The following is a 115,343-nucleotide window of genomic DNA, read 5'->3' on the forward strand; positions in this document are numbered from 1 at the left end:
ATGCATCTTCTAAAAAAAGATATAGCGGATGACGCGACGTTTTTGCTCCTTAATAGCAAAAGCGAAATGCCTAGAAACAACTTATAGAAAGAAATCCCAGGCGAGACCAAATCTTATCGTAAGATCACGGTAAGGGTTATTGGGTGCTGAGAAGTAATCATATCCCGTTATTGATGAATTGAAATGTTCAATTTTAAAAAATATCCTAGTTTGTCTAACCTTTGCGTTAATAAAGAAATCTAACATCGGAAATCCACCGAGCTCTGTTTCGTTTTGTGTATAGAATTCAGCAAGTAGTGGATCATAACCATTCATATTATATTTAGAAAAATAATTAAGGGTTACACCTGTTTGTAATAACATCGATTTTTTAAATATATGATTGGAATAATACAGCGTGTTTCTAGTAATAACTGCAGGTACATTAAGCACATCATCATCACTAACTACATTTTGATACATTATACTATTATCTAATGCAAAATTCCCTACTTTAAATTCTTTCTGTATTTTAAGTCTTAAATATTGAAGCGGTTCATTGTACTGTTGTGGTTTAATAACATTAACACCATCAGAAGTTGTTTCATCTAAATTAAAATAAGTATAATTATCTATATTAGATACATCAAAGGATGCATTGAACCATTTTTCTGATTCAATATTAAATTTAAGTTGTTGTGTGTTTACATTTTTGAAACTCTCTAAATTAGACCAATTATAATTAACGTAATCACTTTGGTATAATAGATAATTATAATTTGCGAGCCTAGAGTTAATAGAAATTCCACCTGAAAATGCAATATCCTCATTTAATCGTAAACTTATAACGCCATCTAGAAAACTCCCTACAAAGGTATCTGACAAATTGAGTCCCCCTCTTGCAACTAAATCGAACCCTTTATAGCTTTTAGAGTATGCCCCTTCTACACCTAAGTAGTTTGATTGTATTCTATTTGTTATTGTCTGGTCTGACAACACCACAACACTATCATATCCATAGTTAATATCTGTGTAATTAAGAGCAAATTCTACATTACCCAATAAATTATTAGAATATTGAAATCCTAAAGTGGTTTTAAAATCTTCTAATTTTACCTTATCCTTTATACTCGTGGTAAAAGCATCACCGAAAAAAGTAGTTTCGGCGGTAGTCTGAGTATATTGATAATATTTATCTTCAAAGGAAATTTTATTAAATAAAGCTAACCTGTTATTAGATAAAGAATCTTGATTTTTAATAATGTCGTAGGATTGCTCTAAATAAAAACGTTTACCTTCTAATATATTTTCCGCATCCTCAAATTGTGGATCGAATACAGAACGATCTAAAAATTCTTCATTTCCGGATGTGAAATTAACTAGATCTTCCGACTCTAGACCACCATTCTCATAATTAAGCAAATCTTGCATTACAATATATCCTTTTGCATGATATTTCTTATTCTTGGAATTATAATTTGAAATAAAACGAAAATTCCCTGTACTAGTTAATGCATTTTGATAGTTACCTAAAGATCGTAAACCTTTATAAGCAATAGCAAAATTAAATTGTTTGGTTAAATTGACTGTAAAGAATGCATCTAATAATTGACCTTGCTCAAATGCTGTTTTATATGTTAGCCTGGTTAAAGGTGTTGGTACTTCATAGTAGTAAATATCTTCATGCTCTAAATAATTAAAATGACGAGCTCTTGCCCCAAATAATGGTGCAGTACTATTATCCCAGGAATTAAAACTAAGAGAATTGTAGGTTTGACCAATATTAGCGAATGGCATTAAACCAAAGTTGTCTTTTTGAAGGTAATTAAATTTATAAGCTTTATTGATCGTTAATGTAGTATCTACCTGAATAGAATCTAATGAATTCTTAAACTTTAAGTACATATCAATTTTAGCCACCTCTTTAAATCCTTTTGAGTTTTTTGTGGAATTTACAGAAGAGGAGTCCTTTTGACTTAATCCTTTATTTGACTTAAGTTTAGTCTGCGAGAATAGGCTTGCAGTGAATACAAAAAACAGAATTATGTAAAAATTTTTGACTTGCATTTAAAATAATATAAATTTCAAAACAAAGTAAACTATAAAATATTGTTTAAGAACAAAAAATTACAATTTACTTAACAAAAAAACGACCAACGTTAGTTAACGTTGGTCGTTTCTTATAAGAATGTAACTAAATGTGTTATTCTATAATAAGTTTTTGAGATGTTCTATTATTTCCTTGAGAAATAGTTGCAATATAAACACCAGGCGTAACATCATTTAAATAGATAACTTCCTTAAACTTAACGTTATTATTTTCGAAATTATTTTGATATACTTGACGTCCACTAATATCATAAATATCAATATTTACATCACTAGTATTGTTTAAGTTAGAATCAAAGCTAATTGTAAATTGACCTCTACTTGGATTTGGGTAAACTATTAGACTGTTAGATAAAGTATTATCACTTACTCCAAGAGTAAGATTATTCCCTGTTAATATAAGTCCAAAATCTTGACTTTGAGGGTCAAAAGGTCCCCCTGCATTTCCTTTTAAGGTTCCTTTATGACTAACTGTTAAAGTATAAACTCCATCTTCAGGAACCTCTATATCAACTCTTTCTAAATTATCTACACTATTATCACCTTTAATAGCGAAAAACTGACTTCCACTTGAAAAATCCAATTTCCAGGGTAAATATGTTTCGCTTCCTTTAGAAATTCTTAGATCAAGATCATTAACAAGCCTAGCGGTAGAATTATTAAGAACATTAGCTGTGGCGCTGTTAACCGGATTTCCCGGCATATCAGCCCAAGATATTGAAGCTCTTAAAACATCCCCAGCAGACGCAGAAAACGTCATTGTGTAAGTACCCCCATTTTCTAAATTTAATTCTTCAATAACAGCATCACCTGAATTATCAGCTGTAATTACATTAGCAGCTTCTAGTGCATTCAAAAATCCCCAACCAAATTTAGGATCTGGACCTACTGCTGCATTATCATCTGTAGAAGTATGACATACGAGGCCTTTTAATGTTGCCCCTAACATAAAGACATTATTTAATTGCTTATAATATTCTTGAATAAGAACTAATGTTCCAGTGGTATTTGGTGCTGACATTGATGTTCCAGAAAAAGTATCATAACCATCTATTGGTACAGCACTGAATAAATTTGTTCCATCAGCAGCAATATCCGGTTTAATTCTTAGGTCATCCGTAGGCCCTTGACTACTACTTGAATTAATATTTAAACTACTAATATTATCACTAAATGGTGCCAAAACAGGATTAGCATTAGCAATTACTAAATTATTTTTTGCATTTTTATCTGTTGTTAATTTATCATAACCATTTAAAAGCCCCCCTGAATACGATGTTGTTCCAGAATTACCTGCAGAAGCAACCATTAAATATTGAGGATTATTATAAATTAATTCGTCAATTTGACTAGCATCACTAGTATATGCTCCCATAATCCATGCATCAATCGGACCTGTTCCGTCATTAGGGTCAACTGGTACACCGTAAGAATGATTAGATAAAATAATTGGATTTGTATTATTGTTAACGGCCAATAATATTTCTGAAATATCATTTGTCCAATTATATGATTTAATGAAAACATCAGTCGCCATTCCTTTAGCTGATGGATTTATGCCTTTAGCTCCTATGGTTCCAGCAACATGAGTTCCATGACTACTAAATCCAGAATCATCATCATCTACGATTGAATTATCAATGATAGTTACTCTTGAAGCAGTATTATCTGAATTCATAAATTCAGGGTGTGTAGATTGAATAGGACCTCCATCCCAAACACCAACAGTCATACCTGTTCCTTCTAAATTTAAACCCAAACTACCCCCTGTTTGTAATGCCGATGTTTTTGTTGCCCTACCTGCAGAAAGGTTATCTGTAGATATATATATTGGTTTACCATCAATTATATCTCTAATCTGTAATATTACACCATCGGCTCTTTTAATAACCCTACTAGCTTTGGGATTTAGTGCAATATAATTAGCTACATTTAATTCCCTATTCTTTTCTTTTTGTATTAACTTCTTCAATAAAAGATTATTCTCTATTGATAGATTCTCAATAATCTTTTTATCGAGAGATTGTCCATAACTATTTAAAAATAGTATGGACATAAATAAAAGTATGTAATTCTTTTTCATAGTACTAGTATAAAATTAAAAACCACCTTAAACTATAAAAGTAAAAGGTGGTATAAATATAAGCAAATATAACAACTATTCTATAGTAAAACTAGCTGACCCACCAGATCCTGTTACAGCACCAGAAGCTAATGTTGTTGCTCCTTCATTGATTTCAAATCCACCATTAACAATACCATCACCGTACGCATCGTTCACAGCAATACCATATTCACCAGAAGCTAAACAAAACTCAACTTTTTTAACGGCACCATTGTCATCAGGATTAATGAACGGTCCACCACTAAAAATAATAACAGCTGGAGATACAGATAAATCATATAAATCCCATGTAGTTTCGTCAGGGTAATCATCTAACGTAATTGCTAATTCAACAATAGTATCAACACATAATTCTGTAACTTCTAAATCAGCAATACCCCCAAATGTTCCATCACTAGAGACTAAGCTAATAGACAAAATCTGTGCTTCAAAATTTAAAGATAAATCAGACACAGTTAAAGTAAACTCACCAACTGCACTATTAGCAGGAACTGTAACTGATGTAGGAATAGAATAATCTGCATCATCTAATGTAGCTGTTTCCGTATCTACAATAATATCAAATGTACGATCAGAACTAGATGTTGTAGTCGTGTACACCGTAATTATTCTTTCAAAATCAACAGCATCTCTAGGTACCTCTACTGCTATAACACCAGATTCAAACGAAACTCTATTTGCAGTCTCTATATCTTCTTCTTCACATGCCATAAATGCAAAGGCCAACATAGAAAATAATAAAAATTTTTTCATAATTATATTTTTTTTAATAATAGACTCCAATTACAATATCGGAGTCTATTTTAGTTAACATTAATTTTTAATACAAAACAATTACTCTATGTTAATTGCATCAGTATAGAACTCACTTGCATCAATTTCTGCTTGAGGTATTTTCAGATAAAATAAAGGACTATCAGCGGCTACATCTGTAGGGATACGATGAACATCATCCCTAAGGATAGCTCTATTGTATCTTTTAGCATCAAACCATTCAACACCAAATTCACCATACATTTCTTTACGTCTTTCTAATAAAATCTCTTCAAATAACTGAATACCTGTATTAGACGATATTACAGCATTAGGATCTCTTTCTGATTGCAAAGCAAACAATAACGCTTTTGCTGCTGTAAAGTTCCCTAATTGATACTGAGCTTCAGCATCTAACAAAACCATTTCTGATTTTCTCATAACTACTATGTCTGAATCAAATGCAAATGCAAATTTACCTGTAACATACTCTCTCCATGGCACACTAGCAGAAACATTGTAGAAATCAGAGAATGTATTTCTTACATCTGTAGCAGAAAACTCACTAACAAAATTAGGATTAACATATGTCGCTTGGTAAGATAAAGTAAAATGATCCATCATAGCAGCTGCATGCCCCCAATAATAATTAGTTTCAGATGTTCCATTTTGAAAAAGTGCCCATAACCATTCATCATCTTCCATATTAGTGAAACCACTTCCCCAGTTTGAAGAAACAACCGCACTAGAAGCATTACCACCATAAGCAGCACTTGCAGCCTCAGATAAACCAGCCCAATCATCCTTTGTTACAGCTAATATCCTAGCCTTCATCCCGTTAGCTACAGCTTTATTAATAAAACTTTTACCTGTTCTCGTTTCTGGTAAATCAGCAATAGCATCATTGATATCTAATAATATTTGATCCATTACCTCACTCAATGGCGCTGGTTCCTTACCCCCAACAGTTTCTAGTGATACTCGTTCTGTATAGTACGGTATTCTAACTAAATCACGATCGTTATTATAATTTGGTGCATAATCAAGAAGCAACTGAAAATGGTGATAAGCTCTTAAAGCCTTACCTATAGCAATAAACTCTGTTTTTTCAGAATCTGATAAATTGCTATCTGTTACACCTTGAATAAGAATATTAGCATAATTAATAGTCTGGTAATTAAAGTCCCAATTAAAAAGTGTTCTTCTAAAATTTGGTTCTCTATTTTGATGCGCATAATCAGTACCATACCAAGCATCGGCTTGTATTAAATCATTCCCTTTCATCACACGTGCAAAATCAAGTGAATATAATCCACCAGTATCTGGATCATCGTACTGACCTTTATAATTAGCATAAATACCAGCAATGAAAGATTCAGTTATTTGTCTACTGTTAAAAACCACCTCTTCCGTAAGCCCCTCTGTGTTTTGAGGCTCATCTAAATAATCTTTTGAACAGCCAACAAACACAAATGTGACAAACAATAATGCCATAAACCTATAGCCTAAAGTCATTTTAAAATTTTGTTTATTTTTCATAATTTTCAATTTTTTTTAAAATTCTATAATTACACCAGTAGTAATAGTTCTCTGTAATGGAGATCTATTAGCTGTAGTACCAGCAAAACTTTGCTCTGGATCAATACCATCATGAGATTGCCATGTCAATAAATTATCAGCTTGTAAGAATAAACGTACCTTACTGAAACCTACCTTCTCAACTGCCGTTGTTGGTAAATTATACCCTAATGTTAAAGCCTTAAGTCTTACATAATCGTTTTTAAATAAAAATCTAGTAGACGCAGCGTTAAAATTATTATTAGCTGTTGTTAATCTAGGGAAATCTGTAATATCACCTGGTTGTTGCCATGCTTTAAAGTTATCTGGGTGTGCAGAAGAACCTGGGGTACTAAATCCACTAATTAAGCCAGAATAATCCGAATCATATAAGTAAGCACCTACACTAAAGTTAAATAGCATACTTAAATCAAACTGTTTGTAACTAAGATTCGTATTAAAACCACCTTGAAAATCAGGTAATGAAGATTTACCTGTTTCATACTGGTCAGCTAGATTGTTATCATTTGTTACATCTCTTCCTGTAACATTTCCATCGCCATCAAGAACATCATAATACCATAAAGCATCACCTGTAGCAGGATCAACTCCAGCCCATTCGTCCAGATAGAAATCATAAAGTGAATTTCCTTCTTTCCATAATTTTGTTCCGTTTAAAAATTCATCTTGAGGTAAGTCTGTGATTTCATTCTTATCCATAGAGAAATTAACACCAACACTCCAAGCAAACTTATCATTACTAATAATTTGTGAATTTAAAGAAAATTCCCAACCATAATTTTTCACAGCACCATTATTCGTAAATACATTACTAACTCCTGTGGAGTTAACAGCAGGAACACTATACAATAAATCAATACTCTCTTTACTATAGTAGTCTACAGAACCATAAAATTTACTATTCCATAAATTAAAATCTACACCAACGTTTGTAGAAGCAGTCTTTTCCCATTGTAAAGCTGGGTCAGGTAGCGTTGTTGGAGGTAAAAGAGTAGGAACACCTTCTACTGGAGATAATGTTATATCATTAGCGTTGGTACCACCAAAAATAAATTGGTAAGGAAATTGACCAATCCCAGCATTATTACCTAGTTCACCATAAGAAGCTCTCAGTTTCAAACTAGAAATAGCATCTACGTTAGCCATAAAACTCTCGTTAGAAATAGCCCAGCTACCACCTACAGAATAAAATGTACCCCATCTAAAATCACTACCAAATTTTGAAGAACCATCTCGTCTAATAGCCCCTTCTAAAAAGTATCTATTATCATAGTTGTAAGCAACTCTACCTAAATATCCATTTATACGTTCAGAAATTCTAATACCACCAGTTGACTCAGGATTCGCAGCGTTTCCTAACTCTTCTTGATTAGGTAATAAACCTGTTGCAGATGCACTAAATGTATTTAAATTTAGTTCATATGCTTCCATAATTGCATCTACAGATAAATTATGTTTACCAAAACCCTTAGAGTAATTCAATGCTTGAATAGCATTGAGTGTATTAGTGATATTTCTAGATTTTGAAACCCTTCCACCTACTGAAGAAGCAGCACCAATAATATCATCATCAAATGATTGTGAATCAAACACATAGTTTTCAAAACTGATACGCGAATTAAATGTAAAATCTTCTAAAAATTTAACTTCAGCAAAAGCATTACCAACATAGTTAGTTCTTACTTCGTTTTCGCTTCCAAGCAATAAAGACGCTAAGATGTTTTCTCCATTATTAACGTTTCTTGTTGCATTTAAAGACTGTCCTAATCTACCATTAGCATTACCTGCGTCATAATATAAAGCACCTGCTGTATCTCTAACTAAAGCACCTGAAGCATCACGTGCATATACAGGAAAGATACTTGAAACATTATAAATCCAACCAATAGATTGTGTTGTACTACCAGATGTTTGATCTGGGTTACCAGAGTTTGATCTAGAATAACTAGTATTTACCCCTACTTTTAACCAATCATTAACTTGAGTTTCTAAATTAAGCCTTGTTGAAATACGTTCAAAATCTGAAGTTATCACTGGACCATCTTCACTTAAATAATCAACAGAAAAGAAATAAGAAGTTTTTTCACTACCACCGGCAATACTTAAGTTATGATTAATTCTTGGTACTTCTTTTCTAATCAATTCATCTTCCCAATTTGTTTCCCATAAAAGTTCAGCACCCGCTACTAAATTTCCATTAGCATCAATAGGATTAGCTACATTGTAAGGATTGTAACCTAAACCACCTATTATTGAATTAGAAGCATTTGACGCCGCATTTGCAGCACTTTGTCCTAAAAAATATTGGTTATTGTTTTTTGTTGCTTGCCATAATAATTTTAAATTATCTTCAGTACCAACTACATCATGTAATCCTACTGCTGGATTTGAAACTCCGTACTGACTTCTAAAGGTCACCTTAGCTTTAGAATTTAATTTTCCTTTTTTGGTTGTAATTAATATTACACCATTTGCTCCTCTAGAACCATATAATGATGTTGAAGAAGCATCTTTTAATACAGATACCGATTCTATTTGATCTTGACTGATAGAACTAATATTACCGTTAAATGGAGAACCATCTAAAACAATTAATGGACCTGCCTCAGAATTAATACTAGAAAAACCTCTAATTCTAATTTCTGCATTATTACCTGGCTGACCACCAGATGTTATAAGATTAACACCTGCTACCGTTCCTTGAAGCGCTCTCAATGGAGATGTAACTTGTTGATTTTCTATTGTACTCGCTGAAATCACAGAAACAGCACCAACAATAGCTTCTTTTTTCTGTGTACCATATGCAACAACTACAACTTCGTCTAAAGCACTATCTTGCTCAAGTCTTACATCGTAAGTACTACCCGCACCTATTGTAATTTCAGTAGTTTTCATACCTACATAAGAGATAACTAAAACATCTCCCTGATTGACTCCTACGGTAAACTTACCATCAAAATCTGTTTGTTGCCCCTTAGAGGTTCCTTTTACAATTACACTCGCTCCTGGGAGTGGCAAACCATCGTCTGCCGTTGTAATTGTACCTGTGACAGTCTTCTCTTGTGCAAAAGAGAACTGCATCACGAACGCCATAAAAAGCGTTAATAACCATGTTAATTTTAATTTCATAAAACAATTATTTGAGTTAGTCTAGTTGCAAACATCTTAATTAAATATTAAATAAGCAAGCGTTTTTGCTAAAAAAATGTTAACAATGTTACGATAATGACAACAAATCCAAAAATCCATTTATGTATTGTTTACTTAGAGAACACAATACTTAGATGCAAAAAAACACAAAAGGGTTCCGTTAAAATTTTAACTTTGTTCAAAAATTAACATTTTGGTTCTAAAATTTCAATATTCAACTTTTAAATTAGAATGTGGCACAGATGAAGCTGGTCGTGGTTGCTTAGCTGGACCTGTAACTGCCGCTGCAGTAATTTTACCTACACCTTTCAATAACAATGTTTTAAACGACTCTAAACAACTCTCAGAAAAGAATAGAGCACTTCTAAAACCTCTTATTGAAACTCAAAGTATATCCTTTGGTGTTCAGCATGTTTTTGAGTCAACAATTGATGAAATAAACATTTTAAATGCATCTATTTTAGCCATGCATGGTTCCATAGCTCAACTTAAAAAAACACCCGAATTTATTATAGTCGATGGCAACAAATTTAAACCCTATAAAAAAATTCCTTTTGAGACTATAATTAAAGGAGATAGCAAATATTTAAGCATTGCTGCAGCTTCTGTACTGGCAAAAACCTACAGAGATGCGTACATGGAAAAAATTCATGAAGAATTCCCCATGTATAATTGGAAACAAAACAAAGGCTACCCAACAAAAGAACACAGAGCAGCAATAAGAGAATTTGGAATTACTAAATATCACCGAAAATCGTTTAGACTCTTGCCTGAACAATATAATTTAGATCTTTAATTCCAGGTATAAATTACCATCTATAATTATATTCTGTTTTTTTTTATCAAACGCTAACTAAAATATAACTCTTACTTATTATTGTATATAAAGAAAGGATTCTTATTATTAATCCTTTCTTTTAAAATTAAACCAGGTATAACTTTTTATATTTGTAATCTAAAATTTCCCAATTAATGAAACGACTTGGTTTTTTATCAATTTTATTTATAAGCTTATTAGGGTGTCAAAAAGACTATAATAAAACCAAACTTACCTATCAATTTATTCCGAATGAAACTAATGCTGTCATTCAGGTTAATGAGCTTACTGATTTCATTAGCAGTATTCAAAATAATGATATTTTATCTAACGTTTACAATAAGGATTTCACTAATGTAACACCAATATTAAATAATTTAAACACAACCAAACAAGTCTTCATCTCGTTTAAGGATTCAATTAATTCTGATTATTTAATTTTAACAGAAAACGATAGTACACTATTTGTTATTGATACACTTCCTAATGTTATTTCTGAAACTATTAAAGATTTAAATATTAAAAAGACTACAATAAATGATGCTATTCTTTATCATAAAACTATCGGAAAAACATTTGCTGCATCCAATAATATAGAACTAATAAAAGGGCTTAGTGCTGAGTTTGAAAACAAAGAATTAAGTAAACTAATTACAAGCACAGACCAAAAATCTGTAGCCTCCATTATTTTTAAATCTGACGAAAAGAATTACTCTAAATTGTTATTCTCTAATTTTATAAATAATGATGAAACCGTCTTTACTAGCTTAGATATTAACTCTAATGATAAAGGGTTAATTTATAACGGTATATTAACATCTAAAGATTCTAGCAGCAATTATTTAGCAGGTTTTAAAAAAACAGTTCCTCAAAAAACAAGCAGCCTCTCTATTGCTCCAAAAAACACAAGTTCATTAATTAGTATTGCCTATGATGATTTCTCTATCTTCTTAGCAAACACTAACAAATTAAAACCTGAAGCGTCTGATAATTCTGCAACTTTTTTGAATTTTACGAATGAGATTGCCCTGATTGATAATGCGATTATACTTCATACTTTAGACCCAAATCTTTTAGTAGAATCTATAGAGGGAAAATCGAATACCGAATCTTTTAGAGATATCGACATTTTCGAGTTTGAAGACTCTAACTTTTTTAAGGCTATTCTAAAACCCTTTATTAGTTTCGAAAATGCCAATTACTTCTCAATTTTTAAAGATTTTATTGTATTCTCAGACACCACAGATAATCTAAAATCCATTCTTACCGATGCTTTAAATAACAATACACTAGCTAATTCTGATGCCTTTATAAGCATAAATGATAACCTTAGTGATGAAGCTTCGTTATTTATCTATAAAGATTCTCAAAAATTATCTGCTATAATGGATAAAAATCTTGACGGATACAACGCCAATGCTGTACAATTTATACAAGAAGATAATTATACACATATCAATGGAGTTATTCAGAAATATAAAAAACGAGCAGCAACAAACTCTGTTAATGAAGCTTTTACAACCAAACTTGAAGCTGCTTTAATAACAGCACCTCAGACTGTTAAGAATCATATAACTAAAGCCAATGACATTATTGCACAAGATGTAAACAATAAACTCTATCTTATATCAAGCTCAGGGAATGTGCTTTGGAAAAAACAATTACAAGGAAAAATTTTAGGTCAGATTGAACAAATAGACATGTATAAAAATGGCCGATTACAATTAGCTTTTAACACCACTAACAAGTTATATGTTTTAGATAGAAATGGTAATGATGTTTCTCCGTATCCTTTAAAATTTAAAGACCCAATTACACAACCTCTTTCTGTGTTTGATTATAACAAAAACAAGGATTATAGACTACTTGTTACGCAAGGTAAAAATCTGCTAATGTATAACGCAAAAGGGCAATCTATAAGTGGGTTTACTTACAAAAACAATAGTGCTAATATTATCACACAACCCAAACATCACAGAATAGGAACAAAAGATTATATTGTTTTTGCTGCTGGTGAAAATCTAAAAATATTAAATAGACAAGGAAATATTAGAGTAAACGCAAAAGATAAAATTCGCTTTTCTGATAATGACGTTTACTTATACCAAAACAAATTTACAACGACTAACACACTTGGTGAATTAGTTCAGGTAGACACGCGAGGAAATCAAAGCTCTGAAAACCTTAATTTAACAGACAAACACAAAATAAACACAACAAGTAAAACTTTAGTTTCATTAAAAGAAAACAGACTTACAATTAAATCTAGAAAAATAGATTTAGATTATGGTGATTACACAGCACCAAGAATTTTCTATCTAAACGATAAAATTTATATTACCACTACAGATAAGCAATCTAAGAAAGTTTACCTTTTTGACAGTCAAGCAAAATCTATTCCTAATTTTCCTGTTTTTGGTGTTGCAGCAGCAACATTAGAAGACCTAGACAATGATACTGGTTTAGAACTCATTACCCAAAGCGACGATCAAACTATTATGGTTTATAAATTGAACTAATTTTTTAGTATTATGCCTGTAAATTTTCAAGATATTTAAAATCTCAATTTTGTAGCGTTTACAATTCATCTTAAAGACGATTATTTAACTCATGATAAAAAGACAAAAAGCTTCTATAAAAAGCTGTATTATACATAAAGTTGGCAACAAATTTAATGGAACCAAAAATGCGTTTTCGGATGCTATAGTAGACTTCGATGAAGCTACATACCACTTAATGCTACCCTACTTATTAAAACCATTTGTTAGCGTTGCAGAAAGCTATCGTTTTCATCATCACAGTGACGTTGCTCTTAATGAAATCAATACCTACAGCGAACAATTATTTAAAGAAGATGCCGACTTTGTAGACTTATCTAAACACATTGTAACTCATTTATTTGAACAAAGTAATTCTGCTCAAATTAAAACAGGTGATGTTCTTATTTGTCATTTTGAAAACATCCAATATGAAGATTATTTTACCGACGCCATTGGTATTTTTAAAATTGAAAATAAAACAGAGTTTTTTCAGACCTATTTAGAAGACGGAAACAATTATGATATTTTAGTTCAAAAAGGTATTCAGGCAAAAAAAGTGGATAAAGGTTGTTTAATTTTAAATACATCTGACATGGAAGGTAAGATTGTATTTAGCGTAGATAATAATACTTATGACACTCAATATTGGATTAAAAGCTTCTTAAATATTAAATATCCAGATGATAGTAACCAACATACTAAAAACTGTATAGAGCTTTGTAGAGAGTTTTCTAAAGAAGTTCTTCAACCTAATTATGGTGGCCAAGAGCAAAGTAATTTTTTAGCTAAAACGGTTGACTTTTTTAAGGAAAATGAAATCGTAAATATCGATGCTTTTAAAGAAGAGGTATTTGCAGAAGAAGACAAAATACAGTTATTTGAAGACTATAAAAAGACGTACGAAACAGACAATAAAGTACTGATTAGAAATCAATTTGATGTTTCTGAAGTCGCTTTAAAAAAGCAAAAACAAAAAATAAAAACAGAAATAAAACTAGACACCAATATTCAAATAAAACTTGATGTTGATGCTCCTGATGCTTCTGCAGAATATTTAGAGCGTGGTTACGATGAAGATAAAAAAATGCATTATTATAAAGTCTTTTTTAACGATGAAACTTAATTTGAAATAAAACACACAATGTTTAGACACCAAGGCATTAGTAGAACCTTAAAACACAATCTACGAATTGCTACTATTTTGTCTTTTGTAGCTGGTATTGTAAATGTTTCGGGCTTTTTAGCTTTTAATCAATTAACAACTAACGTTACAGGGCATTTTGCACTTTTTATAAGTGACGTTGCTAATTTTGAATTCTGGAAAGGAACCGTTTACTTTCTTTACATTTTTTCTTTTCTATTTGGTTCATTTTCCTCTAGTTTTCTTATTGAAAAATTTAGTGGAAATAAGACACTTAATGTTTTTGTATTACCAACCTTATTAGAATGTTTTATTCTTATCGCAACCGCACTTATTAGTAATATTGGGGAAATAGAACATTCTAATTTTATAGTTTGTTCGCTACTCTTTGCAATGGGACTTCAGAATTCTTTTGTAACCAAAATATCGAATGCTGTTGTAAGAACAACGCACCTTACAGGATTATTTACAGATTTAGGAATTGAATTATCTCAGCTCTTATTTAGAAAATACCAACAGCATAGAGCACAAATAAAATCGACAATTAAACTTCGCTTTTTTATTATTTGTTTCTTCTTTCTTGGTGGCTTAACTGGCGGTTTTCTTTATTCAAAAATGAATTTTAAATTAAATACGCTCGTTTTTGGTGCCGCTATCTTATTAATCAGCTTATTTTATGATGACTTGAGATATCGATTAATAAAAACAAAAAGAAAATATAAACAGCGAATAAAATTATTATAAACAATAAATCTATACTATAAATGTAGCTTCAAAAAGCACACTAAAGTGCTTTAATATTTTAGCCTTCACCTCTTTCTCGTCAACTATTGCAATACCTAATTCATTATTTAAAGTTGTTACAGCTTTGCCTTTTATACCACACGGAATAATATTATCAAAGTAGCCTAAATCAGCGTTTACATTAAGTGCAAATCCATGCATTGTAACCCAACGACTAGCTCTTACTCCCATAGCACAAATTTTGCGAGCAAAAGGTGTGCCAACACCAAGCCAAACGCCAGTTTCACCTGGGCTACGTTCAGTATCCAAACCATATTCGGCCAAAGTTAGTATAATCACTTCTTCTAAAAATCGTAAATACTTGTGTATATCCGTAAAGAAATTGTCTAAATCTAGAATGGGATATCCCACTATTTGCCCAGGGCCATGATACGTAATATCACCGCCTCTATTTATTTTATAGAATGTTGCTCCTTTTTCTGCAAGCTGAGCTTCAGAAAGTAACAGATTAGACAAGTGGCCACTTTTACCTAGAGTATAAACGTGAGGATGTTCTACAAACAAAAAATGGTTATCAGTAGCCAAACCAGCACCTTCTCTTCTATTCTTTATCTTAGTGTCTAAAACAGCCTTAAAAAGTGTTTCTTGATAGTCCCAAGTTTCTTTAAAATCTTTAGTTCCTAAATCTTGAAGTTGTATTGTCTTATTCAAAATGGTTTTTCTTTTAATCTTCTAAAACAACTTCAATATCTAATATTTCAGGATCCTTCAGCATATCCATAAACCCAACTTCATAAGTCACTGTTTTTCTATCTTCGCTATACATTGCTCCTTCTTTTGAAAAGGATTTTACAGCCTTTGGAAAGTGATAATTAATTTTATATTTAGAAGCACCAAACATCATAGCCGATTGATCTAAACTATCTAAGGATTGTTGGTGTTTTTCTACATCAACAATTTCCGCATTTCTTATAAACACAGTACCATCAAACGAGTAATTTACAGAAGTGGCACCTCCATTACCCATATTAGAAAATGGACTTAATGGTGAATTACTACTAGTATTATCTTTTCCTTTTAGCTCATTAAAACTATTCATTGCTTTAAACATATCTCGCAATTCATTAGCATTGTCAAAGTCTGTTTCTATATCAAACATCATTTTCTGCTTCTCCGGATCCATCACTATATGCATTTTATAATCTTCCAAAACTTTAATCTTTTCTTGTTCTTCAGCAGATAAACTCGCTATACTATCTTTATACTCTACTAAAAAATCTTTAAAAACAATTGTTGAATCTACAGCTTTATCCATATCACCAGCACCTGTATCCCCCATTTGCCCTAACATATCCATCATTTCTGATGCATCCATAGAAAATTTCACTTTACCACTACCATTTTCATTGATGTAAATGTCTTCGGAAAACTGACAACTTGTAAGCATCATTAATGCCGCACAACTAAGTATTGTAAAAAAATTTTTCATTCTAATAATTTTAATAATTAAGATTGCAAAGGTAAGGTTTTTATCGCTCAGGATTATTAAGAATAATCAATGCAGCAATGACGCCAGGAACCCAACCACAAAGCGTCAAGAGAAAAGTAATTAAGATAGAGCCACAACCTTTATCTAAGACAGCTAAAGGTGGACAAATGATAGATAATATAACACGCCAGAAACCCATAATGTTGTTTTGATGATTTAATGTAGTAGATATGACGTATCTTTTATAAAACTGTTACACTTTTTCTGAATTTCCTTTACACAAATCAGAATAAAATCATGGATATTCGTTTTCAGGCTATACGAATCCTGAAAATGGGGTAGAAACGTATATCTTTCTATTGTTGAAGCTTACATGAAAATGTTTGGTATTAATGCTGAACAAAGAATAGCTAAAATCACAGCAGGAGCTACTATTTTTTTTGAATTTAAAATGATTTTCTTTAGACAAAATTAACATCTTAGCACGGTTATTTATTTAACCTTTCAAAGTAAAAAGACGCGAGATCATCATAGTCAAACATCTCTGTTATTCTTAAATTTATTTATTCAATTTTTCTAAAATTGACTTTAGCCAAAATCTAATTAAAAAAGGTACTCAATAATTTTTCTAAAAAGTGTAATTTTGCATTTGCTTATCAAAAAAGTAGATAAGCCATTAAAAATTAACAAGAATGCAACTTTCAGAACAAGAATTGGTAAGACGCCAAAAATTAGAAAAGCTTAGAGCTTTAGGGATCAACCCTTATCCAGCGGATTTATTTCCCGTTAATCATACTTCCAAACAGATAAAATCTGATTTCGAAGAAGGTAAACAGGTTATAGTAGCAGGCCGTCTAATGGCAATTAACATTCAAGGAAAAGCTTCTTTTGCGCAATTGCAAGATAGCGAAGGTCGTATTCAAGTGTATTTCAACAGAGATGAAATCTGCGAAGGAGAAGACAAAACATTATACAATGATGTCTTTAAAAAACTACTTGACTTAGGTGATTTCGTTGGTATAGAAGGTACGCTCTTTACAACTCAAGTTGGTGAAAAAACTGTAATGGTTAAAGACTTTAAATTATTAAGTAAATCTTTAAAGCCATTACCAATACCTAAGCAAAAGGACGGAAAAACGTATGATGCTTTTACAGATCCAGAAATGCGTTACAGACAACGTTATGCCGATTTAGTAGTAAATCCACATGTTAAAGAAGTATTTATAAAACGTACAAAATTGTTTAATGCAATGCGTACCTTCTTTAATGAGTCTGGTTATTTTGAAGTAGAAACACCTGTTTTACAACCTATCCCTGGAGGCGCAGCAGCACGTCCGTTTATGACTCACCATAACAGTTTAGACATTCCGTTATATATGAGAATTGCTAACGAACTGTATCTGAAACGATTAATTGTTGGTGGTTTTGATGGTGTTTATGAGTTTTCTAAAAACTTTAGAAACGAAGGTATGGACAGAACTCACAACCCTGAGTTTACCGCAATGGAAATCTATGTATCTTATAAAGATTACAATTGGATGATGGACTTCTGTGAAAAACTTTTAGAACATTGTGCCATCTCTGTAAATGGAACTTCTGAGGCTACTTTTGGTGAACATAAAATAAACTTTAAAGCACCTTATAAGCGTATTACTATGCGCGATTCTATTTTAGAATTTACAGGTTTTGATATTTACAACAAGTCTGAAGAAGAAATAAGAGCGGCTGCAAAAGGCATGCATATTGAAGTTGATGAGACCATGGGTAAAGGGAAGTTAATTGATGAGATCTTTGGTGAAAAATGTGAAGGAAACTACATTCAACCAACATTTATTACAGATTACCCAAAAGAAATGAGCCCTTTATGTAAAGAGCACAGAGATAACCCTGAATTAACTGAGCGTTTTGAATTAATGGTATGTGGTAAAGAAGTTGCTAATGCTTATTCTGAACTTAATGACCCAATTGACCAACGCGAACGTTTTGAGCACCAATTAAAACTCGCTCAAAAAGGAGATGATGAAGCAACTGAATTTATAGATCACGATTTTTTACGTGCTCTTGAATATGGAATGCCTCCAACCTCTGGAATGGGAATTGGTATGGACCGTTTAATTATGTTCTTAACTAACAACCAGAGTATCCAAGAAGTTTTATTCTTCCCTCAGATGCGACCAGAGAAGAAAAAAGTAGATCTAAGTGATAATGAAAAAGCTATTTTAGAAGTTTTAAAATCTGAAAAACGCATGGACTTAAATGTACTTAAATCAAAATCAGGATTAAGTAATAAAGGTTGGGATAAAGGACTAAAAGGATTAGCTAAACATGGCCTTACAAAAGTTGATAAGACAGATGACGGTTTATTTGTAGAGTTGGTTTAAAAAAAAATAGTATATATTAAAAAAAGGAATTACCGAATGGTAGTTCCTTTTTTTATTTATAAAATTCTTATAATTAGTTCAATCATTTAATTAATTGAACAAAAAACAAAGCTACGTAACCTTATTTTTATGTTTAACGTGCTATTTAAATTCATAAAAAACTAAATTTTATTTTTAGTAGAAGAGAAAATAATATACAAATACAGCTTAACCTCTAAGTGAAAAAGATTTTCACTACATTAGCAACTAGCTATCAACCAGAAACACACAAAATGTTTAAAAAAATATGCCTATTATCTGCATTTGCATGCCTTATATTCTCTTGTAATAATGACGATGAAGATCTAATTGCTATATGTGAAATTCCGACAAACATATCTTCAAGTTCTATAACCAATAATTCTGCTGTAATAACATGGAATTCCATTTCAGATCCAGAAGAATACATTTTAGAATATGGGGTTTCTGGTTTTAATTTAGGCACAGGAACAACGATTTATGAATCTTCTACCACCGCTCAATTAAATAATCTGCAAGCAAACACTACTTACGACGTTTATATAAAATCCGTTTGTAGCACTGACAATCTAAGCTCAAGCTCTGAGGTCCATATTTTTACAACTTTAGTCGCAAGTGTTATTACTGAATTTAGAACTAACTTATCTGAATTAAATTTATTCTCAGGAGATTTAGATAACTTAGAAATAACAGTTAATGCATTTCAATATGATCTTAGTACAACACTATTTTCAGATTACGCGAATAAACAAAGAATTATCGCTTTACCAGAAGGCACTAGCATGGAATTTGATGGAGACGGCTTACCAATTTTCCCAGAAAACACTTTAATTGCTAAAACATTCTATTACAACCATGATGAGCGCGATGTAACTTTAGGAAAAAAAATAATAGAAACAAGAGTTCTAATTAAAACCAATGGAAGTTGGGAAACTGGTAATTACAAATGGAACACAGAACAAACAGATGCTATTTTAGACCCTAACAGCAGCACTTTACCAATAAGCTGGATTGATAAAGAAGGTAATAATAACTCAATTACTTATAAGGTTCCGTCAAATACAGATTGCTTTACATGCCATTCTAACAACAATAATATTATCCCAATTGGCCCAAAATTACGTTCTATGAATTTTGAAATTGATGGAGTGAACCAATTAGAACAATTTATTACTAATCGGCAACTAACAGGAATAACAAATAGCTCTTCGGTAAGAACCTTGCCTAATTGGGAGGATGAAAATCTAAGTTTAGAAACCAGAGCAAGAGCATATATAGACATTAATTGTGCTCATTGCCATATTCCAGGTGGTACCTGTTCAGATCAATCTACTTTAAATTTTGCATTAGAGACACCTCTTGATGAAACTAATATTTTACAGCAGACTGCACTTATTAGTTATAAAGTTTCATTTTATTATGAAGGTTTAAGTATGCCTTTCATTGGCACTACAATACGTCATGACGAAGGCTTAGACTTAGTTCAAGAATACGTGAATTCACTTTAACCGCCTCGTTAAAAAAATACTAAAGTCAGTTCTTTTCTTAACATATTATTAATAGAATATGTATTTTCAAAAAAAATAAAAAAAACTGACTATCTTGAAACACGTTACAATTAGGCTACTCTTCGTAGCTTCCGCTTTTTTAGCATTTTCTTGCTCTACTGCAAAAAAAGCTGGTAAATCCAAAAAAGATGCCACTACAATGGCAGAATCTTCAGGTAAAAAACCTGGAAAAAATGATCCCAAACCTTACAGTAAAGTCATTACTAAAGATGCCAAAAGTGACGAAGGTTTATTTACAGTTCACTCTGTAGATGATAAATTCTATTATGAAATACCAGATTCGCTTTTCGATAGAGAAATGTTAATGGTTTCTCGTATCTCTAAAACAGCATCGGGCTTAGGTTTTGGTGGTGGAAAATTAAGCGAACAAGTTCTACGTTGGGAAAAGAGAAACAAAAAAGTAGTGTTACGTATGGTATCTTACCAAGTTGTAGCAGCAGATTCTCTTCCTGTACATGAAGCTGTAGAAAACTCTAACTTCGAACCGGTAATTGCTACCTTTCCTATTAAAGCATTCAGTAAAGATTCATTAAGTACCGTTATTGATGTTACTGATTTATTTGAAAAAGATGTAAAATCATTAGGTCTTCCTCCTCGTTCTAGAAAACAATACAAAATTTCGCGTTTAGACGAACAACTTTCATATATTGAAACTATAAAATCTTACCCTACAAATATTGAATCTCGTACTGTAAAAACTTACGCTGCAGGTTCACCTCCTTCAAATTCAAATACCGGAGCTATTTCTGTAGAAATCAATAATTCTATGATTTTGTTACCAGCTGTACCAATGAAGCGTCGTTACTTTGATGAACGTGTAGGTTGGTTTACTAGTAATCAAACCGATTACGGGTTAAAGGACCAGAAAAGTAAATCTTTAGAATTCTTAGATCGCTGGAGATTAGAAGTTAAAGACGAAGATCTTGAGAAATTTAAAAATGGTGAATTAGTTGTACCTAAGAAACAAATCGTTTATTACATAGATAGAGCAACTCCAGACCAATGGAAAAAATACATTAAACAAGGTATTGAAGATTGGCAAGTTGCTTTTGAAGCAGCCGGATTTAAAGAAGCTATTATTGCTAAAGATGCACCCACTATTGAAGAAGATCCTGAATGGAGTCCAGAAGATGCACGCTACTCTGTAGTGCGTTATTTAGCGTCACCAATACCAAATGCCAATGGACCTCACGTAAGTGATCCTAGAACAGGTGAAATTTTAGAAAGTGATATTAACTGGTATCACAACGTAATGTCATTATTGCGCGGTTGGTTCTTTGTACAAACAGCAGCAATAAACCCAGAAGCACAAAGTCCACAATTTAAAGATGAAGTTATGGGACGATTAATTCGTTTTGTATCTTCTCACGAAGTTGGACATACTTTAGGTTTACCTCACAATATGGGAAGCAGTGTTGCATATCCTGTTGAAAAATTACGTGATGCTGAATTCACTAAAGAATTTGGAACTGCACCATCTATTATGGATTATGCGCGTTTTAATTACGTGGCGCAACCAGGAGATGAAGGAGTAGCTTTAATGCCAGACATTGGAGTTTACGATAAATACTCAATTTCATGGGGTTACAGACCAATTTTAGATAAAACAGCAGAAGACGAAAAATCAATTCTAAACGAATGGATTATGGAGCATGCTGGTGACCCAATGTATCGATTTGGACATCAACAAGCTGGTGATGTTGTTGATCCTAGTTCTCAAACCGAAGATTTAGGTAATGATGCAATGCTAGCTAGTGACTATGGTATTAAAAACTTAAAGCGTATTGTACCCAACTTAATTAAGTGGACTACCGAAGCTGGTGAAGATTATGATGACTTAGACGAAATGTATGGTCATGTTATTTCACAATTTAATCGTTACATGGGACACGTTTCTAATAACATAGGAGGTGTTTATGAATATTATAAAACTTCAGATCAAGAAGGGGCTGTTTATACTGCAGTGCCAAAAGATCACCAAAAGAAAGCCATGGCTTTTATTCAAGAAAATTTATTTGAAACTCCACAATGGTTAATAGACAAAAATATTTTTGATCGCATTGAATTTACAGGTTCTATTGAACGCGTTAGAGCTTTACAAGCAAGAACACTTAATAATATCTTAAGCTTAGGTAAAATGCAACGTTTAATTGAAGCAAATACTTTTGATGATAACGCTTATGCCCTAACGGATATGATGAGTGAATTACGTAAAGGTATTTGGAATGAATTAAGTACAGGTAAAAAAATTGATACTTACAGACGTAATTTACAACGTGCGCACATTGACAGATTAGCCTATTTAATGACTGCTGAAAACCAAAGTCAAGGAAGAAGATCTAGTTCTTACGTTAAAGTAACTCCTGTTAATACTAGCCAATCAGATATTAGGGCCATTGTAAGAGCAGAGTTAAAATCATTAAGAACTCAGCTTCGTTCTTCTCGTGGTGGGGATGCTATAAGTAGAATTCATATTGCAGATGCAATAGAGAGAATCAATCTCATTTTAGATCCTAAGTAATCTAAAACAATTTATAATTTCATAAAAAAGCTTCAAGTTAACTTGAAGCTTTTTTTTTCGTTTATGGCTAACTTAAAAACAATAAACTATCAAGATTTTTAACGTTTAAAATTTATTTCGAAATTCCGTTTTAGGTTGTTGTTAATGTTAAATGTGGTGTTAAAATCTATTTTAGAATTAAACTTTTATGGCCTTTAGTCATCTAAACAAGTATAACATTAAAACTAAAGAACATGAAAAAATTAGCAATCATTGCCCTAGCATTAGTAACCTTAAATGGATTTGCACAGAGGAAAGATAAAAAAAACAGGAATGAAGAAACACATTCAGAATTAAGACAAGATATATCTGCTAAAGATATTGCAGAATTACAATCTAAAAAATTAACATTAAAATTAGATTTAACAGATGCTCAACAAGCAAAAGTTCAAAAAATAATTTTAAAGCAAACTGAAGAAAATCAAAAATTAAGAGAAGAAAGAAAAGCGAATAATGGTGAGAAAAAAGAAAAACCATCTAAAGATGAAATGGTTGAAAGAGAGATTCACAGACTCGACCAAAAGATAGAAATGAAACGTGAAATGAAAACTATTTTATCATCAGAACAATATGCTAAATTTGAAAAAATGAAACCTAATCACCGTAACAAAAAAGACGAAAAGAAAGGAAAACGCAGTGAAAAAAGGAATCAACAATAAATAATTATCTTTTATTTAATAAGGAAAAAGTTAATTACCCTTTGCTTATTTGTATTTGAACTATTCTTAGGAACTCAATCTGCTACTGCTCAAGAAAGTAAAATAAAACTAAGTAAAGAACAGCTTACAAGTATTAGTGATTACGCCGTAAAGCAAACTAAAGCCTTACAAAAGACTATTGGATTTGAAAAATATAAATCTGACGAAATTTTTGAATTAATTAGAGAACATAGATATAATAGTTATTTAATGAAATTAGATAATTCACCTAATAAAGAAAAATTAGCAACAGTTAATGAGCAATTAGATACAGGTATGCAATCTATTTTAAGCGCAGAAGAATACGAGCTTTATAAAAAGAATTAAATATTATTTGACACAAAAAAAGTCTCGCCAATGGCGAGACTTTTTTTGTGACTAAACTTTTTTACTAAAGATCTTTTGCAATTTCTTCTACTGCAGCAATAGTCTCATTTAAATCCTTATAACTTAAGGCATCTGTTATAAACCAAGTCTCAAAAGCACTTGGAGCAATATAAATACCTCTATTTAGCATACCGTGAAAGAACTTTTTAAAAGTTTCGTTATTTCCTTTAGCTGCCGTATCAAAATCGATAACAGTATCTTGCGAGAAATGAACCGATATCATTGAGCCAATTCTATTAATCGTATGAATTACGTTATTCTTATTAAGCGCATCAGCAATACCTTCATGCAAATATTTTGTCTTTTCTTCTAACCTAGTCATTAAATCTACATCCGCATTAATTGCTTTAAGCATTGCTAATCCAGCAGCCATAGCTAAAGGGTTACCACTTAGTGTTCCTGCTTGATAAACAGGTCCTAGAGGTGCTAGATGATTCATAATTTCATTTCTAGCGGCAAAAGCACCTACAGGTAATCCACCTCCAACAACTTTACCGAAACAAACTATATCAGCATTAACATTTTTTAATTCTTGGACTCCCCCTTTTGCAAGTCTAAAGCCTGTCATTACCTCATCAAATATCAATAAGATATTATGAGCATCGCATATAGCTCTTAAGCCTTCTAAAAAGCCATCAACAGGAGGAATACACCCCATATTACCAGCAACAGGTTCTACTATAATTGAAGCAATTTCACCTTTATTAGCTTCTACTAATGACTTTACATTTTCAATATCATTATAGTTTGCTAAAAGCGTATCCTTTGCTGTTCCTTCTGTAACACCAGGACTGTTAGGTGTTCCAAATGTAACTGCACCACTTCCTGCTGCAATTAGAAATGAATCGCTATGTCCATGATAGCAACCTGAAAATTTTATAATTTTATCCTTTTTAGTAAATCCACGCGCTAATCTGATAGCACTCATACAAGCTTCTGTACCTGAATTTACAAAACGAATTTTATCGATATTTGGAACCATTGACACTGCTAATTCGGCAATCTCAGTTTCAATAGCTGTAGGCATTCCAAAAGAAGTACCTTGTTTGGTTTTTTCTATAACAGCATCTACCACTGGTGGAAATGCATGACCAAGCAACATTGGGCCCCAAGAGTTAATATAATCTATAAAACGATTTCCGTCTTCATCATAAACGTAAGCTCCTTTTGCAGATTTCGCAAAAATAGGAGTACCACCAACAGCACTAAATGCTCTTACTGGAGAATTTACACCTCCAGGAATAACTTCTTGGGCTGCTTTAAATAAAACACTACTTCTTTGATATAACATAAATTAATTGGGAATAATAAGTTTTTGACCAATTGTAAGGTCATTTGATTTTAAATTGTTTTTGGCTTTTAGAGCTTCAACAGTAGTATTATATAATCGAGAAAGTGAATACAATGTATCACCTTTTGATATTATATGGTTATTGGCGTTGCTTTTCTCTGCATCTTCAATAATCGTTGTAGATTTTCTTGTAGACCTCTTAGATGAAGGATTAAGCACTTCTTCGTCATACTCATATAACTTATAACGCTCAATAAGACTGATTAATTTTTCAGGATATTTTCTATCGGTTGCATAACCTGCTGCTCTTAATCCTTTAGCCCAACCTTTATAATCATCTTCATCTAATTGAAATAAATCAGCATATCGACTTCTTCCTGTTAAAAACTCTGAATGATCTTCATAAGACATTTCTGCTTTCGGATATTTTCTAAAACATTCTTGAGAGCGATCATCGTCGTGATAAATTTTATCACCGGACCATCCATGACATTTAATTCCGAAGTGATTATTCGCCTTTACAGCCAAACGTCCGCTACCCGATCCTGATTCCAAAATCCCTTGTGCAAGTGTTATACTTGCTGGTATTTTATGAGAACGCATTTTAGATTTAGCGATCTCAGCATATAAATCAATATAAACATCAACACTACTTGGTGCTTTAGTTTCCTTTACAACTGCAGGTTTTACAACTGTTTTGCTATTTTCTTCCCTTTCCTTAACAACAGTTTTACTAGTTCTACTTTCTGTTTTCTTTGTTACAATACCTTTTTTAGGTCCACAACTCATTGCCACCACAGCAATTAACACTATTAAATATCTCAACTTCATATTTTATTCTACAATTAAAGGATGGTTTTTACGCTTCAACATTTCATTTACACCCGCAATCCCTTGCAAACCGCCAGTATGAATGGCTAATACCTTAGAACCCTCAGGGAAAAATCCTTGTTCAATTAAATCAAATATTCCATAGAGCATTTTACCAGTGTAAATAGGATCTAACGGAATGTTATAATCAGTCTTAAATCTATTGATAAACGAAATCAATTCGGGCTTTATTTTACCATAACCCCCAAAATGATAATCAGTTATCAGTTTCCAATTTTCTTGATTTGCAAATTTACGAATATCTTCTTGTAAAAAATCACCTTTTAACGCCGGAAAACCCAATACTTCCTGATCCTTTTGAGACGCATTAATTAAACCTGAAATTGTACCTCCTGTTCCAACAGCACTACAGATATAATTAAAATGAGAATCTTCGTCTACTAAAATTTCTTCACATCCTCTTACTGCTAGATCATTTGTACCTCCCTCAGGTAAGATATAGCAAGCTTCAAACTCTTCTTTTAATTCATCTAAAAAAGTTTCATTCATCTTTTCTCTATAAGCTTCCCTTGTTATAAACTTTAGGTGCATGCCACAAGTTTTAGCGAATTGTAAAGTAAAATTTAATTCACTTTTATAAGCTAATTCTTCACCTCGAATAATACCTATTGTTGGAATTCCATATTCTTTTCCGGCATAAGCAACCGCTGCAATATGGTTTGAAAAAGCACCACCAAAGGTTAACATTGATTTTGCATCAATAGCTTTAGCACGTTCTAAATTATACTTTAGTTTACGAAATTTATTTCCTGAAATAAAAGGATGAATTAAATCTTCGCGTTTAATTGTAAGCTCAATCGAAGAATTTTTTAGGCTTATTTTTTGATTTTGAATAGGATCGTGAAACAAATTCTTTATATTTTTAAGATAAAAAAGCGCTTATTAAGCAAGACTTACCTAAAGATTAAAACTAAAATTATTCTGCCTTAAAAGTAAGATTTAAATTTCAAAAAAGACCTTGATTTCAAATAGTTCAAATCTTTTTCATTACCATAAGCTTCACGTTCAAATGAAATATTTCTATATGCTAAATTCCATTTTCTATATTGAATCAATCGTATTAAAAATTCAAATACATAAATAATAAAAAACGGAATGATTAGTAATTCTATTTGCTGTCGTAAATGTATTTTTTCATGATTTATAAGCACCAAATCTTGTTTTAATTTTTTTGTTTTTAAAATTACAAAAGGAAATATGGTAATACCTATATAACCTCTTGGCACTATATATTTTGAAATTAAGATCACAATTTATTCACGTCAAAAATTAAACTATTCTCATTTACAAAGAGAATAATATCATATTAAAACCTCACTAAAATCTCAGATTTATTCTCTCTAAATTAAGTTATATTTGTTTATATATGAAGAAATACGTTCAGATTGAAGATGGAGACTACTATCTTACACCAGAAGGCTACCGTTGTTTTACAGAACAATACCATTTAAAACGTGGCTATTGCTGTGAAAGTGGCTGTAGACATTGCCCTTATGGCTTCAATAAAAACACATTAAAAAAGAAGTAATGCAAAGCACAAAATTATCTTTTAAAGATCAAATATTAGAAGGCATTCCAAATATATTACCAGAGCCAAAACCTTATGATGCATCAATAAATCATGCACCAAAACGTAAAGCTATTCTGTCAGCTGAAGAAGAAAAATTAGCACTAAGAAATGCCTTACGTTATTTTGATAAAAAGGATCATAAAACATTATTATCCGAGTTTAAAAACGAATTAAATACGTATGGAAGAATCTATATGTATCGTTTAAGACCAGATTATAAAATCTATGCTAGGCCAATTTCTGAATACCCATCAAATTCAACACAAGCAGCAGCTATTATGCTTATGATTCAGAATAATTTAGACCATGCTGTTGCACAACATCCACACGAATTAATTACGTATGGTGGTAACGGTGGTGTATTTTCAAACTGGGCGCAATACCGATTAACAATGGCTTATTTAGCCGAAATGAATGACGAACAAACTTTAGTAATGTACTCTGGCCATCCTATGGGATTGTTCCCTTCACATAAAGAAGCTCCAAGAGTTGTTGTAACTAATGGGATGATGATTCCTAATTATTCAAAACCTGATGATTGGGAAAAATTCAACGCTTTAGGTGTCACACAATATGGACAAATGACTGCTGGAAGTTATATGTACATTGGTCCACAAGGGATTGTACATGGCACAACAATTACGGTATTAAATGCTTTTAGAAAAATAAAAAAAGAACCAAAAGGAAATCTCTTTGTCACTTCTGGTTTAGGTGGTATGTCTGGCGCGCAACCAAAAGCAGGAAACATAGCAGGTTGTATTACGGTTTGTGCCGAAGTGAATCCGAAAATTACTCAAGTTAGACTTGATCAAGGTTGGATTGACGAAAAAATAACAGATTTAGATCAGCTTGTTAGTCGTGTAGAAAAAGCTAAAGCCGAAAAAGAAACCATATCTATTGCCTATTTAGGAAATATAGTAGACGTTTGGGAAAAGTTTGATGACGCTAATATTCATATCAACATAGGAAGCGACCAAACCTCGCTTCATAATCCATGGGCTGGAGGCTATTACCCTGTAGATATTTCTTTTGAAGATGCTAATGAAATGATGGCAAATAAGCCAGCACTGTTCAAAGAAAAAGTTCAAGAAACATTACGTCGCCATACAAATGCTATAAATAAGCACACCGCAAAAGGGACTTATTTCTTCGATTACGGAAATGCCTTTTTATTAGAAGCTTCTCGTGCTGGTGCAGATATTATGGCTAGCAATGGTATTGATTTTAAATACTCAAGTTATGTACAAGACATTATGGGACCTATGTGTTTTGATTATGGGTTTGGCCCTTTTAGATGGGTTTGTGCTTCTGGAAAACCTGAAGATTTAGCTAAAACAGATGCTATTGCATGTGCTGTTTTAGAAGATATTAAAAAGAATTCACCTATTGAAATTCAGCAACAAATGGCTGATAATATTCAATGGATTAAAGGCGCACAAGAAAATAAGCTTGTAGTGGGCTCGCAAGCCAGAATTTTATATGCAGATGCTGAAGGTCGAATGAAAATAGCCGAAGCATTTAACCAAGCTATTAAAAATGGTGATATTGAAACTGTTATTTTAGGACGAGATCATCATGATGTTTCCGGGACCGACTCCCCATATAGAGAAACCAGTAATATTTATGATGGTTCTCGGTTTACAGCAGACATGGCCATACAAAATGTGATTGGAGATAGCTTTAGAGGAGCAACTTGGGTTAGTATTCACAATGGCGGTGGCGTTGGCTGGGGAGAGGTTATTAACGGAGGCTTCGGCATGGTTCTTGATGGTAGTACAGAAGCATCAAAACGATTACAACAAATGCTTTTTTGGGATGTTAATAACGGGATTTCAAGACGAAGTTGGGCGAGAAACGAAGGTGCTGTTTTTGCTATAAAACGTGCAATGGAAGTAGAACCCAACTTAAAAGTGACTTTACCCAATTTCGTAAATGATGATTTATTAAATGAAGTATAATTAAAAACAAAATGTTATGAAAAAATTACTCAAACTCACACCTATGTTTCTTTTACTTATAGCGTTATCCTCTTGTAGTTCTGTACAAGTTGCTGCAGATTACGACAGAGAAGCTAATTTTGACAATTACAAAACTTTTGCATTTTTTAAACCCGGAATTGACAAGGCTGAAATCAATGATATTGATAAGCGTAGAATTTTAAGAGCTATTGAAGCTGAATTAATGGCTAAGGGTTATACAAAATCTGAAAACCCTGATATGCTTGTTAGCATCTTTACAAAATCTAACCAACGTGTTGACGTTTATAACAATGCTTGGGGTAATGGAGCTTGGGGATGGGGCGGTTACGGCGGCTGGGGTTGGAGATCTGGTTGGAATAACAACCAAGTATCTACAACAACAGAAGGTGTATTATTTATAGACCTTATTGATACCAATAAAAAAGAATTAATCTGGCAGGGTTCTGGAACAGGAAATCTAGAAACAAGAAATATGGAAAAGAAAGAAGAGCGCATTAAAGAATTTGTAGCAGAAATGTTGATGCAGTTTCCACCAGAAGAAAAATAAAAAACACTTATATTATATAAAAAAGCATTGGTCCTCACCAATGCTTTTTTTGTTTGGGCAGTTTACGATTTATAGATTAAATTCAAAAAGTCTACCTTTGCCGCCTTTTAATAATAAGAAATATTATGTTCGGTCAAAACACCATTAAAAACTTCACACAAAACCCTAAGAATGATATTCTTGCAGGTATCACCGTTTCTCTAGCCATGATCCCTGAGGTTGTTGCCTTTGCCTTTGTTGCTCAAATTAGTCCAATAGTTGCACTTTTTGGTGCCTTTATAATAGGTATCATTTCTGCACTTTTTGGCGGAAGACCTGGTTTAATATCTGGAGCTGCGGGAGCCGTGGCGGTCATTTTTGTTCACATGATTCAAGAAGGGCATGCAAAAGGACTTTTATTCGATTCACCTGTAGAAAATATGGGCTATTTTTATTTGTTAGCTGCTGTTGTTTTAATGGGAATTATACAAGTATTAGCAGGTGTTTTTAAGCTTGGAAAATTTGTACGCCTCATTCCACATCCCGTAATGTTAGGGTTTGTAAATGGTTTAGCCATTGTTATTTTCATGGCACAATTAGGTATGTTTAAAGAAAACACAAAGGATATTTTTGGACAAAACATGCGTAAAACAGAATCTAAAGAACTGATTTATAATGTAAGTGATAATTCTGTGAAAGATTTAATTTCTGACACTAAATTATTTTCGATAAAAGGAGAATCAATAACCAATATTAATACGGGTGAGGAAGTTTTTATAATGTCTAACAATCAAGTTTTCGATGTAAAAACGAAAAAGGTTGTTTTTAATGTTCAGGATAACGGTTTCTACTCTGTTAAAGATAGCGGTGTTGTGAAATCAATTATGGAAGGCAAAAAACTTTACATAATGATAGGTTTGGTCTTATTAACGATGCTTATTATTTGGGGCTTACCTAAATTAACTAAAAAAATGCCAGCAGCATTAACAGCTATTTTAATCGTGACATTGATTTCTATCTTTGGAGGTTTACAATCTATTAATGTAGGAGATTTTATTAGAGATGGTGGTGGCGCTGGACTAAATGGATTTGACGAACTCTCTAGCAAACTAAATCTTGGTGAACTTTGGAGTCATTTGCCATTTAACTTAGACACTTTAAAATTCATTGCACCTTATGCTTTTTTAGCGGCGTCTGTAGGATTAATTGAAACCTTAATGACAATGAATCTTGTAGACGAACTAACAGACACTAGAGGTGACGGAAACAGAGAATGTGTTGCTCAAGGAGCAGGTAACATGGTCAGCGGTATCTTTGGAGGAACTGGTGGTTGTGGAATGATTGGACAAACCGTTATTAACGTTAATGCCGGTGGTAGAGGTCGTTTATCTGGTGTTATGATGGCTATTACGCTTCTAACTTTTATCTTATTTGCAGATAAATATATTGAACAAGTACCAATCGCTGCTCTAGTTGGTGTAATGTTTATGATGGTTATTGAAACTTTTGCTTGGTCTAGTTTAAGAATCATGAAAAAAATACCAATGTCTGACGCTGTCGTTCTTGTCATTGTATCTGTAGTTACGGTTATTTTCGATTTAGCTATAGCTGTATTTGTTGGTGTAATTATTTCAGCCTTATCTTTTGCTTGGGAAAATGCTAAAAAAATTAGAGCCCGTAAGCGTATTCAAGCTGATGGAACAAAAACCTATGAAATTTGGGGTCCTTTATTCTTTGGAAGTATTACTGCTTTTAATGAAAAATTTGATATTAAAAATGACCCTGACCATGTAGAAATCGATTTTGTTGAAGCACGAGTTTCTGATCATTCAGCGATTGAAGCTATTTTTATTATTGTCGAAAAATATCAAGCGGAAGGAAAAACTATCAAATTAAAACATTTAAGTGAAGATTGTAAAATATTACTTTACAAAGCGAACCCTAAATTTAAAGATGTTATTGTTGAAGCCATTAACGACCCTAGATATCATTTAGCTGCTGATCCTGAAAAATTTACAAGACCATTGTCTGAATATAATGTTTAAATTTAATTGGCTATAAACAGAGATTAAAGCGCTTATTACAATAATTAAAAATAACTAGATTAAATTAATTGAATTTCAATTAATTACCTTATATTTGCACCTTAATTTAATATATTTTAATATGAGTACTGGTACAGTAAAATTTTTTAATGACTCTAAAGGTTTTGGATTCATAACAGAAGAAGGAAACAATAAAGAGCATTTTGTACATATTTCTGGTTTAGTCGATGAGATTAGAGAAGGTGATAATGTAGAATTCGATTTAGCAGAAGGAAAAAAAGGATTAAACGCAGTTAATGTAAAAGTTATATAATTATATATCTTACAATCTTTTTAAGAATAGAAGCCTATCTTTTAGATAGGCTTTTTTATGCTTAATAATTTAAGCTTTTATATTAAAAAGAATCGGCAGCCTTAATTTAACAACCAATTATCATCTTTTCTTTTTATAAGACTAGAAAGTGTTTGTTTTAGAGCTAATGTTATTGAAAACTACACTTTAAATACGCCACTATAATCCTTCTTTTAAATTATAAAAAACGGACTTCTCTAATCGTTTTTTTAAATAAGTAATAGCGCTATTACTTCTTTTTCCAGATTTGCAATAAACAACGACAGGTAATGTAATATCTATTTCTTTAAATCGTTTTGATAACTGTCCTAGAGGAATATGTTGTCCACCAATATGATACGCTTCTCTTTCTGATGCTTCTCTAACATCTAACAAATTATAACGTCCTTTGTTTCTATTCAATTCATCTAATGTGATCTCTTTAGTTGAAACAATGCCGCAGAAAAAATTATAATCTTTTTCTAAAGCATTAATTGTTGACGTTTCATCTTTTTCAAAACCCAATATCTGTTGATTCAAACTTAAAGCATCAAATAATAATAGCTTATTCGTCAACAGTTCTCCAACACCACAAATAAGCTTAATGGCTTCATTTGCCTGTAAACTCCCAATAATGCCAGGCAAAACACCCAGGACACCTATTTCTGAACAACTGGGAGACGCTTCAGGTTTTGGAGGTGTTGGATACAAACATCTATAAGTTGCACTTCGTAAATAATTAAAAACACTCACTTGACCTTCGAATTTAAAAATAGCGCCGTAAACTAAAGGTTTGTTCGTAATTACTGCTGCATCGTTTGTTAAATATCGCGTTGAAAAATTATCACTTCCGTCTATTATTATATCATAATTAGAGAATAACCCCATTGCATTTTCACGAGTTAGTTTTTCGTTATAAGTATTAAAAAGCACAAACGGATTCAATTGAGATAACCGCTTAGCAGCTGTTTCTGCTTTAGAAAAACCAACATCATTAATAGTATATAAAATCTGACGTTGTAAATTACTTTGATCGACTATGTCATGGTCTATTATACCAATAGTTCCAATACCTGCCGCTGTTAAATATTGTAAAACAGGACAACCTAAACCACCAGCACCAATGACTAAAACCTTTGCTTGCTTCAGTTTTAATTGTCCTGCTTCCCCTATTTCATCTAAAATAAGATGACGACTGTATTGCTTTCGTTCTTCTGCGGTAAGACTCATTACTTTTGTATTTCTTCAAAATGTTCCCAATCTTTCCAAACCACTTCTAACCCTTGACCTTTTAACATTTTGACGATTTCTTCTGTACTCCTTTCATCAGAAATTTCAAACTGTTCTAAAGATTGTGGTTCTACAGTATAACCTCCTGGATTTGTTTTAGATTCTGCACTAATTGAAGTGGCACCTAATTGAACAATATTATTTCTAAATATTTCATTTTCCCTTGTAGACATAGACAATTCTATATCTTCATCTAACAAACGAAAAGCACAAATTAATTGCACCAAATCACTATCGGTCATTTCTACTTTTGGCTCTAAACCTCCAGAATGCGGCCTTAATCTTGGAAATGAAATAGAGTACTTTGTCTTCCAATACGCTTTTTGTAAATATTTTAAATGCAAGGCTGTAAAAAAACTATCTGCACGCCAATCTTCCAAACCAAACAAAGCACCTAATCCAATTTTATGAACACCTGCTTTCCCTAATCTATCTGGTGTATCTAAACGGTAATTAAAATTAGATTTCTTTCCTTTTGGATGGTGTTTCTTATACTCTTCTCTGTGATATGTTTCTTGATATACCAATACGGCGTACAATCCGTTTTCAATTAACAACTCGTATTCCTCTTGATCTAAAGGCTGTACTTCTATGGTAATATTCGAGAATTGAGAACGTATTATTTTAATCGCGTTTTTAATATAATTGACGCCTACCGTTTTATTGGCTTCTCCAGTAACTAACAAGATATGATCATATCCTTTTTTTTTCAAAAATGCCACCTCTTTTAAAATCTCAGCATCTGTTAATGTGCGTCTTGGTATTTTGTTTGTCATGCTAAACCCGCAATACGTGCAGATGTTCTGGCACTCATTACTTAAGTACATTGGCGCATACATTTGTATGGTATTACCAAATCGTTTTTTAGTGAGCATGCTACTTTTCTGTGCCATTCGTTCTAAAAATGGCTTTGCTGCAGGAGAAATTAAGGCTTTAAAATCTTCTAAATCTAGCTTTTCTTTTGCTAAAGCATTTTCTACCTCAACTTCTGTTTTACTGAAGATGCTTTTCAGTGTGTTATCCCAATTATACGTATTGAAGAGTTCTATGAAATTTGCCATATTTTAGTTTAAAAAACTTGTTAACGGACTACTAGCTTCCGCTTTATTTTTAATAGGAGCTAGTTTTGCTTCAAAAGCCATTCTACCAGCTTCCACTGCCATTTTAAATGCTCTTGCCATAATTACCGGATTTTTAGATACTGCAATTGCCGTATTTACTAAGACAGCATCTGCACCTAATTCCATGGCATAAGCTGCATGCGATGGTGCGCCAATACCAGCATCTACAATGACAGGCACATTAGATTGCTCGATAATAATGTCTAAAAAATCTTGCGTTTTTAATCCTTTATTACTTCCAATCGGTGCTCCCAACGGCATAACACATTGCACGCCCACATCCTCTAATCGTTTACACAATACAGGATCTGCATGAATGTAAGGCATCACTACAAATCCCAATTTTATTAATGTTTCTGCTGCTTTTAAAGTTTCTATAGGATCTGGTAATAAATACCTAGGATCAGGGTGAATTTCTAATTTAACCCAATTAGTACCTAAAGCTTCTCTTGATAATTCTGCTGCAAAAACAGCTTCTTTTGCGGTTCTAACACCAGATGTGTTTGGCAATAAATTAATATGAGCATGTTTTAAATGCGTTAAAATATCATCTTCATTATTTTGAACATCTACTCTTTTTAAAGCCACAGTTATGAGCTCACTTTCGGAAGCCAATAAAGCATCTTTCATTACTTCTGAAGCGCTAAACTTTCCTGTTCCTGTGAATAATCTAGAGGTAAATTCTTTATCTGCTATTTTTAATATTTTATTCATTTTTACTTTTTTGAATCTATGTTAGATTAAGACTGCTTATGCTTTTACTTCTGACGAATTTAAGATTTCATAAAACTTAGAAATACTTGTAAAATCTTTAGTTATTGTTCCAGAAACGGCTATTCCGTAAACACCTGTTTTTATAATTGCTGAAACATCTTCCATACCAATACCACCAATAGCAATTATAGGCGTGTCTTTTTCTAGCTTATCTATTAACTGCTTGTAACCTTCGACACCCAAAACTGGACTTAAATTCTTTTTAGTTTCTGTAAACTGAAAAGGTCCTAAACCAATATAATCCACTTCCTTTTCTATTAGAACTTTGCAATCCTCTAAAGTGTTGGCAGTGCCTCCAACTAGATATTGTTTTCCCAAATAGGCTCTAGCTATTAACGGACATGCGTCTGTTTTTCCTAAATGAACACCGTCTGCTTTTACGGCTTTAGCTATTTTATAATGATCATTTATTATGAGCTTTACTTTAAATTGAGTGGTGATTTCTCTAGCTTTTTCTGCAGTTTCTAAAATGATATCTAGTGCCATTTCTTTTAAACGCAGCTGTACTAATTCTGCTCCGTTTTCACATGCTTTTTGTATGTTTTCTAAATGATCTTGCGGTGTTTTACCTTGAGAGATATAATGTAGTTTACTTAGCATTTTCTGTATATTTATGTGTTCCTAGCAAGGTGTTGTTTGAATTTAAAAACTGTTCGGTATACCATTTTACATTTTTACAGGCATCTTCTATGTTCATTCCTTTTTCTAAATTAGAAGCCAATGCTGACGATAAAACACAACCGCTTCCATGTTTTTGAAAAACGGTTTCTGCAATTGGCGGAATGTTTAGTTTTACTATTTTACTGTAATAGACTTCATCCCATCCTTTTTTATCCGTTCTATGACCTCCTTTTAAGTAGATATTTGTTCTTTCTGAAATAAAATCGATGGTGTCTTCTATAGATTTCTCTGGAAATAAGGCTTCAATCTCTTCGTAATTTGGTGTGATAAAATCACAACTTCTCAAGACTTCTTCTAAAATTTTTAAATCTTGTTTGTTATGAAAATTAAAACCTGCACTTGCTTTTAAAACAGGATCTAGTACTATTTTTATAGTTGGATTAAGCTTTTTTAATGTTTGAATAACTTCTAATAAAACGTCCCAAGACTGGATGATTCCTATTTTTACTACAGCAATGGCAAACCGTTGAAACAAAAGGTCAATCTGATTTAAAATGGTTTCTTTTTCAATCCAAATACAGTCTTTAAAATCTATATCGTTTTGAACAGTAACTGCAGTACACACGGCTAAACCGTACAAACCATGCGCTTCAAATGTTTTAATATCCGACGTAATTCCGGCACCACTTGATGGATCTAAACCCGCTATTGTTAAGATGTAGTTTTTTTGATTCAATTTTTCTGTATTTAACATCAATAGGTTATTCAAAAAACACTTATTTATTGGTGTGTTTATTATATGTTTCTTTTATTTTTATAAAACCCTCTAACGGATTTTCAGCATTCCAAACACCACCTAAAACACCTATTCCTTTAAATCCTAACGTTATAGTTTCTTCTATCGTTTCAGCATTAATACCACCCATACCAATGATTGTTTTATCAATATGCTTAACATCAAAACCTTTTCCCTTATATCCTTTTTTTGATATTGAAGAAAAAACAGGACTTAATAAATGATAATCGAACTCAAAATAACACGCTTTTAATACTTCTGGCTCATGAAATGAAGAGCTTATGGTTTTACCAAACATATTTAGGTTTTTGAAATATTGACCAGGATTATCTATATGGTCCATTCTTTTTTGTTCTTGAAAATGAATACCTTTTAAATTGAAATCGTTTATCAGCTCATGAAAATAATGCACTACAATTCTGTTGTGATATTCTTTATCAATTTTGTTTAAATACGCAACGTGTTCTTCGTGATTTTTATCCGGTTTTCTCAAATGATACACCAATAAACCTTCTCTAAATAATTGGTTTAGTATTTCTATTTCGTTTGGAATATCGTTTTCTGGTGCGATAAGAACTATCATAGTGTTTTTAGTTTTTAATATTAAAAGATAAGATTACTTCGTCGTATCTCTTCGTAATGACGGTTACTTGGATTTTGAGTTAGGGATTACTCAGTTATTCTATTTTATTAAATAGGAACTCGTGAGTGTTATACAATTATAATGGCATTCTTTTGCTGTCAGTTCGAGTAAATTTATGCAGTGCCTTAATAAATTTGTATCGAGAACCAGCAAAAGATATAATGGAAAGCCCGCCCACGCTTTTTTTTCAAAGCGTGGGAACTTCCTTATAATTTTACAAATAAACTTCGGATCCTTTTTCTTTAAACTCTTTAGATTTCTCCTCCATTCCTTTTGCAATAACCTCGTTATCTACAATATCGTTAACTGCAGCAAAATCGCGTACTTCTTGAGAAATTTTCATAGAGCAGAATTTTGGTCCGCACATAGAACAAAAATGAGCGATTTTAGCACCTGCGGCAGGCAAAGTTTCATCATGATATTCGCGTGCACGCTCTGGATCTAAGCCTAAATTAAATTGATCTTCCCAACGGAACTCAAAACGCGCCATACTCAACGCATTGTCTCTGTGTTGCGAGCCTGGGTGACCTTTGGCCAAATCTGCAGCATGCGCAGCCAATTTATAAGTTATCACACCAACACGCACATCTTCTTTATTGGGTAAACCCAAGTGCTCTTTTGGCGTTACGTAGCACAACATGGCACAACCGTACCAACCTATCATTGCGGCTCCAATACCTGAAGTAATATGATCATAACCTGGTGCAATATCTGTAGTTAAAGGGCCTAAAGTGTAAAAAGGAGCTTCGTCGCAAAGTTCTATTTGCTTCTCCATATTTTCTTTAATCATGTGCATTGGCACGTGTCCTGGTCCTTCTATAAAACACTGTACTTCGTGTTTACGTGCAATTTGCGTTAGCTCTCCTAGCGTTTCTAATTCTGCAAATTGTGCTTCGTCATTAGCATCTGCAACAGAACCTGGACGCAGACCATCTCCTAGAGAAAAGGCTACATCGTACTGTTTTAAGATTTCGCAAATATCTTCGAAATGCGTATATAAAAAACTTTCTTTATGATGTGCTAAACACCACTTTGCCATAATTGATCCGCCACGAGATACAATACCAGTAACACGTTTTGCCGTCATTGGCACGTAACGTAATAACACACCTGCGTGAATGGTAAAATAATCGACTCCTTGTTCGGCTTGCTCAATTAATGTATCGCGAAAAATCTCCCATGTTAAGTCTTCGGCAACACCGTTTACTTTTTCTAATGCTTGGTAAATGGGCACGGTACCCACTGGCACTGGTGAGTTACGTATAATCCACTCGCGCGTTTCATGAATATTTTCTCCGGTAGATAAATCCATAATATTATCTGCTCCCCAACGGCAAGCCCACACTGCTTTTTCTACTTCTTCTTCAATAGATGAGGTTACAGCAGAGTTTCCAATATTTGCATTTATTTTTACTAAGAAGTTTCGACCTAAAATCATCGGTTCTGCTTCTGGATGGTTAATATTTGAAGGAATTATTGCACGACCTCTTGCGACTTCCGATCTTACAAATTCTGGTGTAATTTTATCTGGAATAGAAGCACCAAAGTGTTCTCCTTTATGTTGCTTTCTAATCTCTGTCATTTCATCTATTCGTTGGTTTTCGCGAATAGCGATATACTCCATTTCTGGTGTAATTAGTCCTTTTTTAGCATAATGTAATTGGGTTACGTTTTGACCTTTTTTAGCTCTTAGCGGATTCTTTAATAACTTAAAACGCATGTGATCTAAACTAGCATCGTTTAAACGCTCGTTACAATATTCTGAAGAGAATGATGCTAATTCCTCTACATCACCACGTTCTTTAATCCAAGGTTCTCGAATTCTTTCTATACCGCTATGTACATCTATTGCTTTGTCTGGATCTGTGTAAGGTCCGGAAGTATCGTAAATTGTAACGGGCTCGTTGGGAGTTTTCTTTTTTGTCATTGAGTCTACCGTATCACTCAATGTAATTTCACGCATGGCAACTTTAATTTGCGGGTGCATTTTTCCGTTGATATAGATTTTCTTAGAATTCGGAAACGGATGTCTTGTAATACCGTTTTGCTTTGGAGCTGTGTCTTTGTTCTTCATTTGATAATTGGTTTCCTTTTAAAATAAAAATCATCCTCCTTGAGTAGATTTTATAATTAAAATATCATCATTATTGTGAAGTAATCTTGAAGACCAATCTGTTTTCTTTACCACAGTATTATTTATAGCAATAGCAATTCCGTTTGTTTGAATTTTTAAATTTTCGACAAACTCTTGTAGTGTTATGTTTTCTAAAATGTGGTGATCTTCTTGGTTTACTTTTATAGTAATCATATTTATAAAATATTACTGTAAACCAAAATGGTAGTATTTCGATGTTTTATCGAACATAACTTTTTCCTACGTTGGTATTAACCAAATCAGGTTCTAAGGATGTTTCTCAAACTAATTTAATAGCTACTCCTAAAGTTTACACCTCAAATATAGAAGATTATTTACGACTTTCATACGCTTTCCAATTTATTTTTGAAATCTCTTTTTTTGAAAAAACATATTTTAACTAAAATCTATTTCTATAAAAATGAAGCAAATTGAATTCATAAAAAAAAGGGATTCATAATTGTTTTCCAATTACGAATCCCTTTTATTACACACATAAGTATATGTGTAAGACTATTATAAATTTAATAGTTTAGTATCTTTTCTATCTTAGCTTTCACTTTATCTGTTGAAGGAATCATGGTTTGTTCTAAAGTCGAATTTAAAGGAATTGCAGGCATATTCTCACTACCAATTGTCATGACTGGCGCATCTAAATATTTAAAGCATTCTTCTTGAATTTTACCAGATAAGGCTCTTGCAAAACTATTGTTTGAAGGTTCTTCTGTTACCACTAAACACTTTCCTGTTTTCTTAACCGATTCCATAATCGTGTCTTCGTCTAAAGGAAACAGTGTACGTAAATCAATCACTTCAATTTGGTCATGCATCCCTAATTCTGCACTAGCATTCATTGCCCAATGTACTCCCATTCCGTAAGTCACAATAGTTAATGTTTCTAAATTTTCTTGTTTCCAAATTTCTTGTAAAACCCATGCTTTACCAAAAGGCAATACATAATCTTCACTTGGCTCCACAGACGTTGCACCTTGCGTTCCTGGCACTTTAGACCAATACAACCCTTTGTGTTCTAAAATTACAACTGGATTAGGATCGTAATAAGCCGCTTTCATCAATCCTTTTAAATCTGCTCCATTACTTGGATAGGCAATTTTTATACCTCTAATATTTGTTATTACAGATTCAACCGAAGATGAATGATAAGGTCCACCACTTCCATAAGCACCAATTGGTACACGAAGAATCATACTTACAGGCCATTTTCCGTTAGACAAATAACAACTTCTACTGACTTCTGTAAATAATTGATTTAAGCCAGGCCAAATATAATCAGCAAACTGAACCTCAACAATGGGTTTTAATCCAACAGCACTCATTCCAACGGTTGAACCTACAATAAAGGCTTCTTGTATTGGTGTATTAAACACTCTATCGTCTCCAAATTTTTGTGCTAATGTAGCTGCTTCTCTAAACACACCACCAAGTCTTCCTCCAACATCTTGTCCATAGAGTAAACATTCTTTATGCTTTTTCATTAATTCTTCTACAGCGAATAAAGCACAATCTACCATAACCACTTTTTCGACACCTTCTGGTGAACGTGTGCCTTTTTCTTCGGTAATTGGTGTAGGTACAAAGTCGTTAGTAAATAAATCTTCAGGTTTTGGATCTTCGGCTAATAACGCTCTTTCAAAATCTGATTGTACTTTTGCTTTCGCGGAATTTTCTATGTCTTCAACTTCTTGTTCCGAAAATCCTGCATCTAGTAATTGTTGTTTTATAACTGGATAAGGATCGCGAGAACGTGCTTCATCTAAATCGTCTCGATACCATTCCATTCTTACACCTGAAGTATGGTGATTTAACAACGGAACTTTTGCGTGTACTAAAAATGGTCTGCGTTCTGTACGAATAGTTTCTATTACTTTTTCTAAGGCTTCGTAGCTTTCTGTAAAGTTGGCGCCATCTATTGATATCGCGTCTAAACCTTTAAATCCTGCTGCATATTCAAAAGCATTTTGTGCTCTTGTTTCTGCTGCATTGGCACTAATATCCCAACCATTATCTTGTACTAAATATAAGATTGGCATTTGCTTTAAAGCTGCCATTTGAAACGCTTCTGCTATTTCTCCTTCGGTTACTGAGGCGTCTCCTAAACTACAAACGGTAATTGGTTTTAGAGCGTTCTCGACTGCGCTCGAACTGACAGGGTCAGATTCTAAACTATAATCGTCTAAACCTTGTAATTCTTTATACTGCATTCCCATGGCAACTCCTGTTGCTGGAATGGTTTGCATTCCTGTTGCAGAGGATTGATGCGGTATTTTTGGCTTATCGTCGTCCTTTAAACTTGGATGCGAATAGTAGGTTCTTCCTCCAGAAAATGGGTCGTCTTTTTTGGCTAATAATTGCAACATTAAATCGTAAGGTTCTAAACCAAATGATAATAGCATAGCATCGTCTCTATAGTACGGAAAGGCATAATCTTGCGGTAATAATTGTAAACCTAAAGCGATTTGAATGGCTTCGTGTCCACGTGATGTTGCATGTACGTATTTTGAAACTTGTTTAAAATTAACTTCGTATAATTCTGCCATTGCTTTTGCTGTGCAGAGTTTTGAAAATCCTTTTTTTAGTGTTTCTTTTTTCATAATCATTTCCCACGAAAGTGGGAATCTCATTAATTAAACTTACTTTCTACTTCTACACCCTTAAAGTCCCCTCAAGGGGACAATCCTTGAATAATCTTAGAACTATTGTCCCCTTGAGGGGACTTTAGGGGTGTTTTTGCGTTAGGGATTACTCGTTCATTCTTATTTAATAAATATGAACTCGTGATTGCTTCGCAGTTGAGGCATTTGTTGAAGCTCTTTTTTGTTTTTCTCAAAAAAAGCGACTGCCGAAAGCCCGACCCTTGTGGTAACGCCCAAATTACTTTAAGCTAATTGGTTTTCAATTTTAATCATCCAATTAAATTTATCTTCAATTTTACCTGTTTTGATAGCGTTTAGAGTATTGTTAACTTCTAAACCTACTGGACTTTTATCTGATACATGAATTATTGTTTCGCCCATGGCTATTTCTTGAATGTAAGCGATACCAACGGCTGTTCCTGTTCCGAAAGCTTCTTCTAATGTACCGTCAATTGAAGCATCTCGGATTTCTTGAATGGTTATAGCGCGTTCTGTAACCTCGTAACCTTTATCTCTTAAAATATCCATAACGCTCATTCTGGTAATGCCATCTAGAATGGAACCATCGCGTTTTGGTGTGATGAATTTTCCGTTGACTTTAAAGAAAATATTCATGGTGCCAACTTCTTGGATATAGTTATGTTCTACAGCATCTAACCACAATACTTGGTCATATCCTTTGGCTTTTGCTAATTCTGTTGGACGAATGGCTGCTGCGTAATTTCCAGCAGCTTTAGCTTCTCCTGTTCCCCCTGAGGCTGCACGTATATATTTATTTTCTGCCCACAATTTTATACGTTTAGTGAAAAATGGACCAGCTGGTGATGCCATGATTATAAACTTGTAATGTGTTGCTGCTCGCATACCTATAAAAGCTTCGTCGGCATACATAAATGGTCTTAAATAGAGTGCACTTCCGTCCATTGGTGGAATCCAATTTTGTTCTATTGTAACTAGTTGTTTTAAGCCTTCTACAAATAAATCTTCTGGAAAATTTGGCATTCCCATTCGGTCTGCACTAAAATTTAACCGTTCTGCATTTTTTGATGGTCTGAAAAGCATAGGGTTCCCATTGGCATCTACAGTTGCTTTCATGCCTTCGAAAATGGCTTGTCCGTAATGTAAAGCCATGGCTGCTGGATGTGTAGGAATCATTCCCATGGGTTCTATTCTTGGATTTTCCCATACGCCATTGTTATAATCACAAATAAACATGTGGTCTGTGAATGTTGTACCTAATGGTATGTTGTTGAAGTCTATGTTTGAGACTTTAGATTCGGTTACTTTTTGTATAGATATGTTGTGGCTCATAATTTGCTGTCATTCCTGCGTAGGCAGGAATCTATTTAATTTATTATTTCATAGTGGATTCCTGCCTTCGCAGGAATGACAAATGATTTATATTTCTCTATTAGTATCAAATTGTTCGAAATAATCTGCTACTCTTCTTACAAAACTTCCTCCTAAGAATCCGTCTACTACGCGATGATCGAAAGAAAGCGATAAGTACATCATGCTACGAATAGCTATTTCATCTCCTTTCTCAGTAGTGATAACTTCTGGTCGTTTTTTTATTATTCCTAATGCTAAAATGGCAACTTCTGGTTGATTAATAATTGGTGTTCCCATAACGCTCCCAAAAGTTCCTACGTTAGAAATTGTGAAGGTACTGCCTTTAATATCGTCGCCTGCTAATTTGTTTTCTCTTGCTTTTCCAGCTAATTCATTTACGTTAGCTGCAATGGTTTTTAAATCTTTTCTATCTGCGTTTTTTACTACAGGAACGATTAAGTTACCACTTGGCAAAGCTGTTGCCATACCTATATTGATATCTTCTTTAACGATGATGTTATTACCATCGACTGAGGCATTTATATTTGGAAAATCTTTTACTGCTTTAGCTACGGCTTCAACAAATAATGGTGTAAAGGTTAAACGTTCTCCATACTTTTCTTGAAAAGCGACTTTATTTGCATTTCTCCAGTTTACCATATTCGTCATGTCTGCTTCTACATAAGCTGTAACGTGAGGTGATGTGTGTTTTGAGTACACCATGTGATCTGCAATCATTTGGCGCATTCTGTCCATTTCGATGACTTTTCCTTTGCCTTTATCGAAATTTAATTGTGGAATTCTGTAAGCTGTTGGGTCTTTTTCGGTTACTGGTTGTGCAAATTTGTATGGTCTGCCTTCTTCTATATATTGAAATACATCGCTTTTGCGTAATCTACCTTCGTGTCCTGTTGCAGGAATTCGTGCTAATTCTTCAAAGCTGATGTGATGTTCTTTTGCTATTTTGATGATTAATGGCGAAAAGAAGGTGTTTGCGTTTGATGTTGAAAATGAAGTAGAACTCGAGTTGGAAGCCTGCTGTACTGGCTTTGGTCTTTTAGACTTTACCTTATTCTCAGCAGCGCTCGAACTTGCAGCTTTAAGTTCATTTTGTACTTTCGATTTCTTCACTTCTGAAACTTCTAAAATCGCAAGAACTTCTCCTACTGGAACGACATCTTTAGCTTGAAACATGGTTTTAATTAAAGTTCCTGCTGCTGGTGCTGGCACTTCGTTATCTACTTTATCTGTTGCTACTTCTAGTATAATATCTCCTTCTTCGAAAGAGTCTCCTTCAGAAATCAACCAATTGATGATGGTGCCTTCGGTTATACTTTCGCCCATTTTAGGCATCTTTAATTCGAAATTCTTCAAGCTATCGTAGTTTAGGATTCTAAGAATTAAAGATAATGCATATTGAATTATACAATTGTTAAAATCTTTTAATTTACCATTAAAAAGGATATTATTCTTAAATTAAATACTATTACAGATTATTAGACTTTTAATCATTAAATTTACTGCTTTAAAGCAATTTATTTTCTCATGCCATATACACTCGATAAAATAGACACACAACTGTTAGCTATACTTCAAAAGAATAGCAATCGAACAACAAAAAGTATTGCTGAGGAACTCGGCATGAGCACTTCACCAATATTTGAACGCATTAAAAAACTTGAAAAAGAAGGTTATATTGAAAAATATGTTGCTGTTTTAAACAACAAGAAAATTGGCTTAAAACTGACTGTTTTTATAGGAATCACGTTGCAAGGTCATACGCGAAGTTATTTAGAAAAGTTTGTAAAGGAAATCAACAACTTTCCGGAAGTTGTAGAATGCCATCGCGTCAGTGGAAATTTTGACTATTTACTAAAGTTGGTTGTTGAGGATATTGAGGCTTATGAAACTTTCATTATTTCAAAATTGACGCTACTTCCTTATCTAGGAAATGTTCAAAGTTTGATTGCTTTATCGACGAGTAAAGAGACCAATGAGATTGATTTGAGTCGGGTTTTGTAGTCCTGTAAAATTTTGAAAATATGACAGGTCTTTAATATTCAAATTGAAAAACACTGGGCTTCTCGATACAATTCTGATAAAAAATTGGAATCACTCGAAGAGACGTCATTTTATTTTTTGAACGTTTCCCGAAGTGTTTTATAAATATCATCTTGAATTTTCATGTTTTCTGGCACCTCTCTTAATGGCTCAACTTCTTTTAAACTCTCATGGCAGTCTGCTGGTAACTGCTGATATAATTGGGTGCCTTTTGTTTTCCAATCAATCATTTCATCGGTAACTCCTCTGATTATTTTTGCAGGATTTCCAACGACTAAACTTCGATATGGAATTTTTGTTTCTGCTTTTACAAACGACATGGCTCCAATGATACATTCGTCTCCAATTTCGGCATCATCCATGATTACGGTGTTCATTCCTATTAGGCAATTTCTACCCAAATTTGCACCATGAATTATCGCTCCATGTCCCACATGTGCACTTTCTTTTAGTGTGATGGACTTACCAGGAAACATATGCACAGTACAGTTCTCTTGGATATTTACACCATCTTCTAAAATGATTTGTCCCCAATCTCCACGAATAGCTGCTCCTGGACCAATGTAGCAGTTTTTACCGATAATAACATTACCAGTAACTGCTGCTAAAGGATGGACAAAACTGGATTTGTGTACTACTGGTGTGTAACCTTTGAATGAATAAATTGCCATTTTTTTTGTCGAGTTTATCATTCAGAGCGAAGCGAAGAATCTCATCTAGAGATTACCACGTTTTTCGTCCTCGCAATGAAATTTTTATTTAAATCCTTTTAATTTTTCTTTAGTGAACTCACTCAAAACTAGTTTTCCACTTGTTCCTGCACGTTCTGCAAGAAGCACATCCCAATCATCAGTTCCTTGCCAGAATACTTTTTTCATTTCTAACATGGCTTCTGTATTGTAAGTACATAAATGTTCTGCCATTGTTTTTACAGCTTCGTCTAATGCCTCAGTTGTGTCGAAAACATGAGTATATAATCCTTTTTGTTTTGCGAATTCTGGTGTGTAAAATGTATTTGCATCTATTGCGATTTGAGACATAGCGCTTAATCCCATTTTACGTTCTATTGCTGGTCCGACAACAAATGGTCCAATACCAATATTTAATTCACTTAGCTTAATTGAAGCAAACTTTGTTGCCATACAATAATCCGTTGCAGCTGCTAGCCCAACTCCGCCACCAACAGTTTTTCCTTGTATACGACCAATAATAAATTTCGGACATTTACGCATCGCATTAATTACATTTGCGAAACCTGAAAAGAATACTTTTCCTGTAGCAGCGTCATTGATGTTTATTAATTCTTCGAAGCTTGCTCCTGCACAAAAGGTTCTGTCTCCTCCACTTTTTAAAACAACCACTTTAATGGCGTTGTTTTCTCCTGCTTCGGTTATTGTTTTTGCTAATTTTGCTAATACATCTCCTGGAAGAGAATTGTGAGCAGGATGAAAGAATTCTATGTAGCCTACTTCATTTTTGATTTCTAGTTTTACGTATGGTGTGTTCATTTTCTTAGTATGTCAATGCGCACTTGTTGCGCATTCGTATTATTTTAGTTCTTAATATATTTGGAAAGATCCCAGCCTAAACTCAAATCAATCCACTCAGGATTCATTTCCGTTATTTGATTCTTCTTCCATTCTTTTTTCCATTTCTTAATGGTCTTTTCTCTTCGAATTGCAATTCTGATATCAGAATGCTCTTCAAAATAAACTAATTTTTTAATATTATAATGTCCAACATGAGTTCCAAAAGTTGCTGCCTTATGTTCACTCATTCTTCGTTCCATATTATTTGTTACACCAACATAAAAGATGTGATTTCTTTCATGTGTTAGAATGTATGTGTAATACTTTTTAGACATTACGTTTCAATTTAAGCGAATGCATTAAAGTTTTCCGTTAACATTAATGCGACTGCGCAACACGTGCGCAGTGACTTTCTATTAATAATTATAGTAATCCAAATTGTTCAAAATGATGATTTAAATGTTTTCTTTCTAACAAATACGATTCGTATTTATTCAATTCTCCGAATACTAAATTCTTTAGTTTAGCCTCAGGATTTTCTTTAAAATACTCTAAATATTTTTCGCGTTGTGCTTTAAACTTATCTATAGCTGTAGCTAAATCAGGATGCTTTAATGTATCTAAAGTGTCTTTTTCTAACTGAGGAAATTGAGAGTTCTTTGGGAATTTATCAAAGTTCCATAAACTATTATGGACTTTATCTAAAATCTTTTCTGGTGTTGCTATTTCAAAATCCTGAATTTCTCCAGAAGCAATTTTATAAGTGTATTCTAAATGCTCAATCATATGCTGAGGTGTCATAATTCCCCATTTAGGTTTTGCATCTTCTTTTAACGCATAAAGGCATTCGCTGATTTTATCTTCAGTCATTTCAGTTAAAACTTCTTGCTTTTTCTGAACCATAGTTAAGACTGTTGCGAATGCTACTTTCTCATCGGTATTAGCATCAAAAATTTCGGCATACCATTTTACAATTCCGCTTGGATGTTCCGCTGAAGCGACATCTCTATCTACTTTTTGTTTACATGTTAAACGTACGTAAATCGTATCGTTGTGATATAACGGACGAAGAAATCGACATTCTTCTAATCCGTAATTTGCTGAAACTGGCCCTTTATTTGGATACACAAATAATCCTGCTGCAGCTGAAATAATGAAATAACCATGCGCAGTTCTTTGTTCAAAAATACTTCCGTCTAAAGATGTAATATCTGTATGCGCATAAAAATGATCCCAAGTGACGTTAGCAAAATTGATAATATCTGTATCTGTAAATGTACGTCTATGGGTTTTCATAGACATTCCTGGCTGGATGTCTTCCCAATGGTATTTAAATGGATGCATTTCTGCTTCCTTATATTTTGCATTTTGCTGGTAAATACCAGTGATTTCTGTAATTGTAGTTGGCGAACCTTGGATTGCTGTGCGCTGTAAATAATGTTTTATGCCACGCATGCCGCCCATTTCTTCTCCACCTCCAGCACGACCTGGACCTCCATGAACTAAATATGGTAATGGCGAACCATGACCTGTACTTTCTTTAGCCATATCGCGATTAACTACCATAATACGACCGTGATGAGATGCAGCATTAATTACATACTCTTTAGCAATATTGTCATCATTAGTTGCAATTGAAGACACTAATGAACCTTTACCCATTTGTGCTAAAGTAATTGCTTCGTCTAGGTTTTTATATGGCATAATGGTACTTACTGGACCAAATGCTTCACGTTCGTGAATGATTGTATTTTCAAAAGGGTGATCAGAACGTAATAAAATAGGACTAATAAAAGCACCTTTTTTAGCGTCTGCTCCAATTGTATTTATTTCATCTAAACTTCCATAAACAATTTGTGCTTCTTTAGATAAATCATTTACAGAATCTCTAACTGCTTGCACTTGTTGATGACTTACTAGCGATCCCATCCTAACCTCTTTCAATCTTGGATCTCCAATACTGACTTTATCTAATTGTTTAGATAATGCAGTTTGCACATCTTCCACTAAATTTTGCGGAACAATAATTCTACGTATTGCAGTACATTTTTGTCCTGCTTTAACTGTCATTTCTTTTCGGACTTCTTTTATAAATAAGTCGAATTCTGGTGTTCCTGGAACGGCATCTTCTCCTAAGATGGATGCGTTTAAAGAATCGGCTTCCATTGTAAATGGTACAGATTCTTGTATTAATTGTGGATGCGCTTTTAATAAGCGTCCTACTTTTGCTGAACCTGTAAAGGTTACTACATCTTGAGATTCTACCGTATCTAAAATAGTTTTTACGGTTCCGTTTATAATTTGTAGTGCGCCTTCTGGTAAAATACCGGATGCTATTATTTCTTTTGCTACAGCTTCAGCTAAATAAGAAGATGAAGGTGCTGGTAAAACTACTGCTGGCACTCCAGCCATCCAGTTTACTGCGCACTTTTCTAACATTCCCCAAACAGGGAAATTGAATGCATTAATATGCACTGCAACTCCTTTTTTGGGCACCATAATATGATGTGCCATAAAGCGTCCGCCACGAGATAAATCGATAGCATCTCCTTCTACGTGATATGGCTGATTTGGAAAAAGTTTTCTTAGAGAAGCATTGGCGAATAGGTTTCCGAAACCACCTTCGATGTCGATCCAACTATCTACTTTGGTTGCTCCTGTTCTGTAACTTAATTCGTAAAATGCATTTTTTCTTTTGGTAAGATATAAAGCTAAACTTTTAAGCATGTTTCCACGTTCTTGGAATGTCATTTTTCGAAGAACCTCTCCTCCTTTTGTTCTACCGTAGTTTAGAATTTCTGGAACTTCTAAACCTTCGATGGCAATGCTAGCAAAAGCTTCGCCAGTTACAGCATCTAAGATTGGTGCACCTTCTTCTTTACCTGTTGTCCAAGAACCAGTTACATAATGTTCTATTTTTCTCATAAACTTTTTGGTTTATTTTGTGAGATTTCCGTTTTCACGGAAACTTGATGTTGTCTTTATCTTATTTATAAGCATTAAATTCTTTATAAAAAATGCTGTCTTGTTTTATAAATCTACCGTTCTGGTAGGGGTTTGTATAAGTATGCAGATAATCGAAAGATGCATATTCTTCTTTATGCTTATGTTTAGAAACCCAAATACTATCTTTAAAAATATATTCTATTTGTAATTTGTTTTTGTCGTATTCCTGTACTTTATTGTATTCTATCGTATAATTTCTAAGATCATTTTTAGCCTTTTCTAATGTTTTTTGTAATGAAATATCACCTTCTGAACCAGATTTCTTTTTCTTATAAATTAGATACCTTCTAAAATTACCTCCATATTCTATTACAGAAAGTAGATTCTTATTTTTTCTAATCATCACTTGATTATAGAGGTAAGTTCCTGCTGTGAAATTTTCTTGAGCATAAGCATCGAACCCCAATCCATTTCCATTACATATTTTTATTAAATAAAATTTATTTTTAAAACTTTTTAGCACACCAAAATCACTAATCGGTGTAATATCTTTTTCTTTATAAGCAGAATAGAATCCAAAATCGGTTTCTGAAAGACGGTTTATAATTAATTCACTATCGTGGATTGCTTTACGTTTTGCATCTACAAAAAAAGTTTCCCCTTTTATTAATTCATAGCTACCAGAAATATCGATAATGCTATCCGCTTTTAATTTAACAGCACTATCTTCTTTCTCACTAACTACCGTCTTACCTGTATGTTTAATAGGATTTGAAACAATTTTAGATTTTGTTTCGTGACATGAAACAAAAACGAAAATTACGCTTAGAAAAAGAAATCTTATTTTTTTTAAAAACATATAAATAACTTAATTCACATTTTCGATTATGGCAGCATAACCTTGTCCAACGCCAATACACATTGTGATTAAGGCGTATCTTTTGTTTTGTTCTTTCAATTCTAAAGCGGCAGAATAGGCTACTCTGGTGCCTGTAACCCCAAGTGGATGACCAATGGCAATCGCACCACCATTTGGATTTATTCTTTCATCATCGTCTGCTAATCCCCAAGTACGAATACACGCCAAAGCTTGCGCCGCAAAAGCTTCGTTGAGTTCAATAATGTCCATATCGTCCATAGTTAAGCCTGCTTTTTCTAGCGCCTTGTTGGAAGCTGTAACAGGACCGATGCCCATAATTCTAGGCTCAACACCAACGACTGCAGAGCTTACAATTTTTGCTATCGGATTTAGATTGTATTTTTTAACGGCAGCTTCGGAAGCAATGATTGTTGCTGCCGCTCCATCGTTTAATCCTGATGAATTTCCTGCCGTGACACTGCCGCCTTCTTTTTTAAATGCTGGTCTTAGTTTTCCTAAAACCTCTAAGGACGTGTTAGGTTTTACAAATTCGTCTTTCGAAAAAAGGATTGGGTCTTTTTTGCGTTGTGGAATTTCTACAGTAACTATTTCTTTTGCGAAACGTCCGTTTTCTTGTGCTTTAGTCGCTTTATCCTGGCTCCAAAGTGCGAACTTATCTTGATCTTCCCTTGATATATTATATTTCTCTACAAGATTTTCGGCTGTATTTCCCATGCCGTCTGTGCCATACATTTGTTGCATTTTAGGATTGATAAAACGCCACCCAAAAGTAGAATCGTATAGTTTTGAATCGCCTCCAAAAGCCGTAGATGGTTTTGCCATGACGTATGGTCCGCGCGTCATATTCTCGACTCCACCAGAAATAAAGACGTCTCCATCTCCAGCTTTTATGGCACGATTTGCGTGAATAATTGCTGATAATCCTGAACTACATAAACGATTTACAGTTTCTCCAGGAACTGTGAATGGTAATCCTGCTAAAAGTGATGACATACGCGCTACATTACGATTGTCTTCTCCTGCTTGATTGGCGCATCCCATGATAACATCGTCGTAAGCTTCCTTAGGAATGTTTGGATTACGTTTTACGATTTCTGAAATTACTAATGCTCCTAAATCGTCTGTTCTTACCGCAGATAATGTGCCTTTGTAATTTCCTATTGGTGTTCTAATGCCGTCTATTATGTATGCTTCTTTCATTTTTGAAATTGATATTGAAATTGATTCTTCTATTTCAAATTAATATTTTTACTCTTATTGTGGATTCCTGCCTACGCAGGAATGACAAATTGTTATAAACAATAGATTGTCTTGTTTTAGCTGGAATTGGTTAATCTAAAAGTGCAGAAAACGTATCTCCATTTCTAATATCTCCTGTGTTGTAGCCTTTCATAAACCACTCCATACGTTGTTGAGACGTACCATGTGTAAAACTATCTGAGTTAACACTTCCAGTACTTCTTTTTTGAATGGCATCGTCACCAACTGCATTGGCAGCACTCATGGCTTCTTCAATATCTCCTGCTTGAAGATATTGCTTATTATGATGTGCCCAAACTCCTGCGTAAAAATCGGCTTGCAACTCTTGTGCCACTGAGAGTTTATTGGCTTCTGTTTGGTTAGTTTGGCTTTGTAACTGTCTTACTTTGTTAGATGTCCCAAGAATGGTTTGGATATGGTGACCAACTTCGTGCGCTGTAACATAAGCTATTGCAAAATCACCTCCCTGAGCTCCGAAACGTGTTTTTAGTTCATCAAAGAAAGACATATCCATATATAATTTTTGATCTGCTGGACAATAAAAAGGACCTGAAGCTGCACTTGCATTTCCACAACCTGTACTTACGGCATCTGTAAATAAAACAAGTTTTGGTTCTTTATAATCACCTAGGTTATATTCCCTAAAAAGTCGATTCCAAATATCTTCTGTATCTACCAAGACTGCGTTCATAAAATCGCCCATTTCAAGCTCTTCTCTAGTTAAATCTCTTTGTTCTACTTGCTGAGTGGTTTGACTATTAGCTACCTGCTCTATGATTGGTGCTAATTGTTGTCCTGTTTCTCCTCCAAAAAGTTGCAATAGAATAACGACAACAGCAATGACTCCTCCACCTGCTGCTACTTTACCTTTAGTTCCCATGCCGCGTTGGTCTTCAAGATTCCCGCTTTGTCGTCTACCTTTCCATTTCATAATTTTATATTTTTACTATTTTATTCCCAATCCTTTTGAGTTCTATAAACGACACCTTTAAAAAGTGCTACTAATTCTTCTCCTCGTTTTACTTCAATAATATTAAATCCTAATCTGTTTTTCACAGATTCTATTACAGATTCTGCTACAATATAATCACCTTCGTTTAAGGCTTCAATATGATTAATGCTTGTTTCGATAGAAACGGCATATTTACCATGGGTATTTGCTGCAAATCCGAAAGCCGTATCGGCTAATGAATAACTGATACCACCATGTGCTTTATTCATGCTGTTTAGCATTTCCTTTCTAATGGTCATTGCTACTTTGCAACGGCCTATTTCGCATTCTAGAATTTCTATTCCTAGCCAAGTGCTGTAGGCATCTTGGGAAAGCATTTTATGTGGAATTTGCTCTGGTTTCATGTTTACTTTCCACGAAAGTGGGAATCTTATTTAATTATTATCTTTTATTGTGGATTCCGCATCAAGTGCGGAATGACAAATCGTTGTAATTATATTATTCATACAAAATTGCAGAAAAAGCAATTTCACTCGAACTGACGTTATATTAAAAAAACGTTTTATTTTCTTTTTTCATGTTACGTAATAACGGACTACAACGGTATCTATCTTCGTGATATTCGTTATATAATTCGTCCATTTTTTGCACACACCAATCGATTCCTTTTTCATCTGCCCAAGCCAATAATCCATTTGGATAATTAACACCTTTAGTCATGGCGTTGTCTATATCCTCAGCTGATGCAATGTTTAAAAATAAGGTATCTGCTGCTTCGTTGATGAGCATGACTAGGACGCGGTTGAAAATAGTTTCAGAAAGAGACGTCTCGACTGCGCTCGACGAGACAGATGTTCGTTCTGTTTTTCTTCCATTTGCATCATAATCATAAAATCCTTTTCCTGATTTTCGACCTAAATAACCGGCTTCTGCAAAACGCTTTTGCGTAAATGAAGGTTTATATCTTGGGTCGAAATAGAACGCCGTAAATACGGTTTCGGTTACGGTGTAATTGACATCGTTTCCTATGAAATCCATTAATTCAAATGGTCCCATTCTGAAATCACCTAAAGATTTTAGACTATGATCAATGGTTGCAAAGTCTGCTAACCCTTCTTCGTATATTCTTAAGGCTTCACCATAAAATGGTCTTGCGACTCTGTTGACTATAAACCCTGGCGTGTCTTTGGCAACTGCTACTATTTTTTTCCAATCGGAAATTGTTTGAATCGCTTTTTCAAGTACTGCTTTAGATGTTTGAATGGCTGGAATGACCTCAACCAACTTCATTAAAGGTGCTGGATTGAAAAAGTGAATACCTACACAACGCTCTGGTTTATTAAGTGATGCTGCAATTGATGCTATTGATAAACTTGACGTATTTGATGCAATAATACAATCGTCAGACACATAAGTTTCTAATTCTGAAAATACTTTTTTCTTGATATCTAGGTTTTCAATAATCGCTTCGATAGTTAGATTAGAATCTGCTAAATCTATTAATGTATCTACATAAGAAATATTAGATTCTATTCTCTTTTTTTCAGCAGTATCTATTCTTCCTTTTTCAATTAAACGATTCAATATTTTTTCTAATGAAGCTTTTGCTTTATCTAAAGCTCCTTGATTGGTGTCGTACAATTTTACTTGACAACCAGAAGTTGCTGCTACTTGTGCGATGCCGCTTCCCATGGTTCCTGAACCTATAATTCCTATGTTCATGTTTTTACTTTTATTGTGGATTCCTGCCTACGCAGGAATGACAAATTATTTTTTTTATTGATACCCTTCGACTGCGCTCAGGGTGACAGTTATCTAAAATGGCAGATTTTTCACATCTACATTACCACCAGAAATAATAATTCCGATGTTTTTAGTTGCAAATTCTTCTTTGTTATTTAATACAGCTGCAAAAGCTACTGCACTTGATGGTTCTACAATAATCTTCATACGTTCCCAAATCAACTGCATGGCATTGATAATTTCCTCTTCCTCTACACATATTATTTTCTCTACATGTTTTTGAATAATTGGAAAATTGCGGTCACCTAAATTTGTTCGAAGTCCATCTGCAATAGTCGCAAACGTAGTATTCGTTTCTATTTTACCGGAAATTAATGATCGATATGCATCATCAACAGCTTTAGGCTCGGCACCAATTACTTTGCATTTTTCAGAGAAATAATGTGTTGCCAAAGCAGTTCCTGCAATAAGACCTCCTCCACCAACAGGTGCTAGGATAATATCTAAATCTGGTTGCTCTTCTAATAATTCAATTGCTGCTGTACTATTACCATAAATAACCTCATCTTGATTAGATGGGTGTAAAAATGATGTTCCCTTTTCCTCTTTAACTTTATTAGCTGTTGCTTCTCTTGCTTGTGGTGTCGATTCACATTCTATAATTTCACCCTCATAAGTTTTAACTGCATTTTTCTTGACTTGTGGTGCATTTTCTGGCATTACAATGTATGCCTTCACATGTAACTTTTGAGCTGCTAATGAAACTGCTTGGGCAAAATTACCTGAGGAATGTGTTACCACACCACGTTCTCTTTCCGCATCAGAAAGTGAAAGAATTGCATTTGCTGCTCCTCGCATTTTAAAGGCTCCCATTTTTTGAAAGTTCTCACATTTGAAAAATAGATTACAGCCTGCCTCTTTATTTAGCAATTCTGAGGTTAGCACTGGTGTTTGGTGAATAAAAGGTTTTATTCGGTTGTGCGCTTCTATGAGTGTTTGTTTGTTCATCCTATAATAGATTCCTGCCTTCGCAGGAATGACAAAACTTTAGTTTCCTTTAAAATTTGGTTGACGTTTTTCTATAAATGCTGCGACTCCTTCTTTATAATCTTCACTTTGTGCGGCTTCAATTTGTAACTTAGACTCCAACGCTAATTGAGATTCTAAATCGTTGGTCATCGATTTATTGAATAATTCTTTAATCATACCCAATGCTTTTGTAGGCATGTTTGCCAGTTTCAAAGCTAACTTATTGACATCTTCTTCAAAACTTTCTAATGGAATCATTTTATAAATCATTCCCATTTTCTCTGCTTCTTCTGCTGAAATTTTATCGCCTAACATGGCTAATGCTAATGCTTTTTGAAATCCGATTAATCTTGGTAAAAAGAATGTTCCGGCACTATCTGGAACCAGACCTATTAAACTAAACGCTTGAATGAAACTTACTTTTTCATGAGCAACAACAATATCACAAGCCAAGGCTATATTTGCTCCTGCTCCTGCTGCAACACCATTTACTGCTGCTATAACTGGTTTTTTAATCGCACGAATTCTTGTAATTATAGGATTGTAATGCTCTTCTAATATTTTTTTGAATCCAGGGTTTAAATCTGGATCTGTAACTTCTTTTAAATCTTGTCCTGCACAAAATGCTTTTCCACTCCCTGTAAGAACAATTGCTCTAACCTCATCATTTGTTTCACAAGCATCTAAAGTATCGTGAAGCAAAAAAGCCATTTCACGGTTAAAACTGTTGAACACTTCTGGTCTGTTTAGCGTGATGTACGCTATTTTATTTTCTATTTTTAAAAGAATGCTTTTATTCATATGTTTTTCTTTTATTGTGGATTCCTGCCTTCGCAGGAATGACAAAACTTTTATATATTCTCAATACAAAATTGCTAAAAAACAATTTTACTCGAATTGAAGTTCCTTTACTTTAGACATTTAAAATAATCAAATGGCTCTTGGCAGTCGTCACACTGAAATTGTGCTTTGCATGCTGTGGAACCAAACTGACTTACTAATCTTGTGTTCTGTGAACCACAATTGGTGCACTTAACAATGCGCTTTCCTTCAAGCAATACATCTTTATCTGCTTCTGCATCTAAAGGTGCTGCTATGCCATAATCTTCTAATGCTTTTCTTCCTCTAAGTGTAATCCAATCGGTGGTCCAAGCTGGTGCGAGAATTAATTCTATCTCAGAGTGGTATCCTGCGGCTTTTAATGCTGCTTTAATATCGTCTCCAATAACATCCATTGCTGGACAACCACTATACGTTGGTGTGATTTCTACTTTTACAATATTGCTTTCTATGACTGCAGAACGTACCACTCCCATATCCATGATTGATAATACTGGGATTTCAGGATCTGAAACCTGTTCCAGAATTGGAATTAAGATTTGGTCTATGTTTTGTTCTGTTGTTGTCATATTCATTTCCCGTAAAAACGGGAATCTTGCTTTATTGCTTCTCGATACAATTCCGATAAAAAAAATCGGAATCACTCGAAGTGACATTTTGTTTTAATTTTTGAGATTAGCTTCGCTGAACCAAAATATTTATCTGCCTTCTGAGGAATTTGTGTTACCATTCCATATTAGGATACGCACGTTGCATATATTGAAGCTCTGCTAATAAATACCCTAAATGTTCGGTGTGAATGCCTTCTTTTCCACCTTTTTGAAACCATTTTGATTCCGGGATTTCGAGTGTTGCTTCTTCTAAAATTTCATTTACTTTTTTATAATAGGTCTCTTTCAGTTTTGTAACATCAACACCAATTCCTTCTGCAACCATTGCTTTATCTGCTTCAGTTTGATGGAATAATTCGTCTGTATAGGTCCATAAACCATCAATAGCATCTTGCATTTTTGCTTTACTTACTTCTGTTCCATCACCTAAACGTTTTATCCAGTCTCCTGAAAAACGTTCATGATAACTCACTTCTTTAATTGATTTTGTTGCAATAGCTGATAAAGTTAAATCTTTACTTTTTTCTAATTCCTGTAAAAACAATAAATGATATATATCGAATAAGAACTGACGTGCCATGGTATATGCAAAATCTCTATTGGGTTGTTCTACCAACAATACATTTACATATTCTCGTTCTTTACGAAGCATTGCTATATCATCTTCAGTTCTGTTATCTCCTGCAATTTTTGCTGCATATTGAAAATAGCTTCGCACTTGTCCGAATAAATCTAATGAGATATTGGTGCAGGCAATATCTGTTTCTAGGCTTGGTCCATGTCCTGTGAGCTCTCCTAGTCTTTGTCCTAGGATTAGACTGTTGTCTGCGATTCCTAATATATAGTTGTATAGGTTTTGTTTCATTTTAAGTGCCCATAAAAATGGGTATCTATTTAATTACTTCTCGATATAATTCCAATAAAAAATCGGAATCACTCGAAGTGACGTACTTATTAATAATAAGATTCTTCCTTTGTTCTGAATGAGATTTAGATTCTCTTAATGAGATTCCTGCCTTCGCAGGAATGACAATTATTACATATGTTTTACCTCGTCCGGTAAATCATAAAATGTTGGGTGACGATAGACTTTATCTTGAGCAGGCTCAAACATTTCACCATTGTGTTCTGGATTTGATGCTGTAATATTTTTAGATTCTACGACCCAAATACTTACACCTTCATTTCGTCTTGTGTACACATCTCTTGCATTTTCTAAAGCCATTTCTGCATCTGCTGCATGAAGACTTCCAAAATGACGATGTTCTAATCCATTTTTACTTCTTACGAAGATTTCCCAAAGTGGCCAGTTTTTTTTGTCAGACATAATTATATGTTTTGTTTCATCTTATTCTCGATATAATTTTCTTTGATTTCGACTGCTCATAAACTGACAGAAAATCTCTCGAATTGACGATAAAATTTAAATTGCTTGTTTTTGTTTTCTTGCTTGCTTCTTTTCGGCATGTGCCATAGCCGCATCTCTAACCCATTCTCCTTCTTCCCATGCACCAACTCTAGCTTTCATGCGTTCTTTATTCATTGGTCCATGGCCTTTTACTACTTGCCAGAACTCATCCCAATTAATTTCACCGAAATCATAGCTTTGGCGTTCCTCGTTCCATTTTAAATCTGGATCAGGAATTGTAAGTCCGATTAATTCGGCTTGAGGAACCGTTTGATCAATAAATTGCTGACGTAAATCGTCGTTAGACTTACGCTTTAATTTCCATTTCATGGATTGTTCTGTATGAATAGATTCTGCATCTGTAGGACCTAACATCATTAAACTTGGCCACCACCAACGATTTAAAGCATCTTGTGCTAATTCTTTTTGTTCTGGTGTTCCGTTTGCCAACTTCATCATGATTTCAAAACCTTGACGTTGGTGAAAACTTTCCTCCTTACATACACGAACCATTGCTCTTGCGTATGGTCCATAAGAAGTGTTACATAATGGCACTTGATTGATAATTGCAGCGCCATCGACTAACCAACCTACAGCTCCCATATCTGCCCAAGTTACTGTTGGGTAATTAAAGATGGAAGAGTATTTTGCTTTACCTGAATGCAATTGATCGTATAACTCATCGCGAGAAATCCCTAAGGTTTCACAAGCGGAATACAAATATAAACCGTGACCAGCTTCGTCTTGAACTTTAGCTAAAAGTGCTACTTTTCGTCGCAAAGAAGGTGCTCTTGTAATCCAATTTCCTTCGGGAAGCATCCCTACAATTTCGGAATGTGCGTGTTGCGACATTTGCCTAATATGCGTTTTACGGTATTTTTCTGGCATCCAATCTTTTGGTTCGATTTTCTCGTCTCTTGCGATACGTGCTTCGAATTGTACTTCTAGATTTTTTATTTGTTCTTCACTCATGATTTTAAGCTTTTAGCTATTGGCTGTTGGACTTTAGCTTGTTGAACTCTAATTTTTCTTTTTCAAAATATTATGGATTCCTGCCTACGCAGGAATGACAAGTCTTATTTACACATCGAAATCTACAATTACCTTTTCTGTTGTTGGTACTGCTTGGCAGCTTAAGACTAGGTTTTGTGAAACTTCTTTATCGCTTAACGCGTAATTTATTTTCATTTCGACTGCGCCTTCTTTCACTTCGCATTTGCAGGTGCTACAAACACCACCTTTGCAGGCGAATGGCAAATCTGCTCCTGCGCCTAAGGCTGCGTCGAGGATATTATCGTATTCTTTAGTCATGGTGAAGGTGAATTCTTTTCCCCCATCGACGATAACCACTTCGGTTCCTTCTACATTTTGTTTTGCTAGACGTTCTGCTCGCTTAATGTCTTCATCTGAAAGTCCGGTTACAAACAACTCAGAATGTATCAGTTCTTTTGGTAATCCTTTATTTATTAAATACGCGCTTACGTAGTTTACCATTTTTTCTGGACCACATAAAAATACTTCACTTGTATCTGGAATATCGATAAACGTATTGGTAAGAATCTTCATCTTTTCATCATCGAATCTTCCGTTTAATAATTCAATATCTCTACGTTCTTTGGTTAAGAAATAATAAATTTCGAATCTACCAAAATAAGTGTTTCTTAATTGCTCTAGTTCCTCTTTAAAGATAATGGATTTTGCGGTTTTATTGACATAAAATAATTTACATGTCGAATTTGGTTCCTCTTTTAAATGTGCTTTAACCATTGAGAGGACTGGTGTAATGCCACTTCCTGCTGCGAAAAACAAGTAGTTTTTGGGCTTTGACGCGTTGACCTCTACTCCAAATGTTCCGCTAGGCGACATTACTTCTAATTGGTCACCGGCTTTTAATTCGTCATTTATATAGGTTGAAAACTTACCGCCTGGAATGAGCTTTACAGCAACTTTCCATTGACTATCTAATGGACTTGAGCAAAGTGAATACGAACGACGCACATCTTCTCCGTTAATGTCTGCTTTTAGAGTTAAATGTTGACCTTGACGAAATTTGAATGTACTATGTAATTCTGAAGGAACTTCAAAGGTTATAACAGAAGTATCTTCGGTTTCCTTATATATATCTTGAATTTTAAGCTTATAAAACTGTGCCATATGTATTTTTAAAAACACTTAACTAACACTTGTTAGTTTGTTTGACAAAGTTAGTAAATAAATTTAAATCTATTTTATGACTCCTTTTATAAGAATTTCATTGAGGTTACTAGATAGTTCTTGAAGATTTACATCTTCCTTTTTCGGTATCCATAAATAAAGGGAACGTAAGGTTGTTAAGATTGAAAACATCATAACATCTGGTTTTATATCTGAAATCTCACCAGCCTTTATACCTTCAATTAGAATATTTCTGAAATCATTTTCGTAATCGCTACGCAACTTTTTGTAGTAATTTAGTCGAGCTTCCAAATGCATCCAATCGTGATTTAAAGCAGCCATACCATAAATATTGGTACTAGACACTTCTACATGTAATGCTATAATTTCTTTTAACTTTTCGATGCAAGTAGCATTGCTTTCTCGTACAGAAGACATTCCTTCTGTAAACTGTTCTGCAATAGAAATTATAATACTTTCTAATATATCTTGTTTGGAATTGATGTGATTGTAAAGGCTTGCTGCTTTTATATCCATAGCAGTTGCCAAATCTCGCATGGTGACCGCACTGTAACCTTTTTCTTTGAAAAGTTTAGCGGCTACTCTAATAATTTCTTGTTGACGTGTCTCTGGTTTCATAGCGAGGTAAAACACTAAATTTACAAGATTTTTAAGTAGAACGCAATTATAATGTAACTTTGGTTACGAATGGTTTTATAAACTTTTCGGAAATTTGTTCAAAAATAAATACAATGGGAATATTTGATGCTTTATTTGGAAAATCGACTAACAACGTTGCTGAATACCTAGAAAAAGGGGCTGTTATTTTAGATGTTAGAACACCTAGTGAATACCAAGGTGGACATATAAAAAATGCGATTCACATTCCGGTTCAAGAACTAGGAAACAGAATTAACGAGATTAAAAGACTAAACAAACCTGTAATTGCCCATTGTGCTAGTGGCATGCGCTCTGCAAATGCTGCAAGTATTTTAAAATCTAATGGAATTGATGCCATAAATGGTGGCGGAATGACAAGCTTACAACGAAAATTGGCTTAGATTTTAATTTAATATATTTTTAAGATTATTAAGTTCTCCTAATTCTGAAATTGGACTTTGGTTATATTCTAAAGTCCAACCAAGAGAATTAGTTAACATAAAAAACTTAGCTAATTCGCTAATCAATCTGTTTTGCGCATTAGATTTTAACTCTGATGCCTCAATTTTTTTCATTAGCGACTTGTTTACCGTCTCTTTTATACTATTATAGTCTTTGGCTTCAAATGGGTTGAGGTAATCTGCTTGCATATCATAATATTCAAAATCGGGGCTGATTTTAATTTCCTCTCTCGGAATGCTTAAGATTTTAAGTGTTTTTGTTTCTTCATCTATTTGATATTCAATTTTACTTAAATCGTACCCAATTGTTACATCTGCATTAACGATAACTACGGCTTTCTTTTCTACTGAAATTAAATCCCCAAAAACACCTTTAGAGTTTTTATAGGTGAACACTTCACTAAAATGTCCTTCGGTAACAACGAGTTTACCAACGTTTTTAATTTGTTCTTGAATTAAAGCTGTACTCTCTTTAAGCACAATTTTATCTTCTTGTTTATCATCACAATATCTAAAAGCGAATACAACAACTAAGGTTAAGATAACTCCAAATAATATTTTCCTCATAAGCTAATTTAAAAAATTAGAAGCTAAAACACCTTTAATCTTCAATATTTAAATCTTGTTTATTGGCTACACGTCGTGTCTTAGAGTAAATAATCTAAAAAAAGAGTTACTTATCCTAAAAACAAGAAAGTTCATTATCAATTTCGTAAATTATACTATAAACTAATAAACAATAATGTTTTAAAACAACAATCTCTAAGAAATCTCTAATCTTAAAAGTGACTATTATGATTAAAAACATAAGCACACTACTCGTCCTACTTCTTACTTTATTTAGCTTCAGCCAAAATGCTATCTTAATTCAAAACAAAAACCCAAAAGCTAAAGAACTAAAGCACAGTTTAAATTCCACAAAAGATAGTTTATTACTTTATTCTGAATCTAAAATCTTACAATTTGAAATATTTAATGAAAACTACGAAGAAACATTTGAAGTTAATGCATATTATAAAGTAATTTCCTTAAATGAAATCCCTGCAGGTAATTACCTTGTTGAGGTAAAACTCTCAGATAAAATAATCTTAATAGATCTCATAAAGCGTCATGAAAATAAAGAAATAGCAACTTCAAAATCTAGTCTAAAAAAAATTAATGAAGGAAAGGGAATGATGCTAGATGAAAACCTTAACCCTATAACAAGCTCACCCCACCAAAGTATTGAGTCTATTTTAACACAAGCTAATGCAAATGAAACAGGCTTATAAGTCCTCAGTGATTTCTACGATGTAATTGGTTATATATCGAAAAACATGACATTTCAACCTAAGAAACCTGTTAAACGACTGATTTTAAGCATTATAATCTTAAATAAACCATACCTTTGGATTCTCATAAATCATTAAAAATAAAATGTTTGGCATTAAAATTGTTTCCAAAAGATACAAAGACCTACCTATGAAATTCTTATATTCCTTTATCTTCTTATTTCTCACCACATTAACCTATGGTCAGAAATCTGTGTTACTTCAAAACACAAACACGCGAGCAGAAGAACTTAAACATTATTTAAGTCATGGTCAAGATAGTCTTATTCTTGAAGGTCAACGTACAATTTATGAAGTAATGATTTACAATGCTAATTTTGAACGTGTCATTAAGGTAAAAAAATCAGATGCAAAAGTTATTATTTCTGATATTCCTGTGGGAAGGTATGCTGTTGAAGTGGTCTTAAAGGACAAATTAATTGTTATAACGTTATTGAGAAATGAAATTATTGAAAACACCATATACACACACAAAATAATGGAAACAGCTCCCAGAGAAGTGGCTGAAACTAATATGTTTGGTTCTGATAATAGCACTTATAATAACAACCTTAACTTATCGGGTAAAAAAGCATCACCCTTTAAAAACAGTCTTAAGCCTTCAGAGATGAACTCTGGTAGTAACGAATTAAAATACTGGGTGCTTTACAAAATAAATAACGGTTCTAGCTCTGAGAAATTGTTAAGAATAGCAGATCAAAAGACTGTTGACCGTTTAATAAAAAAGATAGAGATCGATAAGACTACCTCAACTGGTCGATTAAATGAACTAACTGTTTGGCAGATTTATGATCCTAAAAATTTTACAACACATAAAAGAAAACACAAAAAAAACTATATGAATATTGAATCAGATAGTTTTAATATTGTGCCTTATTATAATGTAGATTACAATCTTGATGATTAATAATCTTATTTTTTAAGTTCTAATTTTTCTGCAAAATAATCACAAAAATCCTTCATAGTATCGGTCATTTTTTGATCTTGTGTTGCTCTAAAAAACGAATCACTCATAGTTACTAAGGTTTGGTGAAAGAAAAGTTTCATTTCATCTACGGGCATATCTTTAGTCCAAAGATCAATTTTTAAAGTCTCTTGGGCATTACTATCCCAAACAGATAACATTACAGCTTTAGCTTCTTTATTATCAACACCACCTTCTTGAGCTGTCCAATTTAACTTTTCTGGCACTCTATTTTCATCAAGCTCAACATTTAATACGATTTTAGATTTTATAACTTTAGACATTATTTTTTTGGTTTAAATTTTGATTTATTAAATATTTCTTCAGATCCTAATTGCATAATTTTCATTACATCATCTCCTGTGTTTTTGGCATAAGCCCTTACAATTTGCCAACCTAAATACTGACCTAAACGCCCTGGAGATTCATTATCTAATTCTAAATAAAATTTAGAAAACGGAGCATCTGAAATAAAACGACCAGGCAGTTTAGAATCTGTACTATATAATAGCTCTTTTTCAATAAAATAGCTCCAAATTTGACTTTCATTAGCTTCTGCCCATTTCACCTGAGCCTCAGAATAGCCAATTTTATCAGCATCAGTTTTAAACGGAATCATTACATCCTTAAAATAAAGTAACTTTCCTTGATATATCATTTCATCCAACAAAGTTCGTTTAGTAGATTGAAATAAGTATTTAGTTGCATAACCATTTGCCACATCAGAAACAATTTGGCTTTTCTTCATGTTTTCAGCAATATACATTGGTATGTTTTGATAAAAATCATGTTGTGCACCTAAATAATTATCTAAAGCGATAAGTACAATAGAATCATTAACAAATGTTTTATCTCTATAAGCTACATCATTAGTCAAAGTAATTACTCGAGGTATAGAGAATGATTTATCGTAATATTTTAAATGTTGAAAAAGACTTTGTATTTCTGTTTTTGAAGTATTAAAATCGGGATACTCATGCTGTACTTCCTTTAACAACTCGCGTTGTAAACTATCTTTCATTTTTTCGATCCAAAAAGAATCAGGGTCACTTGAAAAGAAGAATGGATACTGATTTTTTAGGTTCTGTAAATCTTGAGATTTCGCTTCAAAAAATGCCTTATCAAAACGTTCTACCTCAAAATTCATTTCAATTTTAGCAATCTCTTGTTCTATTTTAGAATCTTCATTGCAAGATACAAAAGCGAATACAAGTATTAAGATAATATAAATTCTGACTTTCATTTGGTAAAACATTTTTAAACTTAACACGTTTCAGCTATTTTTGTTACGCAAAGGTACACTTCTTTGTTTTAAAAATTAAAAATTATGAATACAGAAAAGGTTGTAGAACATATAGTAAATTGGCTAAAAGAATATGCTAACAATGCTAACATGAATGGATTTGTAATTGGGATATCTGGCGGTATTGACTCTGCCGTAACATCAACGTTATGTGCTATGACAGGTTTAGACTTACTTTGTCTAGAAATGCCTATTCACCAAGCGCCAAACCAAGTAAGCAGAGCTGTAAACCACATTAATTGGTTAAAAAACAAACACAAAAAAGTAAGTACAAAACAAATTAACCTTACAACTGTATTTGATCAGTTAATAGCTGAATTGCCTGCCGTAGATAATGAAGAAAGCCGTTTTATGGCTCTTGCAAATACTAGAGCAAGATTAAGAATGACTTCTTTATATTATTTTGCAGCTTTAGATAAATATCTTGTTGCTGGTACAGGAAATAAAGTTGAAGATTTTGGTGTTGGTTTTTACACTAAATATGGCGATGGCGGAGTAGATCTTAGCCCTATTGCAGACTTATTAAAAAGCGAAGTTTACGAAATAGCTAAATATTTAGGTGTTAATCAAGAAATTATTGAAGCAGCACCAACGGATGGTTTATGGGGTGATGACAGAACTGATGAAGATCAAATTGGAGCTTCTTATCCAGAATTAGAATGGGCTATGCAAATGCAAGAAGAAGGCAAAAACGCTAGTGATTTTGAAGGTAGACAGCGTATTGTTTTCGATATTTTTAAAAACTATAATACAGCAAATAAGCATAAAATGGTCGCAATTCCCGTTTGCGATATTCCTAAAAATTTAAAATAAATTTTATTTTTTATTAAATAAAAGCCTGAATTTAATTGATTTATAATTATTTTTATGCAAAATCCCCTACGTAATATTTATTACAAACACCCCTAACTAATAAAACATAATACAATTGTCATGATAAACATATTGATTGTTGACAGCCACCCCATTGTAAGAACCGGATTAGAATTATTTCTAACAAACAAACCCGACTTAAAAGTTATAGGTAGTTTAGGCAGCGGAATAGAAATATTTGAATTTGTGCGTCGCCACAAAGTCGATGTTATTATCTCTGAAATAGATCTGCCTGAGCTTAATGGCATAACCGCACTTAGAGCCATTAAAAAAGAAAACAAATCTGTACAAGTTTTAATGTTTAGCCACCAACCTGAAGAAATATATGCAATTAGCACCATTAAAGCAGGAGCTTCTGGCTATTTAAACAAAGGAGCAAGCATGGAGGAAATTGAAACTGCGATTAGACGCATTAGTAATGGAGAAACTTCATTAAGCGAAAAAATGGATAAACATTTTCGTTATGAAGACACTAGAAAAAGTAGAAGCCGAATGTTTAAAAAGCTATCTACAAGAGAAGTAGAAGTTTTAAAATTACTTTCTATTGGTCGTAAGAACAAAGAAATAGCTCAAGAATTAGATATTAACGAAAAGACTGTTAGTACTTATAAAGCAAGATTATTTAAGAAATTAAATGTAAAAAATATTGTAGATTTAATTCATCAAGCTAAACACCACAACCTTACTTAATTTATTAGCCTACAACTTTACCTAGTTTACGAGACAATAACATTTTAAGACCAACATAGTCTTTTACATCTTCTATTATAGAACGTGTATCTGCATTTTCTTTTAAGGTTTCGTTTTTATATTCGATAACTTTTTTATCAATTAAGTGACATCGTAAACTAAGTATTGTCTGGCTAACCAACTGAGAAACAGAATCTTTTTTCTCTTTAGGATTAATTAAATTACGTTCCCAGTCATGAAGATAATAACGTTCATCTTCCATTAAAATACTCGTTACAGCACTTGCTGAGTCTTGATCTAATTGATTTATAAAATTCTTAGTAGAAAAACTCTCGTCTTGATTTAACCTATCAATAATAGCGTAATAAAGCGCTTTAAATTGAGGGTTAGAAAATTGCATTTCATCTTCTTGAAGATCTAAATATATTTTTTCAAATACACGCGTTTCTTGCTGCATTGGTTTAGATACAAGATTACCTGTGGCTTCATCTTCTTGCAAAATCATATCTTCAAATTGTTCTACGCGTTCTCCATAAAGCATTAATATTTCAATAATCTTTCGTTCTAACTCATATTGAACATCAATTTTTGGTTTACGACTAGGCTCTTCATTCCTAAAAACTTCAAATGGAGGTTCATTCGGATCAGAAGAATTAGATGAAGTAAAAGACTTGGGTTTATTATTATCCTGAGCCTGTTTATTATTAATTTGTGCTAAAGTTGTAAACAGAACATTCTCGCTTATATCCATAATACGCGCACATTCTTGAATGTAAATCTCACGTTTTATTTGATCTGGAATTTTAGCAATACTATTTACAATCTCTCGAATTGTTTCTGCTTTTTTAATCGGATCATTATTTGCTTCTTTTACTAATAACGAGGCTTTAAACTGAATGAAATCCTTAGCATTATCATTAAGATATCCCTTAAGTTCTTCTAAAGTATTTGATTTTGAAAAACTATCAGGATCTTCACCATCAGGAAATGTACAAATCTTAACATTAACACCTTGTTCTAGAATTAAATCGATACCACGAATAGATGCTCTTATACCAGCTGCATCACCATCAAAAAGAACCGTAATATTATTTGTTAATCGGTTAATTAAGCGTATTTGATCTGGTGATAAAGCCGTACCAGAAGAAGACACAACATTTGTAATACCTGTTTGACATAACTGAATAACATCTGTATAACCTTCAACCAAATAACAATTATCTTCTTTTGCAATACTTTGCTTAGCATGATACAAACCATACAAAATTTTACTCTTGTGATAGATTTCACTTTCTGGTGAATTTAAATATTTAGCCGCTTTCTTATCGTTAGTTAAAATACGTCCACCAAAACCAAGAACACGCCCACTCATACTATGAATAGGAAACATGACACGGCCTTTAAAACGATCAAAACGCTTTTCTCCTTTTACTATCGTTAAACCTGTTTGTTCTAAAAAATTAATCTGGTAACCTTTGCCAAGGGCATCATCTGTAAAACCTTGCCACTCATCTAATGAATACCCAAGATCAAATTTTTTAATGGTTTCTTCAGTAAAACCACGCTCTTTAAAATAACTAAAACCAATTGCTTTTCCTTGATTTGTTTTATGTAATACATTCTGAAAATAGCTACTTGCATATTCACTCACTAAGTATAAACTCTCTCTATTATCAGCTTGTGCTTTTTCTTGATCTGTACGTTCGGTTTCTTCTATTTCAATATTGTACTTTTTAGCTAAATACTTTATAGCTTCAGGGTACGTAAAATGCTCGTGCTCCATTAAAAATGTAACAGCATTACCGCCTTTTCCACTTGAAAAATCTTTCCAAATCTGTTTAACAGGAGACACTACAAAACTTGGTGAACGCTCTTCGCTAAACGGACTTAATCCTTTATAATTAGTACCCGCTTTTTTAAGTTGAACAAAATCGCCAATAACCTCTTCTACTCGAGCGGTTTCAAAAACTTTTGCAATGGAATTTTGTGAGATCATGTTTTAGATTATTCTTGTAAAAACAAAAATATTTTATATTAAAGATTATAGAGTTTCGAAGATTCTTAATGAAATAAGAATAACAAGTTGACAAATTTAAGACAAAGTAAGTGTACTAAAAACTATAGTTTGATTAAACTTGTTTTTCTCATTTAAAAGAATGAATTTGGATAAATTACACCTTAACTTAATACCCTATAAATTTTAGTATTACATGAATTGGATTTTAATAATTATTGCTGGATTATTTGAAGTTGCTTTCGCGGCTTGCCTTGGAAAGGCTAAAGAAACCACAGAAATAGAAACAACCTATTGGTATATTGGTTTCCTTGCCTGCTTAACCATGAGCATGCTATTACTTATCAAAGCTACAGAGGAATTACCCATTGGCACTGCTTATGCTATTTGGACAGGTATTGGTGCTGTAGGTACTGTACTTGTTGGTATTTTTATTTTTAAAGAACCCGCTACATTTTGGCGCTTGTTTTTTATTTCAACATTAATCATTTCAATTGTAGGCTTAAAAGTGGTCTCTCATTAATACAAAATAAAAAAACCTTGATCTAAAATAGACTAAGGCTTTTTAACACTCAAAAATTGATTGATTGATTGATTGATTGATTGATTGATTGATTGATTATTTAATCCATATCGAAACGTAAACCGACAGAAATATTGTTTTGATCTACAAGTTGGTCTTTAAACAAAGGGTTAAGATCGTATTTAACGTATAACGCAACATCTCCTAAAGAAACATAACCACTTAGACCGTAAACAAACTCACTTACTTCAAACTCATCTCTTTGCTTGTCTTTCTCTCTATCTCCGTCCAGTTTATACTTTATTTTTTGCATGTTACCTAAGTTAACACCTGCATATCCACCTAATCCTATTTTAAATTTCTTGTGAGTAGAATATCTAAAATAGTCATCTTTTTCTATCTTTTCAGAAGGACCAAATTCTAGGTGCATAGGAAATACTAAATTAGTAGTTCTAAATTTCACTTTATTAACATCTGAAGGAAACTCCTGTAATGAAATAGCACCATCAGTATTTACTAAATATTGATTGTTTTTAATATTTAATTTATTCCATTGAAAAGAGAAACCGTATTTTAGTCTCCAAAAATTAGTATTGTCGAAGATTCTTGTTTTCCAAGCATACCCTAATTCTATAAAACCAGAACCTCCTATTTTATAAGGTGAATCGTCTATCTGTTCTCCTTCAATTAAAGCGTTATTAAACCCAAAAGCAAAAACGATATCTGTAGATGTACGTCTGTCGTATTTTCTTTTTTTATCACCAGATGGTTTTCCTAAATAAATAAAACTATCACTAACCTCTTCATTACCTCCAATGCTGAGCGTAAATCCCGTATCAGAATCATCTATTACTATATTAGAATTATAACCGTTACGCTGTAATAACGCTATTTTTTTATCTAAGATATCTTTACGGTTCTCTATATTTAATACTGCTGTTTTAGCCGCTTCTTTTTTTAATGCTTCTGCTTCTTCAGCTGTGATCTCTTTATTGTCTAATTGAGAATTTATTTTTGAGATTTTTGATTTTAAAAGACCTCTTTCTTCACTTTCAATTTCTGTCTTGCTCTTTTCTAAAAGGATAATTTTAGAATCTACCTCAACTTTTCTAATAGAATCTAATGCTTTTGTTTGTGCTTGTAAACTTGATAAAATCGTAGTTAATACCAAGCAGACTACTAATCTTGTAATTGTGTTCATAATTGTTCGTTTTTTGATTGATGATTATTGATGATTTAATTTTAGATCCCTTTTTTTTTAAGTAAATTTTTAGTTATTACGATCTGCAACTGCAGTTTTTACAGTGTCGTAACTATTCTTTAAAGCTTCAAAAACCTTAGTTCTAAAGGATTGTCCCATTTCGTCTTCTACACTTTCTAACAACTTTGTTGCATCTACAGTTTGAAATGTATCGTTTTCTAAATTTTCTTTAAAAATTTCTTTACTGGCAATATTTAATAAAGAATCTATTTCGTTATCCGCAACTGTTGTATGCTCTATTTTTAGAGTTTTTATTGCATCTGCAACTGCCAATTTTAATTGTGCTTCTCTTAAAAGTTCTTCTGCTTCATTATAAGCTAGCTTATCTTGAGTTAGAGAATCGTTATTTACAGTTGCTAATTCTGTTTTAGTATTGCCAATTGCTTTTTTAGTTACATTTTTATAATCAATAATTTGAGAGTCTTTTGTTGTTGATAAAGACTTATTTTCTTCCTCTACTTCATTTTCTTTTTCAACAAACTGAATAGTTTCTTTAGGTTTAGAATCTGATTTTTGATTCTCAATAGTCTCTTTAATTAAACCATCTTCAACTACAATAGGTGCAATGTGATTTGAATCTTGATTATTAAAAAACTGTACAGAAACGGCAACCATAACAAGTAAACCTGCAGCTATACTTAACCACCAAAACACTGATTTTTTAGACTTATTTTCTTCTGCATCTAAACGATCAGATAATTTAGACCAAGCTTCAGCAGAAGGACTCAATGTGCGTTCTTCGAGCTTACTTTTTATATTTTTTTCAAACTTAATTGGTGCCATAACTACTGTTATTTAATTCTTTTAACTTTTTTTGAAGCATTTGTCTTGCTTTAAATAATTGCGATTTAGAAGTTCCTTCAGAAATCTTTAAAAGCTCTGCAATTTCTTGATGTTTATAGCCTTCTATCGCATACATTACAAAAACCATTCGATAACCTTCTGGCAAACTATCTATGAGTTGTTGTATTTCGGCAACTTCAATATTTGTATTAATGTTATTAGATGAATCTCTATCTAAATATTCGTCTTCAACAGAAAACTCAATCTTCTTCTGTTGTCTTAAATATGAAATAGATTCTCTAACCATTATACGTCTTACCCAACCTTCAAAACTTCCTTCACTTTTAAATGATTTTAAGTTTTTAAAAACTTTAAAAAAGCCATTCAGCATCACTTCTTCTGCCTGATGTACATCTTTAATATAATAACGACAAACACTTAACATTTTTGGCGCATGCAATTCATACAACACATGCTGTGCTTCGCGATTATTCTTCGCTGCTCTTTGTATAAGTTTCGTTTCGTTTTTATGAAGTTGAATAACTTTCATTATAATCTTTACGGTTACGCTTCTATTTATAAAGACGCAATTATAGAAGTAATGGTTGCTTGATAAGTGCAAAAAAAATAAAATAAACAATAAAACACTGATTATCAGATATAAATATTATTTTTTATTTTCCCAATCACCTGTCCATTTCCCAGGACTAACTTGTTTCATTTTAGGTTCTCCTTTTAAAAACATCATTTTAAGATAACCAAATGTTGCCAGTGTAAGCATAAACACAAAGAAGATTAACAACAGGGTTACCCAAAACGGAACTGTGTTACCAAAGAAGATTCCATAAATTAGTAATAGATTAAAACCAATCATTAAAAATGGAACAAAAAAATAAAAACCTATTTTAGAAACTAAGGCTGTATAAGCTTTCATATCTCTATTAAATGCATACATAATGATCCCTACAAATAGGAATGAAAAAATAAAACAGAAGATAAATGCTCCTACTAATTTTATTGCTAAAGTAAAGCCAAGAACTATTACCTTATTTGTTTCAATATTATAATTAACCTTATAACTATCGCCTACATCCATACTAGAAGTAGAAAAATCTAACTCTCGCACAATAATTCTATTATCCTTAGTTATAAACCTAACTGTTGGCGTGTACATTATATATGAACTACCATCATCTGAATCGTGGTGTTCTTCTGAAGTAAAACTTATTACAGTTGATGTATAATTTTCGCCAGATGTTATTACCGAGTATATATCATGACTGGCGCTATACATAAAAAACATTGAACCAATAGCCATACTATTAATACAGACTATCAATAGAGCTACATAACCATACGTTATGCAACCGCTTTTCCCCATTCTTTTTATAATAAAATATGTGAGTACTAAGGATACTGCAAGACCAAATAATAAATAAATAGAATTAACATTCATGCAGTTCACTTTTTAATAGCCCTAAGTTTACTTAAAATTTGAGCCATGTGAATATTTTAATTACTTAGAACTAAAGAATTACTTCTTTCTATCAATCACATAATCTACCATAAGATTAAGTGATGCTTTATATTCTGATTCTGGATAAGTTCCTAAAATAGCTAAAGCTTCTTCTTGAAAAGCTTTCATTTTAGAAACCGCATATTCTAATCCGCCTTTAGATTTTACAAAAGTAATAACCTCTTTTACGCGTTTCTTATCCATGTTATGGTTTTTAACAGAGTTAATTAACCACGATTTTTCTTTTTTTGAACAGTTATTAAGGACATAAATAAGCGGCAACGTCATTTTTTGTTCCTTAATATCAATACCTGTTGGTTTACCAATAGCTTCATCTCCATAGTCGAATAGATCATCCTTGATTTGAAATGCCATACCAATCAACTCGCCAAACTTACGCATAGCTTCTACATCTGGTGAATTTGGTTTTACAGAAGCAGCACCCAAACTACAGCAAGCAGCTATTAAAGTTGCTGTTTTTTGGCGTATAATTTCGTAATAAATAGCTTCTGTAATATCTAATTGCCTTGCTTTTTCAATTTGAAGTAATTCGCCTTCACTCATTTCTCGCACGGCAACAGAAATAATCTTTAATAAATCGAAATCATTATTATCTATAGAAAGTAATAAACCTTTTGACAATAAAAAATCACCAATAAGAACCGCTATTTTATTTTTCCAAAGTGCATTAATTGAAAAGAAACCACGTCTTCGGTTACTGTCATCAACCACATCATCATGAACCAAAGTTGCTGTATGAATAAGTTCAATAACCGAAGCACCTCTGTAAGTACGCTCGCACACTTCTCCGTTATTCATCATTTTAGCCACCAAAAACACAAACATTGGTCGCATTTGTTTTCCTTTTCGGTTTACAATATAATGTGTAATACGATTCAGTAATGCTACCTTACTCGCCATAGAGAGTTGAAACTTTTGTTCAAAAAGATCCATCTCATAAGCGATTGGTTGTTTTATTTGTTCAGTTATTTTCATTTAAGACTTTATACACTCTTCATTTGCAATATTACAAATAATCATGATTGTATATTACTAAAAATTAAATAATGCAATTATAGTCTTAAATTCAAAAAAAATGTAACAAGCAAGAATTAAAACAAAAAAATCTAAATCTGCGAAACCTTTTAATTCAGAAATTATATTGATTTTATATCAGTAGAAGTTCAACTACAAAAAACTCAGATTTCCTATAGGTTAAAAATACGTTTACAAATACAACAAATCCTTATAAGATAGTAGGTATTATTGTTAAAAAACTAATAATTCAATTTTAACATTTTTCTTCAAACTAATATTTGTAATTTTATGAAATACTAATTTAAAAATCAAAACACATGAAAAAAATTACTTTATTACTTTTTACAATTTTAATTTGTAGCACTAGCTTTGCTCAAACAAATTTATTTTTCGACGATTTTGAGTCTTATACGGACTTTGCTATTTCAGATGTTGGATCATGGACATTATTAGATGTAGACGGATTTAATACTTACGGTTTTACAGGTGTAACATTTCCAGAATCTGGCAGTCCTAAAGCTTTTCAAGTTTTTAATTCAACAGCTACAGTTGCCCCACTAACCTCAGATGAAGCAAGCGATTGGGCGGGATACAATAGTGTTAAAGGCATGGTTTGCATGGCTGCAGTTCCAGATGATGCTGGAAATGGCAATGATGATTGGCTAATTACTCCACAAATAGCATTAGCCACAAGCGGAAATAATCTTTCCTTTAGATATAAAGCTTGTGATGCCGCTTATTCTAACGAGATGTTTACCGTTAGTGTATCAACAACAGATACAGACCCTGGAAGTTTTACAATTATTTCAGCTAACCCGGAAAGTGTTCCATCTAATGATATAACTTGGAAAGAATTCACCTATGATTTATCTACCTACGATGGCCAAGATGTATATATCGGAATAAACTGTATTTCTAATGATCAATTTGGTTTTATGGTTGATGATTTCTCAGTAGACACAACTTTAAGTGTGGATCAATTTGACTTAGACACTTTTACACACCACTATAACAAAACCCTTAAAACTCTCACTATTGAGTCATCTTCCATGGTGATGACAAGTATAGAGATATACTCTATCTTAGGACAAAGTGTTATTACATCACCTTTATATAGCACAACTGAATCTATCGATCTTTCGTCTTTAAATGATGGTGTATATCTAGCTAAAATTAACATAAATAATAATTTCACAACAATTAAATTTATTAAGAACTAATCATTATAAGTTCTAATTAAAAAGCGGCAACTGCCGCTTTTTTTTATGTCTTATTTTATAGCCACTGTTGCGGTTAAATAGAACAGACATATTCTATAAAAAATGTAGAGAGCTTTATAAATTAAGTCCTCTACAGCATATTAATATCATTCTTCTATAAATCTCTTAGTCAGAGAAACACCATTTAATTAATAGTCATAAGTACCTGAAATAATGCCAAATCCATTACATTCATTACGAAAACGGAAATTTTAACTTTTTTCCCACGGTATAATTTGTAACTTTAGACTTACTAATTAAAAAATCAAAAACACATGAAAAAAATTACTTTTTTATTTATCTGTTCAGTACTTTCTTTGAATTTAACTGCACAACAAACTATTTCTTTTGAAAGTTCTGAAGGTTTCACCTTAGGTGACGTACATAACCAAAACAGCTGGATATCAACAGGCTGTGGTGAAGATTGTAATATCTCGACACAACTTATTTCAGATGAACAAGCTTCAGATGGCAACTATTCATTTAAAATTACTCCTGATGCTCTTTTCGATACTCAAGAATCACCAATAATGGGTGGTTTTTATGATTTTGCAACACCTATTGATTATACTACTGCTGTGGTATCTTTTGATGTCTATATCACAGAACAAGGTGGTTCGGATTTTAGATTTGCTCTATCTGGTGAAGATGCAACTGGTGCCGGTTTTTTTACAGTTCTTATTAATTTTGGCTATCTAGGTAACATTGCCGTTGTAAATGAATTAGGTGAAGCTTTTGTAGATGCTGCAACATGGGAAGTTAACACTTGGTATAATATAAGAGCAGAAGTAGCTGGATCTAGTATTACTTATTACTTAGATGATGTTGAGGTTTTCCAATCTGTATTAGTAAGTGATTATAATTTTACTTCAATGAGATTCGTTCATGACAATTGGGGTGGTGATGCATTTATCGACAATATAAGAATCAATGACGAACAACTTTCTATTGGAGAGTTCTCTAAAGATACCGTTTCACATTTTTACGATCAAGCGTCTCAAACTTTTAACCTTGAATCTGCAAATTCAACAATTTCAAATGTTGAAATATATTCTATTTTAGGATCAAATGTAATTTCTAAATCATCAGCAAGTACGACAGAAACAATTGACGTTTCTTCATTAAGTACTGGAGTGTATTTAGCAAAAGTAAGTATTAATGGTAATACTGAAACAATCAAATTTGCGAAGAATTAAAAAACTTCTAAACTAAAAAAAGCGGCAATTGCCGCTTTTTTTTATGTCTTAATATAAAGTAATCTAACTTTTATTAGCCAACTGTCCACAAGCCGCATCAATATCTTTACCTCTACTGCGTCTAACAGTAACCGTAATATTATTAGCTTCTAAAATACTAACATACATATCTATTGCTTGAGATTGCGCTTGCTGAAATTCGCCATCATCAATAGGGTTGTATTCTATAATATTCACTTTACTGGGTGCAAATTTGCAAAACTCAACTAAAGCCTCTGCATCTTTACGTTTATCATTAATACCATCCCATACCACATATTCGTAGGTAATTCTATTACTCGTTGCTGCATACCAATATTGTAAAGCTTCTCTTAAATCACTTAAAGGAAATGTAGCATTAAAAGGCATAATAGACGTACGAATCTCATCTATAGCAGAGTGTAATGAAACCGCTAATTTAAATTTTACGTTATCATCTGCCATCTTCTTAATCATTTTTGGCACTCCAGAGGTTGATACCACAATACGTTTTGGTGACATTCCTAAACCTTCTGGTGATGTAATTTTATCTATAGCTTTGAGTACATTGTTATAGTTCATTAAAGGCTCTCCCATACCCATAAACACAATATTACTTAAAGGTCTATTATGGTATAATCTACTTTCATTATCTATAGCAACAACTTGATCGTATATTTCATCTGGATTAAGATTTCGCATACGTTTTAATCGAGATGTGGCACAGAATCTACAATCTAGACTACAACCTACCTGAGAAGACACACAAGCTGTGGTTCTGGTTGCTGTTGGTATAAGTACAGATTCTACAATTAAATCATCGTGAAGCCTTACAGCGTTCTTTATAGTACCATCAGCGCTACGTTGCATCTGATCTACTTTGATGTGATTAATAACAAAGTTAGCCTCTAACATTTGTCTTGTTTCTAAAGATACGTTTGTCATATCCTCAAAACTATAGGCCGCCTTTTGCCACAACCATTCGTAAACCTGATTTCCTCTAAAGGCTTTATCTCCTTGTTTTACAAAGAATTCTCTCAGTTGTTCTTTAGTTAAGGCTCTTATATCTTTCTTTTTTGCTTCCATCTTTTGCAAAAGTAATTAAATGAATTTGGATTTTAGTATAAATAAAAAAAGCCTCAATGAAGAGGCTTTTTTTATTTATTAGTTAGTGTTCTTAAATGATAAGCATTGCATCACCGTAAGAATAGAATTTGTATTTTTCTTTAACTGCTTCTTCATAAGCTTTCTTCATAAAATCATGACCAGCAAATGCCGATGTCATCATTAACAAAGTAGACTTTGGTGTATGAAAATTAGTTATCATACAATTTGCAATACTAAAATCATAAGGAGGGAAGATAAATTTGTTAGTCCAACCTTCAAATTCATTTAATCTACCATTAGAAGATACTGAACTTTCAATTGTACGCATAGATGTTGTACCTACAGCACATATACGTTTTTTAGTTTCAATAGCATTGTTAACGATATCTGCAGACTGTTTCTTAATAATAATCTCTTCACTATCCATTTTATGCTTAGATAAATCTTCAACCTCAACGGGGTTAAATGTACCTAAACCAACATGTAAAGTTACTTCAGCTGTTTTTACTCCTTTAATTTCCAAACGCTTTAATAAATGCTTAGAGAAATGCATCCCTGCAGTTGGTGCCGCTACTGCTCCTTCATTTTTAGCGTATATAGTTTGGTAACGCTCTTCGTCTTCTGGCTCAACCTCCCTGTTTATATACTTAGGTAAAGGTGTTTCACCAAGTTCTGTTAATTTAGTTCTGAAATCTGAATAAGATCCATCATATAGGAAGCGTAAAGTTCTACCTCTAGACGTTGTGTTATCTATAACCTCTGCAACTAATGTTTCGTCATCACCAAAATATAATTTATTTCCAATTCTAATTTTACGAGCTGGATCTACTAAAACATCCCAAAGACGTTGTTCCTGATTCAGTTCGCGTAATAAAAACACTTCAATACGCGCTCCTGTTTTTTCTTTGTTACCAAACAAACGTGCAGGAAACACTTTAGTATCATTCATGATCATCACATCACCTTCATCAAAATAATCGATAATATCTTTAAATTGCTTATGCTCAATAGTCTGTTCAGCTCTATTTAACACCATCAACCTTGCCTCATCTCTATGTTCTGCAGGATGCTCTGCTAATAATTCGTCTGGAAGTTCAAAATTAAAATGTGATAATTTCATGTATGGGTTTTAGTTAATTATGTGAATAATGTGAAACTTTTTTCTAGCCGCTTACTCAAAGTTACTTTGCAAGTTCTAAATGTCTCAGTTCTTTATTTTTATTCGAATTGCAAATATACAATCTCAACATAGGCCTTGTCAAGTAAATGAAGGTTTATTTTACTACAATCACCTATAATACTATACATTTAGATGAATAATGCAAACTTAAAATGATAAAAATATAATTCTATTCTATTTTGAAATATTGAAACCTATAGATTTAAAATCTTCCCAAAATTGAGGATATGATTTACTTACTACATCTGCATCTTCAATAATGATAGGTACTTTTAAGCCTAATGGAGCAAAAGCCATTGCCATCCTATGATCGTTATACGTTGGTATTTTAATTTCACTATTAATAGTATTCGAAGCTTTTAGATGTAAAGATTTATCAGTTATCATCACTTCAGCTCCTAACTTTTCTAATTCAGTTTTAAGCGCTACTAAACGATCAGTTTCTTTTATTTTAAGAGTATGTAAACCAATCATATGACACTGCAAGCCTAAACCAAAAGCCGAAACAGCAATAGTTTGTGCAATATCTGGTGCGTTTTTTAAATCGAGTTCAATTATGGTTGTAGTATTTACTTTATCTGTTTTTTGAAGTGTTATTGCCTCTTCTTTAAACGATGTTGAAACACCAAAGCTTTTATAAATTTCTGCTAAAACAGAATCCCCTTGTAAACTTTCTTGCTTATAAGAAGCAATTGTAATTTCGGTACCCACCTCACTTAAGGCAATAACGCTGTAGAAATATGATGCAGAAGACCAATCGGACTCAACAGTTAAAGTTTGCGGTTTTAATGTTGAAATACTTGGTTGAACGGTGATTATATGATCTATAAAACTAGTTTCTACTCCAATACTATTTAAGAGACTTAATGTCATATTAATATAGGGAACTGATGTTATTTTACCTTTTAGCGTTAACTCTAAACCATTTTCTAATTTTGAAGCAATTAGCATTAACGCAGAAATATACTGACTGCTTACATTAGCTTCTAACGTCACTTTAGTTTTAGTAAATTCTTTACCTATAATTTTTAAAGGAGGCACGCCGTCGTTTTCTAAATAGGTGATATCTGCACCTAATGTAATTAAAGCATCAACCAATATCTTAATTGGGCGTTCTTTCATTCTTTGAGAACCCGTAATAATTGTTTCTCTCCCTTTTTGAATTGAAAAATAAGCTGTTAAAAAACGCATTGCAGTACCCGCGTGATGGATATCTATTAATTCTTCATCAGACCTCAATGCTTTCTGCATGACTTCAGAATCATCTGAATTGGATAAATTATCGATATTAATCTGAGGATATAATGCCTGTATTAATAACAAGCGATTAGACTCACTTTTAGATCCTGTAATTTGAACAGTTTGATGGTTCTTAAGCTTAGATTTTCGGATATTGATGTCCATATAGAATTTATAAAATAAAATGAAGTTACAAAACTACTTTAATTTCTCATTATTATGATGTCTATTATGATCACGTTTGGTTTTTAGATCTAATTTTTTATCAAAAGCGTCTTGTAAATCAATACCTGTTTGGTTTGCTAAACACATCACTACAAATAAAACATCAGATAATTCTTCACCTAAATCTTTACCTTTATCACTTTCTTTTTCACTTTGCTCACCATAGCGTCTGGCTATAATTCTAGCAACTTCACCAACCTCTTCTGTTAGTTGTGCCATGTTGGTGAGTTCATTGAAGTATCTTACTCCATGTTCCTTAATCCAATTATCAACTTCTTTTTGTGCGTTTTTAATATCCATTTTAAGCTTTTTTTTGTTATTTTAAAAATTCGAGAATAAGATAGTTTATTTAGAAATAATTATACCCTATTCTGAGAATCAATAATTATGGTTACAGGACCGTCGTTAACCAAATGTACTTTCATGTCGGCACCAAATTTGCCTGTTTGAATAGGTTTTTCTAAGTTAATTTGAAGTGTCTCAATAAAAGCTTCATATAATGGAATAGCAACATCCGGTTTTGCTGCATTAATATAACTTGGACGATTTCCTTTTTTTGTACTAGCGTGAAGTGTAAACTGACTTACCAAAATCATCGCACCATTAACGTCTTTTAAAGACCTATTCATGACGTCATCTTGATCCGGAAAAATGCGAAGATTTGTTATTTTATTACACAACCAATTTATATCATCTTGGGTATCTTCATGCTCAATACCTAATAAGACTAATAATCCTTTTTGTATGGCTGCTACTTCAGAACCTTCAATAATTACTGACGCTTCTGAAACTCTTTGTATAACTATTTTCATAAATGAAAAAACTTATTTTAACATTCAATCTACTTAAAAGTTAATTACTGAACCTCATCCCAATTATCAGTTCTGTAATGCTCATCTTCACCTTCTAAAATTTGAAGATAACTGCGATATCTAGAATAAGAAATATCATCTGCTTCTAAGGCATCTTTTACAGCACATTTAGGTTCGTTAAGATGAATACAGTTGTTAAACTTACAATCTTGTTTCAATGCAAAAAACTCAGGGAAATAATCACCAACTTCTTCTTTTTCCATATCTACAACTCCAAAACCTTTAATACCTGGCGTATCTATAATTTTAGCGTCAAAACCTAAATCAAACATTTCAGCAAACGTTGTGGTGTGTTGCCCTTGTTTGTGTTGCTCAGAAATCGCTTTTGTTTTTAAATCTAAAGTAGGTTCTATAGCATTAACTAGAGTAGATTTACCAACCCCAGAATGACCAGCAAACATGCTTACCTTACCTTCCATTAAGGTTTTTACTTTATCAATATTTACACCTGTTGCAGCAGAAATCTCAATACACTCATAACCTATAGCACGATAAATACTTTCTAAATATTTTACGTCGAATAAAGTATCTTCAGAATAAGTATCTATTTTATTAAAAAGCAATACCGTTTTAATGGAATAAGCTTCTGCGGTTACAAGAAAACGATCTATAAAACTCGTTGATGTAGGCGGACTATCTATTGTGATTAGTAAAAATACCTGATCAATATTTGAAGCAATAATGTGTGTTTGCTTTGAAAGATTAACCGATTTACGTACAATATAATTTTTACGCTCTTCAATATGGTTTATGACTCCCGTTTCAGTATTATTTTTTTCTTCTAGTTCAAATTCTACTTTATCGCCAACAGCGATAGGGTTGGTACTTTTAATACCAGCCAATCTAAAACGGCCTTTAATTCTACATTCATAGAACTTACCATTTAGGGTTTTTACAGTGTACCAACTACCTGTAGATTTATATACTGTTCCTGTCATTAATACAAAGATGAATAATATTGTGTTAATATCGTAAAAAAAAGGTTCGCAAAATTTGCGAACCTTTTTTTAAGATTATCATTTAAATCTATTTTTTAACAATTTTCTCTTGATGATTAATAGATTCTTGATGAATAGCTTTAAACATACGTAAAACAAATTCTTCACTTAGGCCTCTTGCTTCACCTTCTAAAACCATGTTTCCTAAGATTTCGTTCCACCGTTTATTTTGTAATACAGCAACGTTTTTTTGCTTTTTAAGTTTACCAATACCATCAGCAACTTTCATACGTTTTCCTAATAAATCAATAATTTGATTATCTACTACATCGATTTGAGCTCTTAAGTTATTTAACTCTGAATTGTATTCTGCTTCAGGATCTGACTCTTTTCTAATTCTTAAGTCTGTCATAATTTGCACTAATCGCTCTGGTGTTACCTGTTGCGCTGCATCACTCCAAGCGTTATCAGGATCGAAATGAGTTTCAATCATTAAACCATCAAAATTAAGATCTAAAGCTGTTTGCGATACATCTAAAATCATATCTCTTTTTCCTGTAATATGTGATGGATCATTAATTAAAGGTAAATCTGGAAATTTATTCTGAAATTCAATAGCCAACTGCCATTCTGGAATATTTCTATATTTTGATTTTTCGTAAGTTGAAAAACCTCTATGGATTGCTCCTAAATTTTTAATGCCAGCTGTATGTAATCTTTCAATACCACCTAACCATAAGGCTAAATCTGGGTTTACTGGATTTTTAACCAATACAATTTTATCTGTTCCTTTTAAAGCATCAGCAATTTCTTGCATAATAAAAGGACTTACTGTAGAGCGCGCACCAATCCATAATAAATCTACATCGTGTTCTAAAGCTAATTCAACATGGTTTCTATTTGCTACTTCCGTTGCTGTTTTTAAACCTGTTTCTGCCTTAACTTTTTGTAACCATTTTAAACCTAATGCACCAACACCTTCAAAATTACCTGGTCGTGTTCTTGGCTTCCAAATACCTGCTCTATAGTAATTAACATCTGTATCTTTTAGCTGGTGTGCTATTTTTAATACTTGCTCTTCTGTTTCGGCACTGCATGGTCCTGCAATAACTAATGGATGGTCTAGTTTCATATCATCCAACCATGTTCTCATTTCTTTCGTGTTTTCCATTTTTCTTTTTTTAATCTTAATTACTATTGAATTCCTTTTAATATATCTTTTATATAATTTGTTTTCTCCATTTCATTGAAGACTGCGTCAAAATCCTCATCTTCCATAAGCTTTTTAAAATGCTTTAGATTCTCTATATATTCATCTAAAGCCTCTATAACATTTGCTTTATTATGATTGAATATTGGTGTCCACATTGCTGGTGAACTTTTCGCCAAACGTACTGTACTTGCAAATCCACTGCCGGCCATATCAAAAATATCGCGTTCATTTCGCTCCTTATCAATCACTGTTTTACCAAGCATAAAGGCACTAATGTGCGATAAATGTGATACGTATGCAATATGCTTATCGTGTGCCTTAGGATTCATATAACGAATACGCATTCCTAAATCCGTAAACAACTTTAATGCTTTTTCTTGAAGTTTGAAGGCTGTTTCTTCGACTTCGCAAATAATATTAGTCTTGTTCTGATACAAACCTCTAATTGCAGCTTTAGGTCCTGAATGCTCTGTACCGGCAATAGGGTGTACGGCTAAATAATTACGGCGTTTAGGATGATTTTTTACAACCTCGCAAATATCTTCTTTAGTTGAACCAGCATCAAATACAATAGCATCATCTGAAATATGATCTAATACCTGTGGTAAAACCTTTAAAGTCGCATCTACAGGAATTGCTATAATAACAACATCTGCTTTACTTAAATCTTCTAAATTGGCTTTTTCATCAATGACTCCTAATTCTAAAGCTTCATCAAGATGTGCTTCAGTTGTATCAATTCCGAAAACCTTACAATCTGAATGTAATGCTTTTATATCTAAAGCAAAACTACCGCCTATTAATCCTGTTCCTATGATAAAAATATTATTCACTTTACTTTTTTTCTCTTTTAATAATCATTGCTAAATGCAATTAAGTTTTTTATACTCTTGCAATTGCTTCCTCTATAATTCCTTCTTCCGCACATAACGAAAATCTAACATAACCTTCTCCATTACTACCAAAAACGGTTCCTGGCGTAATAAATATAGAATGTTCTTTTAATACTAAATCTGTAAATTCTTCAGATTTGATATGTGGTGGTAATTTGGCCCAAATAAACATTCCTGTAGCGTCTTCATCATAAGTACAATTAAGGGCTTCAGCTAATTCCCAAACTAATGCTCTTCGTTTTTGATAAACGTTATTTAAACTCTTAAACCAAATATCAGAACATTTTAAAGCTTCAATCGCTCCTTTTTGTATGCCATAAAACATACCCGAATCCATATTACTTTTTACACGTAAAACGGCCGAAACAAAATCGTAATTACCAACTAACATACCAACACGCCAACCTGCCATATTAAACGTTTTGCTTAATGAATTTAACTCTAAACAGACATCTTTAGCATCCTTATACCTTAAAATACTATTAGGTTTATCGTTTAAAATGAAACTGTATGGATTATCATTTACAATTAATATATCGTGACGTTTACCAAAGGCAATCACTTTATCATAAAACTTATTAGTCGCATTTGCACCTGTTGGCATATGTGGATAATTGATCCACATAATTTTTACACGACTTAAATCTAAACGCTCTAAGGCACTAAAGTCTGGCTCCCAATTTGTATCCGCTTTTAAATCATAAAAAACAGGTTTTGCTTCTAAAAGTTTAGTTACAGCAGCATACGTAGGGTAACCTGGATTGGGTATTAAAACTTTATCACCTTTATTTAAAAAAGCCATAGAGATATGCATAATCCCCTCTTTGCTTCCCATTAATGGCAATACTTCTGTCTGCGAACTTAAATTAACTTGAAAATGAGTTTTATAAAAATCCGCAATCCCTTCTCTTAACTCTGGCAAGCCTTGATAACTTTGATATTTATGTGCTTCTGGTTCTACTAAACAATCTTGAAGAGACATAGAAGCCTTAAAAGGCGGTTCTAAATCTGGACTCCCTATTCCTAAATTAATAATAGGTTTTCCTTGTGACTTTAAAAGAGCGACTTCTCTTAATTTCTTTGAAAAATAATATTCTTCAACTTTTTGTAATCGTTTTGCAACTTCTATCATCGTCTTGCATTTTTATATTCGCCTAATACTTTAAAATTCTCTGCCATAATTTTCATTATAGACTTCGCTTTTTCGTAATTCTCATACTTATCAAAAGTAACATCAACAAAAAACGCATATTTCCATGGGGTCTCTATTTTAGGTAAAGATTGAATTTTAGTTAAATTCAATTTACAATCACTTAACACATTTAAAATAGTCGCTAAACTTCCTCGTTTATGATCCAATTCGAACTTTAAAGAAGCTTTATTAATTTCATTTTCTTCTGCATGATCCATTTTTCGCTTCACAAAAACAAAGCGTGTTTCATTTTCTTTTATCGTTTGAATGCTTTCTGCTAAAATGTTCAGACCATATAATTGCGCTGCAGATCTACTAGCAATCGCTGCTATTCCTTTGATCTTTTGTTCTGAAATTTGCTTAGCAACATCTGCAGTATCTTTAGCTTCTACCAATTTTATATGCGGAAAATCTCTAAAAAACACTTTACACTGTAATAATGCCATCGGATGCGAATGCACTTCTTTAATATCTGCTATAGACTGATTTTCTAAAGCCATTAATTGATGTTGTATATCTAAATAATACTCGCCAACAATGCTTAATTGATTATTATCTATCAGTGCATAATTTGGTATAATGGAACCCGCAATAGAATTTTCTAGCGCCATTACTATCTCATCTGTCTGCTCTTCTAATAAAGTATTTACTTCACTATCAAAAGTCATACACTCTACCACATCTGTCTGATTATCAAAATAATTCAGAACAACTTCATGATGAAATGATCCTTTAATTCCTTGTATTGCAATTGGTTTTTTCACAATTTATTTTTCTAGTTGTAAATCCTTTAAACAAAAAAAGTCTCGATTACATCGAGACTTTAAATACTATATTTTAAATAAAACATACTCAGTCTCGTTCCTTTAGCTAAAAAAGAAATAAAACCAGTTATAATATGCTCTAGAAATGTTCATAATTGTTTTCCACTTCTGTGGACTATTTTAATATATAGCTAATGTAATTATTATTTTTACAAATCAAAATTGTTACTTAACTTTTTTTCATAAAAAACCAAAAACTTAAAGAATTAACAATAAATGCAATACAATATTCGGAAATAACTATTTTTGAATAAATTCTATCTATATGTCTATTGAAGTTAAAAACATTACCAAATTATATAAGGATCAAAAGGCACTTAACAATGTCTCTTTCAAAGTAAAAGATGCTGAAATTGTTGGATTTCTAGGACCTAATGGCGCAGGAAAATCGACGATGATGAAAATATTAACCACTTATATAAAAGCTGATGAAGGCTCTGCTAGTGTAAATAATTTTGACGTAGACACAGAAAAAAAAGAAGTTCAAACTAGTGTTGGGTATTTACCAGAGCACAATCCACTATACACAGATTTATACGTAAAGGAATATTTAAACTTTAATGCGAACGTATATGGAACTCCTAAATCTCGTATAGAAGAAGTTATTGAGCTTACAGGTTTAAAACCTGAAGCTCATAAAAAAATAAGTCAACTTTCTAAAGGATACAGACAACGTGTTGGTTTAGCCAATGCATTACTGCACAATCCAGATGTATTAATATTAGATGAACCAACAACAGGTTTAGACCCTAATCAGCTAATTGATATTAGAAATTTGATTAAGTCTATTGGTAAAGAAAAAACGGTTTTTCTATCCACACATATTATGCAAGAGGTTGAAGCGATGTGCGACCGTGTTATCATTATAAATAAAGGTGAAGTTGTGGCAGATAAGTATTTAAAGGATTTAAGAGACGGGCAAGAACAAATAGTAATTGTCGAATTTGACTATAGAGTTGAAGATGCCTTTATATTAAAGCTACCAAAAGTAAAATCTGTAAAAAACACTTACGGCTTTGTTTACGAAATTACGTTTTCTACAAAAGAAGACATGCGTTCTCACGTTTTTGATTTTGCCCATGACAATGATTTAAAAATTTTACAATTAAATCAGAAAAACGCTAGTTTAGAAAGCTTATTTCAAGAATTAACGAAATAATATAGTTACTGAAATTATTGTACTACAGTCTTTTTACTTATTACCAAAGTTCATAAGAAGCATTGACTGATAATCTTTTCTTCTTAAAACTAAAAAGTTTAAAACTACTTGTAATGGAACGTAAGTTTAATAATACCCACTATTTTACTCTGCTTCATCCTTTTATTAAATAATTGATTATCTACTGAAATAACAATTCTCCTGTATAAAAACGCTCCACTTCTACAACAGGTGGCTCGCTTACAGAAATAAGATTCCCTGTACCTTTAATACTTCCTATAAGGGTTTGTTGTGGATTTATAATCATGTCATTACTACCTCGGTGAAAAACATTAACATTCTCAGCTATTAAGTTTCCACCTTCAAAACGACCTGCACCAGCATAGAAACCTACAGATAAATCTTCTACATTACCATCGATATAAAAAAACGATAAGTTATTGGATGCTATATTTAATTTTTCTGAATTAATAGTAAGTCTAAAATCACCAATTGTAAAGTCATTATCCATATTAAAACTATCAGAATATAATGTTAAATTATCGTAGTTTAAAACTCCATCTGATGAAATATCATATTGAGTAGATGTACTTATCTCTGTAAGATTTGGTACTTCAACAAAAATTTTAGTAATCCCATAATCTCTAACAAAGTTACAAGAATTATTATCTGTGAGTATTAATTGATCCCCCACAACCTCAACTATAACATCATTAATTAAGTTTTCACCAGACTCTACTACGACCTTATATTCTGTTGCTTCTTTTATTATTAACTCTACATCTCTATGAACTAAAATACGTTGAAAACTAGATACCGTAACTTCTTGCTGAATTAAATCTCCAGAAGTTTGAAAACAATCGTTTGCATCTTCGCTATTACAAGCGAGAAACAATAAAACAAATAAGTAGGTTAGTTTTTTCATAATCTTAATCCTATTCCAAATTCTACTGCTTCGGCTTTAGCTCCATGAGATTTTAAGGTTAATGCTCCAAAAAAGTTCTCTCCAAAATAACGTTTTAAACCTATCCTTAAATAAGTTCGACCTTCAAAATCATAAGGATAATACACATAATAGCCTATTTGTGTTTCTACAGATAGTTTATTAACAAACAATTCATGCCCTACAAAAAGCCCTGCACGTTTGTAATCTTCGTCTCCACTTACATTTTCTTCAGGAAAAGAAACTGATCTGTAATAAATTAACTCTTCAAGAAATTTTGAAAAGAACACATCTGCTCCAAATTGAATTGCACTAACATGGCTTAAGCGTTTATCTGCATATGCCGATATAACATAAAATGGAAACTGATCACTTCCTATGACATCACTTTGATTAATCCCTGACCTAAAAGCTATGTTATATTTAATTGGTTCTGTAAATTTTTCATCATCAAGATTACTGATAAACTCAGGTTCTTCAGCTTCTAATTGGTAAGTTAAACCTACATTAAACGCAATTGTATTTACACTTGTATTTGGTGCTCTAACATTTGCATTAGAATAATGAACTAAAGACAGCCCAGTTTGAAGACCTAAACGATTAAATAAGCGATCCTTTTTATAGTTAATCATTAGATAAGTAGAACTCAATATCTCAGAACCGAATGCTATATTTTTTGGATTATCAATCTTATCATAAGGATTAGTATTGTATGCTAAACCTTGTGCAATACGTAACATAATGTTACGCTTAAAGAAATAAAAATTATAGTGTGCATACAGCCCATAGCTATCACCTAATTTGTTATTCTTAAAATCTTGATACATAAAAGACGCTCCATAATCTGGATAATTATAGCGTTGCTCCCATGCTTTATCACCAAAGGTTTTTTTGTTCCAACTGAAAATAAAACCTTCAGGGTGACCCGTAATTAAATGTAATATATCATTATTGTGAAGTGCTATGTTTCCTCCAAAATAATTGAAATCAACATAGGTATTATGTGTTTTATCTTGCCCATAAATAGTTATAGACATTATTACTAAAATTGTACATAATAGATTTCGCATTGGCAATTATTAAGCCGTAAAAATAGTCAATAATTACAATTTGCCTCTAAGTAATGTACAAGAATGCTACATAAATAATGCAGCAATTAAAGATACTGCTGTTAACAACAATAGTTGTAACACAAATCTAAAATCTGATTTATACTTATTTATTAATTTCATGATTTAAGGCTTTAACCAAATTGAACATTCATACCCAATATTGGTATTAATAAAGCGCAAATATCTGATTAAAAAAACATTCTTTTGTTAATTTAATTCTAATAAATAGTTATCTAATTAAATCTAAGTCGAAATTTTATGTTAATTTAATTTCGACCTAAATTTAAGTCTCATAAATAGACATCTGATAATACTATTAAATTACACTATTGCCTTTACTACTGCTTTAGGTGATTCTTTTCTTGTACCATCAAAACCATTAATACCACTTACAGTTGTGTATTTTAAAACAAACTTCTTACCCGGATTTAATAGTTTATAGGCTGATTGACACATTAACGTCGCTTCATGAAAACCACATAAAATTAATTTTAGTTTCCCTTCGTATGTATTCACATCTCCAATAGCATAAATACCAGGGATATTGGTTTGATAATCTAAAGTATCTACTTTTATAGCATTCTTTTCGATCTCTAATCCCCAATCTCCTATCGGTCCTAGTTTTGGTGATAAACCAAAAAGAGGAATAAAAGCATCTGCTTCTAAAATTTCAGTTTCACCATCTTTAGTCACGGATACACCTTCAATTTTAGTTTCGCCATGTAACGCTGTAATTTCAGCAGGTGTAATAATATTAATTTTGTTTAGAGATTTTAATTCTTGCACACGTTCAACAGAATCTAAAGCCCCTCTAAATTCATTTCGTCTGTGAACAAGTGTTACCTCTGAAGCTACATCTGCTAAGAAAATACTCCAATCTAAAGCAGAATCTCCACCACCTGCAATCACCACTTTTTTATCGCGATACACTTCTGGGTCTTTAATAAAGTAAGCTAAACCGTTATCTTCATATTTATCAATACCATCTAACGGTGGCTTTCTAGGTTCAAAACTTCCTAAACCACCTGCAATAGCAATAATTGGTGCATGATGCTGTGTTCCTTTATTAGTCGTAACAATAAAACTACCATCTTCTAATTTCTCAATGGTTTCTGCACGTTCTCCTAAGGTAAAACCAGGCTGAAATTGTTTTCCTTGTTCTAATAGATTAGATGTTAAATCGTCTGCTAATATTTCGGGAAATCCTGGAATATCGTAAATCGGTTTTTTAGGATATAATTCTGAACATTGCCCACCAGCTTGAGGTAAAGCATCAATTAAATGACATTTCATTTTTAATAATCCTGCTTCAAATACGGTAAATAAACCTGTTGGCCCTGCACCTATGATAAGTATATCTGTTTTAATCATAATCTATAATTTCTCTACTAAACCTTTAGTAAATTCATTTAACTTTTCGACTTTCTGTTCAAAGTCACCTTTTATTGTTTTTCTGTAAACATTGAGATTTTTTACTAAATCATCAATATTTTCAGGGATAACGTCTTCAAAAAACTGACGTAATCGCTTTGCTGTAGTTGGCGATTTTCCATTGGTAGAAATCGCAACTTTCACATTACCTTTAGTAACAATCCCTCCCATATAAAAATCGCAATATGGTGGATTATCAGCCACGTTGACTAATTTATCTTGTGCTCGGCAATCTCTATATATTTCGACATTAATTTCAGGAAGATCCGTTGTTGCAATAACAATGTGATGTCCTTTTAAGTAATCTATATTATAATTATCGGTAATTCTATTAACGTTACCTGTATCTGCAACGGCAATGGTTCCTTCTCTAAACATTGGTGAAACCATAGTCACATTTGCATCTGGACTCGACTTTAATAAAAAGGTCAATTTTTCTTCTGCAACGTAACCACCACCAACGATTAAGACTTTAAGATTATTCGTCTTTAGAAAAATGGGATATAAATTATTTCTTTCCATTATTACGCGGTTTTTTTATGCGCCAAATCAGCTTCAACATAAATATCTGAAAGATCTACACGCTGATTTACAACTTCGCCTATAATGATAATTGCAGGATTAGACAATTGCTTTTCTTCTACAATAGCTTCGATAGTAGACATTTTACCAATCCCTACTTTTTCATTTACTCGTGTACCATTTTGAATTATTGCAATCGCTGTTTCCGATTTTCCTTCTTTTGAAAAAATCTGAACAATTTCTGAAAGTTTACTCATCCCCATTAAAATTACAACTGTTGCCGTAGACTTTGCAGCTAAAGCAATATCACCTGAGATTTGATGCGATTTTGTGGTTCCTGTAATGACCCAAAAGCTTTCAGATGCATTTCGTTTTGTTAACGGAATACCTTGGTAAGCTGGTACTGCAGCAGATGAAGAAATACCGGGAACAACAGCGACTTCAATAGCATATGCTTTAGCATACTCTAATTCTTCTGCGCCACGACCAAATATAAATGGATCTCCACCTTTAAGACGCACTACATGCCCGCATCTCAAAGCACGTTCTATGATTAACTCATTAATTTGACTCTGTTGATATGCATAGCAACCTTTGCGTTTACCAACAAAAATTAATTCTGCATTTGGCGAAGCATACTCTAACAACTCGTTATTAACAAGCGCATCATACAAAATAACATCTGCAGATTTAATGGCTTTTATGGCCTTAACAGTAATTAAATCTACGTCTCCAGGTCCTGCGCCTACTATGGTTAATTTAGGTGTCATAATCTTATTTTTTTTCAGCAACCTGATTGTCTCTAAAAGCTCTTACACTTTTTAAAAATTGCTGTGCTGTATTTATATAATTACTTGCAAAATCTTCCGTTGGTGGAACCGTTTTTATTTGATAAATTACATCTGAAAAAGAGGCTCCTAATTCAATTTTCTTTGTATCTACAAAAAGTTCATCGAACTGTTTAATAATTCCGGCTTGTGAATTTGTTGTAACATTCTCTGAAAGTAAAATGGCTTTTGCCGAATTTACCATAGAGCGATACGCTTCGTAAATAGCACCTGAATACACTCTATTTTTATAGGCCGCTTGTGCTTCTTCAATCTTCTCATCACTTTCTAAAAACAATGTGGCAATTAAATCAATAACCACACCTGCACACTCACCAATTCCTATGGCTTTTACATATTCTTCTTCTGTTCCCCAATCAATAAAATCTTGTTGAGTAAGATTATCTACACTAGACAGATCCGTTAATAGTTGATAAAAATACTTTTCGCCTTGTTCTTTATAGTAATCTACAAATAGTTTTCCTGCTGCATTTTCTTCAAAATCATTAAGAATTCTACGCAACGCTTCAGGTCCTCTTCGGCTTGGAATTTTAACGACTTTATCTGCAAAATAAGCTTTACCATTTCCTAAATTACCGCCACCTAAAAGCACTTGTAGTGCGGGTGCCACTAATTTATCTTTGGTTCTAATAGACATGCCTTGAAAACCAATATTTGCCATATTGTGTTGCCCACAAGCATTCATACAACCACTAATTTTAATGACTAAATCATTATTCTCTAAATATTGTGGGTACTCTGCTTTAATAACACGTTCTAATTCTTCTGCTATTCCTGTACTACTTGCAATACCAAGGTTACAAGTATCTGTACCAGGACAGGCTGTAATATCTACGGCTTTATTATAACCCGCTTCTACAAAACCAAGTTTCTCTAATTCGGTATAGAAAAAAGGAAGTGCTTCTTCTTTTACAAAAGGAATTAAAATATTCTGGCGCAAGCTTAATCTAATTTCACCTGCGGCGTAATTCTCTACCAAATCAGCTAATAACCGTGCTTTATCGGTATAAAAATCACCTAAAAGTACTTTGATACCAATCGCCACATAGCCATTTTGTTTTTGAGGAATTACATTCGTAGACTTCCATAAGTTATAAGCATCTTCATTTTTAATCGCAACTGTTGGAAAATCGATTTCAACGGGTTTTGAAGCTGTATAATTAGATTCATCAATTGTTACCGTTTTAAATTCAATCGCGGTTTGTTCTTCTTCAACTAGTGTTTTAAAAGCCTCTACTCCGATATCTTTTAATAAGAATTTCATTCGGGCTTTGGCTCTACTTTTTCGTTCACCATAACGATCAAAAACTCTAAGAACACCTTCCATTAAAGGAATAATTTTATCTGCAGGTAGAAATTCATAAAACAAATCGGCATGTCTTGGTTGTGACCCTAAACCACCAGCTAACATCACTTTAAATCCTTTAACACCATTTTCAATTTTAGCAATAAAACCTAAATCGTGCATGTAAGATAAACCTGTATCTTCATCAGAAGCTGAAAAAGACACCTTAAATTTTCGACCCATTTCTTGACAAATTGGGTTTCTTAAAAAGAATTTAAATAATGCATCTGCATAAGGTGAAACATCAAAAGATTCATTCATATCAATACCTGCCGTTTCACTAGCGGTAACATTTCTTACCGTATTTCCACAAGCTTCTCTAAGCGTAACATTATCGCGTTCTAATTCCGCCCAAAGTTCTGGGGTTCTGTTTAAATCTACATAGTGAATTTGAATATCTTGACGTGTAGTTATGTGCAATCGACTTCTAGAATATTCATCAGAAACCTCAGCAATACGACGCAACTGATGACTTAGAACTTTACCATAAGGCAATTTAATTCTAATCATCTGCACACCTTCTTGGCGTTGACCGTAAACGCCTCTGGCTAAACGTAGACTACGGAATTTTTCTTCATCAATCTTACCCTTATGAAAAAGCTCAATCTTATTAGCTAACTCAAGGATATCCTTCTGTACAACAGGATTTTCTAATTCGGTTCTAAAACTTTGCATAATTTAAATTATATTATTCCTATGGATTTAGTAGGATATTGAAACGTATTTTTTAAGCTACTGATAGCCTTTATTTTAAAAATGTATTACTGAAAATGTATGCCACATTCTCTATTGAGAAGTGCCTTAATAGGATCGAAATAATCAGCATTTTTAGCTAATTCATTATCCTGTATATATTGATCTAAATCTTTATCGCTCCAATAATAAAAAGGACTCACTTTGAGGATTCCATCTTTACTGTAGCTTAAAATATCTTTCTTATCTCTAAATTCTGTTTGTCTAATTCTAATATTTGTAAACCAGATATCAGGATTTTCTTCTTTTAACGCACGTCTAAAAGGTTCTAATTTTACCACTTCTGAAAATTCATCATGATTATCATCCTCTAAATTAGGAAGCCCAATAGTAGAACCAATTTCTGCTTTGGTCTGTAAACTTTTATATTTTCGAATATTAAGATCATACTCATCAATTAAATTTGCTGCATGCTCATAAGTTGAAGGCTGATTATATAAAGTATCGCACCACACAACTCTAATATCATTATCTAATTGAGACATTGTGCTTAATAAAACTGAAGAATAGACACCAAAACTTGTCGTAACAATTCTATTTTCAGATAGTTCTAAGGCCCATTGGGCTATCTCAATAGGTGATTTATCTTTTAACTTTTTATTCCAAATATCGATATCTATAGCTATCATTTTCCCCATTTTATATTATTCCAAGTGCGTTCATGAAAAAAGTACAGCACCATTTTAGATATTAATTCTACTCCTCCTATTGACAAAGCTAATGCTAAAGTTCCAGTAATTAAATAGGAAATAATTACGGTATCTAAAGTACCTAACACTCTCCAACTCACTGTTTTTACAATACTTCTTTTAATATTTTCTTGCGACATATTTGATTCTTGTGTCTCCCTTTTTAAACTAGTATCTACATGAAATATACTATTAATAATATGCTAATCATTAAAAACTATTACCCTATAGGCTTACTAGGATAAAACAAACATAGTTATTAATTTTTAATTTAAAAGTTAATTTTTTCAAAAAAGTAAAAAGTGTATTAATTTAGAATGCTCTTATTTACATAAGATTAAGACATAAATTTTAGAGAGTCACATCAGTATTAGACAAATCGGCTAATGTTGTGTTACGGAATATTTCTAAAGTATTATCTCTTACTTTAAGCATTATTTTATTTACAGCACATGATGCTTCGTCTGGACAATCCGAACATTTTTCGTAGAAATTTAGGCTTACACAAGGCACCATTGCTATTGGACCTTCGAGTAACCTCATTACCGTAGTCATAGGAATCTCATTTGGATCTTTTAAAAGATAGTAGCCACCACCTTTACCTTTTTTAGATCCTAACATTCCGTTTTTACGTAAAGTTAGTAAGATACTTTCTAAAAATTTTTGAGATATATTTTCTGATTTAGAAATCGTAGAAATCTGCACAGGCATGCGTTCTTCTTGCCTAGCCAAATGCACTAACGCCTTTATTCCGTATTTTGTTTTCTTTGAAAGCATAGTGTAAATCTAAGACTATTTTAACCACAGAAAAAAACTAAAGCGGGTTCAATTTAATAATTTAATATTTTCTTTAGACTAATAGGTCTTCTGTATTGATATTAATACGTACTTTTGTCCTGAAATTATAAGAGGAAAAATTTGTCTGATTGCAACCTCTAGTACTGAAACTATTTCAGTACCTGTTCATTAAGAACAGATTCTGAATTGAATTCAGAATAAAAAATGCTAAAGCAGTAAGTTTTCTACTTCTCTAGCGACCTTGTAATCGAAAAGTTTTTCATAACTGAATTATTATTATAAACATACGATTTATGCCATATTTATTTACTTCGGAAAGTGTTTCTGAAGGTCACCCAGATAAAGTAGCTGACCAAATTAGTGATGCGTTAATAGACAATTTTTTAGCTTTTGACCCAGAATCTAGAGTCGCTTGCGAAACTTTAGTAACTACAGGTCAAGTTATACTTGCTGGTGAAGTAAAATCTAATACATACTTAGATGTACAGCAAATAGCTAGAGATACCATAAACAAGATAGGTTACACTAAAAGTGCCTATATGTTTGACGGAAACTCTTGCGGTGTTCTATCTGCTATACATGAGCAATCTGAAGAGATTAATCAAGGTGTAGATAGAGCTTCTAAAGAAGAGCAAGGTGCAGGAGACCAAGGAATGATGTTTGGATACGCAACCAACGAAACTGAAAATTTTATGCCTTTAGCATTAGATTTATCACACCGCATTCTAAAAGAATTAGCAGAATTACGTCGCGAGAATAAAGCAATTACTTATTTAAGACCTGATTCTAAAAGTCAAGTGACTATTGAATACAGTGATGATAACGTGCCACAACGTATAGATGCCATTGTAGTCTCTACACAACATGATGACTTTGATGCTGACGACAGTATGTTGGCTAAAATTAGAAAAGATATCATTGATATATTAATTCCTAGAGTAATTGATAAGTTACCAGAACATATCCAAGAGTTATTTAATGACGATATCACGTATCACATTAATCCTACAGGAAAATTTGTAATTGGTGGACCTCACGGTGATACTGGTCTAACTGGTAGAAAAATTATAGTAGATACTTATGGAGGAAAAGGAGCGCATGGTGGTGGAGCTTTTTCTGGAAAAGATCCAAGTAAAGTAGACAGAAGTGCTGCTTACGCGACAAGACATATTGCTAAAAACTTAGTTGCAGCTGGTTTATGCGACCAAGTTTTAGTTCAAGTTTCTTATGCTATAGGCGTTGCAGAACCAATGGGTATTTTTATTGATACTTATGGTACTTGTCACTTTAATTTAACAGATGGTGAAATTGCTAAAACAGTACAGGCAATTTTTAACATGAAACCAGCTGCTATTGAAGACCGTCTAAAATTACGTTTACCTATTTATAGCGAAACAGCTGCTTATGGACATATGGGAAGGTTAAATGAGACCGTAAGTAAAACTTTTAACAGACCAAATGGACAACCTGTTACATTAGATGTTGAATTGTTTACTTGGGAAAAGTTAGATTACGTTGACAAGGTAAAAACAGCCTTTGATATATAGTTAACTATATAACGAATAAAAAAAACACCTTAACTTTCTAAGTTAAGGTGTTTTTTTTATTTAAATATTCGCTAAAGTAAATTAACTACCGCTTTAAATATGTAATAAAAGAAAATGCAAAGGCATGTTTCTCATCAGCATCATGCGTTGTTCTGCTCACCTCTTTCCATTCCGTCTCATCTATTTTAGGAAAAAATGTATCTGCATTTTCAAAAGTAGAATGCACGCGGGTTATTTCTAATTTATCTACATAAGGTAAAGCTTGCTTGTAAATTTCCCCACCACCAATAACAAAAGGTTGTTTGTCATATCTCGCAGCATCAAGCGCATCGTTTAACGAATTTACGACTATCACTCCTGCTGGTGCTTTATAATCTTTTTGCCTTGTAATTACAACGTGTGTTCTATTTGGCAATGGTTTAGGAAAACTTTCAAAAGTTTTACGTCCCATAATAATATGATGACCATTAGTAAGCGCTTTAAAGTGTTTTAAATCATCACTTAAATGCCAAATTAAATCATTGTCTTTACCAATGGCATTGTCTTCTCCTTCTGCAACTATAATCGTTAGCTCAGATGTCTTTTTTTTTTCAATTACAGGTGCTTTGTCCTTGCTTTCATTATAAGCTTGAGATTTTGCAATCTTAGTCTCTTCTTTAATAAAATTTTGCTTCAGCTTATTGATACGGTTTTCTTGTTGGTTTACTAATTTTTCTAGTTGTTGCTTTTCCCAATCCTTGCCCATAAACTTATGCGTTATAAAAACACTAATAAAATGATATATGAACAAAAATAGCCAAGCTAATATGGCGTAAACAAACCAATCAATACCTGCAGGCTTAAGAGTTTCACCTATTTTTAAAACTGTATTTGCTAAAATAAAAAATACCGCACCAATTAAAAAAACGACAAAGTGAATGTAAAGCCGCTTCTTTTCCTTAATACGATTCTGAGCATTTTCAATCAACTCTAATTGATCCTTATCTATTGTAGAAATTTGTTTTTTACTCCCAAACATAATTATGATTTAATAAGATAAAGATACTTTATTTTCATTAAAATTTTAACTCGATAAAAATCCTTTTATGTTTTTTTGAAATTAAAAACTACAACACTCAAAACCAACATAATAAAACAACGTATTTACAACTAATCCGCAAAATAACAGTCCTTTTGTTGAATTCCTAAAGATATAGATCTTACAATATTAACAAAACAATAAATATTTAGTTTTTAGACAATTAAAGATCTTATCCTATCACATAATTTTCTATTTTTATAATATTATTAATTATTCAAACTTAATATTATGGCAATTAAAAAGCAGTACTTAAAAACTAAACCAATTTGTAAGGTAACATTTTCTGTTCCTGCTGAAGAGGCAAAAAGTGTAGCAGTAATAGGGAATTTTAATGAGTGGAATTCAGAAGCTACAGAATTAAAAAAACTAAAAAACGGAACATTCAAAGGAACTGTAGATCTAGCAAGTAATAATTCTTATGAATTTAGGTATCTTATTGATGAAAAATCTTACTTAAATGATACCGAGGCTGACGGATTTGCTTGGAATGAGTTTGCAGGTGCTGATAATGGTATAATTAACTTATAAGTTTATATATATCAATAAACGAATTGTAACGAGTGCACTAAATTTAGTTGGTAAAAACTTACCATCTAACATTCCTCTTGCTTTGAATTTCGGCATACGTTTAATAAATTGAATCACATCTACTGCAATTGCTTTGTGATGTGCCTTCACCTTAATATCTTTTGCTTTACCTTTTTTATTAATACTAAATTCCATATAAAATTAAGTATTTAAATCCGTTGGAAAAGTCTTATCTGCTAATTCATAATTAAAACTAACATCTATATAATCTAGTATTTTATCTGAAGTACATTTTTCGATTTCTTCAAAGTTTAATTCGTCACTGCAACCTCTATATTTGGGGATATGTTTTATAAACTCCTTCTTTATCTTGTGCAGATAAATTTAGAGTAGCGATAAATAAAACCAGAATGAAGAGCACTTTCATAAATAAATTATTAAATAGCCACTTTTCCTTTAATATGCGGATGTGGGTTATAACCTTCAAGTGTAAAGTCTTCAAATTTAAAATCGAAAATATTTTTTACCTCTGGATTTAAAATCATTTTTGGCAAAGGTCTAATTTCCCTAGAAAGCTGTAATTCTAATTGCTCTTTATGATTATTATAGATATGTGCATCACCAAAAGTGTGAATAAAATCTCCTGCTTCATAACCGCAAACCTGAGCCATCATCATAGTAAATAATGCATAAGAAGCAATATTAAACGGCACTCCTAAAAATGTATCTGCACTACGCTGGTAGAGCTGACACGATAATTTACCATCAGCAACATAAAATTGAAAAAACGCATGACACGGAGGCAATGCTGCTTTTCCTTTAGCTACATTCTCAGAAAATGATATTGAAGTATCTGGTAATACAGAAGGATTCCATGCAGAAACCAACATTCTTCTACTATTAGGATTATTCTTTAGAGTTTGAATAACTTCTTTAATCTGGTCAATATCTTCACTTGCCCAATTACGCCATTGATGACCATAAACAGGACCCAGATCACCATTTTCATCTGCCCAATCGTTCCATATTTTTACTCCGTTTTCAGTAAGGTAATTAATATTAGTATCGCCTTTTAAGAACCAAAGTAATTCATAAATAATAGACTTTAAATGCAATTTTTTTGTTGTCACCATTGGGAAACCTTCACTTAAATCGAAGCGCATTTGGTACCCAAATACACTTTTTGTACCTGTACCTGTACGATCTCCTTTTTCATTTCCTTCGGCTAAAATATGTTTTACTAAGTCGTGATATTGTTTCATAACATTGCTTGTGAAAAGTAGAATCTCTTTTAATTAAATTTAGGAATAATATGCTGATTAGATTATCAGCAAGACTTGAAGCGAAAATAAAGAAAAAGCATCAAATTTAAAATCCGATATTTTTCTAGTTAAGTTATCCAATAATCATACCTGCAATAGTCGCAGAAATTAAAGAAGCAATAGTTCCTCCAATTAAAGCTTTCATTCCAAATCTAGATAATTGTGTACGTTGCCCTGGCGCTAAAGACCCAATTCCACCTATTTGAATTCCAATAGATGCAAAGTTCGCAAAACCACAAAGCATATAAGTTGCCATAATAATGGATTTCTCATAAGTAAGATGTGTTGCATTTGCAGCATTCTTTAAATCTGCCAATTGAATATAGCCTATAAATTCACTCGCTGCTAATTTAATCCCTAATAACTGCCCCATTAAAGCCATATCTTCAGAGGCTACACCAATAAGCCACATTAAAGGAGCAAATAAATAACCAAGTATAAATTCTAAAGACAAACTTTCATAAGGAGTATGTTCTGCTATAATTTCATTAAGCGATGTAAAATGCCAATCGATATTTAAAGCTGTAATATTAAAACCATCAAATCCTGCTATACCACCTAAAATTCCATTTATCATGGCAATGAAAGCCACAAACACTAATAACATTGCACCAACATTAACAGCTAACCTTAATCCTTCAGTGGTTCCATTAGCTATAGCTTCTAAAATATTAGAACCTATTTTTTCTTGTGAAACAGCAACTTCAGTATTGATATCTTCAGTCTGTGGAAATAATATTTTTGAAATTACAATAGCTCCTGGTGCTGCCATAACGGAGGCTGCCAATAGATGCTTTGCATAAAACAATTGTAAAGCTTCGTCTTCACCTCCTAAAAACCCAATATAAGCAGCTAATACAGCACCTGCAACAGTTGCCATACCGCCTATCATTACTAAAAGAATCTCTGACTTATTCATCTTTTCTAAATACGCCTTAATAAGCAATGGAGCTTCTGTTTGACCCAAGAAAATATTACCAGCTACACTTAAACTTTCTGCCCCAGAAATACCTAAAACTTTAGATAACAGCCAACCCATCCCCTTTACGACTTTCTGAATCAGTCCTAAATAGAATAAAACAGATGTTAATGCTGAAAAGAATATAATTGTTGGTAATACTTGAAAGGCAAAAATAAATCCGAAAGACTTAATATCTAACATGCCCCCAAATAGGAATTCACTACCTGCTTGTGTAAACCCAAGTATAGCAATAAATCCTTGCCCTACAACCTCAAAAGCTGTTTTAATAAAATCTACTTTTAGAACACCTATCGCAATAACGAGTTGAAACACTAGACCTATCCCAACCGTTTTCCAATTAATCGCTCTACGGTTACTACTAAATAAAAAGGCGATAAAGATTAAAGAAATCATACCTAAAAGCCCCCTCCATAAACTTGTAAATGAAAATCCTTGATTTGGTATAATCTCTGCAAAAGTCCCTTCTTGCTCTAAAATAGCCTCCTCTGGTTTAGATATTAAATTAAAACTCATCTTCTTCCCTGTTAAAACCAAAGTTGAATCTGTTAATTCTCTAATTTTATATCTTTTAATTGAATTTAGAGAATCATTATGATACAGCACCAATAAGTCGTTTTGAAACATGTAATCTCCATCAAGATCATTTTCTGTTTCTGAGCAAAAATTAAACTCACCGTTCTCAAAATTTAAAGAATAATAAATACTTTCAGGGGTGTTTAGCTCCCATGTTTTTTCAAGTTCTTGCGCTGTTATTGATGAAAGTCCAAGAAATATAGCAAAAATTGCCTTGAAAAAATAATCCATAAATAAGAAGTGTTAGTTAGCGTTTAGAAATTTCGTCTCTAAGTTTAGCAGCCATTTCGTAATCTTCATTATTTACGGCTTCCTCTAAGAGCTCATTAAGCTCTTTAAGAGATTTGTTTTTATGACCTTCTTGTTCAACTGAAGATGTTTCTATTTCTTCAACAATAAGTTCATCCATAAGAATACTGTCCTGATCTTCTTCGTCTTCCTTCTTAGGATTAACTTTAAGATAGATTCCAGCTTTATCTAAAATATTTTTATAAGTAAAAATTGGAGCTTGAAAACGTAAAGCCAAAGCAATAGCATCGCTAGTTCTGGCATCGATAATTTCTTCAATCTTATCGCGTTCGCAAATTAGGCTAGAGTAGAAAACACCATCAACCAACTTATGAATAATAACTTGCTTTACTGTAATATCGAATCGATCTGCGAAGTTTTTAAATAAATCGTGAGTAAGAGGACGCGGAGGACGGATTTCCTTTTCTAAAGCAATAGCAATGGATTGCGCCTCAAAAGCACCAATAACTATTGGCAGTTTTCGGTCACCATCTACCTCATTAAGTATTAAAGCATAGGCACCATTTTGGGTTTGACTATATGATATACCTTTGATATTTAAACGAACTAAACTCATATTTTATAAAACACAAAGAACTGTTTAAATTTGGACTTTACCAACTGCTTTTAACAGATTTGAATAAATTTTCCTGAAACTTCAAGTAAATTGTCTGTAAAGCAGAGGAATCTAAATTTAAACAGTCCTTATTAATAACTCACCTTTTATACGGGTAAGTTACTGAATATTAAAAGATAATAAAACTATGCGTTTGCAGCTTTAAAAGCTTTTAATTTTTCTATTAATTTAGGAACCACTTCAAAAGCATCACCTACAATTCCGTAATCTGCTGCCTTAAAGAAAGGGGCTTCTGGATCTGTATTAATGACTACTTTTACTTTAGAGGCATTAATACCCGCTAAATGTTGAATTGCTCCAGAAATACCAATAGCAATATATAAATTAGAAGCTACAGGTTTTCCCGTTTGCCCAACATGCTCGCTGTGAGGTCTCCATCCTAAATCGGAAACAGGCTTAGAGCAAGCTGTTGCCGCTCCTAAAACTTCTGCTAATTCTTCAATCATTCCCCAGTTTTCTGGTCCTTTAAGACCTCTTCCTCCTGAAACAACGATTTCTGCATCTGCTATACTTACTTTATCTGTAGCTTTATCAACAGACTCTACAGTAACACCAGAATCTGGAATTTCTGGAGAGAAATTTTCTACAGAAGCACTTCCACCCGACTCTACTAACCCGAATGAGTTATTAGATAAGCCTATAATTTTAATATCCGTATTGATCTCTGTAGTTGCGAATGCTTTGTTTGTAAAAGCTGATCGCTTCACTGTAAATGGTGAAACGTTAGACGGTGCTTCAATGACATTAGAAACATAACCCGCGTCTAAACCAACAGCTAACATTGGTGCTAAATATTTACTATTAGCACTAGCGCTTAATACAACTACATTAGTTCCTTCGTTTTTTGCAGCACCCTCAAGGATAGCTGCGTATTTTTTTGCATTAAAAGCTTTTAAAGACTCGTCTTTTACTAAAAGAACTTTAGATGCCCCGTAAGCTCCAAGCACCTCAACGTCTTCAGCGTTAACAGCAACAGCAGTCACCGTGGTATCCATTTGGTCAGCAACAGCTTTTGCATATGAAACAACTTCTAAAGCTGCTTTTTTAAATTTTCCGTTTTCGGATTCTGTATATACTAGAATTGACATAAAATTTGATTTTTGTCATTCTTGCCTAAGCAAGAATCTATATTGTTAATATTACTTTTTTTGAATAAGCATTAGTTAAACTCTTAACGTTCTGCTTTCACATGATTGATTGGTTAAATTACTTTGGCTTCATTATGAAGAAGGCTTACCAACTCATCAATATTATCTGTATCCACCAATTTAACAGCCCCTTTTGGTGCCGGTTTTTCAAAACTTACAACTTTGGTTTCTGCACTAACATCTGTTGGCTCTATAACATTTAAAGGTTTTTTACGTGCCATCATAATTCCTCTCATATTAGGAATACGAAGATCACTCTCTTCAACCAAGCCTTTTTGTCCACCAATAACCAATGGTAAAGATGTACTTACTGTTTCTTTACCTCCATCGATTTCTCTAACTGCCTTAGCAGTCGTTCCATCAATTTCTAAGCTAATACAGTTTGTTATAAAATTAGCATCAATCATCGCTGCTAACATTCCTGGTACCATAGCTCCATTATAATCTATAGATTCTCTACCAGCAATAACTAAATCATAACCTCCATCACTTACAACTTTTGCTAATTGCTTAGCAACGGCATAACCATCAGTCGCATCTGTATTCACTCTAATTGCAGAATCAGCACCAATAGCTAAAGCTTTTCTTAATGTAGGTTCGGTTTCTGGCCCACCAACATTAACAACATCTACACTAGCCCCTTGTTTTTCTTTAAACCACATGGCGCGTGTTAAACCAAACTCATCATTAGGGTTTATTACAAATTGAACACCATTAGTGTCAAGTTTACTATCTCCTTCTGTGAAATTAATCTTTGATGTGGTATCAGGTACATGACTAATACATACTAATATCTTCATATAAAATAATTTATTTTAAACGTCTTTTTCTTGATTACGAAGATAAAAATATTATTTGATTTTTTACTATGCGTGCATAATAAAATTTTCATAAAATCATTTTCAACGTAAAAAACTATTAATTTTTTAAAATTTTAAAGGTTTTTTATTGATTATCGAGATTTTAAAGTCTAACGAACTATTGTCTTCAAGCCTAACTTAAAATATTTGGAGTGTTTTTTACGCATGTTTAATTCTAAAAAAGCTATTTACCATCTCCATTATATCTATTCTTATTCTTCATTTAACGATATAAACTACATCATTTAACACCTCCTAAATCGAAATAAAGCAATTCTTCCTATTATATATTAATTAAGCTGTATTTATAAAATTAACGATACCAACGTAATTATTTATATAAACTAAGTGTTAATAAATAGATTAAAATGTTACTTTTCATCATTAAAACCACCTGTAAACTAATAATTATAACAAATTACAAATATTTTCGTTTTTCACTCGACTTTTAATGGCATTATATAGTCAATAATTATTATTTTTGCTACACGATTAAAAATAAGAAAATGAAGACAATTCAATTTAGAGAAGCTATTTGCGAAGCCATGAGCGAAGAAATGCGCAGAGATGAGAGTGTTTATCTTATGGGCGAAGAAGTAGCAGAATATAATGGTGCCTATAAAGCATCTAAAGGTATGTTAGATGAGTTTGGTGCAAAACGTGTAATTGACACACCAATTGCAGAGCTTGGTTTTGCAGGTATTGCTATTGGATCTACTATGACAGGCAACCGTCCTATTGTAGAATATATGACGTTTAACTTCTCTTTGGTTGGTATTGACCAAATTATAAATAACGCAGCAAAAATTAGACAAATGTCTGGTGGACAGTTTAAATGTCCTATCGTATTTAGAGGACCAACAGCTTCTGCAGGTCAATTAGGTGCAACACACTCTCAGGCTTTTGAAAATTGGTTTGCTAATACACCAGGTCTTAAAGTTATTGTTCCTTCTAATCCTTACGATGCAAAGGGGTTATTAAAAGCAGCAATTAGAGATGACGATCCAGTTATTTTTATGGAAAGTGAGCAAATGTATGGTGACAAAGGCGAAATACCAGAAGGAGAATATACGGTACCTATTGGAGTTGCTGAAATTAAACGAGAAGGTACAGATGTAACTATTGTATCTTTTGGTAAAATTATAAAAGAAGCATATAAAGCTGCAGATGAATTGGCTAAAGAAGGTATTTCTTGCGAGATTATAGATTTACGTACCGTTCGTCCGTTAGACAAAGAAGCTATTTTAAAGTCTGTTAAGAAAACAAATCGCTTAGTTGTTTTAGAAGAAGCTTGGCCTTTTGGAAATGTTTCAACAGAAATTACTTATATTGTGCAATCTGAAGCATTTGATTATCTAGATGCACCAGTAGTAAAAATAAATACAGCAGATACACCTGCGCCTTATTCACCTGTATTATTAGCAGAATGGTTACCTAATAGTGACAGTGTTGTTAAAGCAGTAAAAAAGGTTATGTACAAATAAATTGCAGATTTCTGCGTTTAATAAACTTCATTGGCGACCCTCAAGCTTAATTTAGCATGGTTGTTGATGAAGTTTATTTTTTTTAATATGAGATTAAAACTACTTATTCCGTTTCTAGTTCTTGGATTTTTTTCTGCAATGGCACAGACCAAAGTTAGCGGCCATGTTTTTGATGAAAACAATGAACCTCTACCTTTTGTAAATGTCCTTTTTAAAGGATCTACTGAAGGCACAATTACCAATGAAGATGGTAAATTCTATTTAGAATCAGAAAATAATTGGAACACCTTAACAGTTTCATTCATTGGTTTTGAAGTCTTAGAAATTCCATTAACCAAACGCGTTAATTACGATTTAAAATATATTCTTAAAGAAGAAGCGTCATCTTTAGATGAAGTCCTTATTGTTACTGGAAAACAATCTAAAAAAGCCTCAGAAAATCCTGCAATTAGAATTTTACAAAAGATTTGGGAACGTAAAAGAAAAAATGGTCTCAATCAATTTAAACAATACGAATACGACCAATACGAAAAAGTTGAATTTGACCTCAACACTATAGATAGCGCACTTATAAAAAGCAAGTTATTTAAAGGAATGGAATTTGTCTTTAATGAAGTTGATACTTCTAAGGTTACAGGAAAAACCTACTTACCTATTTTCTTAAATGAGTCTGTTAAGAAAATAACCGGAGACAATATTATTAATAAAAAGCATGAAGAATTAATTGGTAATAAAAACTCTGGTTTTAGTAATAATCAAATGATCATTGATTTTATCGATGATTTATATTCTGAATATAATGTTTATGACAATTACTTAAAGTTTTTCGATAAAAGTTTTGTTAGTCCATTGAGTAGAACAGGTATTCAAACTTACAACTACGTCTTATCAGACAGTGCTTACATTGGCGACAAATGGTGTTATAATATCATTTATTACCCTAGACGAAAAAATGAACTCACATTTAAAGGTGATTTTTGGGTTAACGATAGCACTTATGCTATCAAAGAAATTAATCTTCAAGCTTCCAAAAGCGCAAATATAAACTGGGTTAAGGAAATTTATATTGAACAAGAGTTTGAAGTTTTAAATGACTCCGTATTTCTTATAAAACGTGATTATTTTCTTTCAGACTTTTCTGTAAATAAAAAAGAAGAATCGAGAGGTTTATACGGAAAGCGAACCACCATTTATGATAATTATAAATTTAATCAGCCCAAGGACCCAAAATCTTACGACAAGGTAGTTTATAATTATGATGAAGATATTTATAACCGAGAGGATGACTTTTGGCAAACCAATAGACTTGAAGCCTTAAGTAAAGATGAAAAAGGGGTTTACAAAATGCTAGATACACTTAAAACAGTTAAGAAATTTAAGCGTTTGTATAACCTTGGTAGCATACTTGCATCTGGGTATATTGAGTTCCCTAGTGTTAACTTAGATTACGGCCCTATTTTTTCAACATTCGGTTATAATGAAGTTGAAGGAGTTAGACTAAGAGGAGGAGGAAGAACTTATTTTGGGCCTAACGATTTATGGAGAGTCGAAGGGTTTTTAGCATATGGCTTTAACGATGATAAATTTAAGTACGGTGTTTCAGGAAAATGGTTATTAGACAAACGAAGTAGACTTACCGTATTTGGAGGAAATAGACGAGATATAGAACAGATAGGAGCTAGTTTAACGAGTTCTTCTGACGTTTTAGGTCGAAGCTTAGCTTCTTCTGCCGTTATTGGCACAGGAACTAATGATAAGCTTTCAAATATTAACCTTACTAATTTTGGAGCTTCAATAGAGCCACTACGTAATTTTGAAATCCGTGTTGATGGAAGTTTTAGAACTTTAAGTTCTGCTTCACCAACTTTTAGTTTGGATTACAACGATCCTGAATCTTCAACTGGAATAGCTTCTGAAGTTAATCAATTTGAATCCCGATTTTCTTTAGGCTATTTCCCTAAAAGACAAATGACAGGTTTTGGTGTAGAGCGTCAAAATAAAAATGATGATTTTGCTCGACTTTTTGCTCAAGTCAGTCACGGTAATCAAGATTGGTTTAATAGTGATTTTGATTATACTAAATTACAATTTTCATATGTGCAACCATGGCAAGTTGGCGGGTTTGGAAGATTAGTAACTTCTGTAGAGTTGGGTAAGACTTTCGGAGAAGTACCACTAGGATTGCTTAGCATTGTTCCTGGTAACCAATCTTATTTTTCAATATACAATACATTTACACAATTAGATTATTATGAATTTGTTACCGACACATATAGTTCTGTACATTTAGAGCATAATTTTAACGGTCGCGTTTTTTCTCGCATTCCATTCTTAAAAAAATATAATCTTAGAGCTATTTTAGGATTAAGAGGAGTTTGGGGAGAGTTATCTGATGAAAATAGAGCTTTAAATAGTACCGGTAACCCAATGGAAATTGAATTAGTAGCACCAAATACACGTATGTATTACGAGTATAGTTTTGGTGTCGCTAATATCTTCAAAATATTAAGGCTAGATTTCAACTTTAGAGGTAACTATTTAGACCGACCAGATGCAAGAGCTTTTGGAATTACGGGTAGTTTTGGCTTTTATTTTTAACATAAAAAGAAAAACGATTTACTTCATTGTAAATCGTTTTTCTTTTTATTATCGGATTTATCTTTTACTCAAATAAATCTGAAGACAAATAACGATCACCTCTATCACAAATAATACAAACTACAATTCCGCTTTCTAATTCATTGACTAATTTTAAAGCTGCTGCTGTAGCTCCACCACTACTCATCCCTGCCAATATTCCTTCTTCTTTTGCTAATCTTCTCGTCATTTCTATAGCTTCATCTTTACTAACTTCTATAGTTTGATCTACTTTAGAGGCGTCAAATATTTTAGGTAAATATTCTAAAGGCCATTTTCTAATCCCTGGTATTTTTGAGCCATCCGTTGGTTGTACTCCTACTATTTTTATTTCCGAATTTTGTTCTTTCAAATAAGTAGATGTCCCCATTATTGTTCCCGTTGTCCCCATAGAAGACACAAAATGCGTTATTGTGCCATTGGTATCTCTCCATATCTCTGGACCTGTTGTTTTATAATGTGCTTTCCAATTATCTTCGTTTGCAAATTGATTAAATGAAAAATAAGCCTCATCCTCAACCTTGGCCACAGCATAATCTCTAGCTCCTTCAATACCATCTGGATGCAAAGTAACTGTAGCCCCGTAAGCACGCATAGTTTGCACACGCTCTTTAGTTGCTGTGTCTGGCATTACAAGTTCTATATTAAGCTTAAAAATACTTGCAATCATCGCTAAAGCAATACCTGTGTTACCGCTTGTCGCTTCAATTAATTTTGAAGATTTGTCGATTTTTTTTGAATCAAGAGCACTTTTAATCATATTATAAGCTGCTCTATCTTTTACGCTACCTCCGGGGTTATTTCCTTCGAGTTTAAAGTATAAACTTACATTAGGATTTGTATTTAAAGCTATTGACTTAACAATAGGGGTATTTCCTATCTGATCTATTAAAGTCTTATTCATATTATTTTTTTTTCTTTTGAAAAAATTTCAATCTTATAATTGTGTGTTACCACAGAGTTTGCTGGAATAGATTTTGTCAACCATGTATTACCACCAATAACACTGCTCTCACCAATAATAGTGTCCCCCCCTAAAATAGTGGCATTAGCGTATATGGTTACATTCTGTTCAATGGTTGGATGCCGCTTGGTATTTTGGTGTTGCTTTTTAACGGTTAACGCCCCCAGAGTAACACCTTGATAAACCTTTACATTATTATGTATTTCGGTAGTTTCTCCGATAACCACACCAGTACCATGATCTATAAAAAAGGAGGCGCCAATTGTAGCTCCAGGATGGATATCTATACCTGTAACAGAATGTGCATATTCTGTCATTAATCTAGGTATTAAAGGCAAATTAAGTTTATAAAAAACTCTAGCCATTCTATAAATTGCAATGGTAAAAAACCCTGGATAAGCTAGATATATTTCTTCTATAGATTGAGAAGCAGGATCATTATTAAAAATAGCCTCTGCATCTTTCTTTAAACTTGAATATAAATCTGGAATATTATTCTTAAAATCATCCCAACGTTGACATGGCATATCCTTAATTTTAGGACAAGCCATATTCCGTATTTTTACAAATAAAATTTCTAATTCCTTTAAAGCCTCTTCTGCATTTGTATCACAATCATAAAAAGCCTTAAAAAGCAACTTGGTAAAACGTTGCGACTCTTCCTTTAAAGTCATAGAAACTTTGATTGTTTCTTTATGCTGATTGATAACTTTTACAATGTCTGAATTCATACTTAAATATCTATTTTCAATTAAGTACAAGTTGAATTATCGCATTGTACACTATAGGTTAAACGAAATTAGTGAAACTATTTGAACAAGAAAAGCACAGCATAATAAATAAGATTTAGCTTCGTCTTTTAATTAATTTAGTCCTTATGTCGTTAATTTTTAGCAAACCTAAATGTATGTGGCAAAAATAAATTAAGGTATTAGATAATCGTTAAGTTAGCATATACTTAAAGTCGAACATAATTAATTGTCTAACTCATACAATATATTATCTTTGCTATACTTATTTAACAGAGAATATAATAACGGTTCTTAGTAATATAGAACTCCCAAATACAATTTAAACATGTCAGAATCAGAATCAGAAGAATTAACTTTCGATGTATTAATTGAAATACCTAAAGGAAGTCGTAACAAATATGAATACGATTTTACTTTGAATAAAATTAGGTTTGACCGTATGCTTTTTTCATCAATGATGTACCCTGGTGATTATGGTTTTATTCCAGAAACATTAGCATTAGATAGCGATCCTTTAGATGTATTAGTCTTAGGTCACCAGCCTACATACCCAATGGTTGTAATGGAAGTTAGACCAATTGGTGTTTTTCACATGACAGATGAAAAAGGACCAGATGAAAAAATTATTTGTGTACCAGTTTCAGATCCAATTTGGAGTAGCAACAGAGATATAAGCGACTTAAACCCGCATAGATTAAAAGAAATCGAGCACTTTTTCCGAGTATATAAAGACTTAGAAAAGAAAAAAGTTGATGTTGGTGGATGGGGAGATGCTGAAGAAGCAGTTAAGATTTATCATGAATGTATAGAGCGTTATGATGAGAGCGAACACAAGAAGAAACGCACTTTTACAATCTAGTATCCATATTTAGGAATTAAAGATTTTTTAACGTAATACTATTAAAAAAGCAATATCAAGCAATTGATATTGCTTTTTTCGTAAAATAAAGTTTCATTTCACTACATTTACTATGCTGAAAATCAATTAACACTAAATATTTTAATATGGAATCAATAATGATTTATATGCCACTTGTACTGGCGCTTTTAGGTTTAGTTTACATGCTAGTAAAGAAATCTTGGGTAATGAAACAAGATGCTGGCGATGGTAAAATGAAAGAAATTTCAGATCACATCTACAAAGGTGCATTAGCTTTCTTAAATGCCGAATACAAATTGCTTGCTGTATTTGTCTTAATAATTTCAGCACTATTAGCAATCGTTTCTTTTATAGTACCAACCACACATTGGTTAATTATAATTGCTTTTATTTTCGGTGCTATATTCTCTGCATACGCCGGAAACATAGGAATGAAAATTGCAACAAAAACAAATGTAAGAACAACACAAGCCGCTCGTACCAGCTTGCCCAATGCGCTTAAAATTTCTTTTGGAGGCGGTACCGTTATGGGACTTGGTGTAGCAGGTTTAGCCGTACTAGGTTTAACTGCTTTCTTTATTTTCTTCTTCTGGTTTTTTATGGGAAGTGAATGGACAAACACTATGGATATGACCATCGTATTAGAAACTCTTGCTGGATTTTCTCTAGGCGCAGAATCTATCGCTTTATTTGCAAGAGTTGGTGGTGGGATTTACACTAAAGCGGCTGACGTTGGTGCAGATTTAGTTGGTAAAGTGGAAGCTGGAATCCCAGAAGATGACCCTCGTAATCCCGCAACTATTGCAGATAACGTTGGTGATAATGTTGGTGATGTTGCTGGTATGGGTGCCGATTTATTTGGTTCTTATGTTGCTACAGTTTTAGCCGCCATGGTTCTAGGTAATTATATTATTAAAGATATGGGAGGTGCAATCAATGATGCCTTTGGTGGCATTGGTCCAATCTTATTACCTATGGCTATTGCTGGTGTCGGAATCATTATTTCTATCATTGGAACTTTGTTAGTAAAAATTAAAAATAATGATGCTAAAGAAGCTCAAGTTATGGGAGCTTTAAATATTGGTAACTGGACATCAATTGTATTAGTCGCTATTTCTTGTTTTCTACTAGTAAATTGGATGTTACCAGAAACAATGCAAATGCATTTCTTTGGTGAAGGTTTGGTAGAAATTTCAGCAATGCGCGTATTTTATGCCACCTTAGTAGGTTTAGTTGTAGGTGCTGTTATTTCTTCTGTCACTGAATATTATACAGGATTAGGGAAAAAACCGATTCTAAAAATAGTACAACAATCCTCAACAGGGGCTGGTACAAATATTATTGCAGGTTTAGCTACAGGTATGATTTCTACATTCCCTTCTGTCCTATTATTTGCAGCAGCAATTTGGTCTTCGTACGAGTTTGCTGGTTTTTACGGTGTTGCTCTAGCGGCTTCTGCAATGATGGCAACAACAGCAATGCAATTAGCTATCGACGCTTTTGGACCAATATCAGATAATGCAGGTGGTATTGCAGAAATGAGCGAACAAGAACCAATTGTAAGAGAACGTACAGATATCTTAGATTCCGTTGGTAACACCACTGCTGCTACAGGTAAAGGTTTTGCCATTGCTTCTGCTGCATTAACATCCTTAGCACTGTTTGCCGCTTATGTTACATTTACAGGCATTGATGGCATTAACATATTTAAAGCGCCTGTTTTAGCGATGCTATTTGTTGGCGGGATGGTTCCTGTTGTTTTTTCAGCTTTAGTGATGAATGCCGTAGGTAAAGCAGCTATGGAAATGGTACATGAAGTCCGACGTCAGTTTAGAGATATCCCAGGAATTATGGAAGGAACAGGACAGCCAGAATATGATAAATGCGTTGCTATTTCTACTAAGGCATCTTTAAAAGAAATGATGTTACCTGGTCTATTAACGATCGGCTTCCCTTTAGTCATTGCTTTTATTCCTATGTTATTTGGCATGAATAATCTAGCAATTGCTGAAATGTTAGGTGGTTATATGGCTGGTGTTACCGTTTCTGGTGTACTTTGGGCAATCTTCCAAAACAATGCTGGTGGAGCTTGGGATAATGCTAAAAAATCTTTTGAAGCAGGAGTTGAAATCAATGGAGAAATGATATATAAAGGCTCTGAAGCACACAAAGCAGCTGTAACTGGAGATACTGTTGGAGATCCTTTTAAAGATACTTCTGGCCCTTCAATGAACATCTTAATAAAACTAACTTGCTTAATAGGTTTAGTTATTGCTCCAATCTTGGGTGGTCATAGTGAAGAAATTGGTTTAGCTACAATAAGCAATGCTGTTAAAGTTACTAGATCCATAACCATAGAAACAAATGACGATGGTACAATGAATGAAAAAGCTTCTGCACAAGTAACGACAACTTATATAGAAAATGGACAAACCGTTATTCTTGAAAAATCTTTTGAAGGTACATTAAACGAAGTGACTAAAGACTCTAGTGCTTATGCTAAAGCACAGAAGGAAAAGAAATAATTAACCTCTTTATTTATGTGAAATTAAAAAGGCTTGTATTCTTTAAAAGAATACAAGCCTTTTTTTTATCTATAATTCTTAAAAATTGAGAGATTATAAGTTTATCAATTCTTTCAAAAATAAATCACTATCATATTTTATAGTGTATACGTCAATCTAAAGGTTATAAACCTTGGTAAAATAAAAGTTTCTGAACTGTATACCGAAATATCATTAGAACCATTGCTAACTTCAGAATCTATATTTAATAAGTTAGTGGCCTGCAATTGGTATTCCCATTTAGCGTCTAAATCTTTTCTATAAGCCAAGCTAGCATTCCATGTTTGATAAGATTGAGTATCTCCAACATTACTACTTTGACTTGTATAAGAATAATCTGTTCTAAACGTTAATGCTTTCCATATATAAGCATCAAACTCTACTGAAGGTGTATTTGTAACAAATTGAGTATCGTTATCACTACCTTGTTTTGTATCGGAAATACTAAATTGATATTTTAAGCTAACATTTGGTG

The 115,343-nt window shown here is 32.8% G+C and carries 106 protein-coding genes and 1 riboswitch (1 of these 107 running past the window's edge); of the genes, 29 read left to right on the top strand and 77 right to left on the bottom strand.

The window, feature by feature from the left end; genetic code table 11:
* Window positions 1-81: 81 nt before the first annotated feature.
* The 5 genes from HM985_RS03655 to HM985_RS03675 form a co-directional block, all read right to left on the bottom strand.
* Window positions 82-2,046 carry a putative porin gene (locus HM985_RS03655; protein ID WP_179374958.1) on the bottom strand — a complete coding sequence of 655 codons (1,965 nt, stop codon included), beginning with the start codon at window positions 2,044-2,046 and terminating at the stop codon, window positions 82-84.
* 136 nt (window positions 2,047-2,182) lie between these two features.
* A complete protein-coding gene (locus HM985_RS03660) occupies window positions 2,183-4,144 on the bottom strand; it encodes a S8 family serine peptidase (protein ID WP_179374959.1) in 1,962 nt (653 codons plus the stop codon).
* Between the two features lie 102 nt (window positions 4,145-4,246).
* Window positions 4,247-4,966 (bottom strand): hypothetical protein, encoded by a 720-nt coding sequence (locus HM985_RS03665; protein ID WP_179374960.1) that lies wholly within the window; start codon window positions 4,964-4,966, stop codon window positions 4,247-4,249.
* 81 nt (window positions 4,967-5,047) lie between these two features.
* The gene (locus HM985_RS03670) at window positions 5,048-6,505 is read right to left on the bottom strand and encodes a RagB/SusD family nutrient uptake outer membrane protein (RefSeq protein ID WP_179374961.1); all 1,458 of its coding nucleotides are present in this window, start codon (window positions 6,503-6,505) and stop codon (window positions 5,048-5,050) included.
* Between the two features lie 15 nt (window positions 6,506-6,520).
* Complete coding sequence (locus tag HM985_RS03675; protein ID WP_179374962.1) at window positions 6,521-9,673, bottom strand: SusC/RagA family TonB-linked outer membrane protein; 3,153 nt, start codon at window positions 9,671-9,673, stop codon at window positions 6,521-6,523.
* A gap of 214 nt (window positions 9,674-9,887) precedes the next feature.
* Here HM985_RS03675 and HM985_RS03680 point away from each other — a divergent pair, with 214 nt between their 5' ends.
* The 4 genes from HM985_RS03680 (at window position 9,888) to HM985_RS03695 (ending at window position 14,936) form a co-directional block, all read left to right on the top strand.
* Window positions 9,888-10,490, top strand: a complete 603-nt coding sequence (locus HM985_RS03680; protein ID WP_179374963.1) for a ribonuclease HII — start codon at window positions 9,888-9,890, stop codon at window positions 10,488-10,490.
* Window positions 10,491-10,666: 176 nt separating this feature from the next.
* The gene (locus HM985_RS03685; protein WP_179374964.1) at window positions 10,667-13,030 is read left to right on the top strand and encodes a ribonuclease HII; all 2,364 of its coding nucleotides are present in this window, start codon (window positions 10,667-10,669) and stop codon (window positions 13,028-13,030) included.
* Window positions 13,031-13,121: 91 nt separating this feature from the next.
* Window positions 13,122-14,174 (top strand): nucleoid-associated protein, encoded by a 1,053-nt coding sequence (locus HM985_RS03690; protein WP_179374965.1) that lies wholly within the window; start codon window positions 13,122-13,124, stop codon window positions 14,172-14,174.
* An 18-nt stretch (window positions 14,175-14,192) separates the two neighbouring features.
* Window positions 14,193-14,936: a YoaK family protein gene (locus HM985_RS03695; protein WP_179374966.1), complete on the top strand. Its 744-nt coding sequence runs from the start codon at window positions 14,193-14,195 to the stop codon at window positions 14,934-14,936.
* Window positions 14,937-14,945: 9 nt separating this feature from the next.
* Here the strand turns inward: HM985_RS03695 and lipB are convergent, their stop codons facing one another.
* The 3 genes from lipB to HM985_RS03710 are packed head-to-tail and all read right to left on the bottom strand — an operon-like array spanning window position 14,946 to window position 16,624.
* Entirely contained in the window at window positions 14,946-15,647 is a 702-nt protein-coding gene (gene lipB / locus HM985_RS03700) for a lipoyl(octanoyl) transferase LipB (protein WP_179374967.1), read from the bottom strand.
* Window positions 15,648-15,660: 13 nt separating this feature from the next.
* The gene (locus HM985_RS03705; protein ID WP_179374968.1) at window positions 15,661-16,425 is read right to left on the bottom strand and encodes a hypothetical protein; all 765 of its coding nucleotides are present in this window, start codon (window positions 16,423-16,425) and stop codon (window positions 15,661-15,663) included.
* Window positions 16,426-16,465: 40 nt separating this feature from the next.
* A complete protein-coding gene (locus HM985_RS03710; protein ID WP_179316234.1) occupies window positions 16,466-16,624 on the bottom strand; it encodes a YqaE/Pmp3 family membrane protein in 159 nt (52 codons plus the stop codon).
* Window positions 16,625-17,117: 493 nt separating this feature from the next.
* Here HM985_RS03710 and lysS point away from each other — a divergent pair, with 493 nt between their 5' ends.
* The 4 genes from lysS to HM985_RS03730 all read left to right on the top strand — a co-directional run bounded on the left by lysS (window position 17,118) and on the right by HM985_RS03730 (window position 23,611).
* Window positions 17,118-18,806, top strand: coding sequence for a lysine--tRNA ligase (gene lysS, locus HM985_RS03715; RefSeq protein ID WP_179374969.1), 1,689 nt, complete (start codon window positions 17,118-17,120; stop codon window positions 18,804-18,806).
* Between the two features lie 218 nt (window positions 18,807-19,024).
* A complete protein-coding gene (locus tag HM985_RS03720; protein WP_179374970.1) occupies window positions 19,025-20,332 on the top strand; it encodes a fibronectin type III domain-containing protein in 1,308 nt (435 codons plus the stop codon).
* A gap of 91 nt (window positions 20,333-20,423) precedes the next feature.
* Window positions 20,424-22,913 (top strand): zinc-dependent metalloprotease, encoded by a 2,490-nt coding sequence (locus HM985_RS03725; protein ID WP_394351819.1) that lies wholly within the window; start codon window positions 20,424-20,426, stop codon window positions 22,911-22,913.
* Between the two features lie 233 nt (window positions 22,914-23,146).
* Window positions 23,147-23,611, top strand: coding sequence for a Spy/CpxP family protein refolding chaperone (locus tag HM985_RS03730; protein ID WP_179374971.1), 465 nt, complete (start codon window positions 23,147-23,149; stop codon window positions 23,609-23,611).
* Window positions 23,612-24,041: 430 nt separating this feature from the next.
* On the opposite strand, the gene hemL is transcribed toward HM985_RS03730, so the two are convergent.
* The 3 genes from hemL to HM985_RS03745 are packed head-to-tail and all read right to left on the bottom strand — an operon-like array spanning window position 24,042 to window position 27,068.
* Window positions 24,042-25,328 (bottom strand): glutamate-1-semialdehyde 2,1-aminomutase, encoded by a 1,287-nt coding sequence (gene hemL / locus HM985_RS03735; RefSeq protein ID WP_179374972.1) that lies wholly within the window; start codon window positions 25,326-25,328, stop codon window positions 24,042-24,044.
* Window positions 25,329-25,331: 3 nt separating this feature from the next.
* Window positions 25,332-26,159 carry a glucosaminidase domain-containing protein gene (locus HM985_RS03740; RefSeq protein WP_179374973.1) on the bottom strand — a complete coding sequence of 276 codons (828 nt, stop codon included), beginning with the start codon at window positions 26,157-26,159 and terminating at the stop codon, window positions 25,332-25,334.
* Window positions 26,160-26,162: 3 nt separating this feature from the next.
* Window positions 26,163-27,068, bottom strand: coding sequence for a 1-aminocyclopropane-1-carboxylate deaminase/D-cysteine desulfhydrase (locus HM985_RS03745; RefSeq protein ID WP_179374974.1), 906 nt, complete (start codon window positions 27,066-27,068; stop codon window positions 26,163-26,165).
* A 517-nt stretch (window positions 27,069-27,585) separates the two neighbouring features.
* Here HM985_RS03745 and HM985_RS03750 point away from each other — a divergent pair.
* The 5 genes from HM985_RS03750 (at window position 27,586) to HM985_RS03770 (ending at window position 32,652) form a co-directional block, all read left to right on the top strand.
* Window positions 27,586-27,747: a DUF5522 domain-containing protein gene (locus HM985_RS03750; protein WP_179374975.1), complete on the top strand. Its 162-nt coding sequence runs from the start codon at window positions 27,586-27,588 to the stop codon at window positions 27,745-27,747.
* Entirely contained in the window at window positions 27,747-29,747 is a 2,001-nt protein-coding gene (locus tag HM985_RS03755; protein WP_179374976.1) for a urocanate hydratase, read from the top strand. The genes HM985_RS03750 and HM985_RS03755 overlap by 1 nt, the downstream gene beginning before the upstream one ends.
* 16 nt (window positions 29,748-29,763) lie before the next feature.
* Window positions 29,764-30,315: a DUF4136 domain-containing protein gene (locus HM985_RS03760; protein WP_179374977.1), complete on the top strand. Its 552-nt coding sequence runs from the start codon at window positions 29,764-29,766 to the stop codon at window positions 30,313-30,315.
* 125 nt (window positions 30,316-30,440) lie between these two features.
* Complete coding sequence (locus tag HM985_RS03765) at window positions 30,441-32,339, top strand: SulP family inorganic anion transporter (RefSeq protein ID WP_179374978.1); 1,899 nt, start codon at window positions 30,441-30,443, stop codon at window positions 32,337-32,339.
* A gap of 121 nt (window positions 32,340-32,460) precedes the next feature.
* Window positions 32,461-32,652, top strand: a complete 192-nt coding sequence (locus HM985_RS03770) for a cold-shock protein (RefSeq protein ID WP_020895249.1) — start codon at window positions 32,461-32,463, stop codon at window positions 32,650-32,652.
* Between the two features lie 198 nt (window positions 32,653-32,850).
* Here the strand turns inward: HM985_RS03770 and moeB are convergent, their stop codons facing one another.
* The 11 genes from moeB to HM985_RS03825 form a co-directional block, all read right to left on the bottom strand.
* On the bottom strand, window positions 32,851-33,900 hold the full coding sequence (gene moeB / locus HM985_RS03775; RefSeq protein ID WP_179374979.1) for a HesA/MoeB/ThiF family protein: 1,050 nt from the start codon (window positions 33,898-33,900) through the stop codon (window positions 32,851-32,853).
* Window positions 33,900-35,021: a 2-iminoacetate synthase ThiH gene (thiH, locus tag HM985_RS03780; RefSeq protein ID WP_179374980.1), complete on the bottom strand. Its 1,122-nt coding sequence runs from the start codon at window positions 35,019-35,021 to the stop codon at window positions 33,900-33,902. Before thiH ends, moeB begins: the two co-directional genes overlap by 1 nt.
* A 3-nt stretch (window positions 35,022-35,024) precedes the next feature.
* On the bottom strand, window positions 35,025-35,795 hold the full coding sequence (locus HM985_RS03785; protein ID WP_179374981.1) for a thiazole synthase: 771 nt from the start codon (window positions 35,793-35,795) through the stop codon (window positions 35,025-35,027).
* Between the two features lie 36 nt (window positions 35,796-35,831).
* Complete coding sequence (gene thiE, locus HM985_RS03790) at window positions 35,832-36,455, bottom strand: thiamine phosphate synthase (protein WP_179374982.1); 624 nt, start codon at window positions 36,453-36,455, stop codon at window positions 35,832-35,834.
* A complete protein-coding gene (locus HM985_RS03795; RefSeq protein WP_179374983.1) occupies window positions 36,445-37,230 on the bottom strand; it encodes a hydroxymethylpyrimidine/phosphomethylpyrimidine kinase in 786 nt (261 codons plus the stop codon). The genes thiE and HM985_RS03795 overlap by 11 nt, the downstream gene beginning before the upstream one ends.
* A gap of 22 nt (window positions 37,231-37,252) precedes the next feature.
* A complete protein-coding gene (locus HM985_RS03800; RefSeq protein ID WP_179374984.1) occupies window positions 37,253-37,855 on the bottom strand; it encodes a thiamine phosphate synthase in 603 nt (200 codons plus the stop codon).
* A 274-nt stretch (window positions 37,856-38,129) separates the two neighbouring features.
* Window positions 38,130-39,989, bottom strand: a complete 1,860-nt coding sequence (thiC, locus tag HM985_RS03805; protein ID WP_179374985.1) for a phosphomethylpyrimidine synthase ThiC — start codon at window positions 39,987-39,989, stop codon at window positions 38,130-38,132.
* Window positions 39,990-40,019: 30 nt separating this feature from the next.
* Complete coding sequence (gene thiS, locus HM985_RS03810) at window positions 40,020-40,223, bottom strand: sulfur carrier protein ThiS (protein WP_179313334.1); 204 nt, start codon at window positions 40,221-40,223, stop codon at window positions 40,020-40,022.
* Window positions 40,224-40,269: 46 nt separating this feature from the next.
* Window positions 40,270-40,364, bottom strand: a riboswitch (TPP riboswitch).
* A gap of 209 nt (window positions 40,365-40,573) precedes the next feature.
* Complete coding sequence (locus HM985_RS03815; RefSeq protein ID WP_179375596.1) at window positions 40,574-42,667, bottom strand: alpha-ketoacid dehydrogenase subunit alpha/beta; 2,094 nt, start codon at window positions 42,665-42,667, stop codon at window positions 40,574-40,576.
* 279 nt (window positions 42,668-42,946) lie between these two features.
* Window positions 42,947-44,014: a branched-chain amino acid aminotransferase gene (locus tag HM985_RS03820; protein ID WP_179374986.1), complete on the bottom strand. Its 1,068-nt coding sequence runs from the start codon at window positions 44,012-44,014 to the stop codon at window positions 42,947-42,949.
* A gap of 87 nt (window positions 44,015-44,101) precedes the next feature.
* On the bottom strand, window positions 44,102-45,379 hold the full coding sequence (locus HM985_RS03825) for a dihydrolipoamide acetyltransferase family protein (protein WP_246284968.1): 1,278 nt from the start codon (window positions 45,377-45,379) through the stop codon (window positions 44,102-44,104).
* A 201-nt stretch (window positions 45,380-45,580) separates the two neighbouring features.
* Here HM985_RS03825 and HM985_RS03830 point away from each other — a divergent pair, with 201 nt between their 5' ends.
* Window positions 45,581-46,057 carry an Lrp/AsnC family transcriptional regulator gene (locus tag HM985_RS03830; protein WP_179374987.1) on the top strand — a complete coding sequence of 159 codons (477 nt, stop codon included), beginning with the start codon at window positions 45,581-45,583 and terminating at the stop codon, window positions 46,055-46,057.
* A gap of 110 nt (window positions 46,058-46,167) precedes the next feature.
* Here the strand turns inward: HM985_RS03830 and HM985_RS03835 are convergent, their stop codons facing one another.
* The 17 genes from HM985_RS03835 to HM985_RS03915 form a co-directional block, all read right to left on the bottom strand.
* Window positions 46,168-46,767 (bottom strand): acyltransferase, encoded by a 600-nt coding sequence (locus HM985_RS03835; RefSeq protein ID WP_179374988.1) that lies wholly within the window; start codon window positions 46,765-46,767, stop codon window positions 46,168-46,170.
* A gap of 84 nt (window positions 46,768-46,851) precedes the next feature.
* On the bottom strand, window positions 46,852-47,604 hold the full coding sequence (locus tag HM985_RS03840) for an enoyl-CoA hydratase/isomerase family protein (RefSeq protein WP_179374989.1): 753 nt from the start codon (window positions 47,602-47,604) through the stop codon (window positions 46,852-46,854).
* Between the two features lie 44 nt (window positions 47,605-47,648).
* Window positions 47,649-47,960 (bottom strand): GIY-YIG nuclease family protein, encoded by a 312-nt coding sequence (locus HM985_RS03845; RefSeq protein WP_178985807.1) that lies wholly within the window; start codon window positions 47,958-47,960, stop codon window positions 47,649-47,651.
* An 88-nt stretch (window positions 47,961-48,048) separates the two neighbouring features.
* Window positions 48,049-50,550 carry a phenylacetic acid degradation bifunctional protein PaaZ gene (gene paaZ, locus HM985_RS03850; RefSeq protein WP_179374990.1) on the bottom strand — a complete coding sequence of 834 codons (2,502 nt, stop codon included), beginning with the start codon at window positions 50,548-50,550 and terminating at the stop codon, window positions 48,049-48,051.
* A gap of 61 nt (window positions 50,551-50,611) precedes the next feature.
* Window positions 50,612-51,430: a hypothetical protein gene (locus HM985_RS03855; protein ID WP_179374991.1), complete on the bottom strand. Its 819-nt coding sequence runs from the start codon at window positions 51,428-51,430 to the stop codon at window positions 50,612-50,614.
* Window positions 51,431-51,439: 9 nt separating this feature from the next.
* Window positions 51,440-52,651: a 3-oxoadipyl-CoA thiolase gene (gene pcaF, locus HM985_RS03860; protein WP_179374992.1), complete on the bottom strand. Its 1,212-nt coding sequence runs from the start codon at window positions 52,649-52,651 to the stop codon at window positions 51,440-51,442.
* A 130-nt stretch (window positions 52,652-52,781) separates the two neighbouring features.
* Window positions 52,782-53,642 carry a KPN_02809 family neutral zinc metallopeptidase gene (gene ypfJ / locus HM985_RS03865; protein ID WP_179374993.1) on the bottom strand — a complete coding sequence of 287 codons (861 nt, stop codon included), beginning with the start codon at window positions 53,640-53,642 and terminating at the stop codon, window positions 52,782-52,784.
* Window positions 53,643-53,662: 20 nt separating this feature from the next.
* Window positions 53,663-54,067 (bottom strand): hotdog fold thioesterase, encoded by a 405-nt coding sequence (locus HM985_RS03870; RefSeq protein WP_178985810.1) that lies wholly within the window; start codon window positions 54,065-54,067, stop codon window positions 53,663-53,665.
* A 145-nt stretch (window positions 54,068-54,212) separates the two neighbouring features.
* Complete coding sequence (locus HM985_RS03875; RefSeq protein WP_179374994.1) at window positions 54,213-55,385, bottom strand: 3-hydroxyacyl-CoA dehydrogenase NAD-binding domain-containing protein; 1,173 nt, start codon at window positions 55,383-55,385, stop codon at window positions 54,213-54,215.
* 93 nt (window positions 55,386-55,478) lie between these two features.
* Window positions 55,479-56,414, bottom strand: a complete 936-nt coding sequence (locus HM985_RS03880) for a pyridoxal-phosphate dependent enzyme (RefSeq protein WP_179374995.1) — start codon at window positions 56,412-56,414, stop codon at window positions 55,479-55,481.
* A gap of 39 nt (window positions 56,415-56,453) precedes the next feature.
* Window positions 56,454-57,236, bottom strand: a complete 783-nt coding sequence (locus HM985_RS03885; protein ID WP_179374996.1) for an enoyl-CoA hydratase-related protein — start codon at window positions 57,234-57,236, stop codon at window positions 56,454-56,456.
* A 107-nt stretch (window positions 57,237-57,343) separates the two neighbouring features.
* A complete protein-coding gene (gene paaD, locus HM985_RS03890; protein ID WP_179375598.1) occupies window positions 57,344-57,844 on the bottom strand; it encodes a 1,2-phenylacetyl-CoA epoxidase subunit PaaD in 501 nt (166 codons plus the stop codon).
* A gap of 154 nt (window positions 57,845-57,998) precedes the next feature.
* Window positions 57,999-58,751 carry a 1,2-phenylacetyl-CoA epoxidase subunit PaaC gene (gene paaC, locus HM985_RS03895; protein ID WP_179374997.1) on the bottom strand — a complete coding sequence of 251 codons (753 nt, stop codon included), beginning with the start codon at window positions 58,749-58,751 and terminating at the stop codon, window positions 57,999-58,001.
* Between the two features lie 171 nt (window positions 58,752-58,922).
* Window positions 58,923-59,213 carry a 1,2-phenylacetyl-CoA epoxidase subunit PaaB gene (paaB, locus tag HM985_RS03900; RefSeq protein WP_173586540.1) on the bottom strand — a complete coding sequence of 97 codons (291 nt, stop codon included), beginning with the start codon at window positions 59,211-59,213 and terminating at the stop codon, window positions 58,923-58,925.
* Window positions 59,214-59,309: 96 nt separating this feature from the next.
* Complete coding sequence (paaA, locus tag HM985_RS03905; protein WP_179374998.1) at window positions 59,310-60,266, bottom strand: 1,2-phenylacetyl-CoA epoxidase subunit PaaA; 957 nt, start codon at window positions 60,264-60,266, stop codon at window positions 59,310-59,312.
* 108 nt (window positions 60,267-60,374) lie between these two features.
* Window positions 60,375-61,448, bottom strand: a complete 1,074-nt coding sequence (locus HM985_RS03910) for an FAD-binding oxidoreductase (RefSeq protein ID WP_179374999.1) — start codon at window positions 61,446-61,448, stop codon at window positions 60,375-60,377.
* A 69-nt stretch (window positions 61,449-61,517) separates the two neighbouring features.
* The gene (locus HM985_RS03915) at window positions 61,518-62,087 is read right to left on the bottom strand and encodes a TetR/AcrR family transcriptional regulator (protein ID WP_179375000.1); all 570 of its coding nucleotides are present in this window, start codon (window positions 62,085-62,087) and stop codon (window positions 61,518-61,520) included.
* Window positions 62,088-62,200: 113 nt separating this feature from the next.
* On the opposite strand from HM985_RS03915, the gene HM985_RS03920 reads away from it, so the two are divergent.
* Complete coding sequence (locus tag HM985_RS03920) at window positions 62,201-62,509, top strand: rhodanese-like domain-containing protein (RefSeq protein ID WP_179375001.1); 309 nt, start codon at window positions 62,201-62,203, stop codon at window positions 62,507-62,509.
* Window positions 62,510-62,512: 3 nt separating this feature from the next.
* On the opposite strand, the gene HM985_RS03925 is transcribed toward HM985_RS03920, so the two are convergent.
* Window positions 62,513-63,136: a DUF4230 domain-containing protein gene (locus HM985_RS03925; protein ID WP_179375002.1), complete on the bottom strand. Its 624-nt coding sequence runs from the start codon at window positions 63,134-63,136 to the stop codon at window positions 62,513-62,515.
* A gap of 227 nt (window positions 63,137-63,363) precedes the next feature.
* On the opposite strand from HM985_RS03925, the gene HM985_RS03930 reads away from it, so the two are divergent.
* Together HM985_RS03930 and HM985_RS03935 are read left to right on the top strand one after the other, a co-directional pair.
* Window positions 63,364-63,840 carry a hypothetical protein gene (locus HM985_RS03930; protein WP_179375003.1) on the top strand — a complete coding sequence of 159 codons (477 nt, stop codon included), beginning with the start codon at window positions 63,364-63,366 and terminating at the stop codon, window positions 63,838-63,840.
* Window positions 63,841-64,030: 190 nt separating this feature from the next.
* On the top strand, window positions 64,031-64,807 hold the full coding sequence (locus HM985_RS03935) for a hypothetical protein (RefSeq protein WP_179375004.1): 777 nt from the start codon (window positions 64,031-64,033) through the stop codon (window positions 64,805-64,807).
* A gap of 5 nt (window positions 64,808-64,812) precedes the next feature.
* On the opposite strand, the gene gldC is transcribed toward HM985_RS03935, so the two are convergent.
* A complete protein-coding gene (gene gldC, locus HM985_RS03940) occupies window positions 64,813-65,148 on the bottom strand; it encodes a gliding motility protein GldC (RefSeq protein ID WP_179375005.1) in 336 nt (111 codons plus the stop codon).
* Window positions 65,148-66,107 (bottom strand): gliding motility lipoprotein GldB, encoded by a 960-nt coding sequence (gene gldB / locus HM985_RS03945; RefSeq protein ID WP_179375006.1) that lies wholly within the window; start codon window positions 66,105-66,107, stop codon window positions 65,148-65,150. The genes gldC and gldB overlap by 1 nt, the downstream gene beginning before the upstream one ends.
* Before the next feature lie 84 nt (window positions 66,108-66,191).
* On the opposite strand from gldB, the gene nadE reads away from it, so the two are divergent.
* A complete protein-coding gene (gene nadE / locus HM985_RS03950; RefSeq protein WP_179375007.1) occupies window positions 66,192-66,980 on the top strand; it encodes an NAD(+) synthase in 789 nt (262 codons plus the stop codon).
* A 120-nt stretch (window positions 66,981-67,100) separates the two neighbouring features.
* The gene (locus HM985_RS03955) at window positions 67,101-67,730 is read left to right on the top strand and encodes a response regulator (RefSeq protein ID WP_179375008.1); all 630 of its coding nucleotides are present in this window, start codon (window positions 67,101-67,103) and stop codon (window positions 67,728-67,730) included.
* Between the two features lie 4 nt (window positions 67,731-67,734).
* Here the strand turns inward: HM985_RS03955 and dnaG are convergent, their stop codons facing one another.
* Window positions 67,735-69,726 carry a DNA primase gene (gene dnaG, locus HM985_RS03960; protein WP_179375009.1) on the bottom strand — a complete coding sequence of 664 codons (1,992 nt, stop codon included), beginning with the start codon at window positions 69,724-69,726 and terminating at the stop codon, window positions 67,735-67,737.
* 214 nt (window positions 69,727-69,940) lie between these two features.
* On the opposite strand from dnaG, the gene HM985_RS03965 reads away from it, so the two are divergent.
* The gene (locus HM985_RS03965) at window positions 69,941-70,267 is read left to right on the top strand and encodes a DMT family transporter (RefSeq protein WP_179375010.1); all 327 of its coding nucleotides are present in this window, start codon (window positions 69,941-69,943) and stop codon (window positions 70,265-70,267) included.
* A 100-nt stretch (window positions 70,268-70,367) separates the two neighbouring features.
* Here the strand turns inward: HM985_RS03965 and HM985_RS03970 are convergent, their stop codons facing one another.
* The 5 genes from HM985_RS03970 to HM985_RS03990 form a co-directional block, all read right to left on the bottom strand.
* Window positions 70,368-71,468, bottom strand: coding sequence for a hypothetical protein (locus HM985_RS03970; protein ID WP_179313357.1), 1,101 nt, complete (start codon window positions 71,466-71,468; stop codon window positions 70,368-70,370).
* Between the two features lie 69 nt (window positions 71,469-71,537).
* Entirely contained in the window at window positions 71,538-72,311 is a 774-nt protein-coding gene (locus HM985_RS03975; RefSeq protein ID WP_179375011.1) for a hypothetical protein, read from the bottom strand.
* On the bottom strand, window positions 72,298-72,861 hold the full coding sequence (locus HM985_RS03980; protein WP_173586524.1) for an RNA polymerase sigma factor: 564 nt from the start codon (window positions 72,859-72,861) through the stop codon (window positions 72,298-72,300). Before HM985_RS03980 ends, HM985_RS03975 begins: the two co-directional genes overlap by 14 nt.
* A 117-nt stretch (window positions 72,862-72,978) precedes the next feature.
* Window positions 72,979-73,767 (bottom strand): hypothetical protein, encoded by a 789-nt coding sequence (locus HM985_RS03985; protein ID WP_179375012.1) that lies wholly within the window; start codon window positions 73,765-73,767, stop codon window positions 72,979-72,981.
* A 78-nt stretch (window positions 73,768-73,845) separates the two neighbouring features.
* Window positions 73,846-74,823 (bottom strand): polyprenyl synthetase family protein, encoded by a 978-nt coding sequence (locus tag HM985_RS03990; protein ID WP_179375013.1) that lies wholly within the window; start codon window positions 74,821-74,823, stop codon window positions 73,846-73,848.
* A gap of 359 nt (window positions 74,824-75,182) precedes the next feature.
* On the opposite strand from HM985_RS03990, the gene HM985_RS03995 reads away from it, so the two are divergent.
* Both HM985_RS03995 and HM985_RS04000 read left to right on the top strand, forming a co-directional pair.
* Window positions 75,183-76,085, top strand: coding sequence for a T9SS-dependent choice-of-anchor J family protein (locus HM985_RS03995; protein WP_179375014.1), 903 nt, complete (start codon window positions 75,183-75,185; stop codon window positions 76,083-76,085).
* Window positions 76,086-76,399: 314 nt separating this feature from the next.
* Window positions 76,400-77,320, top strand: a complete 921-nt coding sequence (locus HM985_RS04000) for a T9SS type A sorting domain-containing protein (protein ID WP_179375015.1) — start codon at window positions 76,400-76,402, stop codon at window positions 77,318-77,320.
* Between the two features lie 63 nt (window positions 77,321-77,383).
* On the opposite strand, the gene rlmN is transcribed toward HM985_RS04000, so the two are convergent.
* The 10 genes from rlmN to HM985_RS04050 all read right to left on the bottom strand — a co-directional run bounded on the left by rlmN (window position 77,384) and on the right by HM985_RS04050 (window position 86,961).
* Window positions 77,384-78,424, bottom strand: coding sequence for a 23S rRNA (adenine(2503)-C(2))-methyltransferase RlmN (gene rlmN, locus HM985_RS04005; protein ID WP_179375016.1), 1,041 nt, complete (start codon window positions 78,422-78,424; stop codon window positions 77,384-77,386).
* Between the two features lie 91 nt (window positions 78,425-78,515).
* On the bottom strand, window positions 78,516-79,565 hold the full coding sequence (gene queA / locus HM985_RS04010) for a tRNA preQ1(34) S-adenosylmethionine ribosyltransferase-isomerase QueA (RefSeq protein ID WP_179375017.1): 1,050 nt from the start codon (window positions 79,563-79,565) through the stop codon (window positions 78,516-78,518).
* Window positions 79,566-79,799: 234 nt separating this feature from the next.
* Complete coding sequence (locus tag HM985_RS04015) at window positions 79,800-81,029, bottom strand: 3-phosphoshikimate 1-carboxyvinyltransferase (RefSeq protein WP_179375018.1); 1,230 nt, start codon at window positions 81,027-81,029, stop codon at window positions 79,800-79,802.
* 33 nt (window positions 81,030-81,062) lie between these two features.
* Window positions 81,063-81,389, bottom strand: coding sequence for a nucleotide pyrophosphohydrolase (locus tag HM985_RS04020; protein WP_179375019.1), 327 nt, complete (start codon window positions 81,387-81,389; stop codon window positions 81,063-81,065).
* A 59-nt stretch (window positions 81,390-81,448) separates the two neighbouring features.
* Entirely contained in the window at window positions 81,449-81,901 is a 453-nt protein-coding gene (dtd, locus tag HM985_RS04025; protein ID WP_179375020.1) for a D-aminoacyl-tRNA deacylase, read from the bottom strand.
* A 44-nt stretch (window positions 81,902-81,945) separates the two neighbouring features.
* Complete coding sequence (rsgA, locus tag HM985_RS04030; protein WP_179375021.1) at window positions 81,946-82,899, bottom strand: ribosome small subunit-dependent GTPase A; 954 nt, start codon at window positions 82,897-82,899, stop codon at window positions 81,946-81,948.
* Between the two features lie 88 nt (window positions 82,900-82,987).
* Complete coding sequence (locus HM985_RS04035; protein WP_179375022.1) at window positions 82,988-84,070, bottom strand: bifunctional 3-deoxy-7-phosphoheptulonate synthase/chorismate mutase type II; 1,083 nt, start codon at window positions 84,068-84,070, stop codon at window positions 82,988-82,990.
* Window positions 84,071-84,093: 23 nt separating this feature from the next.
* A complete protein-coding gene (locus tag HM985_RS04040; RefSeq protein ID WP_179375023.1) occupies window positions 84,094-84,945 on the bottom strand; it encodes a prephenate dehydrogenase in 852 nt (283 codons plus the stop codon).
* Between the two features lie 49 nt (window positions 84,946-84,994).
* On the bottom strand, window positions 84,995-86,137 hold the full coding sequence (locus HM985_RS04045; RefSeq protein WP_179375024.1) for a pyridoxal phosphate-dependent aminotransferase: 1,143 nt from the start codon (window positions 86,135-86,137) through the stop codon (window positions 84,995-84,997).
* Window positions 86,134-86,961, bottom strand: a complete 828-nt coding sequence (locus HM985_RS04050) for a prephenate dehydratase (protein ID WP_179375025.1) — start codon at window positions 86,959-86,961, stop codon at window positions 86,134-86,136. The genes HM985_RS04045 and HM985_RS04050 overlap by 4 nt, the downstream gene beginning before the upstream one ends.
* A 325-nt stretch (window positions 86,962-87,286) precedes the next feature.
* On the opposite strand from HM985_RS04050, the gene gldA reads away from it, so the two are divergent.
* Window positions 87,287-88,180, top strand: coding sequence for a gliding motility-associated ABC transporter ATP-binding subunit GldA (gene gldA, locus HM985_RS04055; RefSeq protein ID WP_179375026.1), 894 nt, complete (start codon window positions 87,287-87,289; stop codon window positions 88,178-88,180).
* A gap of 181 nt (window positions 88,181-88,361) precedes the next feature.
* On the opposite strand, the gene HM985_RS04060 is transcribed toward gldA, so the two are convergent.
* The 9 genes from HM985_RS04060 to HM985_RS04100 form a co-directional block, all read right to left on the bottom strand.
* Entirely contained in the window at window positions 88,362-89,105 is a 744-nt protein-coding gene (locus HM985_RS04060) for a head GIN domain-containing protein (RefSeq protein ID WP_179375027.1), read from the bottom strand.
* Window positions 89,102-90,193: an acyloxyacyl hydrolase gene (locus HM985_RS04065; RefSeq protein WP_179375028.1), complete on the bottom strand. Its 1,092-nt coding sequence runs from the start codon at window positions 90,191-90,193 to the stop codon at window positions 89,102-89,104. The genes HM985_RS04060 and HM985_RS04065 overlap by 4 nt, the downstream gene beginning before the upstream one ends.
* 363 nt (window positions 90,194-90,556) lie before the next feature.
* Window positions 90,557-91,606: an NAD(P)/FAD-dependent oxidoreductase gene (locus HM985_RS04070; protein ID WP_179375029.1), complete on the bottom strand. Its 1,050-nt coding sequence runs from the start codon at window positions 91,604-91,606 to the stop codon at window positions 90,557-90,559.
* Between the two features lie 3 nt (window positions 91,607-91,609).
* Window positions 91,610-92,188 carry a precorrin-2 dehydrogenase/sirohydrochlorin ferrochelatase family protein gene (locus HM985_RS04075; RefSeq protein WP_179375030.1) on the bottom strand — a complete coding sequence of 193 codons (579 nt, stop codon included), beginning with the start codon at window positions 92,186-92,188 and terminating at the stop codon, window positions 91,610-91,612.
* A gap of 2 nt (window positions 92,189-92,190) precedes the next feature.
* Window positions 92,191-92,958, bottom strand: a complete 768-nt coding sequence (cobA, locus tag HM985_RS04080; protein WP_179375031.1) for a uroporphyrinogen-III C-methyltransferase — start codon at window positions 92,956-92,958, stop codon at window positions 92,191-92,193.
* A gap of 4 nt (window positions 92,959-92,962) precedes the next feature.
* Window positions 92,963-95,056, bottom strand: coding sequence for a HEPN domain-containing protein (locus tag HM985_RS04085; protein WP_179375032.1), 2,094 nt, complete (start codon window positions 95,054-95,056; stop codon window positions 92,963-92,965).
* An 86-nt stretch (window positions 95,057-95,142) separates the two neighbouring features.
* Window positions 95,143-95,763 (bottom strand): phosphoadenosine phosphosulfate reductase domain-containing protein, encoded by a 621-nt coding sequence (locus HM985_RS04090; protein WP_179375033.1) that lies wholly within the window; start codon window positions 95,761-95,763, stop codon window positions 95,143-95,145.
* Window positions 95,760-95,963 carry a DUF2061 domain-containing protein gene (locus HM985_RS04095; protein WP_179375034.1) on the bottom strand — a complete coding sequence of 68 codons (204 nt, stop codon included), beginning with the start codon at window positions 95,961-95,963 and terminating at the stop codon, window positions 95,760-95,762. The genes HM985_RS04090 and HM985_RS04095 overlap by 4 nt, the downstream gene beginning before the upstream one ends.
* Before the next feature lie 211 nt (window positions 95,964-96,174).
* Complete coding sequence (locus HM985_RS04100) at window positions 96,175-96,600, bottom strand: RrF2 family transcriptional regulator (protein WP_179375035.1); 426 nt, start codon at window positions 96,598-96,600, stop codon at window positions 96,175-96,177.
* A 314-nt stretch (window positions 96,601-96,914) separates the two neighbouring features.
* Between HM985_RS04100 and metK the strand changes: the two genes are divergently transcribed.
* Window positions 96,915-98,168 (top strand): methionine adenosyltransferase, encoded by a 1,254-nt coding sequence (gene metK, locus HM985_RS04105; RefSeq protein WP_179375036.1) that lies wholly within the window; start codon window positions 96,915-96,917, stop codon window positions 98,166-98,168.
* Window positions 98,169-98,253: 85 nt separating this feature from the next.
* On the opposite strand, the gene HM985_RS04110 is transcribed toward metK, so the two are convergent.
* The gene (locus HM985_RS04110; protein WP_179375037.1) at window positions 98,254-99,186 is read right to left on the bottom strand and encodes a dihydrofolate reductase; all 933 of its coding nucleotides are present in this window, start codon (window positions 99,184-99,186) and stop codon (window positions 98,254-98,256) included.
* 291 nt (window positions 99,187-99,477) lie between these two features.
* Between HM985_RS04110 and HM985_RS04115 the strand changes: the two genes are divergently transcribed.
* Entirely contained in the window at window positions 99,478-99,777 is a 300-nt protein-coding gene (locus HM985_RS04115; RefSeq protein WP_179375038.1) for an isoamylase early set domain-containing protein, read from the top strand.
* Here HM985_RS04115 and HM985_RS04120 read toward each other — a convergent pair.
* The 6 genes from HM985_RS04120 to HM985_RS04145 form a co-directional block, all read right to left on the bottom strand.
* Window positions 99,772-99,972, bottom strand: a complete 201-nt coding sequence (locus HM985_RS04120; protein WP_179375039.1) for a hypothetical protein — start codon at window positions 99,970-99,972, stop codon at window positions 99,772-99,774. The two genes, HM985_RS04115 and HM985_RS04120, sit on opposite strands and share 6 nt — an antisense overlap.
* A gap of 242 nt (window positions 99,973-100,214) precedes the next feature.
* The gene (locus tag HM985_RS04125) at window positions 100,215-101,039 is read right to left on the bottom strand and encodes a thymidylate synthase (RefSeq protein WP_179375040.1); all 825 of its coding nucleotides are present in this window, start codon (window positions 101,037-101,039) and stop codon (window positions 100,215-100,217) included.
* Window positions 101,040-101,172: 133 nt separating this feature from the next.
* Window positions 101,173-102,885 (bottom strand): NupC/NupG family nucleoside CNT transporter, encoded by a 1,713-nt coding sequence (locus tag HM985_RS04130; RefSeq protein ID WP_179375041.1) that lies wholly within the window; start codon window positions 102,883-102,885, stop codon window positions 101,173-101,175.
* Between the two features lie 16 nt (window positions 102,886-102,901).
* On the bottom strand, window positions 102,902-103,519 hold the full coding sequence (locus HM985_RS04135; protein ID WP_179375042.1) for a bifunctional nuclease family protein: 618 nt from the start codon (window positions 103,517-103,519) through the stop codon (window positions 102,902-102,904).
* A gap of 185 nt (window positions 103,520-103,704) precedes the next feature.
* Window positions 103,705-104,667 carry an electron transfer flavoprotein subunit alpha/FixB family protein gene (locus HM985_RS04140; protein ID WP_179375043.1) on the bottom strand — a complete coding sequence of 321 codons (963 nt, stop codon included), beginning with the start codon at window positions 104,665-104,667 and terminating at the stop codon, window positions 103,705-103,707.
* Between the two features lie 113 nt (window positions 104,668-104,780).
* Window positions 104,781-105,527: an electron transfer flavoprotein subunit beta/FixA family protein gene (locus HM985_RS04145; RefSeq protein WP_179375044.1), complete on the bottom strand. Its 747-nt coding sequence runs from the start codon at window positions 105,525-105,527 to the stop codon at window positions 104,781-104,783.
* A gap of 566 nt (window positions 105,528-106,093) precedes the next feature.
* Here HM985_RS04145 and HM985_RS04150 point away from each other — a divergent pair.
* Window positions 106,094-107,071: a pyruvate dehydrogenase complex E1 component subunit beta gene (locus tag HM985_RS04150; protein ID WP_179375045.1), complete on the top strand. Its 978-nt coding sequence runs from the start codon at window positions 106,094-106,096 to the stop codon at window positions 107,069-107,071.
* A gap of 87 nt (window positions 107,072-107,158) precedes the next feature.
* Entirely contained in the window at window positions 107,159-109,669 is a 2,511-nt protein-coding gene (locus tag HM985_RS04155; protein WP_179375046.1) for a DUF5686 and carboxypeptidase-like regulatory domain-containing protein, read from the top strand.
* 64 nt (window positions 109,670-109,733) lie between these two features.
* On the opposite strand, the gene cysM is transcribed toward HM985_RS04155, so the two are convergent.
* Together cysM and epsC are read right to left on the bottom strand one after the other, a co-directional pair.
* Window positions 109,734-110,612 carry a cysteine synthase CysM gene (cysM, locus tag HM985_RS04160; protein WP_179375047.1) on the bottom strand — a complete coding sequence of 293 codons (879 nt, stop codon included), beginning with the start codon at window positions 110,610-110,612 and terminating at the stop codon, window positions 109,734-109,736.
* Window positions 110,609-111,403 (bottom strand): serine O-acetyltransferase EpsC, encoded by a 795-nt coding sequence (gene epsC, locus HM985_RS04165; RefSeq protein WP_179375048.1) that lies wholly within the window; start codon window positions 111,401-111,403, stop codon window positions 110,609-110,611. Before epsC ends, cysM begins: the two co-directional genes overlap by 4 nt.
* Before the next feature lie 346 nt (window positions 111,404-111,749).
* Here epsC and HM985_RS04170 point away from each other — a divergent pair, with 346 nt between their 5' ends.
* Window positions 111,750-112,283 (top strand): inorganic diphosphatase, encoded by a 534-nt coding sequence (locus HM985_RS04170; protein ID WP_179375049.1) that lies wholly within the window; start codon window positions 111,750-111,752, stop codon window positions 112,281-112,283.
* Between the two features lie 146 nt (window positions 112,284-112,429).
* Window positions 112,430-114,829: a sodium-translocating pyrophosphatase gene (locus tag HM985_RS04175; RefSeq protein ID WP_179375050.1), complete on the top strand. Its 2,400-nt coding sequence runs from the start codon at window positions 112,430-112,432 to the stop codon at window positions 114,827-114,829.
* Between the two features lie 137 nt (window positions 114,830-114,966).
* Here HM985_RS04175 and HM985_RS04180 read toward each other — a convergent pair whose 3' ends face one another.
* On the bottom strand, window positions 114,967-115,343 hold the final stretch of the coding sequence (locus HM985_RS04180; RefSeq protein ID WP_179375051.1) for a TonB-dependent receptor. Its footprint extends 2,353 nt past the window's final position; only the last 377 of its 2,730 coding nucleotides appear in the window; the start codon falls outside the window, past its right edge; its stop codon occupies window positions 114,967-114,969.

The organism is Winogradskyella wichelsiae, assembly GCF_013403925.1.
GTDB lineage: Bacteria > Bacteroidota > Bacteroidia > Flavobacteriales > Flavobacteriaceae > Winogradskyella > Winogradskyella wichelsiae.

Excerpts from the sequence above, each read along its gene's own strand:
- HM985_RS03655 (WP_179374958.1), bottom strand. The coding sequence starts at position 2,046 with ATGCAAGTCAAAAATTTTTACATAATTCTGTTTTTTGTATTCACTGCA.
- HM985_RS03660 (WP_179374959.1), bottom strand. The coding sequence starts at position 4,144 with ATGTCCATACTATTTTTAAATAGTTATGGACAATCTCTCGATAAAAAG.
- HM985_RS03665 (WP_179374960.1), bottom strand. The coding sequence starts at position 4,966 with ATGAAAAAATTTTTATTATTTTCTATGTTGGCCTTTGCATTTATGGCA.
- HM985_RS03670 (WP_179374961.1), bottom strand. The coding sequence starts at position 6,505 with ATGAAAAATAAACAAAATTTTAAAATGACTTTAGGCTATAGGTTTATG.
- HM985_RS03675 (WP_179374962.1), bottom strand. The coding sequence starts at position 9,673 with ATGAAATTAAAATTAACATGGTTATTAACGCTTTTTATGGCGTTCGTG.
- HM985_RS03685 (WP_179374964.1), top strand. The coding sequence starts at position 10,667 with ATGAAACGACTTGGTTTTTTATCAATTTTATTTATAAGCTTATTAGGG.
- HM985_RS03690 (WP_179374965.1), top strand. The coding sequence starts at position 13,122 with ATGATAAAAAGACAAAAAGCTTCTATAAAAAGCTGTATTATACATAAA.
- HM985_RS03695 (WP_179374966.1), top strand. The coding sequence starts at position 14,193 with ATGTTTAGACACCAAGGCATTAGTAGAACCTTAAAACACAATCTACGA.
- HM985_RS03705 (WP_179374968.1), bottom strand. The coding sequence starts at position 16,425 with ATGAAAAATTTTTTTACAATACTTAGTTGTGCGGCATTAATGATGCTT.
- HM985_RS03710 (WP_179316234.1), bottom strand. The coding sequence starts at position 16,624 with ATGGGTTTCTGGCGTGTTATATTATCTATCATTTGTCCACCTTTAGCT.
- lysS (WP_179374969.1), top strand. The coding sequence starts at position 17,118 with ATGCAACTTTCAGAACAAGAATTGGTAAGACGCCAAAAATTAGAAAAG.
- HM985_RS03730 (WP_179374971.1), top strand. The coding sequence starts at position 23,147 with ATGAAAAAATTAGCAATCATTGCCCTAGCATTAGTAACCTTAAATGGA.
- hemL (WP_179374972.1), bottom strand. The coding sequence starts at position 25,328 with ATGTTATATCAAAGAAGTAGTGTTTTATTTAAAGCAGCCCAAGAAGTT.
- HM985_RS03740 (WP_179374973.1), bottom strand. The coding sequence starts at position 26,159 with ATGAAGTTGAGATATTTAATAGTGTTAATTGCTGTGGTGGCAATGAGT.
- HM985_RS03750 (WP_179374975.1), top strand. The coding sequence starts at position 27,586 with ATGAAGAAATACGTTCAGATTGAAGATGGAGACTACTATCTTACACCA.
- HM985_RS03755 (WP_179374976.1), top strand. The coding sequence starts at position 27,747 with ATGCAAAGCACAAAATTATCTTTTAAAGATCAAATATTAGAAGGCATT.
- HM985_RS03760 (WP_179374977.1), top strand. The coding sequence starts at position 29,764 with ATGAAAAAATTACTCAAACTCACACCTATGTTTCTTTTACTTATAGCG.
- HM985_RS03765 (WP_179374978.1), top strand. The coding sequence starts at position 30,441 with ATGTTCGGTCAAAACACCATTAAAAACTTCACACAAAACCCTAAGAAT.
- HM985_RS03770 (WP_020895249.1), top strand. The coding sequence starts at position 32,461 with ATGAGTACTGGTACAGTAAAATTTTTTAATGACTCTAAAGGTTTTGGA.
- moeB (WP_179374979.1), bottom strand. The coding sequence starts at position 33,900 with ATGAGTCTTACCGCAGAAGAACGAAAGCAATACAGTCGTCATCTTATT.
- thiH (WP_179374980.1), bottom strand. The coding sequence starts at position 35,021 with ATGGCAAATTTCATAGAACTCTTCAATACGTATAATTGGGATAACACA.
- HM985_RS03785 (WP_179374981.1), bottom strand. The coding sequence starts at position 35,795 with ATGAATAAAATATTAAAAATAGCAGATAAAGAATTTACCTCTAGATTA.
- thiE (WP_179374982.1), bottom strand. The coding sequence starts at position 36,455 with ATGCTAAGTAAACTACATTATATCTCTCAAGGTAAAACACCGCAAGAT.
- HM985_RS03795 (WP_179374983.1), bottom strand. The coding sequence starts at position 37,230 with ATGTTAAATACAGAAAAATTGAATCAAAAAAACTACATCTTAACAATA.
- HM985_RS03800 (WP_179374984.1), bottom strand. The coding sequence starts at position 37,855 with ATGATAGTTCTTATCGCACCAGAAAACGATATTCCAAACGAAATAGAA.
- thiC (WP_179374985.1), bottom strand. The coding sequence starts at position 39,989 with ATGAAGAACAAAGACACAGCTCCAAAGCAAAACGGTATTACAAGACAT.
- thiS (WP_179313334.1), bottom strand. The coding sequence starts at position 40,223 with ATGATTACTATAAAAGTAAACCAAGAAGATCACCACATTTTAGAAAAC.
- HM985_RS03815 (WP_179375596.1), bottom strand. The coding sequence starts at position 42,667 with ATGATTATGAAAAAAGAAACACTAAAAAAAGGATTTTCAAAACTCTGC.
- HM985_RS03820 (WP_179374986.1), bottom strand. The coding sequence starts at position 44,014 with ATGAGCCACAACATATCTATACAAAAAGTAACCGAATCTAAAGTCTCA.
- HM985_RS03825 (WP_246284968.1), bottom strand. The coding sequence starts at position 45,379 with ATGGGCGAAAGTATAACCGAAGGCACCATCATCAATTGGTTGATTTCT.
- HM985_RS03830 (WP_179374987.1), top strand. The coding sequence starts at position 45,581 with ATGCCATATACACTCGATAAAATAGACACACAACTGTTAGCTATACTT.
- HM985_RS03835 (WP_179374988.1), bottom strand. The coding sequence starts at position 46,767 with ATGGCAATTTATTCATTCAAAGGTTACACACCAGTAGTACACAAATCC.
- HM985_RS03840 (WP_179374989.1), bottom strand. The coding sequence starts at position 47,604 with ATGAACACACCATACGTAAAACTAGAAATCAAAAATGAAGTAGGCTAC.
- HM985_RS03845 (WP_178985807.1), bottom strand. The coding sequence starts at position 47,960 with ATGTCTAAAAAGTATTACACATACATTCTAACACATGAAAGAAATCAC.
- paaZ (WP_179374990.1), bottom strand. The coding sequence starts at position 50,550 with ATGAGAAAAATAGAACATTATGTAACTGGTTCTTGGACAACAGGTAAA.
- HM985_RS03855 (WP_179374991.1), bottom strand. The coding sequence starts at position 51,430 with ATGTTTTTAAAAAAAATAAGATTTCTTTTTCTAAGCGTAATTTTCGTT.
- pcaF (WP_179374992.1), bottom strand. The coding sequence starts at position 52,651 with ATGAAAGAAGCATACATAATAGACGGCATTAGAACACCAATAGGAAAT.
- ypfJ (WP_179374993.1), bottom strand. The coding sequence starts at position 53,642 with ATGAAATGGAAAGGTAGACGACAAAGCGGGAATCTTGAAGACCAACGC.
- HM985_RS03870 (WP_178985810.1), bottom strand. The coding sequence starts at position 54,067 with ATGAAACCAGAGCAAATTCCACATAAAATGCTTTCCCAAGATGCCTAC.
- HM985_RS03875 (WP_179374994.1), bottom strand. The coding sequence starts at position 55,385 with ATGAACATAGGAATTATAGGTTCAGGAACCATGGGAAGCGGCATCGCA.
- HM985_RS03880 (WP_179374995.1), bottom strand. The coding sequence starts at position 56,414 with ATGAACAAACAAACACTCATAGAAGCGCACAACCGAATAAAACCTTTT.
- HM985_RS03885 (WP_179374996.1), bottom strand. The coding sequence starts at position 57,236 with ATGAATAAAAGCATTCTTTTAAAAATAGAAAATAAAATAGCGTACATC.
- paaD (WP_179375598.1), bottom strand. The coding sequence starts at position 57,844 with ATGACAACAACAGAACAAAACATAGACCAAATCTTAATTCCAATTCTG.
- paaC (WP_179374997.1), bottom strand. The coding sequence starts at position 58,751 with ATGAAACAAAACCTATACAACTATATATTAGGAATCGCAGACAACAGT.
- paaB (WP_173586540.1), bottom strand. The coding sequence starts at position 59,213 with ATGTCTGACAAAAAAAACTGGCCACTTTGGGAAATCTTCGTAAGAAGT.
- paaA (WP_179374998.1), bottom strand. The coding sequence starts at position 60,266 with ATGAGTGAAGAACAAATAAAAAATCTAGAAGTACAATTCGAAGCACGT.
- HM985_RS03910 (WP_179374999.1), bottom strand. The coding sequence starts at position 61,448 with ATGGCACAGTTTTATAAGCTTAAAATTCAAGATATATATAAGGAAACC.
- HM985_RS03915 (WP_179375000.1), bottom strand. The coding sequence starts at position 62,087 with ATGAAACCAGAGACACGTCAACAAGAAATTATTAGAGTAGCCGCTAAA.
- HM985_RS03920 (WP_179375001.1), top strand. The coding sequence starts at position 62,201 with ATGGGAATATTTGATGCTTTATTTGGAAAATCGACTAACAACGTTGCT.
- HM985_RS03925 (WP_179375002.1), bottom strand. The coding sequence starts at position 63,136 with ATGAGGAAAATATTATTTGGAGTTATCTTAACCTTAGTTGTTGTATTC.
- HM985_RS03930 (WP_179375003.1), top strand. The coding sequence starts at position 63,364 with ATGATTAAAAACATAAGCACACTACTCGTCCTACTTCTTACTTTATTT.
- HM985_RS03935 (WP_179375004.1), top strand. The coding sequence starts at position 64,031 with ATGAAATTCTTATATTCCTTTATCTTCTTATTTCTCACCACATTAACC.
- gldC (WP_179375005.1), bottom strand. The coding sequence starts at position 65,148 with ATGTCTAAAGTTATAAAATCTAAAATCGTATTAAATGTTGAGCTTGAT.
- gldB (WP_179375006.1), bottom strand. The coding sequence starts at position 66,107 with ATGAAAGTCAGAATTTATATTATCTTAATACTTGTATTCGCTTTTGTA.
- nadE (WP_179375007.1), top strand. The coding sequence starts at position 66,192 with ATGAATACAGAAAAGGTTGTAGAACATATAGTAAATTGGCTAAAAGAA.
- HM985_RS03955 (WP_179375008.1), top strand. The coding sequence starts at position 67,101 with ATGATAAACATATTGATTGTTGACAGCCACCCCATTGTAAGAACCGGA.
- dnaG (WP_179375009.1), bottom strand. The coding sequence starts at position 69,726 with ATGATCTCACAAAATTCCATTGCAAAAGTTTTTGAAACCGCTCGAGTA.
- HM985_RS03965 (WP_179375010.1), top strand. The coding sequence starts at position 69,941 with ATGAATTGGATTTTAATAATTATTGCTGGATTATTTGAAGTTGCTTTC.
- HM985_RS03970 (WP_179313357.1), bottom strand. The coding sequence starts at position 71,468 with ATGAACACAATTACAAGATTAGTAGTCTGCTTGGTATTAACTACGATT.
- HM985_RS03975 (WP_179375011.1), bottom strand. The coding sequence starts at position 72,311 with ATGGCACCAATTAAGTTTGAAAAAAATATAAAAAGTAAGCTCGAAGAA.
- HM985_RS03980 (WP_173586524.1), bottom strand. The coding sequence starts at position 72,861 with ATGAAAGTTATTCAACTTCATAAAAACGAAACGAAACTTATACAAAGA.
- HM985_RS03985 (WP_179375012.1), bottom strand. The coding sequence starts at position 73,767 with ATGAATGTTAATTCTATTTATTTATTATTTGGTCTTGCAGTATCCTTA.
- HM985_RS03990 (WP_179375013.1), bottom strand. The coding sequence starts at position 74,823 with ATGAAAATAACTGAACAAATAAAACAACCAATCGCTTATGAGATGGAT.
- HM985_RS03995 (WP_179375014.1), top strand. The coding sequence starts at position 75,183 with ATGAAAAAAATTACTTTATTACTTTTTACAATTTTAATTTGTAGCACT.
- HM985_RS04000 (WP_179375015.1), top strand. The coding sequence starts at position 76,400 with ATGAAAAAAATTACTTTTTTATTTATCTGTTCAGTACTTTCTTTGAAT.
- rlmN (WP_179375016.1), bottom strand. The coding sequence starts at position 78,424 with ATGGAAGCAAAAAAGAAAGATATAAGAGCCTTAACTAAAGAACAACTG.
- queA (WP_179375017.1), bottom strand. The coding sequence starts at position 79,565 with ATGAAATTATCACATTTTAATTTTGAACTTCCAGACGAATTATTAGCA.
- HM985_RS04015 (WP_179375018.1), bottom strand. The coding sequence starts at position 81,029 with ATGGACATCAATATCCGAAAATCTAAGCTTAAGAACCATCAAACTGTT.
- HM985_RS04020 (WP_179375019.1), bottom strand. The coding sequence starts at position 81,389 with ATGGATATTAAAAACGCACAAAAAGAAGTTGATAATTGGATTAAGGAA.
- dtd (WP_179375020.1), bottom strand. The coding sequence starts at position 81,901 with ATGAAAATAGTTATACAAAGAGTTTCAGAAGCGTCAGTAATTATTGAA.
- rsgA (WP_179375021.1), bottom strand. The coding sequence starts at position 82,899 with ATGACAGGAACAGTATATAAATCTACAGGTAGTTGGTACACTGTAAAA.
- HM985_RS04035 (WP_179375022.1), bottom strand. The coding sequence starts at position 84,070 with ATGGAAAACACGAAAGAAATGAGAACATGGTTGGATGATATGAAACTA.
- HM985_RS04045 (WP_179375024.1), bottom strand. The coding sequence starts at position 86,137 with ATGATAGAAGTTGCAAAACGATTACAAAAAGTTGAAGAATATTATTTT.
- gldA (WP_179375026.1), top strand. The coding sequence starts at position 87,287 with ATGTCTATTGAAGTTAAAAACATTACCAAATTATATAAGGATCAAAAG.
- HM985_RS04060 (WP_179375027.1), bottom strand. The coding sequence starts at position 89,105 with ATGAAAAAACTAACCTACTTATTTGTTTTATTGTTTCTCGCTTGTAAT.
- HM985_RS04065 (WP_179375028.1), bottom strand. The coding sequence starts at position 90,193 with ATGCGAAATCTATTATGTACAATTTTAGTAATAATGTCTATAACTATT.
- HM985_RS04070 (WP_179375029.1), bottom strand. The coding sequence starts at position 91,606 with ATGATTAAAACAGATATACTTATCATAGGTGCAGGGCCAACAGGTTTA.
- HM985_RS04075 (WP_179375030.1), bottom strand. The coding sequence starts at position 92,188 with ATGGAAAGAAATAATTTATATCCCATTTTTCTAAAGACGAATAATCTT.
- cobA (WP_179375031.1), bottom strand. The coding sequence starts at position 92,958 with ATGACACCTAAATTAACCATAGTAGGCGCAGGACCTGGAGACGTAGAT.
- HM985_RS04085 (WP_179375032.1), bottom strand. The coding sequence starts at position 95,056 with ATGCAAAGTTTTAGAACCGAATTAGAAAATCCTGTTGTACAGAAGGAT.
- HM985_RS04090 (WP_179375033.1), bottom strand. The coding sequence starts at position 95,763 with ATGATAGCTATAGATATCGATATTTGGAATAAAAAGTTAAAAGATAAA.
- HM985_RS04095 (WP_179375034.1), bottom strand. The coding sequence starts at position 95,963 with ATGTCGCAAGAAAATATTAAAAGAAGTATTGTAAAAACAGTGAGTTGG.
- HM985_RS04100 (WP_179375035.1), bottom strand. The coding sequence starts at position 96,600 with ATGCTTTCAAAGAAAACAAAATACGGAATAAAGGCGTTAGTGCATTTG.
- metK (WP_179375036.1), top strand. The coding sequence starts at position 96,915 with ATGCCATATTTATTTACTTCGGAAAGTGTTTCTGAAGGTCACCCAGAT.
- HM985_RS04110 (WP_179375037.1), bottom strand. The coding sequence starts at position 99,186 with ATGTTTGGGAGTAAAAAACAAATTTCTACAATAGATAAGGATCAATTA.
- HM985_RS04115 (WP_179375038.1), top strand. The coding sequence starts at position 99,478 with ATGGCAATTAAAAAGCAGTACTTAAAAACTAAACCAATTTGTAAGGTA.
- HM985_RS04120 (WP_179375039.1), bottom strand. The coding sequence starts at position 99,972 with ATGGAATTTAGTATTAATAAAAAAGGTAAAGCAAAAGATATTAAGGTG.
- HM985_RS04125 (WP_179375040.1), bottom strand. The coding sequence starts at position 101,039 with ATGAAACAATATCACGACTTAGTAAAACATATTTTAGCCGAAGGAAAT.
- HM985_RS04130 (WP_179375041.1), bottom strand. The coding sequence starts at position 102,885 with ATGGATTATTTTTTCAAGGCAATTTTTGCTATATTTCTTGGACTTTCA.
- HM985_RS04135 (WP_179375042.1), bottom strand. The coding sequence starts at position 103,519 with ATGAGTTTAGTTCGTTTAAATATCAAAGGTATATCATATAGTCAAACC.
- HM985_RS04140 (WP_179375043.1), bottom strand. The coding sequence starts at position 104,667 with ATGTCAATTCTAGTATATACAGAATCCGAAAACGGAAAATTTAAAAAA.
- HM985_RS04145 (WP_179375044.1), bottom strand. The coding sequence starts at position 105,527 with ATGAAGATATTAGTATGTATTAGTCATGTACCTGATACCACATCAAAG.
- HM985_RS04150 (WP_179375045.1), top strand. The coding sequence starts at position 106,094 with ATGAAGACAATTCAATTTAGAGAAGCTATTTGCGAAGCCATGAGCGAA.
- HM985_RS04155 (WP_179375046.1), top strand. The coding sequence starts at position 107,159 with ATGAGATTAAAACTACTTATTCCGTTTCTAGTTCTTGGATTTTTTTCT.
- cysM (WP_179375047.1), bottom strand. The coding sequence starts at position 110,612 with ATGAATAAGACTTTAATAGATCAGATAGGAAATACCCCTATTGTTAAG.
- epsC (WP_179375048.1), bottom strand. The coding sequence starts at position 111,403 with ATGAATTCAGACATTGTAAAAGTTATCAATCAGCATAAAGAAACAATC.
- HM985_RS04170 (WP_179375049.1), top strand. The coding sequence starts at position 111,750 with ATGTCAGAATCAGAATCAGAAGAATTAACTTTCGATGTATTAATTGAA.
- HM985_RS04175 (WP_179375050.1), top strand. The coding sequence starts at position 112,430 with ATGGAATCAATAATGATTTATATGCCACTTGTACTGGCGCTTTTAGGT.